This window comes from Kribbella sp. NPDC058693 (assembly GCF_042715335.1).
Taxonomy (GTDB): domain Bacteria; phylum Actinomycetota; class Actinomycetes; order Propionibacteriales; family Kribbellaceae; genus Kribbella; species Kribbella jiaozuonensis.
In genome coordinates this window covers 911,962-1,026,831 of the sequence record NZ_JBHXSQ010000001.1, presented here as the reverse complement: position 1 = coordinate 1,026,831, position 114,870 = coordinate 911,962, and the positions used below count along the sequence as shown (strand labels likewise).

105 protein-coding genes, 3 tRNA genes and 2 pseudogenes (2 of these 110 cut by a window edge) are annotated in these 114,870 nt (G+C 67.9%); 66 read left to right on the top strand and 44 right to left on the bottom strand.

The features are described from left to right. Positions 1-169: the 5' end (the start) of a hypothetical protein gene (locus ACFWUU_RS04830; protein WP_380172761.1), read on the bottom strand. It extends 536 nt beyond the left edge of the window; 169 of the gene's 705 nt are visible here — the first part of the coding sequence; its start codon is at positions 167-169; its stop codon lies off the left edge, out of view. A 253-nt stretch (positions 170-422) separates the two neighbouring features. On the opposite strand from ACFWUU_RS04830, the gene ACFWUU_RS04825 reads away from it, so the two are divergent. Then, the gene (locus ACFWUU_RS04825; protein ID WP_380172759.1) at positions 423-1,415 is read left to right on the top strand and encodes an aldo/keto reductase; all 993 of its coding nucleotides are present in this window, start codon (positions 423-425) and stop codon (positions 1,413-1,415) included. Here ACFWUU_RS04825 and ACFWUU_RS04820 read toward each other — a convergent pair. Next, positions 1,412-1,849 carry a hypothetical protein gene (locus tag ACFWUU_RS04820; protein WP_380172757.1) on the bottom strand — a complete coding sequence of 146 codons (438 nt, stop codon included), beginning with the start codon at positions 1,847-1,849 and terminating at the stop codon, positions 1,412-1,414. The two genes, ACFWUU_RS04825 and ACFWUU_RS04820, sit on opposite strands and share 4 nt — an antisense overlap. Before the next feature lie 171 nt (positions 1,850-2,020). Beyond that, positions 2,021-4,594 carry an aminopeptidase N gene (pepN, locus tag ACFWUU_RS04815; protein WP_380172755.1) on the bottom strand — a complete coding sequence of 858 codons (2,574 nt, stop codon included), beginning with the start codon at positions 4,592-4,594 and terminating at the stop codon, positions 2,021-2,023. A 111-nt stretch (positions 4,595-4,705) separates the two neighbouring features. Between pepN and ACFWUU_RS04810 the strand changes: the two genes are divergently transcribed. The 10 genes from ACFWUU_RS04810 (at position 4,706) to ACFWUU_RS04765 (ending at position 11,731) form a co-directional block, all read left to right on the top strand. Further along, a complete protein-coding gene (locus tag ACFWUU_RS04810) occupies positions 4,706-5,320 on the top strand; it encodes a DsbA family protein (RefSeq protein WP_380172752.1) in 615 nt (204 codons plus the stop codon). A gap of 80 nt (positions 5,321-5,400) precedes the next feature. Next, positions 5,401-6,141 carry a hypothetical protein gene (locus ACFWUU_RS04805; RefSeq protein ID WP_380172749.1) on the top strand — a complete coding sequence of 247 codons (741 nt, stop codon included), beginning with the start codon at positions 5,401-5,403 and terminating at the stop codon, positions 6,139-6,141. A gap of 16 nt (positions 6,142-6,157) precedes the next feature. Continuing rightward, positions 6,158-6,625: a ribose-5-phosphate isomerase gene (locus ACFWUU_RS04800; protein ID WP_380172747.1), complete on the top strand. Its 468-nt coding sequence runs from the start codon at positions 6,158-6,160 to the stop codon at positions 6,623-6,625. Between the two features lie 168 nt (positions 6,626-6,793). Further along, on the top strand, positions 6,794-7,399 hold the full coding sequence (locus tag ACFWUU_RS04795) for a hypothetical protein (RefSeq protein ID WP_380172746.1): 606 nt from the start codon (positions 6,794-6,796) through the stop codon (positions 7,397-7,399). 63 nt (positions 7,400-7,462) lie between these two features. Next, positions 7,463-8,557: a PP2C family protein-serine/threonine phosphatase gene (locus tag ACFWUU_RS04790; RefSeq protein WP_380172744.1), complete on the top strand. Its 1,095-nt coding sequence runs from the start codon at positions 7,463-7,465 to the stop codon at positions 8,555-8,557. A 37-nt stretch (positions 8,558-8,594) separates the two neighbouring features. Beyond that, positions 8,595-9,056: a hypothetical protein gene (locus ACFWUU_RS04785; protein WP_233714610.1), complete on the top strand. Its 462-nt coding sequence runs from the start codon at positions 8,595-8,597 to the stop codon at positions 9,054-9,056. 13 nt (positions 9,057-9,069) lie between these two features. After that, positions 9,070-9,510, top strand: coding sequence for an SRPBCC domain-containing protein (locus tag ACFWUU_RS04780; protein ID WP_380172742.1), 441 nt, complete (start codon positions 9,070-9,072; stop codon positions 9,508-9,510). Between the two features lie 29 nt (positions 9,511-9,539). Beyond that, on the top strand, positions 9,540-9,983 hold the full coding sequence (locus ACFWUU_RS04775; RefSeq protein ID WP_380172740.1) for a nitroreductase family deazaflavin-dependent oxidoreductase: 444 nt from the start codon (positions 9,540-9,542) through the stop codon (positions 9,981-9,983). Positions 9,984-10,171: 188 nt separating this feature from the next. Next, positions 10,172-10,894 (top strand): CDP-alcohol phosphatidyltransferase family protein, encoded by a 723-nt coding sequence (locus ACFWUU_RS04770; RefSeq protein ID WP_380172738.1) that lies wholly within the window; start codon positions 10,172-10,174, stop codon positions 10,892-10,894. After that, the gene (locus ACFWUU_RS04765; RefSeq protein WP_202877600.1) at positions 10,895-11,731 is read left to right on the top strand and encodes a hypothetical protein; all 837 of its coding nucleotides are present in this window, start codon (positions 10,895-10,897) and stop codon (positions 11,729-11,731) included. 2 nt (positions 11,732-11,733) lie between these two features. On the opposite strand, the gene ACFWUU_RS04760 is transcribed toward ACFWUU_RS04765, so the two are convergent. From ACFWUU_RS04760 to ACFWUU_RS04730, 7 genes are all read right to left on the bottom strand, one after another. After that, positions 11,734-12,885: an AAA family ATPase gene (locus ACFWUU_RS04760; protein WP_137253612.1), complete on the bottom strand. Its 1,152-nt coding sequence runs from the start codon at positions 12,883-12,885 to the stop codon at positions 11,734-11,736. A gap of 31 nt (positions 12,886-12,916) precedes the next feature. Then, a complete protein-coding gene (locus ACFWUU_RS04755) occupies positions 12,917-14,929 on the bottom strand; it encodes an exo-alpha-sialidase (RefSeq protein ID WP_380172736.1) in 2,013 nt (670 codons plus the stop codon). Positions 14,930-15,069: 140 nt separating this feature from the next. Continuing rightward, positions 15,070-16,944 carry an ABC transporter ATP-binding protein gene (locus ACFWUU_RS04750; protein WP_380172734.1) on the bottom strand — a complete coding sequence of 625 codons (1,875 nt, stop codon included), beginning with the start codon at positions 16,942-16,944 and terminating at the stop codon, positions 15,070-15,072. Further along, the gene (locus ACFWUU_RS04745; protein WP_380172732.1) at positions 16,941-18,731 is read right to left on the bottom strand and encodes an ABC transporter ATP-binding protein; all 1,791 of its coding nucleotides are present in this window, start codon (positions 18,729-18,731) and stop codon (positions 16,941-16,943) included. The genes ACFWUU_RS04750 and ACFWUU_RS04745 overlap by 4 nt, the downstream gene beginning before the upstream one ends. Before the next feature lie 191 nt (positions 18,732-18,922). Then, entirely contained in the window at positions 18,923-20,146 is a 1,224-nt protein-coding gene (locus ACFWUU_RS04740; protein WP_380172730.1) for an MFS transporter, read from the bottom strand. A 44-nt stretch (positions 20,147-20,190) separates the two neighbouring features. Further along, complete coding sequence (locus ACFWUU_RS04735; protein ID WP_380172728.1) at positions 20,191-21,969, bottom strand: hypothetical protein; 1,779 nt, start codon at positions 21,967-21,969, stop codon at positions 20,191-20,193. Next, complete coding sequence (locus ACFWUU_RS04730) at positions 21,962-23,023, bottom strand: ATP-binding protein (RefSeq protein ID WP_380172726.1); 1,062 nt, start codon at positions 23,021-23,023, stop codon at positions 21,962-21,964. The genes ACFWUU_RS04735 and ACFWUU_RS04730 overlap by 8 nt, the downstream gene beginning before the upstream one ends. 150 nt (positions 23,024-23,173) lie before the next feature. On the opposite strand from ACFWUU_RS04730, the gene ACFWUU_RS04725 reads away from it, so the two are divergent. Further along, positions 23,174-25,036 carry a hypothetical protein gene (locus ACFWUU_RS04725; protein ID WP_380172724.1) on the top strand — a complete coding sequence of 621 codons (1,863 nt, stop codon included), beginning with the start codon at positions 23,174-23,176 and terminating at the stop codon, positions 25,034-25,036. Between the two features lie 212 nt (positions 25,037-25,248). Here the strand turns inward: ACFWUU_RS04725 and ACFWUU_RS04720 are convergent. Continuing rightward, a tRNA-Gly gene (locus tag ACFWUU_RS04720) sits at positions 25,249-25,319 on the bottom strand. A gap of 106 nt (positions 25,320-25,425) precedes the next feature. Here ACFWUU_RS04720 and ACFWUU_RS04715 point away from each other — a divergent pair. The 6 genes from ACFWUU_RS04715 to ACFWUU_RS04690 all read left to right on the top strand — a co-directional run bounded on the left by ACFWUU_RS04715 (position 25,426) and on the right by ACFWUU_RS04690 (position 31,641). Beyond that, positions 25,426-25,498: transfer RNA gene (locus tag ACFWUU_RS04715), tRNA-Pro, on the top strand. Between the two features lie 78 nt (positions 25,499-25,576). Further along, on the top strand, positions 25,577-26,977 hold the full coding sequence (gene tig / locus ACFWUU_RS04710; RefSeq protein WP_380172722.1) for a trigger factor: 1,401 nt from the start codon (positions 25,577-25,579) through the stop codon (positions 26,975-26,977). 203 nt (positions 26,978-27,180) lie between these two features. Continuing rightward, on the top strand, positions 27,181-27,804 hold the full coding sequence (locus ACFWUU_RS04705) for a ClpP family protease (RefSeq protein ID WP_137253620.1): 624 nt from the start codon (positions 27,181-27,183) through the stop codon (positions 27,802-27,804). A gap of 26 nt (positions 27,805-27,830) precedes the next feature. Next, the gene (locus ACFWUU_RS04700) at positions 27,831-28,442 is read left to right on the top strand and encodes an ATP-dependent Clp protease proteolytic subunit (protein ID WP_137253621.1); all 612 of its coding nucleotides are present in this window, start codon (positions 27,831-27,833) and stop codon (positions 28,440-28,442) included. A 204-nt stretch (positions 28,443-28,646) separates the two neighbouring features. Beyond that, positions 28,647-29,939 (top strand): ATP-dependent Clp protease ATP-binding subunit ClpX, encoded by a 1,293-nt coding sequence (gene clpX, locus ACFWUU_RS04695; protein WP_137253622.1) that lies wholly within the window; start codon positions 28,647-28,649, stop codon positions 29,937-29,939. Positions 29,940-30,042: 103 nt separating this feature from the next. Beyond that, positions 30,043-31,641, top strand: coding sequence for an alpha/beta hydrolase (locus tag ACFWUU_RS04690; protein WP_380172720.1), 1,599 nt, complete (start codon positions 30,043-30,045; stop codon positions 31,639-31,641). On the opposite strand, the gene ACFWUU_RS04685 is transcribed toward ACFWUU_RS04690, so the two are convergent. Genes ACFWUU_RS04685 through ACFWUU_RS04655 form a run of 7 tightly spaced genes read right to left on the bottom strand, consistent with a single transcriptional unit; the run spans position 31,604 to position 40,105 of the window. Then, positions 31,604-32,902 (bottom strand): aspartate aminotransferase family protein, encoded by a 1,299-nt coding sequence (locus ACFWUU_RS04685; protein WP_380172718.1) that lies wholly within the window; start codon positions 32,900-32,902, stop codon positions 31,604-31,606. The genes ACFWUU_RS04690 and ACFWUU_RS04685 overlap by 38 nt on opposite strands. Positions 32,903-32,918: 16 nt before the next feature. Then, the gene (locus ACFWUU_RS04680; RefSeq protein ID WP_380172716.1) at positions 32,919-34,265 is read right to left on the bottom strand and encodes a hypothetical protein; all 1,347 of its coding nucleotides are present in this window, start codon (positions 34,263-34,265) and stop codon (positions 32,919-32,921) included. Further along, positions 34,258-35,064, bottom strand: coding sequence for an amidohydrolase family protein (locus tag ACFWUU_RS04675; RefSeq protein WP_137253625.1), 807 nt, complete (start codon positions 35,062-35,064; stop codon positions 34,258-34,260). Before ACFWUU_RS04675 ends, ACFWUU_RS04680 begins: the two co-directional genes overlap by 8 nt. Then, complete coding sequence (locus tag ACFWUU_RS04670) at positions 35,061-35,816, bottom strand: amidohydrolase family protein (RefSeq protein ID WP_380172714.1); 756 nt, start codon at positions 35,814-35,816, stop codon at positions 35,061-35,063. The genes ACFWUU_RS04675 and ACFWUU_RS04670 overlap by 4 nt, the downstream gene beginning before the upstream one ends. Further along, positions 35,809-37,782: a heparinase II/III family protein gene (locus tag ACFWUU_RS04665; RefSeq protein WP_380172712.1), complete on the bottom strand. Its 1,974-nt coding sequence runs from the start codon at positions 37,780-37,782 to the stop codon at positions 35,809-35,811. The genes ACFWUU_RS04670 and ACFWUU_RS04665 overlap by 8 nt, the downstream gene beginning before the upstream one ends. Next, entirely contained in the window at positions 37,779-38,807 is a 1,029-nt protein-coding gene (locus ACFWUU_RS04660; protein ID WP_380172710.1) for a Gfo/Idh/MocA family protein, read from the bottom strand. Before ACFWUU_RS04660 ends, ACFWUU_RS04665 begins: the two co-directional genes overlap by 4 nt. Then, positions 38,804-40,105 (bottom strand): ABC transporter substrate-binding protein, encoded by a 1,302-nt coding sequence (locus ACFWUU_RS04655; RefSeq protein ID WP_380172708.1) that lies wholly within the window; start codon positions 40,103-40,105, stop codon positions 38,804-38,806. Before ACFWUU_RS04655 ends, ACFWUU_RS04660 begins: the two co-directional genes overlap by 4 nt. A 191-nt stretch (positions 40,106-40,296) precedes the next feature. Here ACFWUU_RS04655 and ACFWUU_RS04650 point away from each other — a divergent pair, with 191 nt between their 5' ends. From ACFWUU_RS04650 to ACFWUU_RS04635, 4 genes are read left to right on the top strand one after another with little or no spacing between them, the layout of a single operon-like run. Continuing rightward, on the top strand, positions 40,297-41,169 hold the full coding sequence (locus tag ACFWUU_RS04650; RefSeq protein ID WP_380172706.1) for a carbohydrate ABC transporter permease: 873 nt from the start codon (positions 40,297-40,299) through the stop codon (positions 41,167-41,169). Beyond that, positions 41,169-42,017 (top strand): carbohydrate ABC transporter permease, encoded by an 849-nt coding sequence (locus ACFWUU_RS04645; RefSeq protein WP_380172704.1) that lies wholly within the window; start codon positions 41,169-41,171, stop codon positions 42,015-42,017. Before ACFWUU_RS04650 ends, ACFWUU_RS04645 begins: the two co-directional genes overlap by 1 nt. A 30-nt stretch (positions 42,018-42,047) precedes the next feature. Beyond that, positions 42,048-43,562, top strand: coding sequence for a hypothetical protein (locus tag ACFWUU_RS04640; RefSeq protein ID WP_380172702.1), 1,515 nt, complete (start codon positions 42,048-42,050; stop codon positions 43,560-43,562). Further along, positions 43,559-44,374, top strand: a complete 816-nt coding sequence (locus ACFWUU_RS04635; protein ID WP_380172700.1) for a fumarylacetoacetate hydrolase family protein — start codon at positions 43,559-43,561, stop codon at positions 44,372-44,374. Before ACFWUU_RS04640 ends, ACFWUU_RS04635 begins: the two co-directional genes overlap by 4 nt. Here ACFWUU_RS04635 and ACFWUU_RS04630 read toward each other — a convergent pair. Continuing rightward, a complete protein-coding gene (locus ACFWUU_RS04630; protein WP_380172698.1) occupies positions 44,371-45,222 on the bottom strand; it encodes an SDR family oxidoreductase in 852 nt (283 codons plus the stop codon). The two genes, ACFWUU_RS04635 and ACFWUU_RS04630, sit on opposite strands and share 4 nt — an antisense overlap. A 120-nt stretch (positions 45,223-45,342) precedes the next feature. Between ACFWUU_RS04630 and ACFWUU_RS04625 the strand changes: the two genes are divergently transcribed. After that, positions 45,343-46,239 (top strand): AraC family transcriptional regulator, encoded by an 897-nt coding sequence (locus tag ACFWUU_RS04625; protein ID WP_380172696.1) that lies wholly within the window; start codon positions 45,343-45,345, stop codon positions 46,237-46,239. Here the strand turns inward: ACFWUU_RS04625 and ACFWUU_RS04620 are convergent. Continuing rightward, positions 46,226-47,278: a helix-turn-helix transcriptional regulator gene (locus ACFWUU_RS04620; protein ID WP_380172695.1), complete on the bottom strand. Its 1,053-nt coding sequence runs from the start codon at positions 47,276-47,278 to the stop codon at positions 46,226-46,228. The genes ACFWUU_RS04625 and ACFWUU_RS04620 overlap by 14 nt on opposite strands. 121 nt (positions 47,279-47,399) lie before the next feature. On the opposite strand from ACFWUU_RS04620, the gene ACFWUU_RS04615 reads away from it, so the two are divergent. The 4 genes and pseudogenes from ACFWUU_RS04615 (at position 47,400) to ACFWUU_RS04600 (ending at position 51,042) form a co-directional block, all read left to right on the top strand. Further along, positions 47,400-47,762 (top strand): cupin domain-containing protein, encoded by a 363-nt coding sequence (locus tag ACFWUU_RS04615; RefSeq protein ID WP_137253636.1) that lies wholly within the window; start codon positions 47,400-47,402, stop codon positions 47,760-47,762. After that, a complete protein-coding gene (locus ACFWUU_RS04610) occupies positions 47,759-48,130 on the top strand; it encodes a DUF1304 family protein (protein ID WP_380172693.1) in 372 nt (123 codons plus the stop codon). Before ACFWUU_RS04615 ends, ACFWUU_RS04610 begins: the two co-directional genes overlap by 4 nt. A 126-nt stretch (positions 48,131-48,256) precedes the next feature. Next, positions 48,257-49,797 (top strand): annotated as a pseudogene (locus ACFWUU_RS04605) (alkaline phosphatase D family protein). 3 nt (positions 49,798-49,800) lie between these two features. Then, a complete protein-coding gene (locus tag ACFWUU_RS04600) occupies positions 49,801-51,042 on the top strand; it encodes a hypothetical protein (RefSeq protein WP_380172691.1) in 1,242 nt (413 codons plus the stop codon). 1 nt (position 51,043) lies between these two features. Here the strand turns inward: ACFWUU_RS04600 and ACFWUU_RS04595 are convergent, their stop codons facing one another. From ACFWUU_RS04595 to ACFWUU_RS04585, 3 genes are read right to left on the bottom strand one after another with little or no spacing between them, the layout of a single operon-like run. Continuing rightward, positions 51,044-51,403, bottom strand: a complete 360-nt coding sequence (locus tag ACFWUU_RS04595) for a DUF4345 domain-containing protein (RefSeq protein WP_380172689.1) — start codon at positions 51,401-51,403, stop codon at positions 51,044-51,046. Positions 51,404-51,413: 10 nt separating this feature from the next. After that, positions 51,414-52,019: an anti-sigma factor family protein gene (locus tag ACFWUU_RS04590; RefSeq protein WP_380172687.1), complete on the bottom strand. Its 606-nt coding sequence runs from the start codon at positions 52,017-52,019 to the stop codon at positions 51,414-51,416. Next, positions 52,016-52,519 (bottom strand): sigma-70 family RNA polymerase sigma factor, encoded by a 504-nt coding sequence (locus ACFWUU_RS04585; protein WP_137253641.1) that lies wholly within the window; start codon positions 52,517-52,519, stop codon positions 52,016-52,018. Before ACFWUU_RS04585 ends, ACFWUU_RS04590 begins: the two co-directional genes overlap by 4 nt. A gap of 87 nt (positions 52,520-52,606) precedes the next feature. Here ACFWUU_RS04585 and ACFWUU_RS04580 point away from each other — a divergent pair, with 87 nt between their 5' ends. Next, positions 52,607-53,122, top strand: a complete 516-nt coding sequence (locus ACFWUU_RS04580) for a hypothetical protein (protein ID WP_380172685.1) — start codon at positions 52,607-52,609, stop codon at positions 53,120-53,122. Here the strand turns inward: ACFWUU_RS04580 and ACFWUU_RS04575 are convergent. The 3 genes from ACFWUU_RS04575 to ACFWUU_RS04565 are packed head-to-tail and all read right to left on the bottom strand — an operon-like array spanning position 53,116 to position 54,186. Further along, positions 53,116-53,427, bottom strand: a complete 312-nt coding sequence (locus tag ACFWUU_RS04575) for a hypothetical protein (RefSeq protein WP_380174267.1) — start codon at positions 53,425-53,427, stop codon at positions 53,116-53,118. The two genes, ACFWUU_RS04580 and ACFWUU_RS04575, sit on opposite strands and share 7 nt — an antisense overlap. After that, positions 53,315-53,767 carry a nitroreductase/quinone reductase family protein gene (locus tag ACFWUU_RS04570; RefSeq protein ID WP_380172683.1) on the bottom strand — a complete coding sequence of 151 codons (453 nt, stop codon included), beginning with the start codon at positions 53,765-53,767 and terminating at the stop codon, positions 53,315-53,317. Before ACFWUU_RS04570 ends, ACFWUU_RS04575 begins: the two co-directional genes overlap by 113 nt. Beyond that, positions 53,764-54,186, bottom strand: a complete 423-nt coding sequence (locus tag ACFWUU_RS04565; RefSeq protein ID WP_380172681.1) for a PPOX class F420-dependent oxidoreductase — start codon at positions 54,184-54,186, stop codon at positions 53,764-53,766. Before ACFWUU_RS04565 ends, ACFWUU_RS04570 begins: the two co-directional genes overlap by 4 nt. 71 nt (positions 54,187-54,257) lie before the next feature. On the opposite strand from ACFWUU_RS04565, the gene ACFWUU_RS04560 reads away from it, so the two are divergent. Continuing rightward, complete coding sequence (locus ACFWUU_RS04560) at positions 54,258-54,746, top strand: MarR family winged helix-turn-helix transcriptional regulator (protein WP_380172679.1); 489 nt, start codon at positions 54,258-54,260, stop codon at positions 54,744-54,746. A gap of 83 nt (positions 54,747-54,829) precedes the next feature. Further along, positions 54,830-55,756, top strand: a complete 927-nt coding sequence (locus ACFWUU_RS04555; protein WP_137253647.1) for an AEC family transporter — start codon at positions 54,830-54,832, stop codon at positions 55,754-55,756. Here ACFWUU_RS04555 and ACFWUU_RS04550 read toward each other — a convergent pair. Both ACFWUU_RS04550 and valS read right to left on the bottom strand, forming a co-directional pair. Further along, positions 55,753-56,451: a hypothetical protein gene (locus ACFWUU_RS04550; RefSeq protein ID WP_380172677.1), complete on the bottom strand. Its 699-nt coding sequence runs from the start codon at positions 56,449-56,451 to the stop codon at positions 55,753-55,755. The two genes, ACFWUU_RS04555 and ACFWUU_RS04550, sit on opposite strands and share 4 nt — an antisense overlap. A gap of 138 nt (positions 56,452-56,589) precedes the next feature. Then, positions 56,590-59,133 (bottom strand): valine--tRNA ligase, encoded by a 2,544-nt coding sequence (gene valS, locus ACFWUU_RS04545; RefSeq protein WP_380172675.1) that lies wholly within the window; start codon positions 59,131-59,133, stop codon positions 56,590-56,592. A 74-nt stretch (positions 59,134-59,207) separates the two neighbouring features. On the opposite strand from valS, the gene ACFWUU_RS04540 reads away from it, so the two are divergent. From ACFWUU_RS04540 to ACFWUU_RS04480, 13 genes are all read left to right on the top strand, one after another. Further along, complete coding sequence (locus tag ACFWUU_RS04540; RefSeq protein WP_380172673.1) at positions 59,208-60,569, top strand: bifunctional folylpolyglutamate synthase/dihydrofolate synthase; 1,362 nt, start codon at positions 59,208-59,210, stop codon at positions 60,567-60,569. Beyond that, positions 60,566-60,928, top strand: coding sequence for a DUF4233 domain-containing protein (locus tag ACFWUU_RS04535; RefSeq protein ID WP_137253650.1), 363 nt, complete (start codon positions 60,566-60,568; stop codon positions 60,926-60,928). Before ACFWUU_RS04540 ends, ACFWUU_RS04535 begins: the two co-directional genes overlap by 4 nt. 3 nt (positions 60,929-60,931) lie before the next feature. Further along, entirely contained in the window at positions 60,932-61,342 is a 411-nt protein-coding gene (gene ndk / locus ACFWUU_RS04530) for a nucleoside-diphosphate kinase (RefSeq protein ID WP_137253651.1), read from the top strand. 103 nt (positions 61,343-61,445) lie between these two features. After that, positions 61,446-64,964: a LamG-like jellyroll fold domain-containing protein gene (locus ACFWUU_RS04525; protein WP_380172671.1), complete on the top strand. Its 3,519-nt coding sequence runs from the start codon at positions 61,446-61,448 to the stop codon at positions 64,962-64,964. 9 nt (positions 64,965-64,973) lie between these two features. Beyond that, positions 64,974-70,562 carry an RHS repeat domain-containing protein gene (locus ACFWUU_RS04520; RefSeq protein ID WP_380172669.1) on the top strand — a complete coding sequence of 1,863 codons (5,589 nt, stop codon included), beginning with the start codon at positions 64,974-64,976 and terminating at the stop codon, positions 70,560-70,562. 138 nt (positions 70,563-70,700) lie between these two features. After that, positions 70,701-71,717 (top strand): rod shape-determining protein, encoded by a 1,017-nt coding sequence (locus tag ACFWUU_RS04515; protein WP_137254207.1) that lies wholly within the window; start codon positions 70,701-70,703, stop codon positions 71,715-71,717. 11 nt (positions 71,718-71,728) lie between these two features. After that, a complete protein-coding gene (gene mreC / locus ACFWUU_RS04510; RefSeq protein ID WP_380172667.1) occupies positions 71,729-72,649 on the top strand; it encodes a rod shape-determining protein MreC in 921 nt (306 codons plus the stop codon). Positions 72,650-72,665: 16 nt separating this feature from the next. Beyond that, positions 72,666-73,196: a rod shape-determining protein MreD gene (gene mreD, locus ACFWUU_RS04505; protein ID WP_137253654.1), complete on the top strand. Its 531-nt coding sequence runs from the start codon at positions 72,666-72,668 to the stop codon at positions 73,194-73,196. After that, positions 73,193-75,247, top strand: a complete 2,055-nt coding sequence (gene mrdA / locus ACFWUU_RS04500) for a penicillin-binding protein 2 (RefSeq protein WP_137253655.1) — start codon at positions 73,193-73,195, stop codon at positions 75,245-75,247. The genes mreD and mrdA overlap by 4 nt, the downstream gene beginning before the upstream one ends. Positions 75,248-75,257: 10 nt before the next feature. After that, positions 75,258-76,424: a rod shape-determining protein RodA gene (gene rodA, locus ACFWUU_RS04495; protein WP_380172665.1), complete on the top strand. Its 1,167-nt coding sequence runs from the start codon at positions 75,258-75,260 to the stop codon at positions 76,422-76,424. A gap of 183 nt (positions 76,425-76,607) precedes the next feature. After that, a complete protein-coding gene (locus ACFWUU_RS04490; protein ID WP_380172663.1) occupies positions 76,608-77,330 on the top strand; it encodes a hypothetical protein in 723 nt (240 codons plus the stop codon). A 67-nt stretch (positions 77,331-77,397) separates the two neighbouring features. Beyond that, positions 77,398-77,829, top strand: coding sequence for a carboxymuconolactone decarboxylase family protein (locus ACFWUU_RS04485; protein WP_380172661.1), 432 nt, complete (start codon positions 77,398-77,400; stop codon positions 77,827-77,829). Beyond that, a complete protein-coding gene (locus tag ACFWUU_RS04480; protein ID WP_380172659.1) occupies positions 77,778-78,647 on the top strand; it encodes a sigma-70 family RNA polymerase sigma factor in 870 nt (289 codons plus the stop codon). Before ACFWUU_RS04485 ends, ACFWUU_RS04480 begins: the two co-directional genes overlap by 52 nt. Here the strand turns inward: ACFWUU_RS04480 and ACFWUU_RS04475 are convergent. Continuing rightward, entirely contained in the window at positions 78,644-79,054 is a 411-nt protein-coding gene (locus ACFWUU_RS04475) for a DUF2000 domain-containing protein (protein WP_380172657.1), read from the bottom strand. The genes ACFWUU_RS04480 and ACFWUU_RS04475 overlap by 4 nt on opposite strands. Positions 79,055-79,133: 79 nt before the next feature. Between ACFWUU_RS04475 and ACFWUU_RS04470 the strand changes: the two genes are divergently transcribed. The 3 genes from ACFWUU_RS04470 to ACFWUU_RS04460 all read left to right on the top strand — a co-directional run bounded on the left by ACFWUU_RS04470 (position 79,134) and on the right by ACFWUU_RS04460 (position 82,350). Next, a complete protein-coding gene (locus tag ACFWUU_RS04470) occupies positions 79,134-79,589 on the top strand; it encodes an Lrp/AsnC family transcriptional regulator (RefSeq protein WP_137253660.1) in 456 nt (151 codons plus the stop codon). A gap of 9 nt (positions 79,590-79,598) precedes the next feature. Continuing rightward, positions 79,599-80,345 (top strand): alpha/beta fold hydrolase, encoded by a 747-nt coding sequence (locus ACFWUU_RS04465; protein ID WP_380172655.1) that lies wholly within the window; start codon positions 79,599-79,601, stop codon positions 80,343-80,345. Positions 80,346-80,418: 73 nt separating this feature from the next. Further along, a complete protein-coding gene (locus tag ACFWUU_RS04460) occupies positions 80,419-82,350 on the top strand; it encodes a TIGR03960 family B12-binding radical SAM protein (protein ID WP_380172653.1) in 1,932 nt (643 codons plus the stop codon). A gap of 76 nt (positions 82,351-82,426) precedes the next feature. Here ACFWUU_RS04460 and ACFWUU_RS04455 read toward each other — a convergent pair whose 3' ends face one another. From ACFWUU_RS04455 to ACFWUU_RS04440, 4 genes are all read right to left on the bottom strand, one after another. Beyond that, positions 82,427-83,740 (bottom strand): HAD-IA family hydrolase, encoded by a 1,314-nt coding sequence (locus ACFWUU_RS04455; RefSeq protein WP_380172651.1) that lies wholly within the window; start codon positions 83,738-83,740, stop codon positions 82,427-82,429. Between the two features lie 5 nt (positions 83,741-83,745). Next, positions 83,746-85,062 carry a M20/M25/M40 family metallo-hydrolase gene (locus tag ACFWUU_RS04450; protein WP_380172649.1) on the bottom strand — a complete coding sequence of 439 codons (1,317 nt, stop codon included), beginning with the start codon at positions 85,060-85,062 and terminating at the stop codon, positions 83,746-83,748. After that, positions 85,059-85,238 (bottom strand): hypothetical protein, encoded by a 180-nt coding sequence (locus ACFWUU_RS04445; protein ID WP_371400817.1) that lies wholly within the window; start codon positions 85,236-85,238, stop codon positions 85,059-85,061. The genes ACFWUU_RS04450 and ACFWUU_RS04445 overlap by 4 nt, the downstream gene beginning before the upstream one ends. A 110-nt stretch (positions 85,239-85,348) precedes the next feature. Further along, on the bottom strand, positions 85,349-87,658 hold the full coding sequence (locus ACFWUU_RS04440; protein WP_380172647.1) for a M43 family zinc metalloprotease: 2,310 nt from the start codon (positions 87,656-87,658) through the stop codon (positions 85,349-85,351). 241 nt (positions 87,659-87,899) lie between these two features. Here ACFWUU_RS04440 and ACFWUU_RS04435 point away from each other — a divergent pair, with 241 nt between their 5' ends. Continuing rightward, positions 87,900-88,442 (top strand): hypothetical protein, encoded by a 543-nt coding sequence (locus ACFWUU_RS04435; protein ID WP_380172645.1) that lies wholly within the window; start codon positions 87,900-87,902, stop codon positions 88,440-88,442. Here the strand turns inward: ACFWUU_RS04435 and ACFWUU_RS04430 are convergent. The 4 genes from ACFWUU_RS04430 to ACFWUU_RS04415 form a co-directional block, all read right to left on the bottom strand. After that, entirely contained in the window at positions 88,439-89,413 is a 975-nt protein-coding gene (locus tag ACFWUU_RS04430) for a GNAT family N-acetyltransferase (RefSeq protein WP_380172643.1), read from the bottom strand. The two genes, ACFWUU_RS04435 and ACFWUU_RS04430, sit on opposite strands and share 4 nt — an antisense overlap. A gap of 31 nt (positions 89,414-89,444) precedes the next feature. Beyond that, positions 89,445-90,323 carry a prephenate dehydratase gene (locus tag ACFWUU_RS04425; protein ID WP_380172641.1) on the bottom strand — a complete coding sequence of 293 codons (879 nt, stop codon included), beginning with the start codon at positions 90,321-90,323 and terminating at the stop codon, positions 89,445-89,447. A 39-nt stretch (positions 90,324-90,362) separates the two neighbouring features. Continuing rightward, positions 90,363-91,160 carry a lysophospholipid acyltransferase family protein gene (locus ACFWUU_RS04420; RefSeq protein WP_380172639.1) on the bottom strand — a complete coding sequence of 266 codons (798 nt, stop codon included), beginning with the start codon at positions 91,158-91,160 and terminating at the stop codon, positions 90,363-90,365. A gap of 63 nt (positions 91,161-91,223) precedes the next feature. Further along, a complete protein-coding gene (locus ACFWUU_RS04415; RefSeq protein WP_137253670.1) occupies positions 91,224-91,718 on the bottom strand; it encodes a hypothetical protein in 495 nt (164 codons plus the stop codon). 121 nt (positions 91,719-91,839) lie between these two features. On the opposite strand from ACFWUU_RS04415, the gene ACFWUU_RS04410 reads away from it, so the two are divergent. From ACFWUU_RS04410 to ACFWUU_RS04365, 10 genes are all read left to right on the top strand, one after another. Beyond that, the gene (locus ACFWUU_RS04410; RefSeq protein WP_380172637.1) at positions 91,840-94,080 is read left to right on the top strand and encodes a M64 family metallopeptidase; all 2,241 of its coding nucleotides are present in this window, start codon (positions 91,840-91,842) and stop codon (positions 94,078-94,080) included. Positions 94,081-94,181: 101 nt separating this feature from the next. Next, positions 94,182-94,682, top strand: coding sequence for a DUF1772 domain-containing protein (locus ACFWUU_RS04405; RefSeq protein WP_380172635.1), 501 nt, complete (start codon positions 94,182-94,184; stop codon positions 94,680-94,682). An 18-nt stretch (positions 94,683-94,700) separates the two neighbouring features. After that, complete coding sequence (locus ACFWUU_RS04400) at positions 94,701-95,528, top strand: TIGR03936 family radical SAM-associated protein (RefSeq protein ID WP_380172633.1); 828 nt, start codon at positions 94,701-94,703, stop codon at positions 95,526-95,528. Positions 95,529-95,683: 155 nt separating this feature from the next. Next, positions 95,684-99,253 (top strand): ribonuclease E/G, encoded by a 3,570-nt coding sequence (locus ACFWUU_RS04395; RefSeq protein WP_380172631.1) that lies wholly within the window; start codon positions 95,684-95,686, stop codon positions 99,251-99,253. Positions 99,254-99,402: 149 nt separating this feature from the next. Beyond that, on the top strand, positions 99,403-99,717 hold the full coding sequence (gene rplU, locus ACFWUU_RS04390; RefSeq protein WP_137254211.1) for a 50S ribosomal protein L21: 315 nt from the start codon (positions 99,403-99,405) through the stop codon (positions 99,715-99,717). Positions 99,718-99,729: 12 nt separating this feature from the next. Beyond that, entirely contained in the window at positions 99,730-99,990 is a 261-nt protein-coding gene (rpmA, locus tag ACFWUU_RS04385) for a 50S ribosomal protein L27 (RefSeq protein WP_130381076.1), read from the top strand. A 126-nt stretch (positions 99,991-100,116) separates the two neighbouring features. Beyond that, positions 100,117-101,688 (top strand): GTPase ObgE, encoded by a 1,572-nt coding sequence (obgE, locus tag ACFWUU_RS04380; protein ID WP_380172629.1) that lies wholly within the window; start codon positions 100,117-100,119, stop codon positions 101,686-101,688. Next, complete coding sequence (proB, locus tag ACFWUU_RS04375) at positions 101,688-102,800, top strand: glutamate 5-kinase (protein WP_380172627.1); 1,113 nt, start codon at positions 101,688-101,690, stop codon at positions 102,798-102,800. The genes obgE and proB overlap by 1 nt, the downstream gene beginning before the upstream one ends. Next, positions 102,797-103,297, top strand: a complete 501-nt coding sequence (locus tag ACFWUU_RS04370) for an HXXEE domain-containing protein (RefSeq protein ID WP_380172625.1) — start codon at positions 102,797-102,799, stop codon at positions 103,295-103,297. Before proB ends, ACFWUU_RS04370 begins: the two co-directional genes overlap by 4 nt. Next, a complete protein-coding gene (locus ACFWUU_RS04365) occupies positions 103,294-104,625 on the top strand; it encodes a glutamate-5-semialdehyde dehydrogenase (RefSeq protein ID WP_380172623.1) in 1,332 nt (443 codons plus the stop codon). Before ACFWUU_RS04370 ends, ACFWUU_RS04365 begins: the two co-directional genes overlap by 4 nt. A 92-nt stretch (positions 104,626-104,717) precedes the next feature. Here the strand turns inward: ACFWUU_RS04365 and ACFWUU_RS04360 are convergent, their stop codons facing one another. Both ACFWUU_RS04360 and ACFWUU_RS04355 read right to left on the bottom strand, forming a co-directional pair. Further along, entirely contained in the window at positions 104,718-105,089 is a 372-nt protein-coding gene (locus ACFWUU_RS04360) for a 4'-phosphopantetheinyl transferase family protein (protein WP_380172621.1), read from the bottom strand. Positions 105,090-105,487: 398 nt separating this feature from the next. Further along, positions 105,488-106,066 (bottom strand): PadR family transcriptional regulator, encoded by a 579-nt coding sequence (locus tag ACFWUU_RS04355; protein ID WP_202877604.1) that lies wholly within the window; start codon positions 106,064-106,066, stop codon positions 105,488-105,490. 65 nt (positions 106,067-106,131) lie between these two features. Between ACFWUU_RS04355 and ACFWUU_RS04350 the strand changes: the two genes are divergently transcribed. After that, positions 106,132-107,016 carry an alpha/beta fold hydrolase gene (locus tag ACFWUU_RS04350; RefSeq protein ID WP_380172619.1) on the top strand — a complete coding sequence of 295 codons (885 nt, stop codon included), beginning with the start codon at positions 106,132-106,134 and terminating at the stop codon, positions 107,014-107,016. On the opposite strand, the gene ACFWUU_RS04345 is transcribed toward ACFWUU_RS04350, so the two are convergent. Further along, positions 107,003-107,866: a winged helix-turn-helix transcriptional regulator gene (locus ACFWUU_RS04345; protein ID WP_380172617.1), complete on the bottom strand. Its 864-nt coding sequence runs from the start codon at positions 107,864-107,866 to the stop codon at positions 107,003-107,005. The two genes, ACFWUU_RS04350 and ACFWUU_RS04345, sit on opposite strands and share 14 nt — an antisense overlap. A gap of 83 nt (positions 107,867-107,949) precedes the next feature. Between ACFWUU_RS04345 and ACFWUU_RS04340 the strand changes: the two genes are divergently transcribed. Next, positions 107,950-109,149, top strand: coding sequence for an MFS transporter (locus ACFWUU_RS04340; RefSeq protein ID WP_380172615.1), 1,200 nt, complete (start codon positions 107,950-107,952; stop codon positions 109,147-109,149). On the opposite strand, the gene ACFWUU_RS04335 is transcribed toward ACFWUU_RS04340, so the two are convergent. Then, on the bottom strand, positions 109,082-109,531 hold the full coding sequence (locus ACFWUU_RS04335; protein WP_137253683.1) for an Lrp/AsnC family transcriptional regulator: 450 nt from the start codon (positions 109,529-109,531) through the stop codon (positions 109,082-109,084). The genes ACFWUU_RS04340 and ACFWUU_RS04335 overlap by 68 nt on opposite strands. Positions 109,532-109,677: 146 nt before the next feature. Between ACFWUU_RS04335 and ACFWUU_RS04330 the strand changes: the two genes are divergently transcribed. The 7 genes from ACFWUU_RS04330 to ACFWUU_RS04300 all read left to right on the top strand — a co-directional run bounded on the left by ACFWUU_RS04330 (position 109,678) and on the right by ACFWUU_RS04300 (position 113,418). Next, entirely contained in the window at positions 109,678-109,806 is a 129-nt protein-coding gene (locus ACFWUU_RS04330; protein ID WP_267901740.1) for a hypothetical protein, read from the top strand. 76 nt (positions 109,807-109,882) lie between these two features. Then, on the top strand, positions 109,883-110,041 hold the full coding sequence (locus tag ACFWUU_RS04325) for a hypothetical protein (RefSeq protein ID WP_170989649.1): 159 nt from the start codon (positions 109,883-109,885) through the stop codon (positions 110,039-110,041). A 22-nt stretch (positions 110,042-110,063) separates the two neighbouring features. Beyond that, the gene (gene nadD, locus ACFWUU_RS04320; protein ID WP_137253684.1) at positions 110,064-110,675 is read left to right on the top strand and encodes a nicotinate-nucleotide adenylyltransferase; all 612 of its coding nucleotides are present in this window, start codon (positions 110,064-110,066) and stop codon (positions 110,673-110,675) included. A gap of 7 nt (positions 110,676-110,682) precedes the next feature. Continuing rightward, a complete protein-coding gene (gene rsfS, locus ACFWUU_RS04315; protein ID WP_380172612.1) occupies positions 110,683-111,120 on the top strand; it encodes a ribosome silencing factor in 438 nt (145 codons plus the stop codon). Next, a complete protein-coding gene (locus ACFWUU_RS04310; protein WP_380172609.1) occupies positions 111,117-111,761 on the top strand; it encodes a histidine phosphatase family protein in 645 nt (214 codons plus the stop codon). Before rsfS ends, ACFWUU_RS04310 begins: the two co-directional genes overlap by 4 nt. Before the next feature lie 569 nt (positions 111,762-112,330). Then, positions 112,331-112,406, top strand: a tRNA-Ala gene (locus ACFWUU_RS04305). 346 nt (positions 112,407-112,752) lie between these two features. After that, entirely contained in the window at positions 112,753-113,418 is a 666-nt protein-coding gene (locus ACFWUU_RS04300; protein WP_380172606.1) for a hypothetical protein, read from the top strand. On the opposite strand, the pseudogene ACFWUU_RS04295 reads toward ACFWUU_RS04300, so the two are convergent. The 3 genes and pseudogenes from ACFWUU_RS04295 to ACFWUU_RS04285 all read right to left on the bottom strand — a co-directional run. Then, a pseudogene (locus ACFWUU_RS04295) lies at positions 113,314-114,132 on the bottom strand (recombinase family protein); the annotation flags it as partial. The gene ACFWUU_RS04300 and the pseudogene ACFWUU_RS04295 overlap by 105 nt on opposite strands. After that, complete coding sequence (locus ACFWUU_RS04290) at positions 114,132-114,782, bottom strand: ImmA/IrrE family metallo-endopeptidase (protein WP_380172604.1); 651 nt, start codon at positions 114,780-114,782, stop codon at positions 114,132-114,134. The gene ACFWUU_RS04290 and the pseudogene ACFWUU_RS04295, both read right to left, overlap by 1 nt. A gap of 51 nt (positions 114,783-114,833) precedes the next feature. Beyond that, on the bottom strand, positions 114,834-114,870 hold the end of the coding sequence (locus tag ACFWUU_RS04285; RefSeq protein ID WP_380172601.1) for a helix-turn-helix domain-containing protein. Its footprint extends 350 nt past the window's final position; 37 of the gene's 387 nt are visible here — the last part of the coding sequence; the start codon falls outside the window, past its right edge; its stop codon occupies positions 114,834-114,836.

Below are 114,870 nucleotides of genomic sequence, written 5' to 3'. Positions count from 1 at the left end.
AGCCGAACACCGCGACCATCGCCGCTGCGGCCACCACACCCGCGCCGATGGCGCTGTGCGAACGCTGTGCCTTCCGCGGGCCTGCCGTCGGCGTACTGCGCCTGGCAGCGGTCTTCTGTTGTTTGCGCGCAACCCGAGCGGGCGGCTTCCGGTGATCGACGCGAGTCACGGCAAGGGCCCCTCCCCAAGAAAAACCCGGACCTCCGTGGATGGATGGTCCGGGCCACCTTAAACCGAACGACCGAATAAATGAGCCTCTCTCAGGTGGCGAGAATCTCTTTCCCTGCAAGGGAATCGCGCACCGCGCACGACCCCTCACGATCCGCCGACGAGCAATCGTTTGATCCTTACCGAACGGGGTCGGCCGATCCGGAAGAGCAATGGCTTGACCTAGACAGCGCTCTAGCTGGTTCGCTCCTGCTATGCGTTATCTGACCATCGGAACTGACCCCGCGCGACAGCGCCGGGTGAGCCAGATCGCCCTCGGGGCGATGCTCATGGGTACGGCGACCGACGAGGCCACCTCGTACGCGATTCTGGACCGGTACGTCGAAGCGGGCGGGACGTTCGTTGACACGGCCAACAACTACGCGTTCTGGGTCAACGGCACCCAGGGCGGCGAGAGTGAGCAACTGCTCGGCCGTTGGCTGCGGAGCCGCGGTGTCGGGGACGAGCTCACGATCGCGACCAAGGTGGGCGGACGACCGCCGCGACCCGCCAATGCGCTGAGCGAGGATCTCGAAGGTCTGTCGGCTCAGGTGATCAAGGAGTCGCTGGCCAGGAGCCTGGAGAACCTCGGACGCGACCACGTCGACGTGTACTACGCGCACGTCCCGGACCCCGCCACGCCGCTGGAGGTGCAGGTCGAGGCGTTCGGGGAGCACGCGGCCGAGGGGACTGTCGGACTGGTGGGCCTGAGCAATTACTGGAGCTGGCAGGTCGAACGGTTCCGGGCGCTGGCAGCCGCGGGCGGTCTGCCGACGTGCGACGTTCTACAGCATCACCACACGTACTTCCGGGCACGGACCGACCAGGGTGGGCTCCGATCCCGGGACGGCGCAATCGGCGTCACCGACGGGCAGCTGCTCAGCTACCTGCGTGCGGAGCCCGGCCTGACACTGGTGGCGTACTCACCGCTGCTCAGCGGTGGCTATGTCCGAGCCGACAAGCCGCTGGACGAGCTGTACGACCACGCCGGCACGAGAGCGCGGAAGATCGCGCTGGACGAGGTGGTGCGCGAAACGGGCGCCACAGCGAACCAGGTGGTGCTGTCCTGGCTGATGGGTGGTGAGATTCCGATCGTCCCGCTCGTAGGTGCTTCCTCGGTCGCTCAGCTCGACGAAACGCTCGCCGCCGCCGACCTCGAGCTCACGCCCGAGCAGCGCGACCGACTGGACGGGGCCGGCCAGAACTAGGTGCCGGACGGGATGCCGTCGTACTTCGCCTTCGGGCGGGTGTCGAGGGCGTCGTCCAGCCAGGCGTCGATGTCGACGTCGGCGGACAGGATGTGGTGCACGTACGACGCGCGTTCGTGGCTGAGGACCTCGAGCTCCCAGACGCACGGAGCGGCGCCGATCGGAGCCGGGCGGAGATCGTCCACCTCCATCCCGCTGAAGATGCTCAGCCGGGACTGGAAGTCCTTCGCCCAGCTCTGCACGACCAGGTAGATGCCGTCATCGCCCAGATGCAGTACGACGACGCCGAGCCCGACCGCTCCCATCGCGTCGTCGAAGTCGAGTTGGCGCGTGGCGGTACCGCGGGCCACCTCGACCATGTGGTCGTCCCACTGCCGCCCACGGGCCGTGATGACATACGGCTTCACCAGGCGGTGCGAGAACCGCCAGGGCATCAAGGGAGTGATGGGACGGGGTCTGTACGCCTCTGCGAGTCCGGTCAGCGCAACAGCTGCCGCACCGGCCAAGGCGGGGTCGGAGGCGGGCACCGAACCAGTCTTACCGCACAGCGAGGTTCAACGCGACAGGGCCGGTCTCGGATGAGACCGGCCCTGTCTGAATGTCGATCAGGCGACGATGTCCTTCGCCTGCGCCGCGATGGCGCGGGTCAGGTCCGCCTGTGCCTCGGTGACGTACCGGAGCGTCGGAGCGTCCACCGCCGACGACTCTGCGGCCAGCCAGCCGGTGAGCGCGTCCAGTGCTGCCTGGTCGGCCAGGTGGCGAGGGGACAGGTACACCAGGACGTTCTCGCCCATGGACGAGCCGAGCCGTGTGTACACGTCCTTGGCCGCGTTCAGGTACTTGTCGACGTACGGCCGCAGCAGGTCCTCCTGGCCGGGCTGCTGGAAGCCGAGGATGGTCCGGAACTGCGTCTCGTTCGGGGTGTCCTCGGACTCCACCGCGATCCGCCAGGCCTCTTCCTTCGCCTCCGCGGTCGGCCGGGCGGCACGGGCCTGCGCGGCCCGCTCCTGACCGGTGATCGTGGTGTCGCGGGTGAGCTCGTCCTCGATCTCGTCCGCATCGATCTTTCCGAGGCGGGCGAGGGACACGATCAGCGTCCAGCGCAGGTCGGTGTCGACGACCAGGCCCTCCGGCAGGTCGCGGCCGTCCAGCCATCCGGCGAGCCGATCGGCGCCGGCCGCCGAGAACACGGCCGAGCTGTACGCCCGGACGAAGGCCAGCTGGTGGTCGCTGCCCGGCTCGGCGTCGGCGACCAGACCGGCCAGTGCCTCCTCGAGCTGCGCCCGCAGAGCAGGACGGTTCTGCGGGGCGGCGTACTGGTTGACGGCGCTGTTCGCCTGCGCGAGCAGGGAGCGGACACCGGTGAGGTCGGTCTCGGCGCGGATACCGCGCAGGACGATGCCGACGTACTGGCTGGCCGGCATCTCGGCGTCCCGGGTCATGTCCCAGGCCGAGCCCCAGGCGAGTGCCCTGGGCAACGATTCGGTCAGCTGGTCGATCGACTCGACCAGCGTGGCGCGGGAGCGCTCGTCCAGCCGGATCTTCGCGTAGGTGAGGTCGTCGTCGTTCAGCAGCACCAGATCCGGCTGGGTCGCGCCGGTGAGCTCGGGCAGCTCGGTGCGGGCTCCGTCGATGTCCACCTCGAACCGCTCGGTCCGCACCAGGCCCTCGTCGGTACGCCGGTACAGGCCGACGGCGAGGCGGTGCGGACGCAGTACCGGGAACTTGTCGGTCGCGGTCTGCTCGATCGCGAACGAGGTGAAAGCACCGGCGTCGTCCACGGCGAAGTCGGCGCGCAGCGTGTTCACACCGGCAGTCCGCAGCCAGCGCTCGGTCCAGTCGTCCAGGTCGCGCCCGGACGCCTTCTCCAGTGGCTTGAGCAGATCGGTCAGCTCGGTGTTGCCGAACGCGTGGTCGTGGAAGTACTCCTTCAGCGCGGTGACGAACGTCTCCTCACCGACGAAGGCGACCAGCTGGCGCAGCGTCGACGCGCCCTTGGCGTAGGTGATGCCGTCGAAGTTCACCTCGACCGCGTGGAAGTCGATCATGTCGGCCGCGATCGGGTGCGTCGACGGCAGCTGGTCCTGCCGGTACGCCCAGTTCTTCCGGGCGTTGCAGAACGTCGTCCACGCGTCGGAGTACTTCGTCGTCGCGACCACCTGGGCCCAGTGGCTGGCCCACTCGGCGAACGACTCGTTCAGCCACAGGTCGTCCCACCAGGTCATCGTGACCAGGTCCCCGAACCACATGTGCGCCAGCTCGTGCAGCACGGTGTTGGCGCGGGACTCCAGCTCCGCGTGCGTCGTACGGCTGCGGAACAGGTACTCGTCCCGCAGCGTCACGCAGCCCGCGTTCTCCATCGCGCCCATGTTGTACTCCGGCACGAAGGCCTGGTCGTACTTGTGGAACGGGTACGGCGTCCCGAACGCCTCTTCGAACAGCGCGAAGCCCTGCTTGGTGACCTCGAACAGGTCCTCGACGTCCAGCGCCTCCTTCAGCGACGGACGGCACAGCAGCGACATCGGGTACGTGCCGTGCGGACCCTCGTACGAGTCCGTCACCACGTGGTACGGACCCGCGACGACCGCGGTGATGTACGTCGAGATCCGCTCGGTCGGCGGGAACTCCCACCGGGCCAGCTCCTCGCCGTTCTCACCGGAGTACGGCGTGGGCTCCGGCGTCGGTGCGTTCGAGATGACTGCCCAGCGGGCCGGTGCGGAGACGGTGAAGGTGAACGGGGCCTTGAGGTCGGGCTGCTCGAAGGTGGTGAACACCCGGCGGGCGTCAGGCACCTCGAACTGCGTGTAGAGGTAGGTCTCCTTGTCGGCCGGGTCGACCGAGCGGTGCAGCCCTTCACCGGTGCGGGAGTAGAGACAGTCCGCGACCACGGTCAGCTCGTTACGCTCCGCCAGCCCGTCGAGCTGGATGCGCGCACCGTCGTACACCACGTCCGGGTCGAGGGCGACGCCGTTCAGGGTCACCGAGCGGACCTTGTCCGCGATCAGGTCGGCGAACGTACTCGCGCCGGCCGTCGCGGTGAACGTGACGGTGGTCACGGACGGGAACACCGGGGCGCCGCTCGGGGCACCGGTCAGGTCGAGCTCGATCGCGTAGGTCACGTCACTGACGACGCCCGCACGGGAACGCGCCTCGTCGCGCGTCAGGTTGGTTCCAGGCATGTCCGCATCCTATGCACCTGGTTCTCAGGTTCGCTGAGGGTTTCCCCCCGACATTGGGTATTGGATACCGAGACGATATCTAGGGTTCTTCAACTTTGTATGATGGGGAATATGACTGCCTCTGCAGATTTCTGGTTCGACCCGGCCTGCCCCTGGGCCTGGATGACATCTCGCTGGATGCTCGAGGTCGAGCAGGTCCGGGATGTGAAGACGACCTGGCACGTGATGAGCCTCGCCGTCCTGAACGACGGTCGCGAAGACCTCGACCCGAAGTACAAGGAAGGGCTGAGCCGGCTGTGGGGCCCGGTCCGGGTGCTGATCGCGGCCGAGCAGGCGCACGGCAACGAGGTACTGCTGCCGCTCTACACCGCGCTGGGGAAGCGGATCCACGTCGCCGGCCGGGGCGTCGGTGACGGCAAGGGTGACGTGGTCAAGGAGGCGCTCGAGGAGGTCGGTCTGCCGGCGTCGCTGATCGAGGCCGCGGACACCGACAAGTACGACGATGCGCTGAAGAAGTCGCACCACGCCGGTATGGACCAGGTCGGCATGGAGGTCGGTACGCCGGTCATCTCGGTCGAGGGCACCGCGTTCTTCGGACCGGTCGTCACGCCGGCGCCCAAGGGCGAGGCGGCCGGCAAGCTCTGGGACGGCGTCCGGCTCGTCGCCGGCACCGAGGGCTTCTTCGAGATCAAGCGCACCCGCGACCGCGGTCCGATCTTCGACTGACGGTTCAGGGGTTGAAATCAAACACCCCGGGCAGCGAAGGTTACTCACCAATCAATCCGCCGAGTGGTGAGTAGGTTCCAATGATCGGCATCGCTGTGTTCGACCGTCACACCGGACAGTTCGTCCAGCAGTCGAACGCCGACCATCAGTTCCGGTCCGCGTCCGTGGTGAAGCTGCTGATCGTGCTGGACTTCCTCTGGGGGAGGGGCCCGCAGTACGACGTTCCGCCGGCGGACCAGGCTCGGCTGGAGGTCATGCTGCGCAGCAGTGACGACGACGCGGCCAGCCACTACTGGGACGAGCAGGGCGGCGCGGCGATCGTGGAGCGGATGGTGGAGCGGCTCGGCCTGACCCACACGGCCGGACCGCCCGCCACGCACCCTGGCTTCTGGGGGTACGTCGCGATCACCGCGGCCGACACGGTCCGCATCTATCGATACATCCTGGACCAGGCTCCGCAGCCGGTCCGCGAGTACGTGATGGACCTGCTGCACCGGCCGACCCGGTACGGCACGGACGGCTTCGACCAGTTCTTCGGGATCCCCTCCGTGTTCGACCCGGACTTCAGCATCAAACAGGGCTGGTCCGGGTTCCAGGGATCGAGCGGCTACCAGTCGGACCGGAAGAAGCCGCAGTCCGAGCTGGACCTCGTCAGCGACGCACTCCACACCACGGGGACGGTCGGGGTGGACGACCGGACCATCGTCGCGGTCTTCACGCTGCACCCGAGTGGCACGCCGTACGAGCAGGCCTATGCCGCCGTGACTCAGTTGACCGCAGGGCTGACTGTGCCGGGCGGCGTACGCGCACAGGCGGGCTGACAGTAGATTTCTCGCCATGCGAGTGCACATCGGCTGCGACCATGCCGGCTTCGAGCTGAAGAACCACCTGGTGGATCACCTGACTGCCGCCGGGCACGACGTCGTGGACCACGGTCCGGCCGTGTACGACGCCGTGGACGACTACCCGCCGTTCTGCCTGCGGACCGGGCAGGCCGTCGTCGACGACCCGGGCAGTCTGGGCATCGTGATCGGTGGCTCGGGCAACGGCGAGCAGATCGCCGCGAACAAGGTGAAGGGGGTCCGGGCCGTGCTGGCCTGGAGCGCCGACACCGCACGCCTCGGCCGCGAGCACAACAACGCCAACGTGATCAGCGTGGGCGCGCGGATGCACACCGAGAAGGAGGCGACCGGGTTCATCGACCTGTTCCTGGCCACCGACTTCTCCGGCGAGGAGCGGCACTCCCGCCGGATCGACATGCTGTCGGACTACGAGTCGACCGGCGAGCTCCCGCCCTTGCCCTGATCGTCCTCGGACTTTTGCTGCGCCGGCCGGCGTTCTACTTCACGACGAGGCCGGGAAACGTCCCGGGCCCGCATCGACCGGCCGGTGCCGACCACGGCCGGAGTGGGCGGCGCAGCGCGTCCGCCCTTGGCTGCACCAGAACCACCTGTCGTCCCCATATGAGGAATCATGCCTGAAGGTCACACCCTGCACCGCCTGGCCAACGACGTCTGGGACGCCTTCGGCGGCCGTATTGTCCAGGCGTTCAGCCCGCAGGGCCGGTTCGTCGACGGCGCCGCGCTCCTCAACGGACACGTGCTGCGGCAGACCGAGGCCCACGGCAAGCACTTCCTGGCCGACTTCGAGGGCGCCGGCTGGTTGCACATCCACCGCAGCAAGCTGCCGATCGGGCAGCTGCTGATGAACCAGGACGTGCTGAGCGGCGTCGGCAACGTGTACCGCGCCGAGGTGCTGTTCCGGGCCAAGCTGAACCCGATGACGCCGGGCAACGTGGTCAAGAAGCGCGAGTGGCAGGGCATGTGGGACGACCTGCTCGCGCTGATGAAGTACGGCGTCGAAACCGGCCGGATCGATACCGTTGCCGACGACCACACGCCGGAGGCGATGGGGCGTGACCCACGCAAGGACGATCATGGTGGTGAGGTCTACGTCTACCGGCGGCAGGGGCAGCACTGTTTCGTCTGCCAGTCGGTGATCCGGACCAAGATCCTGGCCGGCCGCAACCTTTTCTGGTGTCCCAAATGTCAACGGACCGGACTCACTCGCAAGAGCTGAAACCCATCAGTTGTGTTGCGAATTGATGCGCGGACCGATCGGTACCGTTATCTTCTTCACACCATGAGGAAGAACGGCGGTCTAGCGCTGGTACGACGCATCGGCCGCCGGGTCGAAGCGCTGGGTCGTCGTGCCCGTCGTTCGCATCGGCTGGCGTTCGTTGCCTTGTCGCTGGTTCAGCTGGTGATCTCGATCGCGAGCTTCATCTGGATGACCTTCGTACCGGCCTCGTTCCTGATCATCCCGCTGGTCGTCGGCGGCGTGCTGCTGCGGTTCGGTGAGCTGGTCGCGCTGACCGGGATCACGGCCGCGTTCGGTTCGTACGTCGTGCTGTCCCGCGGCGTGACGATGCCGCGGATCGGTTTCGTGCTGGTGCTGGTGATCGTCGGCTGGATCATGATCACCAGCGCCAAGGTGCGCAGCCGGCTCGGTGTGGCCGGCACCCGGAGCGAGTCGATGCTGATGGAGTTGCGGGACACGCTGACCGCGCAGGGGGAGATGCCGCCGTTGCCGCCGGGCTGGCGGGTCGAGGTCGCGATCCAGTCCGCCGGCGGGTCGACGTTCTCGGGTGACTTCGTGGTGTCGACGATGCACGGCGACTTCCTCGAGGTGGCGCTGGTCGATGTCTCGGGCAAGGGAATCGACGCCGGCACGCGGGCGCTGCTCTTGTCGGGTGCGTTCGGCGGACTGCTCGGCGTCGTACCGGTGCAGGAGTTCTTGCCGTCGGCGAATCAGTACATCCGCCGGCAGGACTGGGACGACGACTTCGCGACCGTGGTCCACGTCGTGCTCGACCTGCGGACCGGGGACTTCGACGTACGCACGGCCGGGCATCCGCCGGCGATCCAGTTCGACGCCTGGTCGGGCCGATGGCAGACGCGGGACGCGGACGGGCCGCTGCTCGGGTTGATGGAGGCGCCGGAGTTCAAGGCGAACCATGGGCAGCTGCGGCTCGGGGACGCCTTGTTCCTGTACAGCGACGGCATGGTGGAGACGCCGCGGCGGGACATCGGCCGCGGTACGGACCGGCTCACCGGGCATGCGGAACGCCTTGTGGCGCAGGGATTCGTGGGCGGGGCGGCCGACCTGGTCGCGACCGCCGGCGGGCCGGGGGACGACTCGGCGATCGTGATCATCCACCGGATGGCGCACGGCTGAGACCCGCGGTCCTGCCGATGGCGTAGCCTGCTCCGTCGTGACGATCGATGGGCTGGGCGACACCTTCGGTGCCGGGGCGGACCGGGCCGCACCCGACGTCTCGTTCGAAGAGCTGGTCGCGATGATGCCGGAGACGTTGCGGGAGGTGTTCCCGCCGTACCGCTGGCAGCTGGCGAAGCTGTGGGAGCTCGACCTGAAGGTCGAGCCGGTCGAGATCGCCGACCTGGTCTGGATGTTCGACCTGCCGCTGTGGCAGCTGGACGGCGAACGGTTCCGGGTCACGCCGAACCAGGTCGCCGAGACGCCGATGAACTTCCGGGCCCACTACCAGCGGGTGATGGACGCGGACCTCGACTTCCCGATCAACCTGGTCGCGTACCGCGGCCGGCTGGTCGTCCTGGACGGTGTCCATCGGCTGGCCAAGGCGCACTTCCTCCGCCGCCGCTGGATCGAGGCCACCATCGCCACCGCGACCCAGCTGCAGTCCTGCGCCATTTGACAGGATGGGGCCCATGGAGAGCGTGGAGCGTGAGGTGTACGTCGAGGCTCGGCCGGAGGAGGTCTGGGCCATGGTGACGCAGCCCGAAGGACTCGCCCACTGGTACGCGTTCGGCGGTGCGGAGCTCGACCTGCGGCCGGGCGGGCGGCTCGTGCTGCGCTGGGACGAACACGGCGAATTCTTCGGCTTCGTCGAGAAGGTCGAACCGGGCCGCCGCTTCGCCTACCGGTACGCCGTCACGCCTGGCGTCGAGCCCGCGCCGGGCAACGCGAACCTGGTCGAATTCACCCTGACCCCCGAAGGCGAAGGCACCCGCCTGCTCGTCGTCGAGTCCGGCTTCGACCGCTTGGACCTGACCCCCGAACAGCAGACCGAGCACGCCGAGGTGTCCGCACAGGCCTGGGAGAACTCCCTCGGCCTCCTGACCAGCTCCGCGACACGCGGCGGTTGGTGATGGTGACGTGTCACCTTACGATTGGTGACATGACATCGAACACTGACGACGAATATGCGCCGAGCACGGCCGGCTGGGTCCGTGATCAGGTGGAGAAGGTGACCGCCGCCGGGACCACCGCCGCGGTCGACATCATGGGGATGCGCGTGGTGCTGCTGACGATGCGCGGCGCCAAGTCCGGCAAGATCCGCAAGGTTCCGCTGATGCGGGTGGAGCACAACGGCGTGTACGCCGCGGTCGCGTCGCTCGGCGGCGCCCCGAAGAACCCCGTCTGGTACTACAACTTGAAGGCCGACCCGAAGCTCACCCTGCAGGACGGTGAGACCACGAAGGAGTACGTCGCCCGCGAGATCGAGGGCGCGGAGTACGACGAGTGGTGGCCGCGGGCCGTCGAGGCGTACCCGCCGTACGCCGAGTACCAGACCAAGACCACCCGCAAGATCCCGCTCTTCCTGCTGGACCCGGTCAACTAAGGCCCTGGCTGGCGCTGGATTACCAGCCAGGACCTAAGTCCTTGCAAAGATCCGGCGTGGGATGACGGGCGGTGACCGTCGCCGGACCAGGCTTGTGAGACGCTGGCGACGGCTGGGTTCACCTTGACCCGGCCCGGCGCTGCTGCGTCGCTTGAGTTCTGGGAGTCGTCCTGACCACACACGACGCGGTGCAGGAACCGTTCGTCGGGTCGACGCGGTTGCGTCTGGCCGGACTTGCACTGCATGCCTATACCGCGAGCGGAACGGTGCTCGCGTTGCTGATCGTGATCGCCGCCATCGACGGCGACGCGGTCCGCGCCCTCTGGCTCGGACTGGCGGCCCTGGTGATCGACGGGACCGACGGAATGCTCGCGCGTCGGCTGCGGGTGAAGGAAACCATCCCGTGGTTCGACGGCGCGATGCTAGACAACATCGTCGACTACTTGACCTACGCGTTCGCCCCGATCGTCCTGCTGTGGACCGGCGGCTACCTGCCGGCCGGCACCTGGGGCGCGATCCTCGGGGCGCTGCCGTTGCTTGCTTCCAGCTACCAGTTCTGCCGGGTCGACGCGAAGACCGAGGACCACTTCTTCCTCGGCTTCCCCAGCTACTGGAACGTGGTCGCCTTCTACGTCGTCGTGCTCAGCCTGAGCCCGGTCACGACCGGCATCATCCTGGTCGTCTGCTCGATCCTGGTCTTCATCCCGGTGAAGTACGTGTACCCGTCGCGGACGAAGGCGTTCCGCTCGGTGAACCTGCTGACGACCGCGGTCTGGCTCGCGTCGTACGCCGTACTCCTCGCACAGATGCCGAACCCGAACGCGATCGTGGTCGCGGTCTCGCTGTCGTACCTGGTCTATTACGGCGTACTGAGTCTGTACCTCACCTGGCGTCGCAGGGCTGTCGCGTAGATGGTTCTCGGTCTTGGCGCGGCTCTGGGGGCCGCGGTGCTGTTCGGTGTCGGCGCGATCATGCAGGCGGTCGGTTCGCGGAAGGTGCCGACCGAGTCGGAGCTGAGTCCGCGGCGGTTCGGCGGGTTCGTGGTCGCGCTGCTCAAGCAGCCCGCGTTCCTGGGTGCACTCGCGCTCAACCTGGCCGGCTTCGGCCTGCACTTCGTCGCGCTGCGGCTACTCCCGCTGTACTTGGCGCAGGCGGGTATCGCGGTCAGCCTGGTTGTCACCGCATTGCTCGCGACCCGGTTGATGTCGGATCAGCTCAGCGCGCTCGAATGGTCGGCGGTGGCCGCGGTCTGCGTCGGCCTCGGCGTGCTCGCGGTCTCGGCCGGGGACGCCGGCGCGAACGTGCAGCATCACGGCCTCACGATCGGCATCATCGTCGGCCTCATCACGATCGCCGTACTCGGTGCCACCGCCAGCCGATCGCAGCACGGCGTCTCGACCGCACTGCTCGGAATGCTGGCCGGTCTCGGGTACGCCGGCGTCGCCATCTCCGCCCGGCTGCTCCAGGACGGCTCGATCTCCGAGCTCTTCCACAGCCCCACGCTCTACACGCTCCCGATCAGTGGAGCGCTCGCTTTCATCCTGTACTCGTTGGCGCTGCAGCGCGGTTCGGTGACGTTGGCAACGACGCCGATGATCGCGCTGCAGACGATCACTCCGGCCGCCGTCGGCGTGTTCGTCCTCAACGACGCCGTCCGCGCCGGTTGGTGGCCCGCAGCGATCATCGGCTTCGCCCTCTCGGCAGCCGGCTCCGTGATCCTGGTCCGGTTCGAGTCGGTCAAGCACTGAGCTCAGCGCGACGGCCACTTCCAGGGTGGTTCGTCGAGCGGACCCTGGCCGTCGATGGTGGTGGCGCCGCGGTCCTTGACCAGCTCGATGGTGTGCAGGTCGGGGGAGAGTGCCTGGAGTGAGGAAATGAACGGGCGCGAGTGGGTGACCACGATGACCTGCGCCTCTTTGGCTGCGGTGACGACGAGGTTCGCCAGGGCGGGCAGGAGATCGGGGTGCAGGCTGGTCTCGGGCTCGTTGAGGACCAGGAGTTCTGGCGGTCTCGGAGTCAGTAGGGCGGCGACCCACAGGAGGTATCTCAGGGTGCCGTCGGACAGCTCCGCGCCGGACAGCGGTCGGAGCAGACCGTGCTGGTGGAACGCAACCTCGAAGCGCCCATCGGTGTTGACGACATCAACTCGGCTGCCGGGGAAGCCCAGCTCGATGGCCTCGTCGAGGGCGCCGTGCGGGCCGAGCTCACGGATCGTCTGCAGAGCGGCCGCAACGTCCCCGCCGTCCTGGGACAGGACGGGCGTTCGCGTCCCGATCTGCACTCGTCGGGCCGGCGCGTCGGCGTCGGTGCGGAAGTGGTCGTAAAACCGCCAACCTCGCAGCCGGTCCCGCACCAGCATGAGCTCCGGCGCGCGTTCCGGATCCGCGAACTCGCTGAGCATGCTGTCGAACGTCTGCAGTTGATGACCCGCGCGTTCCCACTCGCCGCCGGACGAACGGATCCGAGCCTCGCGATTACTCCGATCGACGAGCAGCGCAGCCGGTCGAAGGAACGGCCCGGCCCACAACGCTTCCCGCTTGATCTCGGGATCCAGATTGAATTCGGAGCGAATCGGCACGGGCAGCCCGAGGTCCATCAGATAGCCGTAGTCGTCGCCGGCGAATCCCATCCGCAAGGTCACCGGGCCGGTGCGGACCGTGCCCTGCACCGGCCGGTCCTTGCGTACCTGCTCCGGACCGGCCCACAGCGTCGACTGCAGTCCACCTTCGCGTGCCAGGGCCGCAACGGCGCCGTTACGCGAGGCATCGGCGAGCAACCGGAGCGCCCGGTACAGGCTGGACTTGCCTGATCCGTTCGCTCCGGTCACCACGTTCAATCCGCCCAGCGGCATGACGATCCGCCGCAGTGACCGGTAGTTCTCCACCGCCAGCGTCGTCAACATGCGCCCAACGTACTGGGGCCTACGGACAGAACTACGGCAGCCTGCGCCAGCGGACTGCGTCGGCGATCACGAACCCGTCGGCGTCGTCGCTGAGCTCTACGTAGCTGTCCAGCCCGGCGTCGAAGGTGAAGGTCCCGAGCGACACCCATTCACCAGTACGCGGATCAGGTACGCCGCGGACCCGCTGGTTGACCGTCACCGTCGTCGTACCGGCCGCGTGGTGTACGACGTACTTCGCGTTGGAAGCGCGGTTCGGATCGGCGGTGTACGACGTGAGGACCTCGTACTGACCGGTGCCGGGGATGGCGGGACGGAAACGGGCCAGATTGGCGCCGGTGCCCTTGGCGTGGCTGAGGTAGTTGAACCCGTAGTACCCGAGGATGCCGCGTGCGCTGGCCCACGTCCCGACGGTCTCGAAGCCGAGCCCGCCGTTGTCGACGGTCACCTCTTCGCGGACGTCCGGCGTGGCCGCTGCCTTGACGAGGGCGAGCTGCTCGAGCGCGACCGCCGTACCGCCGCCTCGGCCTGCACCGGCCAGGGTGAAGCGGATGGAGTGCCGGCCTGCTGTGAGCTGGCGACGGTCCAGCAGCACCATGTCGTAGCCCTCGCCGCGGAACGAGGTCAGGTCGAGTGCACTGACCCGCGGCGCGTCCCCGTCGACGGTCACCGTGACCAGTCCGCCGTCGGCCGAGCGGTAGTAGCGCAGCCAGAGCTCGTACGTGTCGGCGTGGTCCACGTGGATCGACTGGTCGACGTACGCGCCGACAGCGCCCGCTGGGAGCCGCGGGTAGTTCATCGGGTACGACGACGTCGAAAGGCCAGGCCCGGTGGCCAGACTGTCGCGTCCTTGGGTCAGCCACTCCAGGTTGAAGCGGGCGACGGCCACCCGGCGCGGACTGCTGTCGATGTCGCCGTCGCACCCGTACAGCAGGACGATCGTGCCGTCCGACAGCCGAGCGAGGTCGGAGTAGTACCCGCGGAGCTGGCTGATCGATCGGCTGTAGCGGAACGACTTGCCCTCGTCATAGCTGACCGCGACCGTCATGTTCCAGCGCATCGGGGAGTCCGGCCGGCTGAGGAGCACGCGGTTGGCCTGGTCGGTGTACCTGAGGAAGCCCATGTCGCAGCCGTTGAACAGGCCCACGCTGAAGTCCATCACCGCGCGCGACCAGCTGAGACCTTCGTCGGTGCTGATGGCGAAGTCACGCGGCCAATCGTTGCCGGAGCCGGGCCGGCTGTTCATCACGATCGACCCGTCCTCCCGCTGGAGCAGTCTGGCCTCGCCGACCGTCGGCAGACCCGTCCCGAGCGGTACTTCGCCACCGGCCTTCCAGGTGCGACCGTGGTCGTCGCTGTAGATCGTGGAGGCGCCGTAGTTGCGGTCCGCCGTCGGTACGCCGGTGATGATCGTCCGGTGCGACACGGTGAGCAGCAGTCGGCCGGACTGCAGCTGGATGCCGTGGCCGGGGCCAGGGCCGTGCATCTCCCAGTTGAACGGGAAGCTGTCGAACAGACCGTCCAGACTGTGCCGTTCGCCCCAGGTGGCGCCGTTGTCGGTGCTGGAGCGGTAGTGCACGATGCCGGTGTCGGAGGAGCAACTGGTGTTCTCCGGCAGCCGTGCGCAGAGGTTGTAGAACAGGAACACCTCACCGGTGTGGCCGTCGGCAACGAATGTCGGGTTGGCCCAGCTCTCACCGTTGACCGACGCCTCGACCGTCTGCGTCGGCAGCCAGGTCTGTCCGCGGTCCGTGCTGCGCCGGATGAGCAGATCGTGCGGTCCGGCGTCACACACCTCGTGCCGGCCCTCGGTGCACGCGATGAGGGTGTCGTTGCGCGTCGCGATCAACCCGTAGACGAAGTAGCTGGCCAGCGGGTCGACGGTGTTGTCCCACAACGTCGTCTCGGCGAAGACCGGCGCGGCCGGCTGGTGATGTCCGTGACCGCCGCCACCACGTGGTCCGGTGGCGTTGGCGGATGTCGGCAATGCAGCGGCGGCGGCTCCGGCCGCGATCCCGAGATTCAACGTACGACGACTGATCGGCATCCCACTCTCCTCACGACGGGTGGCAGGACCGTACCGGCCCGGTTCGCCCGGGCGCTAGACGCTAATAGGTATTACTCCGGGAAGAAAAGCCAGCGGCCCGCAACTGGTGAGGTTGCGGGCCGCTGGTCGTACGACGGAACTCAGGCCAGTGATTCCTCCCAGGCCTGGTGCAGCCCGGCGTAGTGGCCGTCACGGGTGATGAGGTCGTCCGGTGAGCCGTCCTCGATGATCCGCCCGTGTTCCAGCACCAGCACCCGGTCCGCGGTCTCGACGGTGGACAACCGGTGGGCGATCACGATCGCCGTACGGTCGGCCAGGATCGTCCTCAGAGCCCGCTGGATCAGGCGTTCGCTGGGGATGTCCAGGCTGGACGTCGCCTCGTCCAGGATCAGTACGGCGGGGTCCGCCAGGAACGCCCGCGCGAACGCGACCAGCTGCCGCTGACCGGCCGACAGCCGGGATCCGCGCTTCTCCACCGCGGTCTCGTAGCCGTCCGGCAGCGCCATGATGAAGTCGTGCGCGCCGATCACCTTCGCGGCCTCGACGACCTCTTCCATCGTCGCGTCGGGCTTGCCGAAGCGGATGTTGTCGGCGACCGAGCCGGTGAACAGGAAGTTCTCCTGGGTCACCATGACCACCCGCTCGCGCAGGTCGTCCTCGGACAGGTCGCGCAGGTCCACACCGTCGAGCAGCAGATGCCCGCCGGTCGGGTCGTAGAACCGTGCGACCAGTTTGGCGATCGTGGTCTTGCCGGCACCCGTCGTACCGACCAGGGCCAGGGTCTGACCGGCCGGCACGTCCAGCTGCAGGCCGGGCAGCACGGGTACGCCGTCGACGTACTCGAACCGCACGTTCCGCAGCTCCAGGTGGCCGCGCGCCTTGCCCGGCTTGGCAGGCTCGATCGGCTCCGGAACGTCCGGGGTCTCGTTCAGTACGCCGGACAGCTTCTCCAGCGCCGCCGACGCGGACAGGAACGTGTTGTAGAACTGCGTGATGTCCTGCAGCGGCTCGAAGAACTGACGCAGGTACAGCAGGAACGCCGTCAGGACGCCGACCGTCACGTGCCCGTGGTACGCCTGGTAACCGCCGTACGCCAGGATCGCGACGATGGTGATGTTGCCGACGCCCTTGATCGCCGGCATGAACACCGCGTTCAGCCGGAACGACTCGAGGTTCGCCTTCCGGTAGCGGTCGTTGACCCCGTGGAAGATCTCCTCGTTCCGCGGCTCCCGGCGGAACGCCTGGACCGCGCGGATCCCGGTCATCGACTCGACGAAGTGCACGATGACCAGTACGACAGCCTCACGCGTCTGCCGGTACACGACCGCCGACCGCTTCCGGAACCACGCCGTCAGGACCAGAAGCGCGGGGAACGAGAGCAGTGCGAGCAGACCGAGCTTGACGTCGAGCGTGAGCAGGATGATCGACGTACCGACCAGGGTCAGTACGGCGGTCACCAGGCTGTCGAACCCGCTCGCCAGCATCTCGTCGATGACCTGTACGTCGGACGTCAGCCGGGAGATCACCCGACCGGAGGTGAACCGGTCGTGGAACGCCGGGCTGAGCCGCTGGAAGTGGTCGAACACTCGCTTGCGCAGGCCGAGCAGGATGGTCTGACCGAGCCGGCCGGACCGCATCAGGAAGATCTGCCGCGCCCACGCCTGGATCAGCGCGGCCGCGAACACCGCGATCACGATCGTGATCAGCTGTTGCGAGCCCTCGCCCGCCAGGATCGGCGGGATGCCGTTGTCGATGCCCAGGTGGACCAGGTACGGCACCGCGAGCCGGGCGCCGTTCTCGACGATCACGATCGCGACCAGCAGCCAGATCAGCTTCTTGTACGGCCGGAGCAGCTCCCCGAGCAGCTTGCGGGAGTCCTCCTTCAGCCGGATGGTCGTCGCCCGGGAGATCTCCCGGTCCGGGTCCTCCTCGAACAGGCCCCGCCAGCTCTGCTCCTCCGGCGGCTGCTGTTCGCGTTCCTTCGCTTGAGGAGGTGTTTGCTGGGTCGTCGTCATGCGTGCACCTCCTCTTCTTCGGCTGCCAGCAGGTGCCGGTACTCCGGCACCGTCGCCAGCAGTTCTTGATGGGTTCCGACGTGGGTGATCGTGCCGCCCTGCAGCAGGGCGACCTTGTCGGCCAGCATCACGGTCGACGCGCGGTGCGCCACCACGATGCCGGTGGTGTCGGCGAGCACGTTCTGCAGCGCCTCCTCCACCAGAGCCTCGGTGTGTACGTCGAGCGCCGACAGCGTGTCGTCCAGCACCAGTACGGCCGGCTTGGCGAGCACTGCACGGGCCAGTGCGAGCCGCTGCCGCTGTCCACCCGACAGCGACATGCCCTGCTCACCGACGCGGGTCTCCAGCCCCCACGGCAGCTCGTTGGCGAACTGCGCCTGCGCCACCTCCAGCGCCTGCTGTACGTCGGCGTCACCGGCGTCCGGGCGGCCGAGCGTCAGGTTCTCCCGGACGCTCATCGAGAACAGCGTCGGGTCGTCGAACGCGGACGCGACCGCGCTCCGCAGCGACACCAGGGACAGGTCCCGGATGTCGTGTCCGTCGATGGTGATCCGTCCGGCGGTCACGTCGTACAGCCGGGGGACCAGTGCGGTCAGAGTGGTCTTGCCGGACCCGGTCGCGCCGACCAGGGCCAGTGTCGTACCGGGGGTGAGGTCCAGGTTGATGTCGTGCAGCACCTCGGCGGAGTCGTCGGAGAACCGGAACCCGACGTGCTCGAACCGCAGGTGCCCACGCGCGTCGGTGAGCTCCTCCGGGCCGGACTTGATCACCGAGTAGGTGTCGAGGATCTCGCTGATCCGGTCCGCCGCGGTCATCGACTCCTGCGCCATCGCCAGGATCGCGCCGAGCGAGGTGACCGGCCAGACCAGGGACAGCATCAGCGTGATGAACGCGACCAGGGTGCCGAGCGTGATCGCCTGCCGGCCGGCCGCGAGCGCGCCGAGCAGCAGGACGATGACCAGGGTCAGGTTCGGGATGACGCCGAGGAAGCTCCAGAACCTCGACGCGAGCCGGACCTTCTCGACCTCGGTGTCGTACAGCGTGGTCGCCTCGTCGTCGAACTGGCGCTGGACGTGCGGCCGCCGGCCGAACGCCTTGATCACCCGGAAGCCGAGCGCCGACTCCTCGATCCGGGTGGCCAGGTCACCCTGCTGGTCCTGGACCTTGCGGGAGATCCGCAGGTACTTCTTCTCGAACTTCAGCGACACCATGACGACCGGTACGGCGGCCACCAGGACCACGAGACCGAGCGGCCAGTACAGCTGCAGCAGCAGGATCGTGACGACGACCAGTTGCAGGATGTTCATCACCAGGAACAGCAGACCGAAGCCCATGAACCGGCGGATCGTGGACAGGTCGGTGGTGACGCGGGACAGCAGTTGACCGCTCTGCCACCGGGTGTGGAACTCCATCGGCAGCGACTGGAGCCGGACGTACAGGTCGTGCCGGAGAGTCGCCTCCAAATCACTGACCGTTCGGGATTGCGCCCAGCGGCGCATCCACACCAAGATGACCTCGGCGATGCTCAGCCCGAGGGCCAGCAGCGCGAGCGGGACCAGCATGCTCAGCTCGTGGCGGGTGACCGGTCCGTCGATGATGGACCTGGTGACGAGCGGAACGGTGAGGCTGACACCGACGCCCAGCATGGCGGTGGAGAACATCACCGCGAGGCGCCATTTGTGCGGCTTCAGGTAAGGACGCAGTCGCCACAGGTTGCGGCTGCGTTCGGGGACACGGGTGGTAGGGGCAGCGATCGACGGCGCTGTGACAGCGTGCTCTGACGGCATCTGGACGGGCGCACTTCCCATCTACTTCGGTTCACAAGGGGCTTGGGCGACCAGAAAACGGCGCACTTTCCAGTATCGCCCAGTAGGTAAGCGCTTGTCCCGCCAATTCCATTCCCCCCGGATGAAACGCAATAACCCACCCCGGACCCACGCGGGAGCCCGTCCGGACCTATCACGATCCGCAATTAGTACTACGCCAGCGATCGCCCGGCCGGTTCCCCTTCGGGCAGTTCCCGCAGTCCGCGGAGCGGTGAGAAGACGCCGACCAGCAACCCCGCGAGCATGCCGGCGGTCGCGATCAGCAGCGTCGGGCGGATGTGGAGGGCGGTGGCCAGGATGCCGGAGAGGGCGGCGCCGGCTGTCTGGCCGCCGATGACGAGGGTGCGCCAGGAGGCGGTGACCTGACCCAGGAGGTGGTCGGGGGCAAGGGCCTGGCGGAGTGTGCGCTGGGGGACTCCGAAGAGCGACATGCCCAGGCCGGCGAGGACCTGGCCGAGGAGGATGAGCGGCGTACGACCGGTGAAGAGCAGGACGCCGTTGAGTGAGGCAAGGAAGACGCCGGACAGGTACGAGCGGCCGAGGCCGACCCGTCGGCACCAGGGACCGGCCACGACGGTTCCGGCGACCGCGGCAGCGCCGAACGCGGTCAGCGTGAGTCCTACGAAGGCGGGGGACCGCTGGAGCTCGCGGATCAGGAACAGCACGACCAGCGGCCCCTGCATAGCTCCGGCCATGGCCGCAATACCCGCGGAGATGACCAGCGGCCGGAGCATCGGGTGACCGAAGAGCACGCGCAGACCTGCTGACAGGCGTACTTCGGACCGCGGTCGTGGGGGCACGCGGTCCGGCTCGCGGATGAGGTACGACGCGACTGCGGACACGACGTACGACGTGGCGTCGATGACGATCGCGAACGGTGCTGTCAGGACCTGTACGAGGAAGCCGGCTACGGACGGTCCGAGGGTCGAGGCGAGGTTCAGGTTCAGGAGAGCGGCGCTGTTGGCCCGCATCAGGTCCTCGCGTGGAACCAGCATCGGGATCATCGTCTGGGAGGCGGTGTCGGACAGCAGTGTGAGCACTCCGGTGAGTACGGCGACGACGTACAGCTGCTCGATCCGCAGTACGTCCATCGCCGCCGCTATCGGCACTGAGGCGAGCAGGAACAGCCGTCCGACGTCGGTCCAGATGAGGACGCGTCGGCGCGACCATCTGTCCACCCAGACGCCGGCCAACAGACCGAACAGCAGATGCGGCGCGATCGAGACGGCCGACAGTGCACCCATCTCTACGGCCGACGCCTGCAGGGTCACGACTGCTACCAGCGGCAGCGCGACAGTCGTGACTGCGCTGCCGGACGCTGACACCAGCTGTCCGATCCACAGCTTCCTGAATTCACCCGTCACGACCGATGCCATGCCTGTGAACCTGTCACCCGGGAGAGTCAGTCGACTACATCTGTTCACTCAACGCGAAACACAGGACCCTTTGCAGTGAAGGGCAATGAGGCACCGCGCGGGATCAGCCAGGCGTGCTCGCGCCGTACCCGGACGACGTCGCACTGGCCGTCGGTGATCAGCAGGATCGGACCCTCAGCGGGGAAGTCCTTCGCCCGCTCGAGCAGGTCGACACCGGGCTGCAGCACCGTCCCGCCACGGCCACGGACCTGCACCCGGCCGGCGATGTCGTCCACGGGCACATACCCCGCGTCGTACGCCGCCGCGTCGCAGTACACGACCCGCGCGGCCGGTACGTCGCGAGCGCGCGAGTACGACGCGATCGCGCCGAGCGCCTTGCCCAGCAGCTCGCGGTCCATCGAGCCGGACGTGTCGAGCACCACGCCGTACGTCGGAAGCCGGTCGAGCTCGACCGGGCGGATCCAGCCGGGGCGCGGGATGTCCGGCGTACCGGACTGGCGTCGGGAGGCGCGGGCGTACGTGCGGGTCTTCTCGACGGCCGGCACCTGCTCCTCGAACCAGCGGGCCAGTTGTGCGTCCCAGGCCAGCGGCGGGTGGTCCAGTGCGCGGATCTCCTCGACCAGTCCGGCTGGGAGCGTGCCGCGGGCGGAGTCGTGGTACGCCAGCCCGGTGCTGAGCGCCCGTCGGTAGATGTCGTCCAGCCCGGCGCCGCGTGCGGCCTCGCCTGCGTGCGGTAGCGGGTGGCCCAGTACGTCGCCCAGTCCGACGCCACGCAGGGTCGCCAGCTTCCGGTAGCGACGCAGGTCCGTGGTGATGCGGTCGTAGACCTCCTCGGCAGACATGCCCTTGAGGACCGGGTCGTGCAGCGCGCCGTCCGGCATGCTGCCCACGCCCATCTCCAGGAGCCAGCCGTTGATCACCAGGTCGGCGGCCACGTTCCACAGGTACGGGTCACGGCCGCCGACCCGCTCGCCATGGCGCAGGGCGGCGTGCAGCATCTCGTGGGCCATCACGAACCGCCACTCGCTCAGCGTCAGGCTGGTGAGCGGATTGACGTAGATCTCGCCGACGGACGCGTTGACCGCCGCCGTGTGGATGTCCCAGCCGCGGGCGAGCTCCACCTCGGCAACGATCGTCATGCTCGACGCGATCGCACCGAGCAGCGGGTACGACGAGACGAACCAGCCGAGCGCCAGGTCCCACTTGTCCCGCCCACGGCCGTTGCCGAGCGAGGAGCGTGCACCGCCGGCGACCTCGACAGCCGCTGCGGCCGCGGCGGACAGTCCGGCGGCGAACAGCTCGCTCCACTCGGGCTTCTTGCCCCAGCCGTTCCAGCGGGCCAGCTCGAGGTCGGATCGCCGGCCTGCCACACCGAGTCCGTCGTACTCCGCCGGCACGCCTTCACGCCGCCAGAGGCGTGCCAGCGCGTCGTCGTCCATTCCCGGGAAGGACGCCGGCAGCTCGACGACCGACGTACCGAGTTTGAGCGACTGGAGGTAGCGGTTGACGGCCACGTCGTACGCGGCGCACGCGGGCTGGTCCGGCTCCGGCCGGTCGTGGTCTGCGTGGCCGAGACCGAGGTGGATGAGCAGGTGGGCGAAGACCCAGGTCCACTCGTCCGGCGTGGCTCGGCGAGTCCGGTGCGTGCGGATCTGGCCGTTCGAGTCGATGATCGCCCAGGCGTCCGCCGGACAGTCGTCGTCACGGACCGGGCTGCGCGCCCAGTCGGCCATCGGTGCGAACAGCGGGTGCCGTACGACGGCCGTCCAGCCGGCCTGGATCGCCTCCCACGCCGGGTCCCGCTGCTTCTTGCGCTTAGGCACGCGCAGCAACCAGCCGCGGCAGGTCGCGGCTGACCTCCACCAGGAACCACGTCGGCAGCACCGGACGGCCGTCGTCGTCGGACGCGATCACCAGCTGCGCGATCTCCAGCGAGATCTCCGCCAGCTCCACCAGCAGCGCCTTGCCGCGGTGCGCGAGCTGACGGGCCGCAGGGTTGGCGGATGCCTTGTCGGCGGCCAGTTCCTTGATCAGGCGGGCGCGGAAGGTCTCGGCGAGGAAGTACAGCAGGTCACGGTCCTCGGGAGCGGCCGGCCAGCCGGTCTCACCCTTGAGTACGGCGTCCAGTCCGAAGGCGTGCCGGACCGTCTTCACGTACGCGCGGAACGTGGAGGCGTGCGTGGCGGACAAGGTGCCGAAGGCAAGTACTCGCAGCGTCTCGTCGGACACGTCATCGCCGTACGAGTGCAGGGAGTCGGACAGCATGTGCCAGCTGCGCGGGGTGGAGAACGGCTCCTCGGTCTTCGGCGGTGCGGTCCACAGGTGGTCGGGGCGGTTGCGTAGGTACTCGAGTACCCACGGGTGGATGCCCGCCGTACCCGCCCACTGCAGCCAGTCGCTCGCGGACGCACGCAGGTGGACGTGGACGAGCCGGTTGACCAGTGCGCTCGCCATCGGACGGGCCAGCGCGTTGTCGGTGGCCCGGTTGCCGGCGCCGATCACGACGGAGCCCTCCGGCAGCTCGTACTCACCGATCCGGCGGTCCAGGATGAGCGAGTAGAACGCCTTCTGCACCTCGGCGGACGATGCGTTCAGCTCGTCGAGGAACAGGCAGTACGGCTCGTCCCGGGCGATCGCCACCGGCGGTGCGAACCGGCTGCGGCCGTCGACGATCTGCGGTACGCCGATGAGGTCCTCCGGCGCGAGCTGCGTCCCCAGCAGCGTCACGCACTCCAGACCGAGCGATTCCGCGAACGCCCGCACCAGACTGCTCTTGCCGATCCCCGGTGCGCCCCAGAGGAAGACCGGGCGTACCACTGCGACGTGCAGCAGTACTTCGGGCAGTTCTGCCGCCGATACCGTGATTCCTGCCTGCATTCATTCCTTTCGTGGCTGCCGTCCTTGGTCAGCCCTCCAGGATCCTCTTGGAGTCACGGTGTGTCACTCTGTTTTCCAGGGTGCTTCCGTTACCGGTGGTTACTGACTAGGGTGCGGCCCGTTGTCTTCGGAGTACTGGGGGGTCTCGTGGTGAGCTTTCGGGTCAAGGCGGCGGCTGTGTGCGCCGTCGTACTGCTGCCGTTGTCGGCGTCGCAGGTGATGGCTGCCGACCCGCCGCCGCACCTGGGAGCGGGGGTGCTGGTCCCCGGGCGGTCTGCGATCGACGTGGGGATGTCCGGTGCCCGCGTGGTCGTGTCGAACCCGGTCTACGAGACCAGCAACAACGGCACCACCTGGACCGCGTCAGGCGGCACGAACGTCGGCAAACCGTTGCAGGTGGAGGGCTCTGCGCTGCTGACGTTCGACGGCAGTACTGCGAAGGTCGGCGGACTCACGTTCCCCGCAGCGGACGAGGTGGTGCTCGGGAAGGGCGGCAAGCTCGTCTCGCACCGCACGCCGGCCGGAGCGACGGCAGAGGTGTACAACGTTGCTTCGAAGACGAAGCTGGCCGATTACGCGCCGCCGTTCGCCATGTCCGGCGACACCGTGTGGAAGGTGACGTCGCCGGGTCAGCTGGACGGCAAGAACCTGACCACTGGTGTCGTGAAGACCATTCTGGTCGCCAGCGCGTGCACCGTCGGTCCCGACGACGTGAACGGCCGGTGGGCTGTGCTGAGCGGCTGCAACCAGGTCGTCGACGTCAGCGGACCGCAGCCGCCGCGCAATCTGTCTGTGACAGCGGACTCCCAGTTGGGCAACGGTTTTGCGGTCCAAGCGTCTGGATCCGACCTACTGGTCACCGACCTGAACGATCCGGCTCTCGGGCAGCGCCGGTACGGACCGATCCGCACGGCCGGCCCCAGCTTCCGCGCGGACGGCTCGGGTCTGGCGAAGATCGTGTACGCCGACTCGGACGGCAACCCCCGCGTGATCACGCTGAGCTGGCTGAGCCCGGACCCGCAGCAGCACCCCGACACGGTCGCGCCCGTACTCACCAGTGCGTCGGCCGGGGACCGCGTCCGCGACAACACCAGCCTGTCGTTCGATTGGGCCTTCAACGACCCGCAGGACCCGAACTCGCCCGCCACCGGCGTGCTGAGCTACGACCTCCGCATCCAGCAGCGCCCCAACCGCACCTCGCCGTACGGCGCGTGGAACCTGGTCCCCGCGTGGCAGGGCCTGAAGACAACCGCAGCGAGCCTGACCGCCCCCATCGGCACAGACACGTGCTGGTCGGTACGAGCACGCGACTACGCAGGCAACGTGAGCGCCTGGAGCACGTCGTACTGCAGCGAAGTAGACGGCACAGCGCCGTCCCTAGTCACCTGGCGCATAGGTGACCGAGTGCAGCTGAGCGGGACCTCAACGGTCCGCTGGGCCTACAAGGACGACACCGACATCGCGTCGTACGACGTCGTCTACAAGACCGCCGCCCCCGGCGTGGCCCTCGGCAAGTGGATCTACCCCGCCACCTGGCAGAACACCCGCATCACGTCCATCACCTGGTCCCCCCGCCTCGGCTGGGACGAGTGCTTCATGGTCCGCTCCCGCGACTACCTCGGCAACCTCTCCGCCTGGACCCCACAGATCTGCTCGGTAGCACCCCAGGACGACCGCGCCTTCACCTCGGCCGGCACCGTCACCCGCTCCACCAGCACCCTGGCCTTCCAAGGCACCACCACCATCCTGAAAGCCAACGGCGCCTACCTCACCAAGCCCACCGAAGCCGCCCAACGCCTAGCCATAACCGCCATCCACGGCCCCGGCCAAGGCCGCATAGACATCTACCACGCCAACATAAAACTAGGCACCATCTCCCTAGCCGCCACCACCACGACCCGCGTAACGACCTACCTCCCCACCACGGTCTTCCGCACCGGCGCCGTCAAGATCATCTCCACCAGCACGGCCCCCGCCGCAATAGACGCAGTCGCCTTCCTACGCGCCCCCTGACACAAACCCGCCCCGAGCGGCCGAGCGAAGCGCCAAACCCGACCCAAGCGGCCGAGCGGACCGCGAAACCCGACCCAAGCGGCCGAGCGAAGCGAAGGCCCAGGGGGGTGCGGGTGGCGGAGCCCCGCTCGCGCCGAGCGGAGCGAAGGCGCACAAATAAGAGGGCGAGCCCCGGCCTGCGCTTTCCGCAGGCAGGACTCGCCGCTCGCCCGAGCGGGTGACGAGAATCGAACTCGCGTAGTCAGTTTGGAAGACTGGGGCTCTACCATTGAGCTACACCCGCGTGCTCGGACATGATTCCATACGGACCCCGTTGGACTCAAAACGGTACGTCGGCGGGGTGGTGGCGCGAGCACTGGTTCGGGTCGACTAGACTCGTGCGGTCACTGCGGGGCGTAGCGTAGTGGCTAGCGCGCCTGCTTTGGGAGCAGGAGACCGCAGGTTCGAGTCCTGTCGCCCCGACAAACCCCCTGCAGCACTGCTGCGGTTCGGGCTGTCGCCCGTGCTGTGAATGTCATCGAATCAAGGAGAACCGCCACCGTGAAGAGCACCGTCGAGTCCTTGAGCCCGACGAAGGTCAAGCTCATCGTCGAGGTGCCGTTCGAGGAGCTCAAGCCGAGCCTCGACGCGGCGTACAAGAGCATCGCCTCGCAGATCACCGTCCCCGGGTTCCGCAAGGGCAAGATCCCGCCGCAGGTCATCGACCAGCGGGTCGGCCGCGGACCGGTGCTCGAGGAGGCGATCAACGACGCGCTCCCGAAGCTGTACTCGCAGGCGGTGAGTGACAACCAGGTGAAGGCGATCGGCCGGCCCGAGGTCGACGTGACCGAGTTCAACGACAAGGAGAGCCTGCAGTTCTCCGCCGAGGTCGAGGTCCGCCCGGAGATCACCCTGCCGGACCTGGAGGGCCTGGAGGCCCAGGTCGAGGACATCGCGATCTCCGACGACGAGGTCGACGAGCAGATCGAGGGCCTGCGGCAGCGGTTCGGCTCGCTGAACCCGGTCGAGCGCGCGGTGCAGGACAAGGACTTCATCACCCTGGACCTGTCGGCCAGCAAGGACGGCGAGAAGGTCGAGGAGGCGCAGGCGACCGGCCTGTCGTACCAGGTGGGCAGCGGTCAGCTGCTGGACGGCCTGGACGAGGCGGTCATCGGCCTGAGCGCGGGCGAGAAGAAGACGTTCGTCACCCAGTTGGTCGGCGGCGGTCTGAAGGGCGAGGACGTCGACGTCGAGGTGACGGTGACCGCGGTGAAGGAGCAGGAGCTGCCGGAGCTCGACGACGAGTTCGCGCAGACCGCTTCGGAGTTCGACACCGCGGAGGAGCTGACCGCCGACGTGCGGACCCGGCTGGAGCGCGGCAAGCGGCTCGAGCAGGCCGGCGAGGCGCGTGACGCCGTACTGGAGAAGATCCTGACGCTGGTCGACGTGCCGGTGCCGGAGGGTCTGCTGACCGACGAGCTCGCCGCCCGCAAGGAGAACCTGGAGCAGCAGCTCGGGTACTCCGGGATGACGATGGAGCAGTTCCTCGAGGGTGAGGAGCAGACCCAGGAAGAGTTCGACGAGGACCTGAAGAAGCGGTCCGAGGACGCGATCAAGGCGCAGTTCGTGCTCGACCTGGTGGCCGAGCAGCAGGAGCTGAGCGTGAACGACCAGGAGCTGACCGAGCACATCGTCCGGCACGCGCAGCGTTCCGGCGTCAGCCCGGACCAGTTCGCCCAGCACGCGGTCGAGAACAACCTGGTCCCGAGCCTGGTGTCCGAGGTCGTCCGCGGCAAGGCGCTGGCCTACCTGGTCGAGAACGCCACCGTCACCGACGGGTCCGGCAACACGGTCGAGCTGAAGACCCTGCAGCCCGACGGCACGTACGCCGACCCGGAGGCCGAGGGCGTCGACGAGGCGGCCGACGCCGAGGCCCCGGTCGCGGAGCCCGCGAAGGCCTGACGAGACGCCGAACGGCCCGGAACCCTGCAAAGGGTTTCCGGGCCGTTCGTATTTCCTGAAGTACCTGACAAGACAGCGGTCGAGGGGTCGAAAGGGCGCCGAATTCGCTCACAGCAGACGAACTGCGTGGCGGGGGTGCGCCGTAAGCGAACACCTGTGGCCCAGCCTTAGGTCTGTCGCCGCCGACCAGTAATGTCGGCTTTGTGAACGAGACATTTGCAGCCATCCCCACCGCCGCGGGCGGCAACGGAGCCGGCGGACAAGACGACGACATCTACCGCGAGCTGCGGAAGAACCGGATCATCTTCCTGGGGTCCGAGGTTCGCGACGACAACTCGAACGCGATCATCGCGCAGATGCTCCTGCTGAACGCCCAGGACCCCAGCGCGGACATCTGGCTGTACATCAACTCCCCGGGCGGCTCGGTCGACTCGGGTATGGCGATCTACGACACCATGCAGTGGATCTCCAACGACGTCGCCACCGTCGGGATGGGTCTGGCGGCCTCGATGGGCCAGTTCCTGCTCTGCGCCGGCGCGAAGGGCAAGCGCTACTCGCTGCCGCACGCGCGGATCATGATGCACCAGCCGTCCGGCGGTATGGGCGGTACGGCCTCGGACATCAAGATCCAGGCCGAGCAGTCGCTGCACCTGAAGGCGCTGCTGTTCAAGCTGATCGCCGAGCACACCGGCCAGCCGCTCGAGCAGGTCGAGAACGACGCGGACCGCGACCGCTGGTTCACCGCCGAGGCGGCCAAGGAGTACGGCTTCATCGACCACGTCGTGACCAGCGCCGCCCAGCTGAGCCAGGGCAGCCCGAACTCCTGATCTCCCACTCCAGTTAAGGACGCACCATGAATTACTTCATCCCGCAGTGGGAGGAGCGCACGTCGTACGGCATGCGCCGGATCGACCCCTACACGAAGCTGTTCGAGGACCGGATCATCTTCCTCGGCACGCCGATCACCGACGAGATCGCGAACGCGGTGATGGCGCAGCTGCTGTGCCTGCAGTCGATGGACTCCGACCGCGACATCAGCATCTACATCAACTCTCCGGGCGGCTCGTTCACAGCGCTGACCGCGATCTACGACACCGTCCGCTACATCAAGCCGGACGTCCAGACGGTGTGCCTCGGCCAGGCCGCGTCCGCGGCGGCCGTGCTGCTCGCGGCCGGTACGCCGGGCAAGCGGCTCGCGCTGCCGAACAGCCGGATCATCATCCACCAGCCGGCCACCGAGGGCACCTACGGCCAGTCGAGTGACATCGAGATCCAGGCGAACGAGATCCTCCGCCTGCGGGCGCTGCTGGAGACCATGATCGCCGACGCCAGCGGCAAGTCGCACGAGGAAGTCTCCCGCGACATCGAGCGGGACAAGTTCCTGACCGCCGAGCAGGCGATCGAGTACGGCCTGATCGACGACGTCCTGCAGAGCCTGAAGGCCCCGGTCCCGGCCGGCGTCTGACCCGGCCGACAGGCTGTCAAGAGCTCGACGCGTTCGCCACCGGCGTAGTCACAACCCGGTGGCGAGCGCGGTTTTTCGGCCCGGGACGGGGTACCGTCGAGAACGGATCGGGGATAGCTGTATCCATGACAACCCCGCCCCGGTCCGTGCGGCCCACGCCCTCCCGGCTCACGGTTCGACTGCGCATAGAAGGGATCTGTCCCGGTGGCACGCATTGGTGACGGCGGCGACCTGCTCAAGTGCTCGTTCTGCGGCAAGAGTCAGAAGCAGGTCAAGAAGCTCATCGCCGGTCCCGGCGTCTACATCTGCGACGAATGCATCGATCTCTGCAACGAGATCATCGAGGAGGAGCTGAACGAGGGCTCCGAGGTCGGTCTCACCGAGCTGCCGAAGCCGCGGGAGATCTACGACTTCCTCAACGCGTACGTTGTCGGACAGGACGTGGCGAAGAAGGCGCTCGCGGTAGCGGTGTACAACCACTACAAGCGGGTCCGCGACGGTCAGGGCGCCTCGAGCGCCGGCCGTCACGCGAAGGACGAGGCCGTCGAGCTGGCCAAGTCCAACATTCTGCTGATCGGCCCGACCGGCTGCGGCAAGACCTACCTCGCCCAGACGCTGGCCCGGATGCTGAACGTCCCGTTCGCGATCGCGGACGCGACGGCGCTGACCGAGGCCGGGTACGTCGGTGAGGACGTCGAGAACATCCTGCTGAAGCTGATCCAGGCGGCGGACTACGACGTCAAGAAGGCCGAGACCGGGATCATCTACATCGACGAGGTCGACAAGATCGCCCGCAAGAGCGAGAACCCGTCGATCACCCGCGACGTCTCCGGTGAGGGCGTCCAGCAGGCGTTGCTGAAGATCCTGGAAGGCACCACCGCCAGTGTCCCGCCGCAGGGCGGCCGCAAGCACCCGCACCAGGAGTTCATCCAGATCGACACGACCAACGTGCTGTTCATCGTCGGCGGCGCGTTCGCCGGTCTGGACCACATGGTCGAGCAGCGGGTCGGCAAGAAGACCCTCGGCTTCAACACCTCGCGTGAGCCGGAGAAGCCGAAGGAGCTCGGCGGGTACGCCGACGTCATGCCGGAGGACCTGCTCAAGTTCGGGCTGATCCCCGAGTTCATCGGCCGGCTGCCGGTCATCACGACGGTGTCGCCGCTGGACCGCGACGCGCTGATCAAGATCCTGTCGGAGCCGAAGAACGCGCTGGTCAAGCAGTACCGGCGGCTGTTCGAGATCGACAACGTCGAGCTGGAGTTCAGCGACGACGCGGTCGAGGCGATCGCGGACCAGGCGCTGCTGCGCGGCACGGGCGCCCGTGGCCTGCGGGCGATCATGGAAGAGGTTCTCCTCAACGTGATGTACGAGGTGCCGAGCCGTGAGGACGTCGCCAAGGTCGTCGTCACCGGTGACGTCGTACTGGAGAACGTGAACCCGACGCTGATCCCGCGGGACCAGATCGAGCGCACCAAGCGCCGCGAGAAGAGCGCGTAGCAAGAAACGACGAACGGAGGCCGGGGTCCGCTGTACGGCGGACTTCCGGCCTCCTTCTCGTGGTGGACGCGACCGGAGGAGTCACCCGCCTACGGTCGGTGACATGACGCCCAGAAGAATCCTTCGAAGACTGTCTGTCACCGGTCTGGCCCTGGTCCTGCTGACGCCGCTGACTTCCGCCGTCGCCCAGGCCAAGACCGAAGTACCGAAGATCGCCTGGGGGAGTTGCGGCACCGACCCCGAGCTGAAGCCGTTCCAGTGCGCGACGGTCGAGGTCCCGACGGACTACGACAATCCGCACGGCCCGACCACGACGATCGCGCTGACCCGGCTGCCCGCCGGCGACCCGGCCCACGAGGTCGGCACGCTGTTCACGAACCCCGGCGGCCCGGGCGGTTCCGGTGTGGACTTCGTCCAGCAGGCCGCCCAGGTCGCGTACACCCCGGAGGTACGCGCGAAGTTCGACATTCTCGGCTTCGACCCGCGGGGTGTGAGCCGATCGGATCCTGCGACCTGCTATCCCACGGCCGCTGACGAGGTGAAGGCGTTCGCGAACGTGCCGCCGTTCCCGTTGACGGCGAAGGAGGAGCGCCAGTTCATCGTCGACAGCGCGAAGCTCGCGATCAGCTGCCGGACCACGTCACCGGACCGGCTCGCGCACTATTCGACCGCGAACGTCGCCCGCGACTTGGATCTGCTCCGGCAGGCGGTCGGCGACAAGAAGCTGTCGTACGTCGGCTACTCGTACGGCACGTACCTCGGCGCGACGTACGCCAAGCTCTTCCCGAACAACGTGCGTGCACTCGTCCTCGACGGCACGCTCAGCCCCGAGTGGTACTCCGGCTCGAACGGCGACAAGAACCCGGTCGGCGTCCGCCTCAAGCAGGGCGACGGCGCGTACGACACGTACGAGCAGTTCCTCGCCGAGTGCAAGAAGGCGGCCGCGAACTGCGTCCTCAACACGCTCGGCGACCCGAAGACCGTCGTCGAAGGCACTCTGGAGCGGTTGAAGACCCACCCGGTCGACGTCCCGCTGCCGGACGGCACCACGCTCAAGGTGACGTACGCCGTAGCCGTGGCGATCACGTTCTCGAACCTGTACGACCCGGCCGGCTTCCCGGCTCTCGCCGACATGTGGGCCCAGCTCTCCGCAACCAACCGAGCCAAAGCGACCAAGGCGCCGACAGCGCTGGTCGAGTGGAACCGCCGCAAGGAGGACTACACGACCTCGATCGGCAGTGCGCTGCAGCCGTGTGTTGAGGCCAAGCAGTCCGGCCGCGGCCCGCTGGCCTACCCGGGGTACGCCGATGCCGCCGACAAGCGTGCCCCGCACTTCGGCCGCTACCGCGCCTGGATCGGCATCCAGTGCGAGTTCATGGGCATCCGCGACACCGACGCCTTCCTCGGGCCGTGGAAGAACAACGTCAAGCAGCCCGTGCTCGTCTTCGGCACCCGCCACGACCCGGCCACGCCGTACGAAGCGACTCGTCCGTACGCCGACCTGTACCCGGACGCGCGGATGGTCACGGTCGAGGGCTACGGGCACACCACGCTCGGCAAGAGCACCTGCGCCGACGCGATGATCACCGACTACCTGACTGACCTGAAGGCACCGGCCGACGGCTCGACCTGCACACAGGATCGCAAGCCGTTCGATCCCCTGCCTACAGGGAAGAAAGCACTGACTCCGCTACCGCAATAGTCTCGTCGACCTGGTCCGCGGTGTGCTCGGTGGACAAGAACCACAGTCCACGCGGGACGATGTTGATCCCGGCAGCGAACAGTCCCGCGTGGAACCGAGCCATCGCGGCCCGGTCGCAGGCAGCGAACGAGCGATAGTCGGTCACCTCGGCCTGGTCGGTGATGTAGGTCTGGAACACCGGACCCGGACCGTCCACCAGCAGCGGTACGCCGTGCTTAGCCGCGGCAGCGCGCAATCCGGCCATCAGCCGTCGGCCGGTCGCGTTCAGCGGCGGGTAGACGTCGTCGCGGTGCTCGTCGAGCTGACGCAGTACCACGTCTGCGGCTGCCATCCCGACCGGGTGCGAGTTGAAGGTGCCCGCGTGCGCAACCTTGCCGTCGGCAATCGTTCCCATCACCTCGGCCGATCCGACCAGCGCGGAGACCTGCATCCCACCGGCCATCGCCTTCCCGAACGCGGCCAGATCGGGTACGACGCCGAGCAGCTCGCCCGCCCCGCCCGGAGCGACGCGGAAGCCGGTGATGATCTCGTCGAAGATCAGCAACGATCCGTACTGCGTGGTCAGCTGCCGCAGCCCTTCGAGGTAACCAGGTCGAGGCGTGATGCAGCCGGTGTTGCACAGCAGCGGTTCGAGGATGACGGCGGCGATGTCGTCGCCATGCTGCGTGAACACCTCCGAGACGGCGGGGAGGTCGTTGTACGGGAGGACGATCAGGTCGTCGGCGTCGTGGCGCGGTTGGCCCGCCGTACCGCCGACCGCGGTGGGATGCCGGGCGTCGCCGGCCAGGGCGAGATCCGGGTGCACGCTGTAGAGCACCGGGTCGAGCCAACCGTGGTAGTTCCCCTCGAACTTCACGATCTTCGGCCGTCCGGTGTGACCGCGGGCCAGCCGGAGCGCGCCGTGCACCGCCTCCGATCCGACACTGTTGAAGCGGACCAGCTCCGCCGCGGGCACCATGGCACAGAGGCGTTCCGCGACCTGCGCCTCTAGTTCGTGCTGAGCGGCGTACGCGACGCCACGGCGTACCTGGGCGGAGACCGCGTCCGCGACCAGCGGTGCGGCATGGCCCAGCAGGTTGGGGCCTTGGCCGAGCACGTAGTCCAGGAAGCGGTTGCCGTCCACATCCCAGAGCTCTGCACCGAGGGCGTGGTCCACGAACAGCGGCCGGTCGGCACGGCGTGCGTCGCTGGAGACCCCGCCCGCGATCACCTGCCGGGCACGCTTGTACAGATGGTCGGCGCGGTCGTGGGTCCTCTGCACAGGTGCCTCCAGGGCGTCAGTCGAGCTTTTCGGTGAGCAGGCGGAACTGCTGGCGAGGACGGCCGCCACCGGTCGACCTGGCCGGGGGCAGCGGCCAGGCGAGGCCCGCCTCGACCAGCTCCTTGAGCATGCGGCGTCCGGTGCGCTGGGTGACCTGCATGATGGCGGCGACGCTCTCGACGTCGACAACCAGCTGCCGTCCCGGTGTGGCGCTCATGGCGGATGCGATCGATGTGACGATCTCCAGTGCCCGCTGGTCGAGCGGAGCACTGTCGACGGGTGCGGTGTCAGCCGTTGCGGGCCCAGGCTCCAGATCCAGACGGTCACTCCCACCGTCCAGGTACACCGCGACCTTCCCACCGGCCGCAACTGACTCCTCCACAGCCATCAGCGCGTTTGCCTCAGCTGCGCGAGCAGTCTGGCCAGTGCCGGCACCCACTGCGACCGGTACGCCGAGCTGCGCGGTCAATGCACCCAGGAAAGGCGCAACCGTGAACTGCTCGGTCAGCCGAACCAGAGCACCGTGTGTAGTGGTAACGAGGAACATCGTGTCCGACCGACGCGCCACCGACGCACCGACCTGACGCGCCTCGGCCAGCAGCTTCTGGTGGGTCGACAGCGCCAGCTCCTGCTGCCAGTAGTCACCGGACTCGGCCCCGGACGGAATGACCTGTACGGCGATCATCGCCAGCTGGTGCGCCCCCATCCGCGTGCCCTGACCGAGCAGTACGGCGGTCTCCAGCGCATCCCGCACACTCGACCGCGTCGGCGCGATCCGCAGCACCGGTACGCCGTCCGCACGTAGCTCGCGCTCCACCGACAGGATCGTGGTCAGCGCCACCGTGGTGTGCCGGCACTCCCACTTGTCTCGGTGGAACGCCGCGAAGCCGTCAACCGACTCCGGTCCCTCGTACGGGACGTCGTACACCTCTGCGGTGTCCAGGCCGATCTCGCCGTACGCCTCGGTTACGTCGGCCAGTGAGAGCGAGTCGATGCTGACCCGGCTCAGGTCGACGCCTTCGATGGTCAGCGAGGCGCGCAGCAGGGCGGCGTACAGTGCGGCGCCGGTCAGTGGGAGGTGGGTGGACGGGACGGTCAGCCAGTGGCCGGTGGTCGCCAGGTCGAACGCCCACGGGCCGGGGAAGACGGCCGAGTCGATCCGGTCGCGCAGCCTCAGGTACCGCTCCTCGGCGTCGGACTGGTCGTCGTACCCGCCGGTGAGGAACCGTACGCCGTGTGCCGACCGCTCGGCGACCTCCTGCCCGACCTCGGCCATCGTCTTCACCAGTCGACGCGGCCCGAACAGTCCGACTGTCACCGCCGGCACCCGCTCACCGGCCACCGGCTCCGTCTCGTCACTCATCCGTCTCGTCAACCCCTCGTTCTCCTGGTAGCGGCCGCCACCGGAACAGCTTGCGGGCGTTCCCGCTGAGAACATCTTGACGTTGACTCTCCGTCAGTGGCGCGCACACCACCCGGCCCAGCGACATGCGCTGGTCGATGAAGGGGAAGTCCGAGCCGAACAGGACCCGGCCGCTGCCCACCTGGTCCACCATCGCGCTGATCATCGGCCCGGTCATCTGCGACCCGCACACCTCCAGCCACAGCGACTCGTACCGGCTGGCGGCCTCGATCGCCTCGGCCACGCCGGCCGGGGTGATACCGGCGTGGCCGAGCATGACCGCAGCACCCGGGTACCGCTCCGCAACCGTCTGGAACATCGCCGGAGCGTCGTACGGCGACTGGTGCTCGGAGTGACTCAGCACGGGACAGCCGGTCGACTCGGCGAACTCCCAGACCGCGGCGTACCGCGCACCCGTGACCGGATAGCGATGCAACGTCGGGTGCACCTTGATTCCGACGAACCGCTCGTCGGCCGCGAGCCGCTCGAGCTCGCGCTCCGGGTCCTGCCACGGATTGATCACCGCGTACGCCGCGATGCGGCCAGGGTGCGCGTCGACCGCGGCCAGCGACTGCGAATTGCCGAGGTGCGCATCCTGCTGGATCGCGCGATTGGCCGAGAGCACGGTGACGTCGGTGCCGGTCAGGTCCATGACCGCGACCATCGTGGCGGCGTCCGGCTCAGGGATGAAGAACAGCGAGTACGGGCCGAGATGCGCGTGGACGTCGATGATCCGGTGCGTCGGCCGTCGCCCGATCACGAGTGACCTCCGGTGAACAGCCGACTCGCAGTGTCCGACCCGACCAGCCGGACCGTCGCGTCGTCGAGACCGGACCAAGCCAGCCGTACGACGCTCTCGCCGGGATCACGCAGCCCGAATCCGGTCGCGAACACGAGCCGATCGGCGAGGTTGTTGGCGGCGAGCCATTCCACGCCCTGGTGTCCGGCGAAGTCGACGAGGTCGACGTAGATGTTGGTGTGACCATCAAGTGCGGCCCAGAGCTCGCGGAGTTTGCGGTAGCCGAGGTTCGAGATGACGATCGGGAGTTCGGGGTAGCGCGTTGCGATCGCGGTCAGGGCCGGCCAGGTGATCTCGGCGGCGTCGATGCACAGAGGCAGACGGTTGGCCTGCAGACCGGCGTACAACTCGTCGAGCAGGCTGGGGGAGAAGCCGTGTGACGCCGGGTGGATGCGGAAGGCCGCTACGCCTTCGCTGACGGCGCGATCGACGAGTGCGGTGAGTGAGTCGAGTTCACCCGGGGTGGCAGGGATCGCGGTCCAGCAGGCGAGTACGCCGCGATCGGCGAGGCCGTGCGCGATGGCGGAGGCCTCCGCGTTGCCGCCGATCGGATCGTGCAGCCAGGACGCCATCGCACTGACCAGCGCTCCCGACAGCTCGAACCGGTCGAGATGCGCGGCAATCGCATCCCGGTCCGTCGCGGGCTGCAGGCTGGCTGGGTGTACGCCGGTCACCACCCGCGCATCGAACCACCCATACGTCACGTCATCCACGAGCCATCCCCCCGTCAACAGTCCACGCGCCGGCGTACGGCAGCGTCAAGTGCGCCCAGCCGTCGTCGACTTCCGCGTCGATCACGATGTTGTTGAGGTGGAGCTCGCCGGAGGCGCGCACCCACAGGCCGCAGCGTCCGGAGCAGGTGACGACGTACCGCGACCCCTCGACCAGGACGTTGATCTGATCTGTGGAGCGGACGAGGCCAGGTAGCTCTCGCACCTGCCAACCGGTTGCCCAGGACAACTGTCCGTTGATCGAGCGGCTCCAGCTGGATGCGCCGATCCTGTCGGTGGTCGAGCCTTGCGTGATGACCAGATCGCCGTCGACCCGGGTGACCGCGACGTCGGGGGTGACGTCCCGGTGTGGGATGAGGACTGTGGTGAAGTTTCCACTCGAGCGCTCGAGCGAAAGCGAATACAGCGGGCCGTATTCAGCCGTTCGACTCTCCACGATCGGGTGGCGAGCGACGCCCTCAGACGTCTCCACGGTTGTTTCCGCCGGATCGCCGGCCTCGATCAGCAACAGGCCGGGCGAGCCGGCGTCATACGTCAAAGGCCCGACCTGCCGCCACGGATGCAGCGCGTGCCACATCGCGCGAAACGTGTGCTGACCGTCGGCCTTGTCCGTCACGACGACGTACGCCGGCTCCTCGCGCACCATCGCGATCGTGCGTGCCTGCTCCAACCCGTTCCCGTGATGCCGCCCGGAGAAGACCGCAACCGGACCGGTATCGACCAGTGGATCAACCGACACCCGCCGATCCGTCGACAACTCCAGGTCGTTCACGCGCACCGCGTTGTGCCCGCGGCCCGACTGATACCAACTCAAATAGCCAGGATCGTCGTAGCTCGGCGGCCCGCCCGCCTCCCACAACAACGGCTCGCCCCACCCGTCCAGCACCAGATCGAGAACGGCGCGATGCGAATGCGACTCCAGCTCGTGCTCGATATGCGGCCCGTGGTTGATCACCGCCCGCAACTCGTCACCGCGCAGGATCGTGTACCCGGACTCGGGCAAGACGGTTGCCAACGGCAAAGGTCTGTCCTGAACCGAGCTGCCACGCGACAGCAGCTCAGCAGGCCAGACGATCCCGCTGTCCTGCAGATGCGGTATCCATCCTCCTGACGACACCAACTCACGCAGCCAGGTATGCATCGCGGCGAACCGAGGATGCCCAGCCACCGCCGGATCGATCCGTGCCGCGGTCTGCAGCGCACTCAGCACCATCCCGTGGTACCCGGGCGACCGCTCGTAGTGCCCGCCATCGGGATAGATGTCCAGCACCAGATGCTCTTCGATCCGCTCGCGCGCACGCTCCGCCCAGGCCGCCGACTCCACGAGTGAGGGCAGTACGGCGCTGATATGCAGCAGTTCGGTAGCGCACACCAGTTGCCAGTTCCCGTGCCGAAAGACGTCATGCTCGTCGTACGCCCAGCGCGCCCCACCGACCAGCGTCGCCACCAGCCGCCCCCAGACACGGTCGGACAACGATGACGGGGTCAACACCTCCAGTGTGGGCAGCAGGTTCCGGCAGCGTGCCCAGGTGCCGAGCGAGTACCAGATCACGTCGAGCCCCGGCCACTCGCCGGTGACCGAGTCGCGCCGCTCGACCCACTCGTCCAGATGCCGCTCGAAGGCGCGCAGGTAGCGATCGTCGCCGGTCAGCAACCAGGCATCGACACCAGGCTTCAGCCAGCCGAGGTAGTGGAAGCCGTACAGCTGCGACCGGCCCTTGCCCAGCCCGGTCACGTCCACACCGTCGAGCAACGGCGCTGCGGCTTCGAGTACGCCATCCGACGAGTCCGGCAACGGCCAGGCGGGACGCTGCATCCGGGACCCCACGAAGGCGCGGAGTCCGGCCAGATCATCCGCCGGCGACCCGAACGCCTTCAGCAGGTCGTCCGTACTGATCTGGTTGATCCGCGCGTCGATGTGCCGCGGCTTCTCGGGCCCAGTACTCATGCGACCTCGACCGGCTGGCGGGTCTCGATCGACAGATGCGCGGCCTCGAGTACGGCGGTCACGTCGCGGCTGCTCTCGATCGTGATCAGCGGTTGCCGGCCGGTGCGGCAGCAATCGACCCAGTGCGCGATCGCGTCGGCGTACGCGCCGGACGGGATCCCGTGCATGACCCGCTGCAGCATGTTCCGCGGGTAGCTGTAGCCTTCCGGACGCGCGACGACGACGCTCTCCTTCTGCCGGTCCAGCTGTACGACGCCGTTGTCGGCGATCACCGAGACGTACGAGTCGACCGTGGTCGGGAACGTGTTCGGATAGATCCACGCCGACTCGAACGTGGCGACCGCACCGCGCGAGTACTCCGCCTGGATCTGGATCGCGTCCGGGGTGTCGATCCCGAGCGACCGTAGCTTGCCCCAGCGAGCGGTCGCGTAGACCCGGCGCACCTGATCGCGGAGCAGCCACGAGACCAGGTCGATGTCGTGGCTGGACAGGAACCAGGCACACGTCGTCCGCTCGGCCCAGGACAGCATCTCGGTCGGTACGAAGATCGTGTCGTCCTTGCGCGCGTACGCGACCGCGGCCTCGCCGAGATCCGCGAGCAGCTCGTAGGCCTGTGCGTACGCCGGGACCCAGCGGTGGTTGAACAGGCACATCGCGATCACGTCGTTCTCGCGGATCGCCTTCACCGCCGCGTCGGCCTCCGCGACCGAGGTGGTCATCGGCTTCTCGACCAGGATGTGCTTCCCGGCCTCGGCCGCGCGCACCATCATCTCGCCGTGCAGGTCGTCCGGAGTCGTGAGTACGACGGCATCCACCGCGTCATCGGCGAGGAGTGCGTCGAGGTCGGGATGGATCGTGGGCCGTGCCGCGCCCCGTTCGGCGATCTCGTCGGCCAGCCGCCCGGCCGAGTCCGCCGACCGACTCGTCACCGCAGTGATCCCGGCGTCGGTCCGGCCGGACAACGACAGCGCGTTCCCACGCCCCATGATCCCGGCCCCGACGATCCCGATCCTCAGCACGCTCATTTCCCCTTCGCCAGAGTGTCGTTCCACGCCTTCTCGGCGTCGTCCAATGCCTGCTTCGCCGTCTTGGTACCCGACATGTACGCGCGGATCTGGTCGTCGAACAGCTGTCGCAACTGCTCGTCGTTCCCCGATCCCATCGACGCGTCCACGCTGGTCTTGAACGTGTCGACCAGGATCTTGCGGGCCTGGTCGGCCGGCGTGTTCCCGGAGATGTCGGTGAAGAACGGATCCGCGAGCGCCTTCACCGACGACGGGTAGATCGGCACGAGCTTGCAGAGTGCCAGCTGCTGCTCGGGGGCGGCGACGTACTTGAGCCAAGCGGCCGCGGCGGCCTGGTTGTCCGACTTCGCCGGGATTCCCATCACCTGCTGGCCGGACATGTAGTACTTGCCGTCGGCACCGGTCACCGGGGGACCGACCACGATCGAGGAGTAGACGGCGGGCGCGTTCTTCGCGATGTTCAGCAGGGAGCTGGAGACGGCGGCCGGGTTGAACGCGATCAGCTTGTTCTCCAGCGACTGCGGCAGGTCCCGCGGGTTCTCACTCAGGCTGCCGGGCGCGATCGCGCCGGATGCGAACAGCGGCTTGAACTTCTCCACCAGTGCGAGGGTCTCCGGGGTGTTGAACGCGGCCGTCTTCCCGTCCTCCGAGAGCAGCGGGATCCCGTCGGCCTGCACCACGCTCGAGTACGCCATGAAGTTGGTCGCCGACTTGCCCGTCGCGTCGTGGTACTTCGTCGCGAGTGTCAGCGCATCGTCGTACGTCTTCGGCGGCTTGGCCGGATCGAAGCCGGCCTTGGCCAGCAGATCCTTGTTGTAGAAGGAGAGCGACGTACCGCCGTTGTACCAGGGGATCGCGATGCGTTTGCCGTCGACAACCAACGGGTCGGCCAGGTTCGGCAGGTAGGCGGCGACGTCGTCCTGGCTGAACAGCGAGCTCAGGTCCGCCATCGACCCGGCGAACAGCCCGGTCGTCGCGGAGGTGAAGTTGACGACGTCCGGCACCTTCCCGCTGGCGATCGCGGCCAGCAGTTTGGTGGTGATGTCCGCGCCCGGCACGTCCACCCAGTTGATGTGGACCTTCGGATGGTCCTTCTGGTAGGCGTCGATCCACTTCTGGATGTCGGGCCCGTAGTTCTTCTGCAGGTTGATCGTCCACCACTCGACGTCACCGGAGTACGCGTCGCTGGACTGCTGCTTCGGCTCGTCGCCGCCGGCTGGGCTGCCGGACACACAGCCGGACAGAGCCAGTGCGAGAGCGGCGCCCACCGCGAGGTACCTGAGCAGGGATCGGGCCATGAGTGGCTCCTCAGAACGGAATGTCCTAAACCTGGCTTACAGACACCACAGTGTTCGACATCTCTTGACCAGAGTCAACGGAAGGTCGCAGAAATTTCTCGGAGCTAGCGCTTCCGGCTGGCATGCGCGTGAGCTACGGTTCCGGACATCAAGGAATCTGAAAGCTGGGTTTCAGACATTAGGGGCGACCCATGCGAGGACGTGTAGTCGGGCAGCACTGGTACACGCCGTACGTGTTCATGCTGCCCGGGCTGCTGTTCTACGCCGCGATGTTCGCCTGGCCGGCCGTGATCGCGATCCAGCTGGCCTTCTCCGACTACGACATCGTCCATCCGGTCCGCTTCACCGGGTTGGACAACTTCATCCGGCTCGGCCAGGACCCGAGGGTCTGGATCGCCCTGCGGAACTCGCTGCTGTTCGTGCTGATGTTCCTGCCGTTGACCGTGATCGCGCCGCTGTTCCTGGCGATGCTGGTCAACCTCAAGCTGCGCGCGATCCAGGCGTTCCGGATGCTCTACTACCTGCCGGTGATCACGTCGATGGTCGCGGTGGCGGTCGCCTGGCGGTACGTCTTCAACCGCGAAGGCGTCGTGAACTGGCTGCTCGGCCTGTTCGGCGCGGGGCCGATCGACTTCCTGCTGGATCGGCACTGGGCGCTGCCGACCGTCGTACTGCTGGAGGCGTGGAAGAACGCCGGGTTGTTCATGATGATCTACCTGGCCGGGCTGCAGGCCGTGCCGTCGGACCAGGTCGAGGCGGCGACGATCGACGGCGCGAACGCGTGGCAGCGGCTGCTACATGTCGTCGTACCGGCGCTGCGGCCGACGTTCGCGGTCACGCTCGTGCTCAGCATGCTCGAGGCGATGCGCGCGTTCGAGTCGGTCTACGTGCTGACCCGCGGCGGACCGCTCGACTCCACGCTGACGCTCGGCTACTACATCTGGTCGAAAGCGTTCCAGGACTACGACATGGGCTACGCGAGCGCAGTCGGCCTGCTGTTGTGGGCGATCATGATCGTGCTGGCCGGCTTCAACCTCCTGGTGACCCGACGGAGGGACGGCTGATGGCCCGTCGCCTGTACCGGAACCGGCCCCGGATCAACGTGCGCCGCGTCGGCCTCTATGTCCTGCTGATCGCGGTGGCGGCGCTGTTCATCGGGCCGTTCCTGATCCTGCTCAGCTCGGCGACCAAGCCGGCCAGCCAGGACGTGTTCGGGTTCCCACCCGACTTGATTCCGCGGCCGCCGGTCGCCGACTGGTTCCGCGAGGCGTGGACGACGATCCCGTACGCGCGGTTCCTGGTGAACTCGGTGATCTATGTCGGCATCACGGTCCCGATCTACCTGGTGATCTCCGCGCTGACGGCGTACCCGCTGGCCAGGATCGCGTTCCGCGGCCGCGGCGTGTTCTTCATGCTGTTCCTGTCGATCATGTTCCTGCCCGGTGAGCTGATGCTGATCCCGCGGTTCCTGGTGATGAGCGAGCTCGGGCTGACCGACACGTTCGCCGCGGTGATCCTGCCCGCGGTGCTGTCGTCGCTCGGGATCTTCCTGCTTCGGCAGGCGTTCTCGCAGATCCCGGACGAGATCGTCGAAGCGGCCCGGATGGACGGCGCGAACGAGTTCGCGATCTTCTGGCGGATCTGCGTACCGATCGTCGCGCCGACACTGGCCGTGCTCGCGATCCTCGGCTTCGTGTCGGTCTGGAACAGCTTCATCTGGCCGCTGGTCGTGCTGACCAGCCAGTCGAAGTACCCGATCGCGCTCGGGATCGCCTACCTGAGCGGCGTCGCCGGGACCGATGTCCGCGGCCTCGCGGCCGGGACCGTGATCTCGCTGGTCCCGGTGATCTTCGTCTTCCTCCTGCTGCAGAAACGCATTCTCAACAGCATGGGCGGTGCAGTCAAAGGCTGAGCCGCCCTCCCGTCCACCTGTGAGGCCTTCATGCAACCGTTCAGCCGCCGCACGCTCATTCTCGGAACGACAGCCGGTGGTGTCGCCGCCTGGGCCGGCATCCCGGCCCTGTCAGCGTCCGCCGATCCACTCGTCTACGACTCGCCCGAAGCCTTCGACGTCGCGCAGGCTGGCTACCTGGCATCCGATCCGCAGGACAACGAGGCCGGTGTCTATGCCTGGGGCGAGTCCTACTTCCTGCTCAGCCTGCTCCGGATGTACGAGGCGTACCAGGACGAGCGCTACCTGCGCACGTTCGAGGACCGCGCCCGGCACCTGATGAAGACCACCGACCACGCCCGTCACGTGACGGACTACGCCGGCCGGTCCGGCAAGGTCTGGCGTACGGCGGGCAACTACACCGCCGGCCACGGCGTCCTCCCTGACGGAGATGGCAACCCGGCCGTCCAACTCCGCTGGGCCGGATCCAGGTCCGCCGAGTCAACCGCCGAGGTCTCGAACGTTGCCGACGGCGCCTTTGATCTCGTACTCCGCAACCCGGCCACCACGACCGTCGTCACGCTGCCCGGCGTCAGCCTCGATCCCGCCGCACCGACGTACGTCGTGACTGCGGTCAACAACGCCTACACGGCAGGGCTGCGCTGGACCGCGGCCGAGCTCCGCGCAACTCCGGCAGCGGCGCCCGCGCCCGCAGCCGCGACGATCACCTTCCAGCCGCAGTACTACGTGTTCGCCGTGCACACCGGCATGGTCGGGTTCCCGTTGGCGCGCTATGCCCGGATGGTGTTGCAGTCGCCCAAGCTCCGGTCGCGGCAGAAGTTCGCGCGGGAGGTGCTCGACGCGGCCACGGCAGCCGTTGCGTTCCACGACCCCGAGTGGGTCTCGCGGCCGGACGGGACCGGCGACTACGTGTGGCCGAAGGGCGCGCCGATCCCGTTTGACGGCACGATCCAGCCGTACAACCAGAGTCAGGGCATCGGGCAGGTGCTGGTCGAGCTCTTCCGGGCCACCAAGCAGCCGCGCTACAAGACGCGGGTCCAGCAGATGCTGAAGGCGTACCAGCCCGCGCTGCGGCTCGTCGACGGCGCGTACGTGTGGACCTACTGGCCGCCGTACAGCGAGCTGTATGCCGGTTACCCGAAGACCGCTGGGATCTCGGAGTACACACCGTCGTATCCGGCGTCCAAGCAGACCGAGGATCTGAGCCACGCGGCGATCAGCAGCGAGTTCGTGCACGCGGCGTACGACGCGGGGATCGACGGGGGAGCGGTCACGGACGTGACGGTCTTCGCCAGGACGTTCACGCAGAAGCTGATCCGGTCCGCGAACGAGGTCTGGTTCCGCGTCGACGGGACCGGCGACGCCGTACCGGCCAACGCGGTGCAGTGCGCGCGATGGGGCGAGTACGCCGAACAGGACCTGCTGATCTACGAGCAGTCCCTGCGTGTGTACGACGCCGTACAGCTCATGCCGGTGCAAGGCTCGCACGCATTGGGTATCGCGTATCTGAACTGGGCGAAGAACTCTGGTTGGAGGAACAAGTGAGACTGCTCCGGATCCACACCGACGATGGTCTGTGTGACGCCGTACTCGACGAGGACGGCCGGGTCCGGCCGTTGCCGGGCGCCGCGGAGCCGTTCGACCTGGACCGGCTGCGAGCGCGGTCGACCACCGCCGAGCCGGCTGTGGACTTCGAGGCGGTGAAGCTCGCCGCGCCGTTGAGTCCCGGGAAGATCGTGTGCGTCGGCCTGAATTACGCCGACCATGCGGCCGAGGGCGGGCAGGAGGCGCCGGCTGAGCCGATCCTGTTCATGAAGGCGCCGGACACCGTGGTCGGAGCGCGCGACGACGTGATCATTCCGCGCGGTAGCGAGAAGACTGACTGGGAGGTCGAGCTCGGTGTGGTGATCGGCCGGACCGCGTCGTACCTCGCCGATGAGGCCGAGGCGATGGAGTACATCGCGGGGTATGTGCTCGCCAACGACGTGTCCGAGCGGCATTTCCAGCTGGAGCGCGGAGGTCAATGGGACAAGGGGAAGAACTCGGCGACGTTCTGCCCGCTCGGTCCGTGGATCCTGACCGCCGACGAGGTGCCGGATCCGCAGGCGATCAAGCTCGGGCTGGATGTGAACGGCGAGGTGCTGCAGGACAGCTCGACGGCCGAGATGATCTTCGGCGTCGCGCACCTGGTCCACTACATCTCGCAGTTCATGACGCTGTACCCGGGTGACGTGATCAGCACCGGTACGCCGGCCGGCGTCGGCGCAGGCCAGAAGCCGCCGCGGTTCCTCCGCGCGGGCGACGTACTCCGGACCTGGGCCGACGGCCTGGGCGAACAGCACAACCGGCTTCGTTAGCTCCTCAGCGCGGCGGCGATCGAGTCCGCGATCGGTGTGGTGGGACGACCGATCAGCCGGGTGAGGTCGCTGCCGCGGCCGGCCAGCAGGCCGCGCTCGATCGCGGCGTCGACACCCACGAACAGCTGTGCCACCGGCTCCGGCAGCCCGGCGCCGACCAGCACCTGCGCGTGGTCATCGGCCGAGAGGTTGCTGTAGGCAACGTCCTGGCCGGACTGCTTGGCGAGCTCGGCGGCGTACTCCGTCAGCGTCCACGCGACGTCGCCGTTCAGCTCGTACGCCTTCTTCTCGTGCCCGTCCCCGGTCAGTACGACGGCCGCCGCGGCCGCATAGTCCCGGCGGGCCGCCGATCCGATCCGGCCGTCACCGGCGCTGCCGACAACGCCGTTCGCCAGCTGCACGGGGATCTGGTCGGTGTAGACCTCGTTGTACCAGCCGTTGCGGAGGAACGTGTACGGCAACCCCGAGTCGAGGATCGCCTGCTCGGTCGCGCGGTGATCGGCGGCCAGGTCGAAGTCGGCCTCCGGACCGCCGAGCGCGCTGGTGTACGCGATCCGCGCGACGCCGGCGTCCTTCGCGATCGCGATGATCGACTTGTGCTGGTCGAGACGGTTCGGCTCGAGGCCGGAGATCAGCAGGAGGGTGTCCCCGGCGCCGATCGCCTTCGCCAGCGCGGCCGGGTCGTTGTAGTCGGCGATCCGGACCTCGACGCCGCGGTCCGCGATCGGGGCAGCCTTCTCGGCGTTCCGCGCGACCGCGACGACCTGGTCGGCGGGGACCCGCTGCAGCAGCTCGTCGATGACGAGGTTGCCCAGGTGACCGGTTGCTGCGGTGACGACGATGCTCATCTGTACTCCTAGTCGTTGGCTTCTGTCACCGACAGTAGGCCGAGCGATCAAGCGGATCTATGTCCATCAAGCGCTGATTTATGTCTCATCGTCTTGATAGGCGCGCGTATGATGATGGGCATGGATGTGCTCGCAGATGTCGTCGGCGCGATGAAGACCGGCCCGGCCACGTCCGGGCGCACCGACGTCCGGGGTCCGTGGGGGCTGCGGTTCGTGCATTCGTTCGGCGCCACGTTCCACCTGATCCTGCAAGGTACGGCGTGGTTGCTGCCGCCGGACGGAGACCCGATCCCGCTCGGACCGGGCGATGCGGTCCTGCTCCCGCGCGGTCTCGACCACGCGCTCGTCGACCATCCCGACTCGCCGACGGTCGCCTTCGACCCGACCGTCGAGGAGCCGCCGCAAGGTCAGGGCGCCCGCGCGCTGCTGCTGTGCGGCACCTATCGCCTCGATCGCGAGCGCCCGCACCCCGTGCTCACCAAGCTGCCCGACGTGGTCGTCGTGCCGGCGGACCCGGGCCGCCACCGTTCGTTGCATACGGCAATCAGCATCCTCGGCGAGGAGCTCGACGCGCAGCGGCCCGGCTCGGCCGCCGTCGTACCGGCGCTGGTCGACGCGCTGCTGGTGCTGATCCTGCGGGCCTGGCTCGAGGACCACGAGTGCTCAACCGAAGGTTGGGCGCAGGCGCTGACCGACCCCTCGGTCGTGCAGGCCCTGGAGCTGATCCACGAGAGGCCTGGTGCCGCGTGGACGGTCGCTGATCTGGCCGCCGATGTCGGGTTGTCGCGGGCTGCGTTCGCGCGCCGGTTCACCGAGGCGGTAGGCGAGCCGCCGCTGACCTACCTGTCCCGTTGGCGGATGACGACGGCGGCGCGGCTGTTGCGTGATCACGATCGCCCGCTCGCCACGGTCGCGAAGGAGATCGGCTACACCTCGGAGTTCGCGTTCGCGAAGGCGTTCAAGCGCGACTTCGGCGTACCGCCAGGGACCTACCGCAAGCAGCTCACGCCGGCCTGACGGTCAGATCTTCTGGCCGCAACGTCGCGACCAGTTCGCCGCGGCTGCGCACGCCGACCTTGGTGAACGCCGACTTCAGGTGGTCCTGGATCGTGTGCGGCGAGATCGACAACCGGTCGGCGATCTCGGTCGTCGTGTGCCCGGAGATGACCTCCAGGCAGATCTCCCGCTCGCGCGTGGTCAGGCCGTACGCCGCCAGCAGCATCCCGACCAGGTGATGCCCGGACGCCGGCTCGATCGTGACAACGACTTCGTCGTCACCGTCCCCGAGCAATCGGCTGCCCTGCAACACGACCCATCCGCCTGACGCCGACTGCACCCGCGCCTGGAACGTCCCGCCGGCCGCCACCCGCGTGCCGGTGACCACCGCGCGCAGCAGTACGTCGAACCGCCCGGGCGCGATCTCGTTCAGCTCGTCCTGCCAGGTCCGCGCGGCCGCGGTGATCGCCCGAGGTTCGCCGTTCGGCCCGGTGACGACGATCGACGGGCCGACCCCTCCGTGGTACCCGTGCGCATCGGTCCGCACGGCGACCCGCGTCGCCGCACCGATCACCGGCGCCACCGACCCGAGGAACCCCACCTCGCGATCGTTGAAGTCCGATCCGCTCCGGACGAACCCGGCCGCACCCCAGCAGTCACCGTCGACGGTGAACGTGGTCCGCACCTCGTGCTCGATCCCGAGCGGCCGCCACACCTCGTTCAGCCGTCGGTGCCCGACAACCTCGCGGTGCGGCAGGTCGGACAGCCGCGCGACCCGGCGATCGTTCCGGGCCAACTCGGCGAACGAGTTCGGCACACTTCCGGCGTACTCCGTCTCCGCCAGCCGCGGCTCGTACTCCGAGGGGATCCGCGCCTGACCGCTGGTCATCGAGCTCATCACGAGCGTGCCCGGATCCAGGCCGGCCCAGCAGGTCAGCTCGCTGCCGACGACCCGTTCGACCACCTCGATCGCGGCCGCGTGCAACTCGGCGACGCCCATCCCCGACGTCGCCAGTGCCGCGATGTCCCGGCGTGCGGCCCGGGCCCGGCCCTCCCACATGCGCTCAGTATGCGCCGCCGTATCGGGGCCGCCTATCCCGGAAATGTGGGGATTCCGGCCGGCGCTCGAGCCCAGCCGGACGGGATTTCGGCGACGGTCGCTGCTTCCTACCGTCGCGGGCATGACCGAATCAGTGCATCTGAGCAATGCCGGCAGCGGGGTCGAGCACACCGCTCCGGATGCGACCGTGACCGTCAAGATCGGCGCCGAGCACACCGACGGGCAGTACGAGCTGTTCGAGATCGACGCGCCCCGCGGCGACGCGACGCCGCCGCACAGCGAGTCCTGGAGCAAGGCGTTCTACGTGCTGCAGGGCCGGATCCTCGTCCAGGCAGGCGATCAGGGCTACGACCTCGGCCCGGGTTCGTCGATCAGCATCCCGGCCGGCACGCTGAACACCTTCTCGGTGCTCACCCCGGCGGCGAAGTTCCTCACCATCAGCCAGACCGGCCGGATGAGCGAGCTGTTCGGGAGCCCGGCATGAGTACGGCGGCGCAGGTCCTGGCGATCGTCATCGCGGTGATGCTGACCGCGGTGTTCGTGATGGAGTCGATCCTCTACCGGCACCCGAAGCTGTATCCGCTGTTCCTCACCAAACCGACCGACTTCGACGCGGTCCGGCTGTGGACCGTGAACCTGGGCTGGTACAGCCTGACCACCGCGGCCGCGCTGGTGATCGGCGTCGTCCTCGCGGCGAACGGGCACGAGTCGGCGGGCAACGCGCTGGTGACCTTCACTGCGGCGCAGCACACGTTCTTAGCCGTCGTCCTGGTCATCTCGGAGCGCCGGTTGTGGTTCAACGCGCTCCTGGAAGGCATTCCTGCCGCGGTTTTGCTCATCCTCGTCCTGTAGGAAAGTTACGAACTCTGCGCAATCATGGGCATGAAACACCGCACACACTCAAGGTTCCCGGATGGTCACCGAGCGTTCGACCATTCCGGGGGCCTGCCGCCCTGAGTACCCGTGAAGGTGAGGTCCATGAGCCCAATCAGTCGCAGGACCCTTGTTCTCGGCGGACTCGCCGCGGCTGGTGTCGGCGCCCTCCCGGCTGCCGCCCAGTCGTCAGTGATCACCGCTACCGCCGCCGTCCCGTACCCGTTCCAGCTCGGCATCGCGTCCGGTGAGCCGGACGCGAACAGCGTCGTGCTGTGGACCCGCCTGGCCCCGTCGCCGACCAACGCCGACGGCCAGGGCGGGATGGCGAACGCCGATGTCGCCGTGGACTGGCAGGTGTCGACCACCGACACCTTCAGCACGCTGGTCGCGTCCGGCACAGTCACCGCGAAGTATGCCGCCGCGCACTCGGTGCACGCCATCGCCGGCGGCCTCAACCCGGACTTCGACTACTTCTACCGATTCCGTGCCCAGGGTCACGTCTCGCCGGTCGGCCGGACCCGCACGACGCCGGCGATCGGCGCCGCCGGCCGGAACCTGGTGATGGCGTTCACCTCCTGCTCGCACTACGAGGAGGGGTACTTCACCGTCTATCGCCGGATGGCCGAGGAGAACCCTGGCGTCATCCTGCACCTCGGCGACTACATCTACGAGTACGGTCCGACCACGGGCCGCCCGCGACTCCACCTCGGCAACGAGGTCGTGTCGCTCGCGGACTACCGCCGGCGGTACGCGCAGTACAAGACGGACCCGGATCTGCAGGCGGCGCACGCGGTCGCGCCGTGGATCGTCGTACCGGATGACCACGAGGTGGAGAACAACTACGCCGGCACCGTGCGCGAGAACAACACTCCGGCGCTGACTGCGGCGCAGTGGACCGCGCGGCGTTCGGCGGCGTACCAGGCGTACTACGAGAACATGCCGCTGCGGCCTGCTCAGGTGAACAGTGGCAACAGCATCCAGCTGTACCGGCGGTTGCGGTGGGGGAGCCTGGCGACGTTCCACATGCTCGACACCCGGCAGTACCGCAACGACCAGGCGTGTGGCGACGGATGGAAGCTGTGCTCGGACGCTGATCTGGCCAGCCGCAGTCTGCCCGGCAACCCGCAGGAGACCTGGCTGCGGACGGTCTGGGGCAGCACCTGGGTACGTGGGACATCATCGGCCAGCAGGTGTTCTTCGCGCGCCGGTTCAACTCGACTGGCGCGAGCATGGACTCCTGGGACGGGTACCGCGCCTCGCGGGCCCGGATCCAGCAGGGCTGGGTGGATCGGTCGGTCCGCAACCCCGTCGTACTCACCGGGGATGTGCACCGGGCGTGGGCCAACGACCTCAAGGCCGACTACAACAACGCGAACTCGGCGACGATCGGCACCGAGCTCGTCACCAGCTCGGTCACCTCCAGCGGTGACGGCGACACGTCCACCGCGGTGCCGGATGCCGGTACGAACCCGTGGCTGAAGTTCTACAGCAACCGGCGCGGGTACATCCGCGCGACGGTCAGTCCGACCGAGATGCGAGCCGACTTCCGCAACGTGGCCAAGGTGTCCGAGCACGGCGCCGCCGCGGCGACAGCGAAGTCGTTCGTGATCGAAGAGGGCCAGCCCGGATTGCAGGCGGTGTGACCCATGAAGAAGATCTTTGCTCTTGGGGCTCTCGCAGCCACCGCGCTGGTTGCCACAGCCACACCCGCCGATGCTCACGTTGCCGCACCCACGTGGGTGACAGCGAACAGCGTGTCCACCGGTGACCAGGACAACGCGTCCATAGCGATCAACCGGAATGGGTACGTCGCCGTGGCGTGGGAGGACGACCGCGACACCGACAACGCGACCGACAACGTCCACAGCGACATCTGGGTGCGGCTGTTCCACAACGGCACCGCTGTGTACGAGAAGAAGCTCTCCGCCGGTGGCGACAGCGGAGTGACCAGCTGGCGCCACCTGCACCCGGACGTCGGCCTCGACGACAAGGGCAACGCGGTCGTCGTGTGGCAGGACGACCCGGACGGCAACGGCTTCTACAACATCCCGTACCGCGTCCTGAACACAGCCGGCACGGTGACCGCGTCCGGCAACGCCAACACGAGCGCGACTGGTCAGCAGATCAACCCGCGGGTTGCTGTTGACCCGGACGGCGCACCGTCCACTGCCGCAGTCGCGTTCACCGTTGCGTGGGAGGACATCCAGACCGGTACGCCGGCCACCGTGAAGGCAGCCGGCTACACCGGACCGACCACGCGCGCCTGGGAGGTCACCGCCTCGCAGACGACCGGGCAGCACCACAACCCGGATGTGGCCGTGTCGGCGTCGGGTGACGCCGTCGTCGTCTGGGACGAGGACGGCGACGCCAACGCCGACTACAACATCGGCCTGATCCGTCTGGGCCGGACCAACGGCGCAGCCACCCTGTCCCGCCGGGTCGCCAACGCGACGACCACAGGTCAACAGACACGCGCAGCCGTCGCAGCCAACTTCAACGGCGACTTCGCGGTCGCATGGCAATCAGGTACGGCGCTCAGCACGCGCTCGTTCGACTCGACCGGCGTCGCGCGGTACGCCGACGTACAGGTCGCGGCCGCCGGCATCGCACCGTCGATCGGCATCGACGACCAGGCGCAGACCGTGGTGGGCTGGACGGTCCAGGCCACTGACCTCGACGTGTGGATCCGGGGCTTCGGCACGGACGGCACGGACACCGGTCGGCTGTCGTCGCAGCAGCTCAGCTCTGCAACGGCTGGCCGGCAGGAGCAGATGTCGGTCGCGGTTTCGCCGTACGCCGAAGTTGCTGTCGCCTACACCGACGACAACGACGGCAACACGTACGACCAGGTCATCCTCGGCACCGGAATCTCCAACAACAGCTGGTGATTCAGCTGATGGAGAACCACAGAATCGCAGCCAGCACCAGCTCGACCCAGAAGTAGAACCAGATCGGATAGAAGGCGGCCGGCCGGTCGAACACCCGCCCGATCAACCGGCCGGCCGCCATCCCGGCCAACGCAACAGCGACGGCGATCACCGCCCCGCGGCGGATCCCGTCGTCCAGCAGTGCGACGACGAGCATCCCTGCGACGGCAAGCCCGAACCCGCCGTACACGGCCCGGACTTCGCTGCGCGCGTTCGGCCCGCTGATCTGGATCCCGAACGGCCGCACGAGCGCGGCGGGTGCGGCGAGTCCGTAGATCCCCATGCCGGCGAAGAAGACAGCAACGACGATGATCCCGATCACTTGCCGAAGGCTACTTCGTGGACGGGCTGATCGTGCTGAGGACGGCGTTGGCCGACGTCACCACGTCGAGGCTGGTGATGTCTTGCAGGGGGATGGACGTGCTGGCCGGTACCTGCGCCTGGTAGCTGCCGTTCGAGGCCCACCACCCGGCGGTCTCGGTGGTTCCGTTGCGGCTGTGGACGATCAGCATGCAGTGCTCGTCCGGCCGCAGGTCTTTCAACCGGAGCTGGATGTCGGTGCCCCAGCCGTGACTCGTCAGCTTGGCGGTGGTGTCGATCCCGCCGACTCCGTCCGTCGCTGTCCAGGTCGCCGAGGCCGGAGCTGACAGCAGGCCCCAACCGAGCACTCCGCTGACCATGGCCGCCGAGGCTGCCGCCAGCACCCAGCGCCGCGGCCGCTTCTTCTTCGTAAGCGTGAGCGGCGCCGGCTCCGGCTGGTCCGTCTCGAGGTCTTCAACCGGTATGGCGTGCAGCAGGCCCGGGAGATGGGCGAACTGCAGCAGCGTCTCGCGGCAGGTCGCGCAGGTCTCGAGGTGCTCCTCGGTCGCGCGACGTTCGGACGTCTCCAGCGCACCGAGGACGTAGGCGCCGATCGACATCGTCTCCGGGCACGTCATGAGCCGGTCACTCCTCGTTCCTCCAGCGCCGCGCGGAGTGCGTGCAGCGCGTAGTAGCTCCGCGACTTCACCGTCCCCGGCGGTACGCCGAGCACCACCGCCGCCTCGTTGACGGTCCGCCGCTTGTAGAACAGCTCTACGATCACCTGCCGGTGGTCGTGGCTCAGGCCGCGCATGACCTCGATCACCTGCCAAACCTGCAGCACGTGGTCGATGTCGTCGCCGAGCGCCGCGAACTCACGGTCGTCGATCGGTACTTCGGTCACCCGGGCCGCCTGTTTGCGGTGCCCGGAGATCACCAGGTTGCGCGCGACCGTGAACAGCCAGCGGCCGGCCCGGTCCGGGTCCAGTTCCGACGCGTGCGACCAGGCCCGCGCCATCGTCTCCTGCACGATGTCCTCGGCGTACTGACGGTCGCCGCCCACCGAGCGCAGGACATAGCCGTAGAGCGGCCGCCGGTACTTGTCGTACAACGCGCGGATCACCGTGTCGTCATCCACACCTCAGAACTACGCACAAGAGCGATAGAAGGTTCAACTGAACCTGTCGGCGGTATCCCGCGTATCTGCTGGTGAAAGGAGATAGCGATGAAAACGACAGTATTGTTGCTCGGAGCAACGGTGGCCGCGGTGGGAACGCTGGCTGCGTGTGGCGGCGGATCGAGCGCTCAAACGACGACCGGCGGGGCTGCGGCAGGGGCCGCGGTGTCGGTCCAGAACGTGAGCGGCGTCGGTCAGACGCTGGTCGACTCGTCCGGCAAGACGCTGTACTTCGCCGACCAGGAGGCCGGCGGGATGGTCAAGTGCACCGGCAACTGCCTGAGCTTCTGGATGCCGGCGACCGGTACCGCTACCGACGCGAAGTCGGTGACCGGTCTGGGCGTGATGAAGCGCTCCGACACGGGCGCGGATCAGCTGACCTTCCAGGGCAAACCGCTCTACACCTTCAAGCTCGACACCGGCGCCGGCAAGGCCCAGGGCAACAACGTGACCGACTCATTCTCGGGCACGAGCTTCACCTGGCACGCCGCAACCACCACTGCGGCCGCAGCCCCCACCCAGCCCCTGTCCAGCTCCTCCGGAGGCGGCGGCTACGGCTACTGACGCTTGTACACCGCAGTCAGCCGTCCACGCGCGATAGTGCTGGCATCAATGGCTTTGAGGGCCTCGTCGAGACCGGTGCCATTGGCGAAGCCGGTTGCCTTGGACAACGCGTAGACAGTGAAGCGGTAGTGGTGCGTGCCGCTCGGCGGGCAGGGACCGGCGTACGACGGTTCGCCCGCGGAGTTGTATCGGTTACTTGCGCGGGACCAGCTTGATGACCGGTAGTTCTCGGTCGGTTTTGACCTGGTACTCCGCGAATCGTGGTGCGGCCGTGGTGATGCGGTCCCACGCCTCCGCTCGCTCAGCGCCGTGGAGTTGCTCGGCGTGGACCTCGAGAGTCGTGCCGTCGATGTCGATCTGGATGTCCGGGTTGGCGGCCAGGTTGTAGTACCAGGCGGGGTTGCCGGGAGCGCCGGCCGCGGAGGCGACGATCAAGCGGCTGCCGTCGGCGCCCGGGAACCAGCCGACCGGCGTACGCCGCTCCTCGCCGGACTTGCGCCCGATCGTCCGCAGTACCAACGCGTCGAAGCCCATGAACTTCGCGCCGCGGCCGATCCGGCGGGCCATCAGGCTGTTCATCCAGCGCATCACCCGTCCCTTCGGCTGACGCGCGCCGCGGGTGCCGGCCTTCGTGTCGAAGCTCATCGCGAACTCACCTCGTCGTGCACCGTGCGCGTCGTGCTGACCGTGTCGTCGTACCCGAACGGCTTGCCTTCGAGGTTGAAGCTCCAGGAGGTGGTCGGCGTGATCCGCAGGTAGTTGCCCGGGCCGAAGCGGCCGGTGCGCTCGACCAGTTCGGCCTCGCCGTAGATGCGCAGGTAGCGGGGGATCCAGGGATCGGTCGACGGGAGGTCGTCGAGGATCACAGCGACCTTGGTGTTGCCGGCCCGCACGTTGCGGAACTTCCGGGTGCGCACCGGGTCGACGCCGCCGATGTAGAGGTGCGTGCCGTCGTACTCGAACCCCACCGGTACGGCGTCCGGCTGCCCGTCTGCCCCGACCGTGGCCAGCCGTGCGATGCGCTGGGACCGCAGGTACTCGAGCTCCTCGTCGCTGAAGGACATCGGACCTCCTCAATAGTTAATGGCATTTACTGTATGCATCGTTAACTATACATGCCCTGTACCGTGGAGCTGTGAGTGAGACGGAGGTCGCCCCGGCGGCCGTCCGCACGGGTCCGCTGCACAGCGTCGACCTGGCGGCCGGCCAGCTGGACGCGGCCGCGGGGCTGATCCAGCTGACTTCGCTGGTGCAAGGCATCTACGCGCGCGTTTCCGACCGGCACGATCTGACGCCGGTCCAGGCCAAGCTGCTGTGCGTGCTGCTCGGCGGGCCGCGTGGGATGGCCGAGTTGGCGGCCTGTTTCGGTGTGGAGAAGGCTGCGCTCACCGGACTGATGGACCGCGCCGAGAAGCGCGGGCTGGCGGAGCGTTCCCCGGTCCCGGGCAACCGGCGGGCCTTGCAGGTCAACCTGACCGACGCCGGTCGGCGGGCCGCTACGGCCTTCCACGCGGAGGTCGGCGAGGCGCTCAACAAGCTGCTCGCGGACCTGAGCCCGGCCGATCGCGAGCAGTTCCGCGCCACCATGGCCGGCATCGTCACCAGCTGCCGCAGCGGCTGCTGACCGTCCACCCGCTGAACCGCGACGCCGCGTGGATAGCGGTTTCCGATACGATCTGGGCGTGTCGAAGCCGTTGAGTACCTGAGGTGTCCGCCGTCATCGGTGCCTTCGGCGCGCTGGTCGCGGTCGCCGTCCTCGGGTACGTCGTCGGCCTTCTCGGCGTACTGCGGTCGCAGGACGAGCTCGTGCTGTCCCGGCTGGCGTTCTTCGTCGCGACGCCGGCGTTGCTGTTCACGACGGTCGCGCGGGCAGACCTGCGGGCAATCTTCTCGGTCGTGCTGGTCACCAACCTGCTGAGCCTGTTCGTGGTCCAGGTGGTGTTCGTCGTGGTCGCAGTGGCGATCTGGCGGCGCACACGGTCCGAGACCACGATCGGTGTGCTCGCGTCGTCGTACGTGAACGCCGGGAACCTCGGCGTACCGGTGGCGGCGTACGTGCTCGGGAACGGTGCGTTGGTCGCACCAATCGTGTTGTTCCAGGTCGTGATCATGGCGCCGATCGCGTTCGCCGTACTCGACCACGACCGGCAGGGGACCGGGCGGCGGGTGTCGGTGCGGACGATGGTGACGCGGCCGTTGCGCAATCCGCTGACCGTCGCGTCGTTGCTCGGGTTGCTGTTCTCGCTGCTGGGCGTACGATTGCCGGACCTCGTGATGCGGCCGATCGACCTGGTCGCGGCGGCGGCCGTGCCGGTTGCGTTGATCGCTTACGGGTTGAGCTTGAGTGCGGGGACGAAGGACTCGGTCAGCCTGCAGCGGGACGTCGTACTGGCGGTAGGTCTCAAGACCTTCGCCCAGCCCCTGGTCGCTTACACCATTGCCCGCTGGGTCCTGGACCTTCACGGGACCGCTCTACTGGCGCCGACCCTGCTGGCTGCTCTGCCGACTGCCCAGAACGTTTACGTCTACGCGGTCCACTACAAGGCGAGCCGAACGCTTGCACGCAGCGCGGTCCTGCTCAGCACGTTGCTGTCGATCCCGGTGATGATTCTGATCGCGGGTCTGCTGGCCTAGCGCATGGCTTTGAAGGCCTCTTCGGCGACGGGCTCGACCTGGTCGACGTTGACGCCTTCGTTCGCGGACTGGGCGATGACCGTGAGGGTGTTGGAGCCGCGGTAGCACTGGGTCGGCAGGTTGCCGGACGACTCGACGCAGGTGGAGCTGCCGATCTTCTTGATGTTGTCTGCGGTCGCGCCGGAGTCGGCGACGGTCTTGTCGATGTCGACCTTGCCGCGCAGCGCGATGATCACGAACATCCGGTTGCCGTCGATGGTCCCGTACGCCTCGACCGTCGCCTGCTTGCCGTTGTTGATCCGGCTCAGTGCCTGGCGCGTCTGGTCCAGCTGCAGCTGGTTACGGATGTTCGCGTCGGTGATCCGGTCGAGCCCGGCCAGCTTGGCCGGCGGGGTGATCCCACGCTCGGTGTTGAGCCGGTTGAGCGGCCCGAGACCCCAGATGTAGCCGAGCAACGCCAGTGCGAGCAGGATGACGAGCGCCGCGACGACGGTCACCCACGGACCGCGGACCTTGATCCGCCGCCACCACTTCTTCTTGGGTTGCTCGGTCTTCTTGTCCCCAGGTGTTTCCCCAGCAGGTTTCTCGGCACTTGCCGGGACGGCGGCCAGCTCGGCGGTGTCCGCGCCGGCGTCGGCCGTGGTGACGGCCTTCTCCGTCGGCTTCGGATCCGCCGGGTCGGTGGGGTCGCTCATGGGGTGGCTCCTCGGACGTTCGGTCACGGGGTTCGGACCCGATGCTTCCACATCAGCACAAACCGGTCTCGCAGGGTAGTCGTTCGGCGACACGCGCCGGTGCCCGCCTCCAGCAGGAGACGGGCACCGGGAGCGTGCTCAGAGCGCAGCGACGACCTTGACCGCGTCGGAGTCGTCGGCGTGCCAGACGATCTCGCCGGTGATCCGGCCTGCGGCCCGCAGATCCGGCTCGGCGCGCTCGGCCAGCTCCAGCCGCGCAGCCGGACCGGTGACCTCGACCTTGCTGACCTCGGTCTTCATCGAGACCTGCGCCTCGGACTTCGCCCCGCGGATCCCCGCGAGAACCTCCGAGACGGCGTCCAGAACCTCAGGCTCCTGTGCCGCGACCGCGAGATCGACATCCGGCTGCGGCCAGCTGGTCAGGTGGATCGAACCCTCCTGCCACCACGACCAGACCTCCTCGGTCGCGAACGGCAGGTACGGCGCGAGCAGCCGGAGCTGGACGGACAACGCAACGGCCAGCGCCGCCTTCGCGGAGGCCGCCGCGGCGTCGCCCTGACCGCCGTACGCCCGCTCCTTGACCAGCTCGACGTAGTCGTCGCAGAACGTCCAGAAGAACCGCTCGCTGATCTCCAGCGCGCCGGTGTAGTCGAACCGCTCGAAGGCCGCCGTGGCATCCGCGACGACCGACCGCAGCTGCTGCAGCATCGCCAGGTCGACCGGCTCGGTGACCGCACTCGCGTCGACGGTCGTCGCGCCGAAGCCGAGGACGAACTTCGACGCGTTCAGGACCTTGATCGCGAGCCGCCGCCCGACCTTCATCTGCGACTCGTCGAACGGCGAGTCCATCCCCGGCCGGGCCATCGCCGCCCGCCACCGGACCGCGTCCGCGCCGAACTTGTCCAGGATCTCGGTCGGGACGACCGCGTTGCCCTTGGACTTCGACATCTTCTTGCGGTCCGGGTCGACGACGAACCCGGAGATCATCGACCGCGCCCACGGCAGCGTGCCGTTCTCGAAGTGGGCCCGGACGACGCGGGAGAACAGCCAGGTGCGGATGATCTCGTGCGCGTGCGTGTTCAGATCCATCGGGAAGGTACGCCGGAACAGGTCGTCGTCCCGCTCCCAGCCGCAGGCGATATGCGGCGTCAGCGACGACGTCGCCCAGGTGTCCATCACGTCGGGGTCGGCCTCGAACCCGCCCGGCTTGCCGCGCTGGGACTCGTCGTACCCCCGCGGTGCCTGGGAGGTCGGGTCGATCGGCAGCTCGGCCTCGGACGGCATCAGCGGGTGCGCGTAGTCGGGCTCGCCGTCGGCGTCCAGCGGATACCAGACCGGGAACGGGACGCCGAAGTACCGCTGGCGGGAGATCAGCCAGTCGCCGTTCAGCCCCTCGACCCAGTTCAGGTAGCGGTGGCGCATGTGCTCGGGGACCCAGGCGAGCTCCTCGCCGCGCTCGATGAACTCCTGCTTGAGCGCGTCGTCGCGGCCGCCGTTGGTGATGTACCACTGCCGGGTGGAGACGATCTCGAGCGGCTTGTCGCCGTTCTCGTAGAAGTTCGCCATCCGCTCGGTGGGCTTCGGCTCGCCGTCCAGGTCGCCGCTCTCGCGCAGCTTCGCCACGATCAGCTCGCGGGCGCTGAAGACGGTCTTGCCGGCCAGCTCGCCGTACAGCTCGGCGGAGCCTTCGAGCCAGGCCGGGGTCTCTCGCAGGAACCGGCCGTCGCGACCGATCACGGTCCGGACCGGCAGCTGCAGCTCGCGCCACCACTGGATGTCGGTCTGGTCGCCGAAGGTGCAGCACATCGCGATACCGGCGCCCTTGTCCATCTCGGCGGCCGGGTGCGAGAGGACCGGGACCTCGACGCCGAACAGCGGCGACTTCACCGTCGTGCCGAACAGGTGCTTGTAGCGGTCGTCGTCGGGGTGCGCGATCAGGGCGACGCACGCCGGGATCAGCTCCGGGCGGGTGGTCTCGATGTAGATCGGGCCGTCGGCGCCGTGGAACGCGATCCGGTGGTAGGCGCCCGGATACGGCCGGGCCTCCATCTCGGCCTGCGCGACCGCGGTCTGGAACGTGACGTCCCAGACCGTCGGCGCCTCGGCCAGGTAGGCCTCGCCGCGGGCGAAGTTGCGCAGGAACGCCCTCTGCGACGTCCGCCGGGAGTCCTCGGAGATCGTGGTGTAGAGATGGTCCCAGTCGACGCTCAGGCCGACCGTCCGCCACATCGACTCGAACGCCTGCTCGTCGATATGGGTGAGCTCACCGCACAGGTCGACGAAGTTCTGCCTGGCGATCGGGAGCTGCCGCTTCGGGTCCGGTTTGGCCGGCGGGGTGAAGTCAGCGTCGTACGGCAGTGAGGGGTCGCACTTGACGCCGTAGTAGTTCTGGACCCGGCGCTCGGTGGGCAGGCCGTTGTCGTCCCAGCCGATCGGGTAGAAGACCTTCTTCCCCCGCATCCGCTGGAACCGGGCGACCAGGTCGGTGTGGGTGTAGCTGAAGATGTGCCCGACGTGCAGCGACCCGGAGACCGTCGGTGGCGGCGTGTCGATCGAGAACACGTCGGCCCGCTCGGCGGTGCGGTCGAAGGCGTAGGTCTGCTGCTCCTTCCATACGGCAGCCCACTTCTCCTCGAGGCCTTCGAGGGTGGGCTTGTCTGGAACGCGGGACGTCTGGCTCATGCGCACAATCGTAGTGGTTGTCAAGGGGTGCTCCGAACGCTTATCCACAGCCCTCACCTAGACTGGGCGTTCTGATGAGCGACCTCTCTTATGCCGACGTGTCGGCCCTGCTCCAGGCGCGCTGGCCGGAGCACAAGATCGAGCCTTCCCTGGACCGGGTTCGGCGGCTCGTCGAGCTGCTCGGCGACCCCCAGAAGGCCTACCCGGTGGTGCACCTGACGGGGACCAACGGCAAGACGTCCACGGCCCGGATGATCGACACCCTGCTCCGCGAGGCGGGGCTGCGGACCGGCCGGTTCACCAGCCCGCACCTGGAGTCGGTGCGCGAGCGGATCACGCTGGACGGCGAGCCGATCAGCGAGGAGCGCTTCGTCGAGGCGTACGCCGAGCTCGCGCCGTACCTGGACGTCGTCGACTCCGAGCAGGAGCACCCGCTGACGTTCTTCGAGGTGATGACCGGCATGGCGTACGCCGTGTTCGCGGACGCGCCGGTCGACGTCGCGGTGATCGAGGTCGGCCTGGGCGGGTCCTGGGACTCGACCAACGTCGCCGACGGCACGGTCTCGGTGATCACGCCGATCGCGGTCGACCACGCGCACATCCTCGGCGCGGATCCGGTCACGATCGCCGGCGAGAAGGCCGGCATCATCAAGACCGGCGGTACGACGGTGATGTCGCAGCAGAGCCTGGAGGTCTTCGAGGTACTCCTCCGCCGGGCCGCCGAGGTCGGTTCGCAGGTGGCCCGCGAGGGGATCGAGTTCGGCATCGTCAGCCGGACGCTCGCGGTCGGCGGCCAGGTCGTCTCGATCAAGGGCCTCGGCGGTGAGTACGACGAGCTGTACATCCCGCTGCATGGTGAGTACCAGGCGCACAACGCGGCCGCAGCCGTTGCCGCGGTCGAGGCGCTGCTCGGCGCCAGCCCGGAGTCGGACGGCCGCGTCACCACCGAACTGCTGCAGGCCGGTTTCGCCAACGTCACCAGCCCCGGCCGGATGGAGGTCGTCCGGCAGAGCCCGACGGTCATCGTCGACGCCGCCCACAACCCGCACGGCGCCGAGGCGACCGCGGCGACGGTCTCGGAGGCGTTCCAGTTCGAGCCGCTGATCGGCGTGCTCGGCTGCATGAAGGACAAGGACGTGTACGGCGTCCTCGAGGCCTACGAGCCGATCATGGAAACGGTCGTCTGCACCCGGAACAGCTTCGTCGAGCGCTCGATGCCGGCCGAGGAACTGGGCGAACTGGCCGCGGAGGTGTTCGGCGAGGAGCGGGTGCTGGTCCGGCCGCACCTGATCGACGCGATCGACGACGCGATCCGGCTGGCCGAGGAGAACGCGGTCGCGCTCGGCTCCGGCGGCGTCCTGATCACCGGCTCGGTCATCACCGCGGGCGAGGCGCGCGGCCTGCTCGTCCGCAAGTCGAAGGCCGATCAGGAATGAGGTCGCTCGCGTCGATCGTGCTGGGGTTCGAGTCGATCGTGCTCGCGCTGGTCACGCCGGTGATGATCTCGGTCGCCGACGTCCGGCCCGCGGTCGCCGTACCGGTCTGCCTCGGACTGGCGGTGCTCGCGATCGTCGCGGCCGGCCTGCTGAGGTTCCAGGTCGGGTACGTGCTCGGCTCGGTGGTTCAGGTCGGCGCGGTCGGCATCGGCTTCGTCGTCCCGGTGATGTTCGTCCTCGGCGCGGCGTTCGCGGCCTTCTGGGTCGCCGCGATCGTCCTCGGCCGCCGCATCGAAGAGGCCAAGAAAGCGCACGAGCAGTTAGGCTCAGCCGCCCACCCAAGTTCGAGAGAGAGTTGACAGATGTCGCAGCGCACCCTGGTCCTGCTGAAGCCCGACACGGTCCGCCGCGGCCTGGTCGGTGAGGTGCTCGGCCGGTTCGAGGCCAAGGGGCTCCGGATCGTCGCGATGGACCTGCGCACGATCGACGGCGAGCTGGCTGACCAGCATTACGCCGAGCACGTCGAGAAGGCCTTCTACCCGCCGCTGCGGGACTTCGTCACCAGCGGACCGCTGGTCGCGATGGTGCTCGAGGGCGACGAGGCGATCGAGGTCATCCGCGCGCTGAACGGCGCCACCGACGGCCGCAAGGCTGCCCCCGGCACGATCCGCGGCGACCTCTCGCTGTCCAACCGCGAGAACCTCGTCCACGGCTCCGACTCCGAGGAGTCCGCGAGCCGCGAGATCAAGATCTGGTTCCCCGACCTGCCCTGACCCCGGTTTAGACCACTCGGGACGCTGAAAGCGTTTTGAAAGCACGGCACCCCACCATTTCGGCGTCGGCCGCCACGGCCGATCCGATCTGGAGGGGTGACGAGTGGGGAGTGGGTCAGGCAAGTGGGGTGTGCGCCGGGTCGTACCCGGTGTGCTCGCGGCGTTGCTGCTCGCCGCATCGCTGGTACAGAGCTCGGTAGCCGCCGCGCGGCCTACGGAGGGTACGACCGGTCCGGAAGCGCGAGCGAGCGCGGAAGCACGGCGTACCGGGAAACCGGTCGAGGTGAAGCGCACGGCGACCACGAGGGTGGTTGCGAACCCCGCTGGGACGTTCACGGCAACGTTCAGCGCGGCGCCGGCCGGAGTACCCGGCCAGCCGACAGCGCCCGGGATGAGCGGCTGGGCGATTGTCTTCCGCGGCAAACCGGGTAACAGCTATTGGGGTGGCGACGGCGACGGTGTCGCGAAGGTCGGCCAGTGCTACAACGACGGCTGGTGCAACGGGATCCAGGCTGCTCGTTCGTACTTCCAGTACGACACCGGCTGGCTGAACGGCCGCGAGATCCTCACCAGCTCGTTCAAGGCACTGGAAGTACACGCGCCGAGCTGCTCGCCGCGCTGGGTGGAGGCCTGGGGTACGCGGCCGGTCTCGCCGGGGATGACCTGGAACAACCAGCCGCCCGCAGTGATGGGCATCGGCTCCTACAACGTCGCCGCGGGCCGTACCGGCTGCCCGTCGCAGTACCTCGAGTACAACACCACCGGCTTCGTGCAGTGGTCTACAAACCCTGCCAACGGGCTCGGCTCGACCACGGTGATGCTCCGGGCCAACGACGAGGAAGACCAGCTGGCCTGGAAGAAGTTCGGTACGACGCCGGTCCTCAGTGTCACCTACAACACCCGCCCGAACACGCCGGTCGAGCTGGCGGTCGAGAACGACCGGGTGTGTGGCAGCGGCGAGATCCGGATCAACCCGCAGCTGTACGCCCCGCCGCCCGCGCCGAATCGGGGTCCGCGTCTGTGGGCGACGATCAGCGACCCGGACGGTGGCAGCGTCGCCGCGCGCTACCGCATCTACGAGCGTGACCACACCACACTGCTGCACTCTGCCGAGACGACTGGTCTCAACTCACCAGGCCGGTTCAGCATCGACACTCCGGCGTCGCTGAACGTCGACAACCGGAAGCTGTCGTTCCAGGTGATCGGCTGGGACGGCCTGCACGAGTCGAAGTCCGCGTCGGCCTGGTGCGACTACGCGATCGACAAGACGGCACCGCAGTACGCGCCGGGCGTTTCGTCGCCGACGTACAAGGAGTGCCCGGACGAGGTGGTCTGTCCGGCCAGCGGCGCTGCCGGCTTCACCGGGGGCTTCGAGTTCACGGCTGATGCACGCGACACGGATGTGGCCGGCTTCCGCTACACGCTGCAGGGAGCTGACCAGACGGGCGATACCCCGCAGCAGGACAAGTACGTCGCTATCGGCTCGGACGGCGTCGCCCGGACACTCGTGACACCTGGGTCCGACGGACTGCAGGTGTTGACGGTCCGCGCAGTCGACCAGGCGGGGAACGTGTCCCTGGTCGAGAAGAAGTTCCGGTTCTGGGTCGGCCGCGGTACGCCGCCCGTCGCACAGTGGCGGCTGGACGGCCACGGCACGGACACCGCGGTCGTCGATGATCGCCCCGGCCGGCTGGACGGGGTGAAGCCGGCCGGGGACGCGGTCGCTTGGCGGACCGGGCGGATCGGCGATGCGCTGTGGATGAACGGAACGCCGGCCGGGTACGTCGCGCTGGGCACGAAGTCCGCCATCAACACCAGCAAGTCGTTCGCGGTGTCGGCGTGGGTGAAGCTGGACCAGGTCGACGGTCAGTACCGGACTGCGCTCAGCCAGGACGGGTCGTCGATCAGCGGTTTCTTCCTGCAGTACAACCCGCAGCGTCAGCGGTGGAACTTCGTCCTGCCGCAGACCAACAGCGACAACGCCGTACGCGAGCTGTCCGAGTCTGTAGCACCTGCAGTCGCGGGTCGGTGGACTCATCTGGTCGGTGTGTACGACGACGGCGCCAAGCAGGTCCGCCTGTACGTCGACGGCGTACCGGGGTCTGTCGGAACGCATGCAACGCCATGGGCCGCGACCGGGCTCACGCAGCTCGGCCGGGCGCAGGTGGCGCAGCAGGCCACGAACAGCTGGCTCGGCTCGATCGACGACGTACGCCTGTACCAGCGCGTGCTGACTGCGCCCGAGATCAACGACCTGGCGGGCCGTCCGACGACCGAGGAGCTGTTCTGGCCGATGGACGAGGCCGACGGCAGTCAGCTGTCGGATGCCTCTGGCAACTACCGGCTCGGCGCGATCCGCGAGGACGCGACCCGTACTGCGGGTGCCGTCGGCACCGGAGGGGTTCGGCTGAACGGCACCGGTCAGGGCATCAGCACCGGCAGTCCCGTCGTACGGACGGACTCCGGCTTCACGGTGAGCGTGCGGGTGAAGCTGGACGCGGCGGACGGCAGCAGCCGGGTCGTGATGAGTCAGGACGGCGCTCAGCGCAGCGGGTTCGCCCTGCAGTACAACGGCAGCAACCGCAGGTGGGCCTTCTCCGTCGATCAGGCGACTGTCGAGTCCGACACGGTCGCGACAACGGACTGGACCCAGCTCACTGGTGTGTACGACCAGGCTGCCGGACAGATCCGCCTCTACGTCGACGGCGAACAGCCGGGCAACGTCGAGAGCGCAGCGGCGAGTGCGAACAGCACCGGTACGTTCCGTGTCGGCTCTGGTCAGCTCGGGGCGACGCCGTTCCATGGCGAGGTCGACGACATCCATGTGTGGACAGGTGCGCGGACCGGCGACCAGGTGCAGCAGGAGTTCGACAACCCGGTGACCAAGCGGCCGAACCCGTACGGCGGGCAGTTGGCCAGGTACCTGACCAACGAGGGCATCAGCATCGTCACCACCGGTCCGGCGCCGCAGGGCTCGCACTACGTCGGTTCACTGGGCTCGATGGGATCCGAAGGCCTGACCGTCAACTCATGCCTCAACAACACCCGGGACTATTTCCTCAGCAGGAGTGCCACGTGTGAGAACAAGGCCGTCCTCGGTCCGGTCGGTCAGTTGTGGACATCCAAACCGGCTGGGTTCGAGTCGCTCCCGGTCTACCGCTGCATGGTCCCGAACACCCGGCACTTCGCGTCCAACGACTCGAACTGCGAAGGTGCGACCAACGAAGGCCTGCTCGGCTATGCCAAGGCCACCGCACCGCTGATCCGGAACCTGGCCACCAACTACCCGTACGACCACACCACGACCATCGGGCGCGTGCCGGGCAACTACAAGCCAGAAGGCATGCAGGGCTACGTGTCGATGGTCCCGCAGGCCGGCACCACCGCACTGATGCAGTGCAAGGCCGGCGAGGACACGTTCAGCTCGACCGATCCGGCCTGTGAGGGAAAGACGGTCGTCGGTACGACGGGCTACATCTGGACCGCGCCGCCCGACGGTGTCGTGAGCCACCCGCTGTTCCGTTGCCGCGCGAGCTGGAACGAGCTCTTCGACACCGGCGACCCGAACTGCGAGGGCCAGACCAAGGAAATCCAGCTCGGCTACGTCACCACCCGATCCTGAGGAACGACGATGACTTCTCTCTGGAAACGGCGCCACGTAACCGCGCCGCTCATCGCAGGCCTGCTCGGTGCGGCACTCGTCGTACCCAATCAGGCCGTCGCACAACCTGAGGACGCTCCGGCTGTGCAGCCGCAACAGGTGGCCTCGGTACCCGGCAAGGACTTCGTGCCGGCCGTCCAGAAGGCTCCCTCACAGGCGCAGAGTCTCACCGTGGCGTCGGCGCCGGCCAGTAGTACCGGGGACTACAAGGCGACTTCACTCGCGCCCTCTGGCACCTGGGAGGTGAACGGAAACAGCGGTGGGTTCGCCTGGGCCTACGACCTGCGGACGCCGCCGGTGCCAGGTGGTCTCGAGCCGGACCTGTCCGCGGACTACTCATCGCAGTCCACCGACGGCCGGACTGTTGCCACTAACAACCAGCCGTCGTGGCTCGGTGAGGGCTGGGACCTCGGTGCGGGGTCGATCGAGCGAAGCTATAAGGCGTGCGCCGACGATCTCGGCGGCAACAACGCGCAGCGCAAGACCGGCGACCTCTGCTGGGAGACCGACAACGCCACGGTGTCGCTGGGGAAGCAGTCCGGTCAGCTCGTCCGCGAGAACGGCGTCTGGCACCTCAAGGACGACGACGGGACCAAGGTCGAGCGGCTGACCGGTGCGGCCAACGGCGACAACGACGGCGAGTACTGGAAGCTGACGACACCCAGCGGGACGCAGTACTTCTTCGGTCTGAACCGTCTGCCCGGCTGGGCGACCGGCAAGGAGACCACCCAGTCCACGTGGACGGCTCCGGTCTACGGCAACGACAGCGGTGAGCCTTGCAACCAGGCGACGTACGCCGCCTCCTCCTGTCAGCAGGCCTACCGGTGGAACCTTGACCATGTCGTCGACCCGCACGGCAACGCCGTCAGCTACTTCTACGACGTCGAGACGAACTCGTACGCCCAGAACCTCGGCGCGACGACCGGAACGTACATCCGCGGCGGCGTGCTGCGGCGGACCGACTACGGCACCCGCTCCGACAACGCGTACGCCGGAGCGCCTGCCCGGGTCGTGTTCGACAGCGCCGACCGGTGCGCGCCCGGCCAGAACTGTGCGACCCACAACGCGACCTCGTGGCCGGATGTGCCGTGGGACCTGGAGTGCAAGACCGCTACGTGTACGACGGTCGCGTCACCGACGTTCTGGTCGACGAAGCGGCTGAGCCGGATCACCACGCAGGTGTCTGTTGGCGGTGGCAACTACCGGGACGTCGACCGGTGGGACTTCGCCCACACCTATCCGTCGCCGGGTGACGGTTCAGCGGCCGGACTCTGGCTGAGCAGCATCACCCACACCGGCGTCGCGGACACTCCGGTAGCTACACCGCCGGTCACCTTCACTCAGACCCTGCTGCCGAACCGCGTCGACACTCCGACCGACAGCCGGCCTGCACTGTGGAAGCCGCGCATCACCACGATCACGAACGAGACCGGCGGCCAGGTCACGATCAAGTACGCCGATCCGGACTGCACACCGACCTCTCTGCCGACCGCTGCCGACACCAACGGCAAACGCTGCTATCCGGTCAAGTGGGCCGAGCCGCCGGAGGAGACGCCCCGTGACAACTGGTTCCACAAGTACGTGGTCCAGTACACGGTCAAGCACGACCTGGTGACCGACAACCGCGACGAGCTCACCGCCTACGTCTACGAGGGCGATGCGGCCTGGGCGTACGACGACAACCCGCTGGTCGACCCGAAGTACCGGACGTGGTCGCAGTGGCGTGGCTACCAGAAAGTCGTTGTGGTGAAGGGCGATGAGGCACACGACGCCGGCGTCACGCGCACTGCGACCCGCTACCAGTACTTCCGTGGCATGAACCGCGACAAGCTCGCCAACGGCGGTACGAAGACCGACCAGGTCGTCGACACCACCGGAACCGCCACTCCGGACCTGGAGCAGTACGCCGGGTTCATGCACGAATCGATCACCTACCTGGGGGTCGGCGGCGGTGAGGTGAGCGCGGAGATCCACGACCCGTGGTCGCGCCTGACTGCGACCGAGGGGACGGAGAAGGCCTACCAGGTCGAGGACGGCCGCACCCGGACCCGGACCACGCTGGCCGCCGGGGGAGTACGTCGTACGGACGTGTCGACGACGTACGACGGCTATGGCAACGTCACGCAGGTCAACGACCTCGGTGACACCGCTGTGGCGACGGACGACCGCTGCACCACCACGGCGTACGTACAGAACGCAGGCGCGATGCTGATGGACCTGCCGAGTCAGGAGACGACTGTAGGCGTCCCTTGCGGTACGACGCCGTCGCTGCCGGCAGATGCAGTCTCTGACACGCGGACGTCGTACGACGGGGCGGCCTTCGGGACCGCTCCGACGCGTGGTGATGTCACCCGGACCGAGCAGGCCAAGGCCTACCCGGCGCAGTACCTGACGACTGCTACGACGACTGTCGACGCGTTCGGCAGGCCGTTGGTGCAGGAGGATGCGCTGCACCGGAAGACGACTACTGCGTACGGCGACGTCAACGGGCTGAACACGACGACAACTGTCACCAATGCGCTCGGACATGTGGCGACCAGCACGGTCGACCCGGCCTGGGCACTGCCGGTGTCGCAGGTGGATGCCAACCAGCGGGTCACGTCGTCGACGTACGACGCGCTCGGGCGGCTGATCAAGGTGTGGAAACCCGGACGGACCGAGGCGAATCAGCAGACACCCCATCTCGCCTACGAGTACGGCGTACGGCAGTCCGGTGGGCCGAGCTGGGTCAAGACGCTAACCCTGAAGGCGAACGGGAACCAGGTGGCGTCGTACAGCCTGATCGACGGGTTCGGTCGCGAGCGGCAGTCGCAGCAGCCCAGCCCGGCGGGCGGACGGATCCTGTCGGACACGGTGTACGACAGCCGCGGCCTGGTCGTGTTGAAGCGTCCTGCGTACTACAACAGCGACGCTGGTCCCGGCACGACGCTCTTCAAGCCGGATCCGGGTCGGGTGCCGAGTGCGACGGTGCTGGGGTACGACGGTGCTGAGCGGCAGGTCAGCGAGACGTTCGCGGCGTACAACGTCGGGCAGTGGACGACGTACACGACGTACGGCGGAGACCGGGTGACGGTGCTGCCACCTCAGGGTGGGACGTTGACGACGACCGTCTCGGATGCGCGGGGGAACACGACCGCGAAGATCCAGTACCGCGGCCGGACGACCAATACGGCAGCTGACACGACCAGCTACGGCTACACGAAGCGGGGCGATCTGGCGCGGATCACGGACGCTGCCGGCAACAACTGGCGGTACGAGTACGACGTGCTGGGTCGCAAGGTGAAGGCGGACGACCCGGACAAGGGCGTCGCCGAGCTCACGTACGACGATGCCGGGCAGGTGATCTCGAGCAAGGACGCGCGGGGCCGGGTCGTCCAGACCGACTACGACGACCTGGGCCGCAAGATCCGGACCAGGTCCGGTGGAACGGTCCTGGCGGAGTGGACCTACGACACCCTCGCCAAGGGCTCGCCGACGTCGTCGACGCGGTACGTCGGTGCGGATGCCTACGTGCGCGCCGTGATCGGCTACGACACCGGCGGACGGCCGACCGGGGAGCGGGTGACGATCCCGACGTCCCAGGGCAAGCTGGCCGGCGTCTACGACACCACCCAACGGTACGCCGACGACGGCAGCCTCAAGTCGACCCGACAGCCCGCCCTGGGCGATCTGGCGGCGGAGACGATCAACTACGAGTACGACTCGTTCGGCATGCCGGACAAGGTGACCGGCGCGATTCCGTACGTACGCGACACCAAGTACACCGGCCTGGGCGAGGTCACCCAGCAGCTCCTCGGCAACGACACCAGGCCGCTGTGGCGCACCACGTCGTACGAGGACACCACGAGACGCCTCTCCGAGGTCCGCACCGACCGCGACCAGTCAGGCGGTCTCCTCCTCGACAAGCTCACCTACGCCTACGACCAAACCGGTAACGTCACCAGGACGTCCGACCAGGTCCCCTCCACCGGCACCGACACCCAATGCTTCACCTACGACTACCTACGCCGGGTCGACAAGGCCTGGACCGCCACAGACAACTGCGCAGCCTCGCCCTCCACTGCAGTCGTCGGCGGACCGGCGCCGTACTGGCAAGAATTCACCTACGACTCAGCAGGCAACCGCACGAAGCTGGTCAAGAAGGGTCTCGGCGGCACCGCAGATGTGGCGAGCACGTACACCTACACCCGCCCGCACGCCGTCAGCTCGGTGACAACCGGCCCGACGACCAAGTCGTACACCTACGACGCCGCAGGCAACACCCTCACCCGCCCAGGGCAGTCCCTCACCTGGGATGACGAGAACTTGCTCACCGCGGCCGGGCCGGCGACCTATCTGTACGACGCCGACGGCAACCAACTGATCCGCCGGGACAAGGACTCGGCGACGCTCTTCGTCAGCGGCGGCGAGATCAGAGCCGGAGCCGGCGGTACGGTGACGGGGACGCGGTACTACCCGAATCTGGGCGTCCGGACCGCATCCGGCTTCACCTGGACGGTCTCGGATCGCAACCGGACCGCACAGACCGCCATCACCGAATCGACCCTCCAGGTCACCGATCGGCGGCTCGACCTGTTCGGCGATCCTCGTGACGCAGCACCGTCCTGGACCGGCGGCGCACGCGGGTTCGTTGGCGGTACACCGAACACCGACACCGGGCTGACCCGCCTGGGGGCTCGTGAGTACGACCCGACCGAGGGCCGCTTCCTGTCGGTCGACCCGCTCGTCGACCCGCAGAACCCGCAACAGCTCAACCCGTACGCGTACGCCGGGAACAGTCCGGTCACGTTCAGTGACGCGAACGGCCTGATGCTCATCGAGGGTGACAGCGGTCGCACCTACGCCAATGCGAAGGCGGTCGAGAACGTCGCCTGGAAGAAGTGCGTGAGCCGGATCGGAGACTTCTTCGGCCTCGGTTGCCCGAAGAGCTTCCGGTGGTACTTCCACACGCAGTGCCCGCCGTCGAAGCCCAAGGACAAGGCGGCGTGTTCCCAGCCCAGGCCCGGGCCGAAGAAGAAGCAAGGCCCGACGGCGCCCAAACCGAAGGACAAGCCGGCGCCGAAGATCGTCCCGATCCCGATTCCGGACTGGGCCAAGGAGGAGATGGCCGGGGACGGCTCCGGATCACTGTGTATCGGCGCGTCGGCCGGGGCCGGAAGCGGTCGTGGTGCGGAGGCGTGTTTCACGACCGATGACCGCGGCTTCACCTTCAACGCGTCGTACAAGGAGTACCTGTTGGCCGGAGCCTCGGCCGGTGTCTCGATGGGGTACCGGCGCAGCACGCAGCGGGCCGACCAGATGAACAACGGTCAGAGCCGCTACGGGCAGACCGGGTTCGAGGTCGACGAGTTCGGGGCCAGCGCGAGCATGGAGGGCAAGAACGTGGGGGCCGTCGACGCCGGTGTCGGTCTGGGCGCCGGAGCCTCGTTCGGTGAGTACGGCGACAGCTACGGTGCGAACTCCGGCTATTTCCAGTGGTGGTGGACACCGGACTACTTCGGCGAGGTGCCGTACAACTGCACGCTGAAATGCCCGTCGTCCGGTCCGGGCATGTCCTGAGCCCGCCGCCGACTGCAGGTGAGTGGACCGATACGATCTGTTCCTGGACGGGCCGGGTCGTGTCGGTCCACGGGCTTTGCGCGGGCGGCGCTTAGCCTGAGTTGGGGTCGAGTGGGAGGTGCCGCGGTGGCGAACAGCATGCTCGGCCGCGACATGGCGGTCGACCTCGGGACGGCGAACACGCTGGTGTACGTGCGCGGGCGGGGCGTCGTGCTGAACGAGCCGTCCGTGGTCGCGACCCGGACGGACGACCCGCGCGAGGCGGTCGCGTTCGGGCACGAGGCGAAGAAGATGATCGGCCGTACGCCCGGCAACATCACCGCGATCCGGCCGCTCAAGGACGGCGTGATCGCCGACTTCGACGCCGCCGAGCAGATGCTGCGGTACTTCATCCAGCGCGTCCACCGCCGGCGGTACTTCGCCAAACCGCGAATCGTGGTCTGCGTCCCGTCCGGGATCACCGCGGTCGAGCAGCGCGCGGTCCGCGACGCCGGGTACATGGCCGGCGCCCGCAAGGTCTACATCATCGAGGAGCCGATGGCCGCCGCGCTCGGCTCCAACCTCGAGGTCCGCGACGCCACCGGCAACATGGTCGTCGACATCGGCGGCGGTACGACGGAGGTCGCGGTCATCTCGTTCGGCGGCATCGTCACCAGCCAGTCGATCCGGGTGGCCGGCGACGCCATCGACAAGGCGATCGTGAACTACTGCAAGAAGGAGTTCTCGCTGCTGCTCGGCGAGGCGACCTCGGAGCAGATCAAGATGACGATCGGGTCGGCGTTCCCGACCACCGACGGCCCGGACAGCGAGATCCGCGGCCGCGACATGGTCTCCGGCCTGCCGCGGACCGTGAAGGTGTCCTCGGCCGACATGCGCCAGGCGATCGAGGAGCCGATCACCGCGATCGTCGACGCGGTCAAGGCGACGCTGGACAAGACCCCGCCGGAGCTGGCCGGCGACATCGTCGACCGCGGCATCGTGCTGACCGGCGGCGGTGCGCTGCTGAAAGGCATGGACGAGCGGCTGCGGCACGAGACCGGCATCCCGATCCACGTCGCGGAGAACCCGCTCGACGCCGTCGTCCTCGGCGCCGGCAAGTGCGTGGACAACATCGAGACCCTCAACCGCATCCTGGTCACCGACAACCGGCGCTGAGGTACCACCCGATGCTCAAAGACCTCGGTACCCCGGCGAAAGGCCTGCTCCGCGCGACCGGCATGCCGCGGCAGATCCGTCGCCGCCGGACCGTGCTCGTGCTGGTGATCCTGGCCTGTTTCACGCTGATCGTGCTCGACGCCCGCCGCTCGGCCGGTTCGCCGGTCGAGCCGCTGCGGGAGGCCGCGTCCGGTGTGTTCGGCCCGCTGGAGTCGACCGCGAGCTCGGCCCGGCAGCCTGTGGACAACCTCCGCGACCGGTTCGCGGAAATGGATAGGTTGAAGGCAGAGAACGAAAAACTCAAGCAGGACAACGAGAATCTGACCCAGGAGCTGAACACCTCCGACTACGCCCGCAACCGGGCGCAGGAGTTGGACAAGCTGCTCAAGGTCGCGCCGGCGTACACGATGACGCCGGCCCGGGTGATCGGGATCGGTGGCGCCCAGACGTTCAGCCACACGGTCACGATCGACGCCGGGACGGCGGACGGCGTGCACACCGACATGACCGTGATGAACGGGACCGGTCTGGTCGGCCGGGTGGTGCGCACCACCACGGGGACCGCGACCGTGCTGCTGATCGGCGACCGCAACTCGACCGTCGGCGGCCGGCTGAACTCGTCGATGGCGCTCGGCTTCGTCTCCGGACGCGGCGACGTGGCCGGCACCCTCGACTACAAGCTCGTCGACCCGAAGGCCCGGCCGAAGGTCGGGGACCGGATCGTCACCTGGGGCTCGAGCGGCAACGCGCCGTACGTGCCGGGTGTCCCGATCGGCCTCGTCACCTCCGTGACGCCGAACGAAGGCTCCCTCGGATCCACCGCAACCATCAAGCCGTACGTCGACCCAACCCGGATCGACACCGTCGGAGTGGTCACCGGACCACCCGCCCGTCCGCCGAGAGCCGAAATACCAGGCAGTGCTACTAGATGAAGGGGGAACTGACACCGTGATCGCTCTACGCATCGGCCTGGCTGCCCTTTTCCTGATGGTGGCCGTGACCGTGCAGACGTCGGTGCTGACCAACATCGCCGTCGCCGGGGTGACCTGTGACCTCACGCTGATCGTGGTGATCGCGCTCGCGCTGTCCCGCGGGCCGGAGTGGGGTGCGATCGCCGGATTCGTCGGCGGCCTGCTGCTCGACATCGTGCCGCCGGCGGACCACACCGCCGGCCGGTGGGCGCTGTCGCTCGCGATCGCGGGCTACATCGCCGGCCTGATCCGCCGCGAGACCTCCAGCGGACCGGTTGGGCCGCTCGGGGTTGCGCTGACGGTCGTGCTCGGGACGGCGGTCTCGTTCTTCATCTACAGCGCGACCGGCTCGCTGCTGCACGACCCGTCGGTCGACTGGGGCGAGTTCGGCGTCCGCCTCGGCATCGCGGCGGGGTACGACGTGGTCGGCGCGATCGTGGTGATCCCGCTGGTCATGTGGATCATGGGCCGCGTCCAACCTGCTCGCGAGCGCCGAGTCGCGCCATGAGCTGGGACGGTTTCGAGGCGCCGCTCAAGGCCCGGTTGCGGTTGTTCGTGATCGGGGTGCTCGTTTTCTCCTTGCTGTGCACGCTTTTCGGCCGGCTCTGGTACATGCAGGTGATGTCGAGCGCCGACTACACCCAGGCGGCGACCGCCCAGCACATCCGGCAGGTCCTGATCCCGGCCCCGCGCGGCACGATCGTCGACTCACAGGGCAGGACGCTCGTCGGCAACCGGGTCTCGCTGATGATCACCGTCGACCGTTCGGTGCTCGCCAAGCTCCCGGACAGCCAGCAGAACGTCGTTCTGACCCGGCTGGCGAAGGTGCTGGGCCAGAAGCCCGCGGACCTCAAGGCCCGCACGATGCTGTGCGGCGAGCCCGGCGCGTCCAAACCACCCGCCTGCTGGAACGGCACGCCGTACCAGCCGATCCCGGTGGCGAAGGACGTCAGCGAGCAGGTCGCGATCGACGTGATGGAGCGCCGCGAGGACTTCCCCGGGATCGCCGCCGACTCGCAGACGCTCCGTGCGTACCCCGAGCCGTACAAGGTGAACGCGGCCCACATCCTCGGGTACCTCTCGCCGATCACCACCGAAGAGCTCGAGGACATGGACAAGGCCGGGCAGGACTCGGTCCCGCACCGGTCCGACCTGGTCGGCCGCGCCGGCGTCGAGCGCTCGTACGACAAGCTCTTGCGCGGCACGCCCGGCGAGAAGGACGTCATCGTCGACGCGGTCGGGTACACCACCGGCATCAAGAAGCAGACCGCGCCGGTTCCGGGGGCCACGCTCGTCACCACGATCGACGCGCGGATCCAGGCCTCGGTCGAGGCCCAGCTCAAGAACGCGATCATGACCGCGCGCAAGCAGACCGACCCGGTGACCCACAAGAAGTACGTCGCCGACTCGGGTGCCGCCGTGGTCATGGACACCAAGACCGGCCGGGTCGTCGCGATGGCCAGCTACCCGACGTACGACCCGGGTGTCTGGGTCGGCGGCATCACCCAGCGCGAGCTCGACGCGCTGTACTCGGCCAAGTCCGGCACGCCGCTGGTCTCCCGCGCGCTGCAGGCCCAGCTGGCGCCGGGCTCGACGTTCAAGCCGATCACGACCTCGGCCGCGCTGAGCGCCGGGTACAGCACGAAGACGCGGCTCGACTGCTCGTCGTACTTCGAGGTCGGCAACCGCCGGTTCAAGAACTACGAGTCGGCCTCCTACGGGATGATCGGCTTCGACCGGGCGCTGGCGTTGTCCTGCGACACGTTCTTCTACCGGGTCGCGTACGCGCTCTGGTTGAAGGAGGGCGGCAACTCCAGCGACATCAGCACGTACGACCCGCTGGTCGAGATGGCGAAGAAGTTCGGCCTCGGCAAGCCGACGGGCATCGACCTGCCCGGCGAGGCGACCGGCCGGATCGCGGACCGCCAGTGGAAGAAGACGTACTACGACTCGATGAAGGACTACTACTGCAAGCTGTCGGCCAACCCGCCATCCGGGACGTCGGCCTTCCTCAAGCAGTTCGCCCGCGAGTTCTGCGTCGACGGGTACAAATACCGCGCCGGTGACGCGGTGAACTTCGCGATCGGCCAGGGCGACACCACGGTCACCCCGCTGCAGCTCGCGACCGTGTACTCCGCCCTGTCGAACGGCGGCACGCTCTTCGAGCCGCGCGTGGTCCAGTCCTGGGTCGGTGCGAACGGCAAGCCGCACGAGATCAAGCCGGCGGTGAAGGCCAAGCTCCCGGTCGCGAAGAACACCCTGCGCTACATCGACACCGCGCTGAAGCAGACCACGGTCAGCGGCACCGCGGCGTGGAAGTTCCAGGGCTTCCCGCTCGACAAGATCCCGGTCCGCGCCAAGACCGGTACGGCCGAGGTCTACGGCAAGCAGACGACGTCATGGCTGGCCTCGTACACCGATCGGTACGCCGTGGTGATGATGATCAGCCAGGCCGGTACCGGTTCGGGTGCCGGCGGTGACGCGGTCCGGAAGATCTACGAGACGCTGTACAACATCAAGCCGGCGCCGCCGCCCGGGCAAGAGAAGCCGAAGCAGTGAGGGCGCGCAGATGGCAACCCTGACTCCGATCCGGATGCGGTCGCGGATGGACCGGCGGTCGACCGTGTGGCAGGTGGACTGGGTCCTCGTGCTCGGCGTGGTCGCGCTGTCGTTCCTCGGCGCGATGCTGATCTGGTCCGCGACCCACAACCGGACCTCGCTGACCGACGGCAACCAGTACGCGTTCCTGGTCCGGCACGCGCTGAACTTCGCGATCGGCCTGATCCTCGCGATCGGCGCCGCCGTCACCGACCATCGCCGGGTCCGCATCCTCGCTCCGGTGCTGTACGCCGCCTCGATCGTCGGACTGATCCTGGTCCTGGTCCCGGGCGTCGGCTCGACGATCAACGGGTCGCGGTCGTGGATCCAGCTGCCGTTCATGTCGATCCAGCCGAGCGAGTTCGCCAAGCTCGCGGTGATCGTCGGGATGGCGTTGCTGATCGCGGAGAAGGGTGAGACCGACCGCAACGAGAACGCCCGTACGGTCGACGTCGCGCAGGCCGTCGCTGTCGCGGCGCTGCCGGTGATCCTGGTGTTGCTGCAGCCCGACCTCGGCACGGTGATGGTGCTCGGCTCGATCGTGTTCGGGATCATCGCGGTGTCCGGCGTACCGAAACGCTGGATGCTCGGTCTGCTCACCGCGGGCGTGCTGGTCGCGGCGATTGCGATCAAGCTGCACATCCTGAAGCAGTACCAGATCTCCCGCTTCATCGCGTTCGCGCATCCGTCGTCGGATCCGCAGGGCATCGGGTACAACGTGAACCAGGCCCGGATCGCGATCGGCAACGGCGGGGTCTTCGGGCAGGGCCTGTTCCACGGCGGTCAGACGCAGAACGCGTTCGTCCCCGAGCAGCACACCGACTTCGTCTTCACCGTCGCGGGGGAGGAGCTCGGGCTGATCGGCGCCGGGGCGATCATCGTGCTGTTCGCAGTGATCCTGTTCCGCGGGCTGCGGATCGCGATCAACGCACGGGACGCCTTCGGCCGGCTGGTCGCGACCGGGATCGTCTGCTGGTTCGCGTTCCAGGCCTTCGAGAACATCGGCATGACGCTCGGCATCATGCCGGTCACCGGCCTCCCGCTGCCGTTCGTGTCGTACGGCGGTTCCTCGATGTTCGCCTGCCTGCTCGCGGTCGGCCTGCTGCAGAACATCCACCTGAGGTCCCACCGCTACTGACCCGCGAACTGACACGTCAGGTACGCTCCCTCCGCGCTCCTCAGTCCCCGCCGGAGAGGCCCCATGACTCTGTTGAATGCCACGACTCCGTCGCGGCGTGTCCCGGGGCTGTTGCTCCCGGCCTTCCCTCGTCGCTCCGGTCGCTCCGCTCCCTCCGCTCCTCAGTCCAGGCCGGGAGGCCCCGTGACAAGGTTCCCGCTCGCCCTCGCCGCCGCCCTTGCGCTGTCCCTCACCGCCTGCGGTGGGGACGACGACAAGAAGGGTGCCGGTACGCCGCTCACGCCCACCCCGAGCTCGACGCCCAGCACACCGACGGCGGCGTCGACCGTGCCGGTCACCAGGACGGCCGACGAGCTGACCAAGGCGCTGCTCGAGCTGAACGACCTGCCGAGCGGGTTCTCCCAGGAGAAGGACGAATCCGACGACGGCTCGAAGCCGTTCTCGTCGTCGAGCAGCCGCTGCAAGACCTTGGTCAAATACCTCAACGCCACCAAGGCTCCCGGGTCGAAGGCGAGCGTGACCCGCACCTTCACCGGCGGCCAGGAAGGCCCGTACATCGACTACGGCCTCGACTCGATGGGCACCGCCGCCGAGGTCGCCGACCTGCGCGATTCGTACGCGAAGGCCGTCGACTCCTGCACCAAGGTGACGCTGAAGACCGAGGGCTCCGGCAACACCTCGATGAAGGTCGAGAAGATCACCGCCCCGTCGTACGGCACGAAGCCGTTCGCGTTCCGGCTCACCGGGACCAGCGGGCCCAAGCGCGGCCTCGAGTACACCGCGGCCGTGACCGGCGTCGACGACGTGATCCTGTCGGTCGGCGTGCTCGCCGGCCAGGGCGGCGAGCTGGAACCGGCGACCGAGGCCGCTGTCACGAAGGCCAGGCAGGTCCTGAAGACTGCGTGACCGGCGTCACACCGGTCGTTGTCACGCCGGCCTCCCGCGCCACCGTCGTGTTGGCATGGAAGAGCGGATGAGCTTCAGCAAGGTATCGCCGGCCGGCTTCCGGGCCGTGTACGGCGTGGAGAACTATGTGCAGGGCGTTCTGGACCACACGTTGCTGCACCTGATCAAGGTCAGGGCGTCGATGCTCAACGGATGCGCGTTCTGCCTCGACATGCACACGACGGACGCGCTGAAGGAAGGCGAGAGCAGCCAGCGCCTGTTCGGGCTCGCGGCCTGGCACGACTCCTCGTTCTACGACGAGCGTGAGCGTGCCGCGCTGGCGCTGACCGATGCGGTCACGGTGCTCGCGCGTGACGGCGTACCGGACGACGTGTGGGATGCGGTGGTCGAGCACTTCGGCGAGGAGGGAGCTGCCAACGTGCTCCTCGCGATTGGCACCATCAACCTGTGGACCCGTCTGAACATCGCGACCAGGAAGCAGCCGGAACTGGCCGGTTGATCCTGCACGAATTCGAGTCGGCCCGCGGGATGCTTGCCGGCCTCGCGTACCGGTTGCTGGGCAGCTGGCACGACGCCGAGGACGTGCTGCAGGACGCGTACGTCCGCTGGTCCGCCGCCGACCGCACCGATGTGGCCGAGCCGCGTCGCTACCTGACCCGGGTCGTGACGCGGCTGTCCATCGACGTACTCCGAACCCGCCAGGCGCGCCGTGAGAGCTACACCGGCGAGTGGCTCCCGGAGCCGGTCTCCGCGGACATGCTGGAGCTCGAGGACATCTCGATGGCGCTACTGCACCTGATGGAGCGACTCACTCCACCGCAGCGCGCTGTCTACGTACTGCGTACCGCCTTCACCCTCCCGTACGACGAGATCGCGGAGATCCTCGATCGTACGCCGGAAGACTGCCGCCAACTCCACCGCCGCGCGCTGCATGAGCTGGCCGACGACCGCCCCCGCTTCCACCCGACCGCCGCCGAACAACGCCGCCTCCTCGCCGACTTCGTAGCCGCCGCCCGCGAGGGCGACCTGGCCCGCCTGGAGGACCTCCTCAAAGACTCCGTCACCTCCTGGACCGACGGCGGCGGAATCCGCCGAGCTGCCCGCAAGCCGGTCGAAGGCCGCGAGAGGGTAGCCACCTTCTTCACCCACATCTACGCCCACGAAGACCTCACCATTACCCCGGTCGACCTAGCCACCGGCCCAGCCCTGGACATAACCATCCGAGGCCACCGCCACCTACTCACCCTCGACTCCGACGGCCCCCAAATCACCACCATCCGAGTCCTGGCCAACCCCCACAAACTCACCGCCATCTAGCGGTACAGCGGGAGGGCGCCCGTGAGGGAATCGATGGTTGAGCGGGGGCCGTAGAGGGCCAGGCCTAGGTACTCGATGTCTTCGGGCTTTGTGCCGCTCAACCTCGTGGACATCTGGTCGTAGGTGCGGGCTTGTAGGGCTACCTGGGTCATGTCGTGGATGGTGAGGTCGGGGCGTGTTGCTGCTTCGGCGCGGAGCGCGTGGAGCTGCTCGGCCGGCGCTCGGAGTACTGGGATGGGGTAGGCGCACATGCCGGTGTGGGGTGTGCCGGAGGCGTCGGCAGTGTCCGGGCCGACGGTGTCGTCATGGTGGCGGCCGAGGCCTACTCCGAGGAGGGCGGCGGTGTTGAGGGCGACGCCGATCGGGGCTTCCGCGGCGATGATCACGACCAGTTTGTTCGTCAGCACGCCGCTCAAGCTAGCCCGATGGTCAAGTATTCCGCACAGACTCCGAACATCGTTCGGCAGATCTGCGAAACTGGCCGGCATGGACGAACTTGATACGGCGCTGCTGCGGATGCTGCAGAACGACGCCCGCCGGACCAACCGGGACATGGCGGCCGAGCTCAAGATCGCCCCGTCGACCTGCTTGGAGCGGATCCGCGGGCTGCGCGATCGTGGCGTGATCAGCGGGTACCACGCGGCCGTCGATCTGAAGGCGATCGACCGGTCGACCCAGGCGATCATCTCGATCAAGCTCCGGCCGCAGGCGATGGCGGTGGCGACGGCGTTCCAGGCGTACGTGATGGACCTGCCGCAGACCTTGGACATGTTCATGGTGTCCGGCGGCTCGGACTTCCTCGCCCACGTCGCGGTCAAGGACACCGAAGCCCTCCGCGACCTGGTGCTCGCGCTGGCCAAACGGCAGGAGATCGCCGACATCCGCAGCTCGGTCGTCTTCGAGCACCACCGCCGCACGACGATCATGCCGTTGACTTCGTAGGGTGGCGGTATGCGACTCAACTACGTGGAGACCGGTTCGGCTGATGCGCCCGTGGTGTTGCTCGGGACGTCGCTGGGTGCCAATCAGGCGATGTGGGCGCCGCAGGTGGACGTGCTCGCCAAGCGGTTCCGGGTGGTCGCGTTCGATCATCGCGGGCATGGCGGCTCCGAGGTCCCCGACGGCCCGTACACGATCGACGACCTCGGCGGCGACGTCGTCGAGCTGCTCGACACGCTCGAGGTAGAGCAGGCGTCGTACGTCGGGATCTCGCTCGGCGGATCGGTCGGGCTGTGGCTGGCGGAGCACGCGCCGGAGCGGATCCACCGGCTGGTGGCGATCTGCCCGCCGAGCAACACGGCCGAGAACCCGCAGATGTGGATCGACCGCGCCGCGCAGGTACGCGCCGAGGGCACGCAGTCGATCGCCGACGCCACGCTCGGCCGCTGGTTCCTCCCGGAGTTCGCCGAAGACATCGAGCCGGTCCGCCAGATGCTGCAGGACTGCCCCGATGAGGGCTACGCCGCCTGCTGCGAGGCGGTCAGCACGCTCAACCTCCTCCCGAAGCTGCAAGACGTCACCGCTCCGGTCCTGCTGATCACCACCGACTCGGACCAGTCCGTCCCGCCGGAGACCGTCGTACCGCTGGCCGGCCAACTCCCCGGCGCCCACCTCGAGATCATCGAGAAAGCCGCCCACCTGGTGACCTACTCCCACCCGGACGTCATCAACCCGCTGCTCCTCGCCCACCTCGCCTGAGCGCGCGATTCCGGCGTACGGCGGGAGCGGCGTTAGTCTGGTAGGCGCTCTGCTCCCCGACCGGAAGTGCCCGATGACTGTCGAATCGCTGTTCCCGCGCCTGGAGGCGTTGCTGCCGAGTGTGCAGAAGCCGATCCAGTACGTCGGAGGTGAGCTGAACTCGGTCAGCAAGGACTGGGACTCGGTCAGCGTGCGCTGGGCGCTGATGTACCCGGACGCGTACGAGGTCGGCCTGCCCAACCAGGGCGTGCAGATCCTGTACGAAGTGCTGAACGAGCGCGACCACATCCTGGCCGAGCGGACGTACTCCGTCTGGCCGGATATGGAGCAGATCATGCGGGACAACGCGATCCCGCAGTTCACGCTGGACTCGCACCGACCGGTTCGGGCGTTCGACGTGTTCGGGCTGTCGTTCTCGACCGAGCTCGGCTACACGAACATGCTCACGGCGCTCGACCTGGCCGGCATTCCGTTGCACGCCGTCGACCGCACCGACGAGGACCCGATCGTGCTCGCCGGCGGGCATGCCGCGTTCAACCCGGAGCCGATCGCGGACTTCATCGACGCGGCGGTGCTCGGTGACGGCGAGGAGATCGTGCTCGCGATCTCCGAGGTGATCCGGGAGTGGAAGGACGAGGGCCGCCCGGGCGGGCGCGACGAAGTACTGCTCCGGCTGGCGAAGTCCGGCGGCGTGTACATCCCGAAGTTCTTCACCGTCGACTACCTGCCGGACGGCCGGATCCAGCGCGTCATCCCCAACCGCCAGGGCGTTCCGTTCCGGACCGCGAAGCACACGGTCATGGACCTCGACGCGTGGCCGTACCCGAAGAAGCCGCTGGTCCCGCTGGCCGAGACCGTGCACGAGCGCTTCTCGGTCGAGATCTTCCGCGGCTGCACGCGCGGCTGCCGGTTCTGCCAGGCGGGCATGATCACCCGGCCGGTGCGCGAGCGCAGCATCACCACGATCGGCGACATGGTCGACAACGGCCTGAAGCAGACCGGGTTCGAGGAGGTCGGCCTGCTGAGTCTGTCGAGTGCCGACCACAGCGAGATCGCGGATGTGGCGAAGGGTCTCGGCGACCGGTACGAGGGCAGCAACGTCTCGCTGTCGTTGCCTTCGACAAGGGTCGACGCGTTCAACATCACGCTGGCGAACGAGTTCTCCCGCAACGGCCGGCGCAGCGGTCTGACGTTCGCGCCCGAGGGCGGGTCGGACCGGATGCGCAAGGTGATCAACAAGATGGTCACCGAGGAAGACCTGATCCGCACGGTTTCGGCGGCGTACAGCCACGGCTGGCGGCAGGTGAAGCTGTACTTCATGGTCGGGCTGCCGACCGAGACCGATGAGGACGTGCTGGCGATCGCCGCGCTCGCGAAGCGGGTGATCGAGACCGGCCGCGAGGTGTCCGGCCGTCGCGACATCCGGTGCACGGTGTCGATCGGCGGATTCGTGCCGAAGCCGCACACGCCGTTCCAGTGGGCCTCGCAGCTCGGCGCCGAGGAGACCGATGCCCGGCTGTCGAAGCTGGCTGCGGCGATCCGGTCCGAGAAGGGCTACGCGAAGGCGATCGGCTTCCGGTACCACGACGGCAAGCCGGGCATCATCGAAGGCCTGCTGTCCCGCGGCGACCGCCGCGTCGGCCGCGTGATCGAGGCGGTCTGGCGCGACGGCGGCCGGTTCGACGGCTGGAGCGAGCACTTCTCGTACGACCGCTGGGTGCATGCCTGCGAGCAGGCGCTCGCCGGCGAACCGGTCGACCTCGCCTGGTACACGACGCGCGAGCGCGAGTACGCCGAAGTACTGCCGTGGGACCACCTGGACTCGGGCCTGGACCGGGACTGGTTGTGGGAGGACTGGCAGGACTCGCTCGAGGAAGACGGCGCGATCGAGGTCGAGGACTGCCGCTGGACCCCCTGCTTCGACTGCGGCGTCTGCCCCCAAATGGGCACCGAGATCCAAACCGGCCCGACGGGCAAGAAGCTGCTCCCGCTCTCAGTCGTTTAGTTGCAGTAGTACGCCGGAGTCGGCGTCGTCTCGGTCTGATCCTGCCAGCGCGCGACGCCGACGCAGATTAGGTCGCTCAGTTACGAGGCGTCGACCCTTTCGATGCCGCTGAAAGAAGCAGGTCGGTGAGCAACAGGTCGTCAGCGCTGCTCAGAACCAGGTCGGCGGCCGCGACCGCATCCGGCGTGACGAAGGGATTCGGTACGGCGACCGCGAACATGCCGGCCGCCTGTGCCGCCGCCACGCCGTGGGCCGTGTCTTCGACAGCAATGGCGGGTACGCCGACCCGCTGGAGCGCCAGCTGGTAGATCGCCGGGTCGGGCTTGTGGGTCGTGACCTCGTCGCCGGTGACGATCTCGTCGAACAGCTCGACCGCGTCGACCCGCTCCAGGTGGCCGACCACCCAGCTCCGCGGTGAGCTGCTGGCGATCGCGACCCGAAGCCCCAGCTCCCGGGCCGACGAGATCCAAGCACGGATCCCCGGCCGGAAGTCGAGCTCGGCATGCATCTGCTCCCGATGGGCGAGCCGTCGCGCATGACTCTCGGCCCGGTCGAACCCGGACCCGACGGCGGCCGCGAGTACGGCGTACCGGTCCTCGCTGACGTCTCCGCCGTGTCCCGGCCAGAACCCGTCGAGGTCGAGCTCGAGACCGTGGTACGCCCACTCGGTCTGCCAGCTCTCGACCATCGTCGTCTCGGTGTCCATCAGCAGACCGTCGAAGTCGAACACGATCGCCTGCACGTCCGTCGGCACGAGTCGCGTCGCGAGCCGGTGGATCTGCGCCTCGCTCAGCCCTAGCCAGGCGAGGTACCCGCGGACCCCGCCGAAGCGCCCGTCGAGATACGAGAGCGATCCGAGGATCGTGTCCGGGTGGGACCGCGAGAACGCGGGCGCGTCCTGCAGACCGAGGTTCGTCTCGCTGATCGCGTAGTCCGCCGCGATGTCCGAGCGGGGTACGCCGACCAGGTCCAGCAGCACTGCGACCGTCAGCCCGGTCCGATCCTTGCCCGCCTTGCAGTGCACGACGACCGGCTGACCGGCCGGCGCCTCGGCGATCGCGGTGAAGATCCTGCGGACGTGGGCCGCGTTGCGGGTCAGGCTGTTGCGGTACACGTCGACCAGCCGCGGCTCGGCGGCCGGATCACGAGTCGCCTCGGCCGCCGGGTCGATCCACGGGATCCGCTGGTATACCAAATCTCCGGCCAGCGGATGTGGTTGCCTCAACTCCCAATCGGACCGCAGATCGAGCACCAGTCCGGCGCCGACCGCTTCGAACTCAGGCAGGCCGGACACGTCGATGCACTCACTGCGGAGCAGAGCCCGCGCACGCGTCGGTACGCCGTACCGCGTCGGAAGTCCGCCAACGTCACGCGCATTCGGGCTCCACATACCTGTCAGCTTATGACAACGCCTCCTAGGGACTCGAAGTCGTGCCAGGTTCCGTCGAAGGCCTTGTGGTGTAAGGCGGAATCCATGCCGACCGCGAACACGTCGATCCGGCCCGGCCCCCAGGAGACCACCGAGCCCGCCGGTTGCGGTCGGCGTTGTACGGCGGCCGGCTCCAGCCAGCCCGCCAAAGCGGCGATGTTCATCCGGAGGATCTCCGCGGCCAGCGACCAGTCGATGAAGTTCAACGTGTCGTTGGCGGAGTGGATATGGCCGTTCGCGCTGTCCCCGCCCTCGATCGTCAGAACCGCTGGTATACCAGCGTTGATGAACGGGACATGGTCGCTGGCGAACGGATTCAGCGACGTCTCGACGGTCAACCCCGTGTACGTCGCAGCCGCCGTCGCCAGGTCCGCGATCTGACTCGACGAGACCGCCGCTCCCTCCAGCAGTACGCCGGGTGTCGCGGTGTTCTTCGTCGCGATCATGTCCATGTTGAGTACGGCGCGGACCCGCGACCGCTCAGCCGGCGGCAGCGCAGCGACGTACTGCTTGCTGCCGAACAGCCCCTCTTCCTCACCACCGAAGAGAATCAGCCGGATGTCGTGCTGCCAACTCCGCGTCGACAGCAGCCGACCGAGCTCGAGCACACCGGCCGACCCGCTGCCGTTGTCATCCGCCCCCGGAGCCGCGGCGGCCGGACCGCCGGCGATGTTGATCGAGTCCAGGTGCGCCGTGATGATGACCAGCTTCCGGTCAACCCCGACACCAACCCGATCGCCGATCAGGTCCGCCGAGTGTCCCGCGCCGACGTTGATCGGCGTCCGGCTGACTTGGTAGCCGAGGGCAACCATCCGGTCGGATGCGAAATCCATCGCCTGCGTGAACGTCGTACTCAGCGAATGCCTGGTCGGCAGACTCGCCAGCCAGGTCAGGTCACTCTGGTACGACGCTGTCGAGACCTCGCCGACCAGATCCGCGACAACCGGATCGACCCGCGCCGCAGAGGCCGTCTGATGGTCGACGACCGTCGTGTTCGGGCGGAGCGCTTCGATCCGCCAGTGGTGGTTGGACCGCCGACGGGGTTTGTCGGCCGACGAGATGACCAGATGCCGGCCGTGGTCGAGCAGCGGCGTGACATCGGGGTACTCGTCCTGGAAACTCCGGCCCACCTGCGTGACGAGCAGCAGACCGGGAACGGTCCGGGAGGCCCGGCCGAGGCGTTGTTCGGCCGGGACCCAGAGGAGGGTCTTGTCCCCGAACCGTGCCGACCGCGCGCCACCGGCGGCGTCCGCGGTCGGTACGACGAGATAGCGAACATTCATTGTTGGTCCTGCCAAGCAATCTCGAGTCGATCGGGCGCCGAGGACACGATCCGCCCGGTCCCGTCCGGCAGGTGCAACCGGCCGGCCGGGTCCCAGCGCCCGGGCGGTCCGGGGGAAGGAGCGTCGCCGCGGCCGATCTGCAGCGGTACGAACGTCCCGTCCGGGCGGAACTCCACCCCCCGCCGGCCACGGGCCGGCGGGAAGGCGAAGTCGTCGCGGCGGTAGACGCTGATCCCGTCGTGGTCCTCCTCGAAGGAATGCGTCCAGCGTCCGGTCGGCGTGGTGGTCAGATCTTCACCGCCTGCCCGATCGAGGCGGGGGAGTCGGGCACGGTCAGCTTGAAGTCGCTGATGATCCCGCCGAGCGGTTCGTAGCCGGTGACCGACGGTCCCCAGGCCGATCCGTCCCACCACTTGTGGTACAGCTGCTTGTCGGTGCCGGTGACGAACACGTCGAGCCGGTTCGTGTCCCACGAGACCACGCGCGGCTCGTCGGTGCAGATCCCGCCCATGTACTCGTACCCCGTGACGCTCGGTCCCCAGGAGGATCCGTCCCACCACTTGTGGTAGAGCGCGGAGTCGGTCCCGAGCAGGAATACGTCGAGCCGGTCGGAGCCCCACGAGACCACGGTCGGCGCCGTCGTACACACGCCGCCCATGTACTCGTACCCGCTCCACGACGAGCCGTCCCACCACTTGTGATACAGCGCCGAGTCGGTGCCGATGACGAACAGGTCGAGCCGGTTCTCGCCCCAGGCCACCACCCGCGGCGGGGAGGCACAGACGCCGCCGAGGTATTCGTAACCGTTCCACGACGACCCGTCCCACCACTTGTGGTAGACCGCGTTGTCCGTTCCCAGCACGAACACGTCGAGCCGATCGGGGCCCCAGGCAACGACTTCGGGCGGGCTCATGCAAACTCCGCCGAGATACTCGTACCCGTTCCAGGCGGAGCCGTCCCACCACTTGTGGTACAGCGCCCGATCCGTGCCGAGGACGAACGCGTCGAGCCGATCGGGACCCCAGGTCGCCAACCGCGGCGGGCTCATACAGACGCCGCCGAGATACTCGTAGCCGGTGGCAGACGGTCCCCAGTTCGAGCCGTCCCACCACTTGTGGTACATCGCGTGGTCGGTGCCGAGGACGAACGCGTCCAGCCGGTTCGGGCCCCAGGACGCGACTTCAGGAGCGCTCATGCAGATACCACCCATGTACTCGTATCCGGCGACGGACGGTCCCCAGGCCGATCCGTCCCACCACTTGTGATACATCGCCAGGTCGGTGCCGAGCACGAACGCGTCCAGCCGGTTCGCGCCCCACGACACCACCGAGCCGGCCGGTTCCGGCGTACCAGCGGCGCCGAAGTCCGGCAGGTCCATCCGGACGGTGTCCAGCGTCGCCTGCATCCGCGCCACCTGGTCGGTGGTGAACATGACCATGCCGCGGTCGTCGGTGTAGTCCATGTAGTCGTAGAACAGGTCACCGTTCGGCCCGTTGCTGCAGGTCACATGCGGGAACGTCGGTACGCCGAAGTTCGGGCCGGCCGCGTTCGGGGTGTCGGCGCACTCGTCGGAACCGCTGCAGCCGCTGCCGTCGTCGCCCCAGATGTGGAACAGGTTCAGGTAGTGGCCGACCTCGTGCGTCGTCGTACGGCCGAGGTCGAACGGCGCCGCCGCCGTACCGTTGGTGCCGAACCCGCTGTGCAGGATGACCACGCCGTCGGTGTTCGCCGGACCGCCCGGGAACTGTGCGTACCCGAGCAGACCCCCGCCGAGCTGGCAGACCCAGATGTTCAGGTAGTGCGCGGTGTCCCACGGGTCGATGCCGCCGGTCGCCGACGACTTCACCTTGTCGTCGGTGCCGAAGCTCGCCGTACTGGTCTGGGTCCGGGTGACACCTGTCGTCGGGTTCCCGTTCGGGTCCTCGGTCGCCAGGAAGAACTCGACCCGCGAGTCCGCGACCAGCCCGCTGAACACACTCGGCACGATGCTGGTGTCCGGGTTGGTGGCGCGGTAGTCGCGGTTCAGAACGTCGATCTGGCTGTCGATCTGCGCCTGCGAGATGTTCTGGGCGTTGGTGTTCCAGACGACGTGGACGACACACGGGATGCGAGCGACCCCGGTGAAGCGATCCTCGCCGGAGACGTAGTTCATCGTCGCGGTTTCGAGCGCCGACCGCGCTGCGGCGTACGACGGATCCGTCGTCAGCAGCCGCCGGTGTACCTCCATCACACCGCACTGTCTGCGGCTGGGGAACTCCGTCCGCCCGTCCGTGCCGCTCATACCGGCACCACTGGCCTGGCCGCCGCCTGTCATCCCCACACCGGCAGGCGATCCGCCACCACTCATGTCAGCCGCGGGTGATCCACCGCCGCCCATGTCGGCTGCCGGTGACCCGCCGCCGCCCATGTCTGCCGCGGGTGATCCGCCGCCGCTCATCGTCGTACTGCTCGAGGCCGGTGCCCCGGTCATCGGCATGCCGTCCGCCGCGGGCTGTCCGTTCGCGGCGTGCCCGTTCTGCTCGGTCGCCGGTGCCTCACCCGGCATCCGGTGATCGTCGCGGTGCTTGTCCGCTCGCCCGTTGGCCTTCCTCGGCATCTCTCCCCCTTCCGCGGGGGCGCACGGGCAGGTCGACGTACGCGCGCCGAACCGAGAAGATTCACCCCCAGCGCACCCCTCGACCGAAGACGGTCCCTACCGCCTTCCCCCACCGAACAGTCGGCCCCCAAGTCACTGTTCTGCGTTTCACCTTGCTCCGATCGCCTCGCGCACACAACCCTTCATGACAAGACTTTCGGATCCCACTGGCCTCGATTTGTCTACAGTGCAGGATTGACCCATGCAGCGTGAGAAGTCGGTTCCGTTCGAGGTGCGTGCTCATCGTGGGTTGATCTCGGTCCGGGTCGTGCCGAACGACGACCCGTGGGCGTCCGGGCACCAACTCGTCGTACCCGGTCTGAACGCCGAGGCGTTCCGCGGCTTCCCGATCTGCACCGCGTCGATCAGGTACCACGGGCACGGCATCAACGCGATCATGGGCTGGATCCAGGTCGTCACGCGTGGGGCCGAGGTGTCGATCGATCTCGCCCCGAACTTCGACGCCACCGACCCGTTCTACGCGTACGGCTACCTGCCGACGTTCTTCGATGCGCCGGCGAACCCCGACCATCCTGACGGGATTTGGCGGGCCGACACGTTCCTCACTGTCGTACCCGACGTGATCCACTCGCGCCACGTCGTACCGATCGCCGCGTTCACCTGGGGCTACGAACTGCGCGCCGGCCGACCGACGCTGCTGGACGTCGCCGCCCTGCCCGCCACCGACTGGGCCGGGCATCGCGACGTGCTCTCGGCCAAGCACCCGACCTGGACCTTCGGCTAGAGCACCCGCTCCCACATCGTCCGCTGCGCCACCGCCCGGAAGCCTAGCTTGGCGTTCACCGCGATCATCGGGGTGTTCTCGGGCGCGTTCCAGGTGTGCATCACGGCGGGGCCGGTCTGGATCGCCCGCAGGTTCGGTGCTTTCACCGCGATACCGAGCCCGTTGCCGCGGTGCGTACGCCGTACGTAGGTGTCGTACTGGTTGAGGCGGCCCGGGCTCTCCGGCGTACCGCCCATCTGCGTGTACGCCGCGAGCTCACCGGACGCGATGTGCACGGCCGCCGTGGTGTAGGTGAACCGCCCCTGAGCCACCCGCCGGGCCTCTGCGTCCCGCACGAGCTCGGGTGTCCACTGCACTGGCTCGTCCGTCCGATCGCCGGTCGGCACGTCCTCGCTCATCCCGCTCAACAGCTCGACAAACTGCTCGAGCCACTCGTCCGGCGCCTGCTCCCGCCACTGCACGAGCTCGTACCCGTCGACCGGTTGCTCCAGCCCGCTCACATCGACCGGCAACTCCAGCACCTGATGCAGCTCGGCATGCTTCTGCTCGAACCCTCGCGCCCGAGCAAACGCCGTCCCCGCACTCTCACCCGTCACTGGATCGCCCGCGAGGTTCGTCCCCGAGATAATCCGCCGGCTGTCCGCCCGAGCCCGCCCGATCGCAACCTCCAGCAAGCGACTCGCGACACCCTGCCGCCGGTACTCCGGAGCCACAGCCAGCTCCACGTCCACAGTGTCCGTGTTCCCCACCAACCACCAGTCCAGCCAGGCAACCCCCAGCCAGGTGTCCCCGTCCACGAGTCCGAGCCCGTCGGCCCGGACATCAGCATGCTCCCCACTCATGAGCACCCGAGCTTCCTCGACCCCCATTCCGACGGGAAACTCGAGCTCCTCCTGCCGAACCCCGAACTTGACGTCGTAGAACCGTCGGAACACCTCGGGATCGCGCCCGTCCACCGCAATAATCTCCACCCACGCACCCTAGGGGGCCGGGGCCTGCGGATTAGTGGTGGGGGCGGAGGGCCCGGTTCGCGGCCGGTTCGGCGATGGAGTTGCGGAAGGGGTGGGCCGGGTAGACGCCCAGCAGGCGGACCTCGACCGAGAAGAAGGCGAGTTCTTCCAGGGCCAGCGCGACATTCGGGTCTTCGGGGTGGCCTTCGATGTCGGCATAGAACTGGGTGGCGAAGAACATGCCGCCCAGCTGGTAGGACTCCAGCTTCGTCATGTTCACGCTGTTGGTGGCGAATCCGCCGAGCGCCTTGTAGAGCGCAGCCGACACGTTCCGCACGCGGTACACGAAGCTGGTGATGACCGGGCCTGACCCCACCGGCGGTACCTCCGGCTCGCGGGACAGCACCAGGAAGCGGGTCGTGTTGTGGTGTTCGTCCTCGACATCGGACGCAAGTGTGTCCAGCCCGTACAGCTGGGCGGCCGCGCGCGGCGAGAGCGAAGCAACCGTCGGATCACCCAGCTCGGCGACCTCACGCGCCGCGCCCGCGGTGTCATCCGCGACGACCGTCGACCACCCGTGCTCACGGATGATCTTCCGGCACTGGCCGAGGGCGTGGACGTGACTGCGGACAGTCTTGATCTGGTCGAGCGTCGTACCAGGAGTTGCCAGCAGCTGGAAGTGGATCGGCAGGAAGTACTCGCCGACGATGTGCAGCCCGGACTCCGGCAGCAGGTGGTGGATGTCCGCGACCCGGCCGGCGATCGAGTTGTCCACCGGGATCATCGCCAGCCCGGCGCGCCCGCTGCTCACCGCCTCGAGCGCGTCCTCAAAGGTCGTACAAGGAAGCTGCTCGCGGTCCGGGAACATCTCGGTGCACGCCATCGCCGAATTCGCGCCTGGCTCACCCTGGTAAGCAATCGGTCCGTCCACGATCTACCAGCCTAGACCCCGAACATCTCACCAGCCGGATCAGGTGTCCGTCTTACGGACCTTGTCCGGTGCTCCGGTGACCGCGCGACCCTCGAGCGACTTGGCCTTGGTGGCGTACATGTCGATGTACTCCTGCCCCGACAGCTCCATGATCTTGTACATGATCTCGTCGGTGACGGCCCGCAGGATGAGCCGATCGCTCTCCATCCCTTCGTACCGCGAGAAGTCCAGCGGCTCGCCGAATTTGACCGTCGGCGACGCGAACGACGCGACGACCTTCCCGGGCGGAGCGACCACATCGGTGCCGATCACCCCGCACGGGATCACCGGCACCTTGGCCTCCAGCGCGAGCCGGGCCACGCCGGTCCGCCCCTTGTACAGCCGGCCGTCGTGCGACCGCGTCCCCTCCGGGTAGATCCCGAACAGCTCGCCGCGCTCCAGCACTTTCATCCCGGCCCGCATCGCGCCCTCGGACGCCGATCCGCCGGACCGGTCGATCGGCACCTGCCCGGTGCCCTTGAAGAACCCGCGCTGGAACCGTCCCTTGATCCCGGCCCCGGTGAAGTAGTCGGACTTCGCGACGAACGTGACCCGTCGGCGCAGCGCCAGCGGCATGAAGATCCAGTCGGAGTACGAGAGGTGGTTGCTGGCGATGATCGCCGCGCCGGTCTCCGGGATGTTCTCCGCGCCGACCACGATCGGCCGGAAGATGCGCTTCACCGGCGGTCCGACCAGCACGTTCTTCAGCACCCAGTAGATGCCCTTGCCGTCGCCGTCGCCGGCATCCACGACCGCAGGGTCCGGCTCCCGCCGCGGCGACTGTGCCGGTTCCGTCATCGGTGTCCTTTCCTCACACGTTCCCCGAACCTTCATGATGCCGTACGGCACCCCGGATCGGGATCAATCGCCCTGGGCCGGCCTGAAGTGTGCCTTGACGTCGGGGCGGTTGGCGAGGACGAAGGTGGTGATCAGTACGACGATCTGCAGGCCCTGGCCGATGCTCATCCAGACCGGATTCTGGCCGGACGCGATGTAGTACACGTTGAGCACGGTCACCACGATCGCCACCACCCGGATCCTGCGGTACGACGAGCGCTTGCCGTGCCGCAGCCCTCTGATGATCCGCAGGTAGACGAGCAGGATGATCAGCGCCGTGATCGGCCGCGACCACAAGGCCCACGACAGGCTGGTCCGGACCTGGTCCCGGACGGCCGGATCGGGGGAGTCGTGGTTCGGGGCATGGGCGAACTGGTAGTTGAGAACGCTGTGGTGGAAGACGGCGACGAGGACCGCGATCAGGATGCTCAGGCCGAGGTAGATCGCCACCAGCCGGATCACCGGACGCATCACGCGTTCCCGCTCGACGGCGATGGTGTCGTCAATTGGATTGGTCATGAATGCAAGTTAGTGCCGGCCCCGGGGCATCGGGCCCGGTCGCCACGCGGAAGCCGCTGACATCGCGGCGCACCGATTCGTAAGCTGCTGACCACACCGTCGCCCAGGTGGGGGAGTCAGTATGCGCATCAAGGTCCTGACCGCTGTCCTCGCGGTCCTCGCGGGAGCACTCGTCATGCTGCCGGCCAGGGCGGCGGCGCCCGAGGCGACGGTGGTGCCGATCCAGGTGACCGGGCCGGCAGCGTCCCGGTTCAACCTGGTGGTGATGGGCGACGGCTACACCGCGGCCGAGCTGCCGAAGTTCCGCGAGCAGCTCGACAAGCACCTGAACATCCTCTGGAGCATCGAGCCGTTCAAGTCGTACCGGAACTACGTCAACGTGTACGCCGTCGAGATCGCCTCCCCGGAGTCCGGCGTCGACTGCGATCCCAATCTGACCTCGCCCCAGCGCGACACTCCACTGCAGATGGGGTTCTGGGGCGGCTGCAACCCGGGCAGCGTCCAGCGCCTGCTGACGGTCAGCTCGGCGGCCGCCACGCAGTACGCCGATCTGGTCCCCGGCACCACCTCCGCCAACCGGCAGATCCTTGCCATCGGCAACAGCAACACGTACGGCGGGGCGGGCGGCACGTACGCGACCGCGTCCGGCGGCAACGCGCTGTCCGCGCTGATCACGCCGCACGAGCTCGGCCATTCGCTCGGCGGACTGCAGGACGAATACGACTACTACGCCCGCGGCGAGCGCGGCGCGCCGTACGTCGGTCCCGAGCCGTCCTCGATCCACCACACGTTGCTGACCGAGCAGCAAATGCTCGACCAGCACGCGAAGTGGTACCGCTGGCTGGGGGAGCCGTCGGAATCCGGCGGCACGATCGGCCGCTACGAAGGCGGGATGTACGCCGGTTCAGGCGTCTGGCGGCCCAGCGCGCACTCGATGATGAAGGCACTCGGGTACTACTTCGACCAGATCTCACGCGAGCGCATGACCCAACGACTCTCGGCCAAGGCGAACCTGTTCCAGGACAGCACACCGGTCGGCCCGGTCGCCGCAGACCAAGTCGTCTGGCTGCAAACGCTGCATCCGGTGGACCACGAGCTCACGGTGTCCTGGGCCGTCGACGGTACGACGCTGCCGACCGGGAACGCCCGCTCCGTCGACCTCTCCACCCAGCACCTCACCGCGGGCAAACACACCCTGACCGCGACGATCGTGGACCCGACCAGCTTCATCCGCGACCCCGCCGTACGCCCGACCGCCACCCGCTCCTGGACCATCGACACCACGCTGACCGCATCGCCGTCGACCGGTATGCCGACGTTCACCGGCTCCACCTCGACCGAGCATCCGGTGAGCGCCGACGAGGTCGTGTACGCCGAGACCTCGCAGGCGAGCGCCCCGATCACCTGGCAGGTCGACGGGCGGACCGTCGCGAACCCGGGCAACGACCGCGACCTCGCGCTCGCCCCGCTCAAGCTGACCGGCCGGCACACGCTGACCGCCCGGACCGGCACCCAGACACTCACCTGGACGGTCGACGGCGTCGAGGCGGTCGTCACCCCGACGATGTCGAAACCGCTGCTCACCGTGCAGAAGCCGACCGGTCCTGAATACGTCTATAACGACGCTTTCACCATGGGGCTGGCGGCAACGGACGACAGCCCGGGGTACGTCGTACCGGAGTTCCGCGTCGACGGCGACGGTTGGTACAACTACTACGGCTGGCCGACGGATGCGTCGCTGCCGTTCAAGTTCACGGCCGAGGGGACCGAGATCGACCAGCTCGTCTACGGCAAGCTCGGCGTACCGCGGGTGGTGCCCTGGGACGACGTACCGCCCGGGTACGGGCGTCATCAGGTCGAGTACCGCGCTATCGATGCCACCGGCAACATCGCGAGCCCGCGCCGGTTCGCGGTCACGCTGCTGCACCCGGCGCCGGCCTGCACAACGACGATCAGCGGCACGCACAACGGCCCGCTGTACCTCCGCTCCGGCGTCACCTGCCTGACCAACGCAACCGTCAACGGTCCGGTCCTGGTCTCGGCCGGTGCTTCACTCGTGGCGACCGATTCACGAATCTCCGGTCCGGTCCGCGCCGACCAGGCCGCCGACCTGCAACTCCTCCGCTCCACGGTCGCCGGCCCGGTCACCGCCGATCGCGTCAGCCGAAGCGTGGTCCTCGTCGGAAGCGTGGTCCAAGGCCCGGTCTCCGTCACCAACGCCTCGACCGCCCAACCTCCGGCCCTGGCCGGAAACACCGTCAACGGCCCTCTTGTCTGCTCCGCCAACGCCCCGAATCCGACCAATCTCGAGGCGCCGAACAAGGTCTCCGGACCCCGATCCGGGCAGTGCGCGAAGCTCTGAGCCGAGCGGACATGCACGTGAGTTTCGCCGACATGTTCCCGGGATCGCGGTTCTCATAACTTTTCTGGTGCGGGGAGTTCCCGCCGTACAGAAGGAGTGAGATGAACGGACTGCGGGTGGCGTCCCTGATGGCGGCCACGATGACAACCGGTCTGGTGGCCGGCGTATATGCGATCTACGCGAACGCGTTCATGCCGGGTCTGGCCAAGACCGACGACAAGACCTTCGTCAGCGCGTTCACGGCGGTGGACCGGGCGATCGTGAACCCGCTCTTCCTCGGTCTGGGCTTCCTCGGTGCTGCGCTCTTCACTGTGCTCGCCGGACTGCTCAGCCTCAAGGAGAAGGCGCTGCCGTGGATCGCGGTCGCGTTCGTGCTGTACCTGGTCACGATCATCGTCACGATGGCGGTGAACGTCCCGCTGAACGACGCCCTGAAGGCTGCCGGAGATCCGGCCACGATCGACGTCGCGGCCGCCCGGGCCGCGTTCAACGAGTCGAAATGGGTCGCCTTCAACCTGCTCCGCACGATCCTTGCCCTGATCTCCTTCGGTCTCCTCGGCTGGGCCCTCTACCTGACCGGCAAGTCCGCGGCCCAGCCCTGAGCCTGCGACAATGCCTCCGTGGCACCAGTTCAAGCACCGCCCTCGCAGCAGCTCCCCGCGGTCCAGAAGCTCCGGGTGAGATTCGCCAAGCGGGGGCGGTTGCGATTCACCTCACACCGCGACTTCCAGCGCGCCTTCGAGCGCGCCGTACGGCGCGCCGAGCTCCCGGTGGCGTTCTCGCACGGTTTCAGCCCGCACCCGAAGATCTCGTACGCCGGTGCCGCGCCGACCGGCGCCGCCTCCGAGGCCGAGTACCTGGAGATCTCGCTCACACACGAGCGGGACGCCGACGAGGTCCGGGCCGCCCTGGACGAGGCGCTGCCGCCGGGGCTCGACGTACTCGAGGTGGTCGTCGCCGGGCCGGGGTCGCTGGCCGAGCGGCTGGAGGCCAGCGAGTGGCGGATCGCGTTACCGGGGGTGGATCCCGCGACCGCCGGAGCCGCGGTGGAGGCGTTCCTGGCGCGGGAGGAAATTCTGGTCGAGCGCATGACCAAACGGGGGGTTCGCTCGTTCGACTGTCGGGCTGCCGTTCTCCGACTCACCGTCGCGAGTGAACCGGGGTCGGTTGAGACGTGTGCGATACTGCAAGTGGTGTTACGGCACGGAACCCCGGCCGTGAGACCCGACGACGTTCTCGCCGGCGCGCTCGAGGTAGCGACGCTCCCGGTGACGGGCCCGGCTCTTTTGACCAGGCTCGCCCAGGGCCCGCTCACCACGGACACCGGCACGGTGGAAGACCCGCTCGCTCGTGACCGCGACGCCAACCAGGCGACCGCGACCGGCCAGGCAGATCCCCACCAGACGCACACAGCGGAGGGCGACGCCGCCGCTCCCTCTGTGCCCTGAGCGCGGGCGGAGCGGATCCAGCAGGCTTCCGCCACGCGGCGGCCCCGGGAAGATTTCCGGGCCGGGCGCGGCGAACCGTGACCGCCTTGTGGCCGCGCCGGACCCGTGACAGGGGTCGCAGGATGCGCCGGAGGGCTTGAGGAGACCCGCACTACATGCTCGACAACGAGCCGACCACCGAGGCAGCCGACACGGCTGCCACCGCCCAGCCAGCCGCCTCCACCCGCAGGACCGCGAAGAAGGCGCCGGCTGCGAAGAAGACCACCACGCGCAAGCGCACGGTGAAGACCGCCGACGCGGTCCCGACCCAGTCCGACGCCGAGGCCGCCGATCCGGCGCCCGCGCCGGCGAAGAAGGCGGCAGCCAAGAAGACTGCCGCGAAGAAGACCACGGCCAAGAAGGCCGCGGCGAAGGCTCCGGCCAAGAAGACCGCCCGCGCCGCCAAGAAGAGTGCGGACCAGGACATCTTCCCGCAGTTCGTCCCTGACGAGGCGCCGGAGACCGCAGATGCGGCCCCCGCGAAGAAGACCACCCGCAAACGCACCACGAAGAAGGCCTCTGCCCCGGACCTGCTGTCCGCAGACTCTCCGATGACGGACGGCCCGGTAGCCGACGCCGAGCGCGCGCCGAACGCCGCTACCAACACGCCGGCCGACGACGCCGCGAACGTAGGCACTTCCACCCGCAAGCGCACCTCCCGCCGCCGTACGGCGAAGACCGCCGAGTCCACCGCGAACGCAGAGGCATCACCGGCCCACGCCGACGCCCCGGCCCATGCCGACTCCGCCGCAGGCACCACGGACCGCGCCGACAGCGGCGCGACGAGCCGCGGCCGTCGCGGCCGCAACCGCGGCGCAGCTGAGGCCAACTCGAGCGCAGCCGAGGCCAACTCCGGCGCGACCACCGCGCTCACCACGGACCACGCCGGTCCCTCCAACACCGCGGGCTCTTCCAGCACCTCCGTGGACGGCGCCGCCTCGGATGCACCCGAGGAGTCCGGCACCCGCCGTACCCGTCGGCGTGCTGCCGCTCCCGCGGCCGTGCTGTTCCAGGCGCCGACTGGTGGCCCGCAGCAGGCCGATCCGACGGCGGTCGAGGCGACCTCCGACGAGACCCCGGAGCCGGGTACCGACGAGCAGCCGACCGGCAACCGCCGTCGCCGCAGCCGTCGTAACCGCGACGCCGAGGCCCGTGAGATCGAGGTAGCCGAGGAGTCGACCGACGCTCAGCCGCAGGCGAGCGCCGACGACACCGACCCGGCCGCCGAGAAGACCACCACCAGGACCCGCAGCCGGTCCGCCCGCAAGGCCGCCGCCACGCAAGCAGCCGGAAGCGCGACAACCGGAGGCGCGACGGCAGACGCCACCGCCCCAGGCACCACCGCCGCCGCCCAGGCCGACACTGCCGCGGACGACGAGTCCGACGGCGCGAACGACGTACAGAGCGAGGACGGCGAGGAAGGTGGCGAGGGGACTCGCCGTCGCCGTCGCCGCCGCGGTGGACGTCGTCGTCGCAAGTCCGGTGACGGTGCGGACGACAACGCCGACGACCAGTCCGACGACGAGGACGAGCACGACAGCCAGGACGCCGAGCAGGACGCCGACGCGTCCGACGACGGCGACCAGGACGGTGCGGCCGACTCCGACGAGGACGGCGAGGCGGGCAGTTCGTCCCGGCGTCGTCGCCGTCGCCGTCGCCGCAAGGGCGAGGACAGCGCCGCGTCCCCGGACGACCCCGACGAGACCGTCGTACGCGTCCGTGAGCCGCGCAGCAAGACCGTCAACAACGAGATCACCGCGGTCGAGGGCTCGACCCGCCTCGAGGCGAAGAAGCAGCGCCGCCGTGAGGGTCGCGCCGCCGGCCGCCGCCGCGCGCCGATCGTGACCGAGGCCGAGTTCCTGGCCCGCCGCGAGTCGGTCGAGCGGACGATGGTGATCCGGTCCCGCGAGGACCTGACCCAGATCGCGGTCTCGGAAGACAACGTCCTGGTCGAGCACTACGTGACCACCGCCGAGCAGACGTCGCTGATCGGCAACGTCTATCTCGGCCGCGTGCAGAACGTGCTGCCGAGCATGGAGGCCGCGTTCATCGACATCGGCAAGGGCCGCAACGCGGTCCTGTACGCCGGTGAGGTGGACTGGGCGACCCTTGGTGGCGCCAACGGTCCGCGCAAGATCGAGCAGGTGCTGAAGTCCGGCCAGTCCGTCCTGGTCCAGGTGACCAAGGACCCGATCGGCCACAAGGGCGCTCGGCTCACCAACCAGATCAGCCTGCCCGGGCGGTACGTCGTGTACGTCCCGCGCGGCGGCAACGGCGGCATCAGCCGCAAACTGCCGGACACCGAGCGGAACCGGCTGAAGACGATCCTCAAGGACATCGTGCCCGACGAGGCCGGCGTGATCGTCCGGACCGCCGCGGAAGGCGCCTCGGAGGAGGAGCTGACCGCCGACGTCAGCCGCCTGCAGTCCGCCTGGGAGGACATCGACAAGAAGTCCAAGAACGGCCAGGCCCCGCAGCTGCTGTACGGCGAGCCCGACCTGCTGATCCGCGTCGTACGCGACCTCTTCACCGAGGACTTCGCGAAGCTGGTCATCTCCGGCGACCGTGCCTACGAGCAGGTCCGCGAGTACGTCGCGGGCGTCGCGCCGCACCTGGCCGATCGGGTCGAGAAGTGGGGTGGGGACGGCGACGTCTTCGCGAACTACCGGATCGACGAGCAGATCAAGAAGGCGCTGGACCGCAAGGTCTGGCTGCCGTCCGGCGGCTCGCTGATCATCGACCGGACCGAGGCGATGACCGTCGTCGACGTCAACACCGGCAAGTTCACCGGCTCCGGGGGCAACCTCGAGGAGACCGTCACCAAGAACAACCTGGAGGCGGCCGAGGAGATCGTCCGGCAGCTCCGGCTCCGCGACATCGGCGGCATCATCGTCATCGACTTCATCGACATGGTGCTCGAGTCGAACCGCGATCTGGTCCTGCGCCGGCTGGTGGAGTGCCTGGGCCGCGACCGGACCAAGCACCAGGTGGCCGAGGTCACCTCGCTCGGCCTGGTCCAGATGACCCGGAAGCGGATCGGTACCGGCCTGCTCGAGGCGTTCAGCGAGAACTGCGACCACTGCGGTGGCCGCGGCCTGATCCTGCACGACGAGCCGAAGGAGTCCCGCCGCCGCGACAGCCGCAACGGGCAGTCCAACGGCAACGGCCAGAACAACGGCCAGGGCAACGGTCAGGCGAACGGCAACGGTCACGACCACGGCAAGCCCGCGCAGGCGGAGGAGGGCGGCCGGAAGAGCTCGCGCCGTCGCCGGGGCAAGGGCCGCGGCGAGGAGGAGGCCACCGAGGCCGAGACCGCGCAGCACAACGCCGACGCCGCCCAGAAGCTCGCCCAGATCGCCGCCGCCACGGTCAAGAAGGACGGTGAAGGTACGCCGGAACCGACCGGCTACCCGATCTCTGCCGACGCCGACGAGCACGTCAGCCCCGAGGCGACCGGCTTCCCGGCCGAATCCGCCGCGGCGACGACGCTGATCACCGAGACACCGGCCGGCTCCGAGACGGCCGGCTCCGAGGTCGGGGCCACCGAGGCCGCCGATCCGGCCGACGCCGCGCAGAACGGCGCCACCAAGAGCACCCGGCGGCGGCGCAGCAGCCGCAGCCGGAGCAAGACTGCTACCGAGGGTGAAGGCGCGGAGCCTTCCGAGCTCGTCACCACCGGCAGCTAACCGATTTCGGGTTTGCCGACCCGGGGTTGTAAGCTATTGGTTCGGTGCGCTGAGGCGCACCGAACCTGTGCCTGATGTGAGAGTGAGTGGATTACAGCCTCCCGCGTCATGCTTGTAATTTTCCGAACCAGCAGAGAGTGAGATCCACGGTGTACGCGATCGTGCGCAGTGGCGGCACCCAGCAGAAGGTCGCCGTCGGCGATGTCATCGAGATCGACAGCCTGACGGACAAGGTGGGCGACACTGTGTCCCTTCCGGCAGTCCTCGTCGTCGATGGCGACACCGTGACGACCGACTCTGCGGCGCTGGCCAAGGTGGCCGTTTCGGCTGAGGTTCTCGGCCGCAGCAAGGGCCCGAAGATCACCATCCTCAAGTACAAGAACAAGACCGGTTACCGCAAGCGCCAGGGGCACCGTCAGCACTACACCCAGGTCAAGGTCACCGCGATCGACGCGAAGAAGTGAGCTGATTACCAAATGGCACACAAAAAGGGAGCGGCCTCGACCCGCAACGGTCGCGACTCCAACGCGCAGCGCCTCGGCGTGAAGCGGTACGGCGGTCAGCTGGTCAACGCCGGCGAGATCATCGTCCGTCAGCGTGGCACCCACTTTCACCCGGGCAACCTGGTCGGCCGTGGCGGCGACGACACGCTGTTCGCGCTGGCCGAGGGCCACGTGGAGTTCGGCACCCGGCGCGGTCGCCGCGTCGTCAACATCGTCCCGGCCCCGGCGGAGTAACACCGCCACCCGGACGTATCAGTAAGCTCTGCAAAGGGCGGGTCGCGGAATACCGCGGACCCGCCCTTTTGCTGTGTATGTGGTTGAAGCACTTGGTAGGACCCGACAGGAAGTAGAGACACACCGATGGCAATCCCCAGCTTCGTCGACCGCGTGACGGTGAATGTCGCCGCGGGCCGCGGCGGAAACGGCTGCGCCTCGGTGCACCGGGAGAAGTTCAAGCCCCTGGGCGGTCCCGACGGCGGGAACGGCGGCGACGGCGGCAGCGTGATCCTGCGCGTCGACCCCGACGTCACCACGCTCGTCGACTACCACCGCTCCAGCCACCGCACCGCGACGAACGGTGCCCAGGGCAAGGGTGATCACCAGGCCGGCAGCAACGGCGGCGACGTCGTACTGCCCGTCCCCGACGGAACGGTCATCAGCACGGCGGACGGCGTCGTACTCGCTGACCTCGTCGGCCCTGGCGCGGAATTCGTTGCTGCCCAAGGCGGCAAGGGCGGTCTGGGCAACGCGGCCCTGGCCAGCAGCGCGCGTAAGGCGCCTGGATTCGCCTTGCTGGGTGAGGATGGCGAGGAGCGCACGCTCGTCCTCGAGCTGAAGGTCGTCGCCGATATCGGTCTGGTCGGCTTCCCGAGTGCGGGCAAGTCCTCGCTGGTGGCCTCGATCAGCCGCGCCCGGCCGAAGATCGCCGACTACCCGTTCACCACCCTGATCCCGAACCTCGGCGTCGTCGTCGCCGGTGACGTGACGTTCACCGTGGCCGACGTACCGGGTCTGATCGAGGGTGCGAGCGAAGGGCGTGGTCTCGGGCACGACTTCCTGCGGCACGTGGAGCGGTGTGCGGCGCTCGTCCATGTCATCGACTGCGCGACGTACGAGCCGGGCCGGGATCCGCTCAGCGATCTCGACACGATCGAGGCCGAGCTGCAGGCGCACGGCGGGCTCGAGGACCGGCCGCGACTCGTTGCCCTGAACAAGATCGACGTACCGGACGCGCGGGAGATCGCGGAGATGGTGCAGGCCGAGCTGGAGCAGCGCGGGCTGCGGGTGTTCCCGATCTCGACCGCGTCGCACGAAGGCCTGGAGGCGTTGAAGTTCGCGATGGCCGACATCGTCGTACGGCGTCGCGCGGAAGAGGAGAAGCCCGACACCACGCGGATCGTGATCCGGCCGCAGGCGCAGGGTGGGCCCGAGTTCAAGGTGAAGAAGCTGCCGGAGGACGCCGGCTGGCTGGTGCAGGGTGACAAGCCCGAGCGCTGGGTCCGGCAGACCGACTTCGCGAACGCGGAGGCGACCGGCTACCTGGCCGACCGGCTGAACCGGCTCGGCGTCGAGGACGAGCTGCTGAAGCTGGGAGCGCTCGCCGGCGACGCGGTGATGATCGGCGACGGACCGAACGCGATCGTGTTCGACTTCGCTCCCGACGTACTGGCCGGCGCGGAGATCCTGGCCCGGCGCGGTGAGGACCACCGGCTGGAGGAAGATCGGCCGGCGGCTCAGCGGCGGCGGGCGAAGGACACGGAGTACCACGCCAATCGAGGCCTGCAGACGGACTACAAGCAGGAGTGGGGCGAGGACGAGGTCGACCTGTCCCCGGCCGAGGCGAAACGAGCAGCGGTGAAGGCGGAGAAGCTGGCGCGCAAGGAAGCGCGCGAGCTCGAAGCGGCGGAAGAAAGCACAGATCAGGACTTCTGATGGACGCTCGCGCGGAGGTCCTTGCGGCCACGCGAATCGTCGTGAAGGTCGGCTCGTCATCGCTGACCCAGCGCGGCAAGATCGATCTCGAACGACTCCGGCTGCTCGTCGACGCCATCGCGGCGCGGCGGGTGGAGGGGGCCGAGGTCGTGCTCGTCTCCTCCGGTGCGATCGCCGCCGGCCTGGCTCCGATGGGGTTGCGGTCGCGACCGCGTGACCTCGCCACGCAGCAGGCGGCTGCTTCGGTCGGGCAGGGCCTGTTGATGGCCCGGTACAGCGATGCGTTCGCGGCGCATGGGTTGCGGGTCGGGCAGGTGCTGCTGACCGTCGATGACGTGACGCGGCGCAGCCACTACCGGAACGCGTACCGTACGTTCGCGCGGCTGCTCGAGCTCGGCGTCGTACCGATCGTGAACGAGAACGACACGGTCGCGACCACCGAGATCCGCTTCGGCGACAACGACCGGCTCGCTGCGTTGACGAGTCATCTCGTGCACGCCGATCTGTTGCTGCTGCTCTCCGACGTCGATGGCCTGTACGACGGGGATCCGCGCAAGCCTGGTACGTCGATGGTGACCGAGATCCGTGGGGCTGCTGATCTGGAGCCGCTCGCGATCGGGAAGTCTGGAGCGTCCGGTGTCGGTACCGGTGGCATGCAGACGAAGGTCGAGGCGGCCGCAATCGCTACAGAGGCAGGGATTCCGGTCGTCCTGACATCGGCCGCGCGGGTCGGCGAGGCTCTCCGTGGCGAGCGGGTCGGCACGCTCTTCCACCCGACCGGCCGCCGCCGCAAGACTCGGCTTCTGTGGCTGGCCCACGCCACCTCAGGTCAGGGCGTACTCCGGTTGGACGAAGGGGCCGTCCGTGCTGTCACTCAGCGCCGCGCATCCCTGCTGCCGGCCGGGATCTCTGCGGTAGAAGGCACTTTCTCCGCCGGTGACCCGGTCGATCTCGTGTCGCCCTCGGGCGTCGTGATCGCGCGCGGCTTGGTCAACTACGACGCTGCCGAGCTGCCCGACCTTCTGGGGCGCTCTACCCGGGACCTCGCTCGCGAGCTGGGTGCGGCGTACGAGCGCGAAGTAGTCCACCGTGACGACCTGGTGTTGCTGTGAAGAAGGTCGCATGGGGTCTGCTCGCGGCGTGGATCGTCCACGACCTCGAGGAACTCGCGACGATGCCGTCGTTCTCCCGGCAGCCTGACCTTCCGTCCTTCGTGCGTACCTCTCGAAGTGAAGCTGCCACTGCGATCGGTCTCACCGGTGTCGCGATGGCCGCTGCGTCTGCCGTTGGTGCTGCGACGGGTGGGCGGAGCAAGTTCTTCCAGGCCTCGCTGCTGGGCTTCGGACTGCACGCTGGGACGCATATCGCGCAGTCCGTAGTACTGCGCCGCTACACGCCGGGCCTGGTGACGACGCCGCTCGTCGTCATTCCTTTCAGCGTTTGGGCCTGGAGACGGTTGAAGGCGGAGGGCGTGCCGGTCGCGCCGAGTGACCGTCGGCTCAACGTCGCGCTGGCGGCGGTCGTTCCGGTGTCGCACGCGATCGCCCGGCTTCCGCGGTTGAGACGTCGGGTCCTTACTTGGAACAACGGACCTAGGATGAGCGAGTGAGCGAGATCATCGAGCTGGCGCGGCGGGCGCGCGAGGCGTCGTACGCCTTGGCTGACGCGTCCCGGGCGACGAAGGATGCGGCGCTGCACGCGATGGCGGCGGCGCTGCGCGAAAACACGGACGCGATCGTGGCGGCGAACGATGTTGACGTCGCAGCGGCTCGTGAGGCGGGTACGCCGGAGTCGACGGTCGACCGGTTGGCGCTCAACCCGGCGCGTGTCGACGGGATGGCGGCCGGGCTCGAGCAGCTTGCTGGGCTGACCGATCCGGTCGGTGAGGTAGTTCGCGGGTACACGCTGCCGAACGGTCTCGAGCTCCGCCAGGTCCGGGTGCCGTTCGGCGTGGTCGGCATCATCTACGAAGCGCGGCCCAACGTGACCGCTGACGCTGCTGGCATCTGCCTGAAGTCCGGCAACGCTGTCCTTTTGCGTGGTTCGTCATCCGCAGCGGCGTCCAACACGGCGATCATCGCGGTACTGCGGGATGCTGCCGCGGCGTGTGGGTTGCCGGCGGATGTGATCCAGGGCGTGCCGACCGATCGCGCCGCGGTGAAGGAGCTCATGCAGGCACGCGGTCTGGTCGACGTACTGATCCCACGGGGTGGGGCCGGTCTGATCCAGACTGTTGTCGGCGAGTCGTCGGTGCCGGTGATCGAGACGGGCGTCGGCAACTGCCACGTGTACATCGACGCGGACGCCGACCTTGAGGTCGGTCTCGAGATCCTGCTGAACTCGAAAACCCAACGACCCAGCGTGTGCAACGCCGCCGAATCCCTGCTGGTGCACTCCGCTGTTGCGGATGAGTTCCTGGCTCGTGCTCTGCCTGCGCTGGTTGGGGCCGGCGTAACGGTCCACGGCGATCCCACAGTAGTTGCCGCAGGCAATAACCTGCCGGCATCGTCGGCCACCGACGAAGCGGGTGACGCCGCGGCGGGCGACGCCGCAAGCGACGTAGCGGGTGCTCGTGGGGCGGGTGTCGTTGCTGCGACGGAGGAGGACTTCGGGGCGGAGTACAACTCGCTCGACCTGTCGGCCGCGGTGGTGGATTCGCTCGAGGACGCCGTACAGCACATCCGTCGCTACAGCTCGGGTCACACCGAGGCGATCATCACCCGCTCCCAGTCCGCGGCCCGCCGCTTCACCCAGGCGGTCGACTCCGCGGCGGTCGTCGTCAACGCCAGCACCCGCTTCACCGACGGCGGCGAGTTCGGCTTCGGCGCCGAAATCGGCATCTCCACCCAAAAACTCCACGCCCGCGGCCCGATGGGCCTCCCCGAGATGACGTCCACGAAGTACATCGTCACCGGCGACGGCCAACTCCGCACCTAACCCCTCAGCCAGCTGGCGCAGTCGCCGTCCGGGTGAACCTGGTCGACCTCGAGAACCCGACCCCACGCCAGCTCGCCTGACCTGCGGCCACGTCAGCTCAGCAGCTGCGTCGCATCCTCGATCCGCACGATCGGCGGCTCGGAAGTCACCACAGCCAGAGCCGCCCGGTGATCTGCGCCCACCTCCAACTCCTGCACCTGAATCCCCGCCGGCACCGGCCCCCGCAGCTCCCCGCGCAACCCTTCCCCGGTCGCCTTCAGCACAGCCTCTCTCCGCGTCCAGTACGCCGTGAACGCCCGCGCCTTCGCAATCCCGTCGTACTCCGCCAACTCCCGCACCTCGTCAGCGCTCAACGCAACCCGAGCCACCCCATCAACATCCACCCCCGGATCAACCTTCTCCACATCAAGCCCCACCGGCAGCTCGCCGAACGCAACCCCGACCAGATCCCCCGAGTGCGTCACCGACAACTCCACCCCCTCAGCCCGCACCTTCCCATGCGGCCTCCCACACTCCAAGCACGTCCGATCCAACCCAACACTTGCCGCCGGCAACGAAAACCGCCGCCCAAGCACCCGCCGCGTAATCGTCACCCCCAGCAGAAACCGCGCGCGGTCCACCTCCCGCACGTACGCCGCCAACCGCCCCCGCTCCACCGAATCCAAATCCCCAACAAACCCATCCCGAGCCGCCCCAACCCGAGCCCACCACACCTCAACCACAGCCCGACCACCGCCGACACCCACCGCGCCACGCGCGCCGCCCACACCCACCGCGCGGTGCGCGCTCTCCACACGCGCCGCGCCGCGCGGTCCCGCGGCGTCGGCCCCCGGTCGGCCCGCGGAGGTCCTCCGGGTGTCCGTCACACCGGGCCCGGTGTCCACGTCAGCTTGCCGGTGTGGAGGTCGTGCAGCACACCGTCTATCCACTTCGCCTCGGCGATCGCCACCGCGACCTGGTACTCCGTCTCCAGCAACGCGAACCGGGGGATCGGCTGCCCATCCACCTCCGACCGCAGCTCCAAGTGCAGCTCCGCGATCCGCTTAGTCAGCGACTCCCGCCGCTGGCTCAGCAGTTCGCCCGCCGTCTCGGGCGTCAGCAGCATCACGAACGACAACCCAGCCGGAAACTCCGGGAACTCATTCCGAGGCGTCGTCAGGATCTCCGCCAACCACTCCCGACAGACCTTCCGCCCCTCGTCCGTCAGGTGATAGACCGTCCGCTCCGGATACCGCTCGTCCTGCTCGACAGCGCCGGCCGTCAGCAGCCCAGCCTCCTCCAGCCGCACGATCATCCGGTACAGGCTGGTCCGCTGCCCGACGTTGACGACCTGGTCCTTGCCCCACTGCTTGATCAGCCGCTGGATCCCGTACGGATGCATCGGCCCGTTCTCCAACAGGCCGAGGATCGCGAGCGCGAGCGGTGAGCGTCGAAAAGTCACCCCCTCAGCATAGGGGGCAAAGAAACTAGTTGCAATGTAACTAGATCCCATGTAACTATCGATCCATGAAGACCGCAGAACTCACCCAAGGCACCGTGACCTCCCGCGACGGCACCGAGATCGGCTACTACAAAACCGGCCAAGGCCCCGCCGTCGTCGTGCTGCACGGCAGCATGGAGTCCGCCCGCAGCCACACGCTCCTCGCGGAAGCTCTGGCGTCAGACTTCACCGTCTACCTCCCGGACCGCCGCGGCCGCGGCCTCTCCGGTCCGCACCGCCCCAACCACACGGTCCGCACCGAGGTCGAGGACCTCGAAGCAGTCCTGACCGAGGCCGGCGCAGAGAGGGCCTTCGGCGTCAGCGCCGGGGGAGCGGTCGTCCTCGAAGCCGCCCGGACCCTGCCCTTGAAGCAGATCGCGCTCTACGAGCCCGCGATCGTCGCCGACGGCGCCCCGCACCGCGAGTGGCTGACCCGCTTCGACCAGGAGATCGCCCGCGGCGACCTCGCCGCCGGGATGGTCACCAGTATGTTCGGCTTCGAGATGGCCCCGCCGTTCCTCAAGGTCGTTCCCCGCGGCCTGCTCCGCCGGATGACCGAGAAGATGATGGCCAAGGAAGGGCGCCAAGCCCCCGCCGACGCGATCACCATGCGCCAACTCGCCCCCACCATCCACGCCGAAGGCACGATCGTCGCCGAGCTCGCCGGCACCTTCGACAACTTCCGCACCGTCAACGCCGACGTACTTCTCCTAGGCGGCACCAAAGGCCTCCCCGGCCTCAAGCCCGGCCGCGCCACCCTCGAGAAGGTCCTCCCGCACTGCCGACGCATCGAGTTCGACGGCTACGACCACGGCTCGTCCTCGGACCCCGGCGGCGTCAACCCGACGGGCAAGCCGGCCGCCGTACGACGGATCGCCGAAGAGGTGAATGCCTTCTTCAAGCAGTCGTGAGCGCCCACTCGACAGCATCCGCGATATCAACCACCGGATACCGCACAGCCCGCACAATCCGGTCGCGCCCGATCACCAGCACGACCCGCTTCAGCCGCTCGTACCCACCCGCCCGGAACGTCGGCAACCGCAGCGCCGCCACCAGTTCGAGATCGAGATCCGACAGCAGCAGATGTGGAATCTCCTCCGCCCGTGCGAACGCCTGCTGCTCGTCAGTCCGCTGCGTACTCACCCCACGTACGGCGATCCCGCGCGCGACAAAGTCGTCGTACCGGCCGGCAAACAGCCGGTTCTCCAACGTGCACCCGCTGGCCCCCGCGATCTCGTTCCATCCGTCCGGCAAAGGTGTCGGCCGCCCGGTCGCCGGATACCCGAAGAGCACCGTCGCCCGCGCGTCGGAGTCCACCACGTCAACCGTCGTACCAACGATCGACGGCAGGACGACGGACGGCACCCGCTGACCCACCAGCTCGTGCAACCGATGCGCCGGCGGCTCGTCCTCCGAGTTGGTCCCACTCAGCGACCCGTCCCCGAGCAGCCACCGATCACCCCAGTCCTGCAACGCGACGAGCACCGGCAGCAGCGCGCGCCCGCGCTCTGTGAGCCGATACGCGTACCGGGTCGGCCGCTCCTGGTACGCCGACCGCGACACGATCCCGCTCTCGAGCAGACCGTTGAGCCGCTCGGTCAGCACCTTCCGCGAGATGTGCAGCGACTCGGCGAGCTGGTCGAACCGCTCGAGCCCGCGGGCCAGATCCCGGACGAGCAGCAGTTCCCAGCCGTCGCCGATGACGCCCAGGGACTGCGCGATCGCACAGTCCGGCTCGGGCGAGAAGGTGCTCCGCCGCACGACGTACTCCTTCGATTCCGGTTGCCACCACGCTAGCTGGCCAAGTAGGTTCCCAACAGGAACTTACTAGAGGAGGTCAAGGCATGTACTGGCGCCGCATCGCGGACCTGCCCACCTGGCTCAAGGCCGTCATGGTCGGCCAACTCGTCAGCTCCGCGGGCGCCCTCGCCTGGATCTACCTCACCCTCTACCTGGTCGAGGACCGCGGCATGTCGGCGCAACAGGCCGGCTTCGCGGCAGCGGCGTACGGCGTCGGGCTGCTCGGCGGCAACCTCGGCGGCGGCTGGTTCGGCGACCGCTTCGGCCTCCGTACGGCGGCAGTCGCCAGCCAACTGCTCTGGGCCGCGAGTTGTATCGCGATGCCGTTCGCGCCCGGCGCCACGATCGCGGCCGTCGCGGTCTGCGCGGGCCTCTTCGGCGGCGCGGGCCGCCCGAACATGAGCGCCCTCGTCGCAACCGCCCTCCCGCCGGACCGCCGCCGCGAAGGCATCGCCCTCTCCCGCACCGCGAGCAATGCCGGCTTCACCATCGGCCCACCGCTCGGCGGCCTCCTTGCCGCCTACAACTTCTCGCTCGTCTTCGTGATCGACGCCGCGACAAGCCTGATCCTGGCCGCGATCGTCTGGCGATGGGTCCCGCCTGCCCGCCGTACGGCGATTGCCTCGACCGCCGGCCTCTGGAAGACGGTTCTGGCCGACCGGCCGGTCCTGCTCGTCCTCGCGACGATCGTCATCGTCGACACCGTCTACCGCCAGATCTTCGCGACTATGCCTCTGCTGCTCCGCGACGCAGGCACCCCTGCCGTCGCCTACGGCGTACTGATCGGCGTCAGCTCTGCCGTCATCGTCCTCTGCGAAGCCCCGCTCGCCGTACGACTACGCGGCCACCGCGCGACCCGGGTCATCGCAGTCGGCTTCGCGCTTGTCGGCGCAGGGCTCGCGATCCTCGGGGTCTGGCCCGCGCTCGCCGGAGCGACGCTGGCGATCGTCGTCATCACGGCGGGGGAGATGCTCTACAAACCGACGGCCACCGCGCATGTCGCCGACGCGGCGCCGGAGGGGATGGTCGGGCGGTACTCCAGCCTGTACGCCGCTGCGTCGATCAGCGGCATGTTCCTGGCGCCGGCGCTCGGCGGATCGGCGTACCAGCACGCACCGCAACTGCTCTATCCGATCGCCGCGGCCCTCGCGCTGGCCGCCGGCGCCGTACTGCTGGTCACTCGGGCAGCGGCGCCGGACGCCCTTCCCACCGAGTCGAAAGCACAACCGTCGTCCGCGTCCTGACCACGCCGTTGACGCGGCGCAGCGAGCCGACGACCGCCTCGAGCTGGGTGACGTCCGCGACCCGGACCTTGACCACGAGCTCCTGGTCGCCGGCCACGAACCAGCAGTCCTCGACGGCGACGATGTCCCGGACCTGCTCGACGATGTCATCGGTCTCGACGTCGTCACGCTGGAACAGCCCGATCAGCGCGCTCGTCCCGAGTCCGACCTGATCCGGCGCGACGACCGCGCGGTACCCGAGCAGCACGCCGCGCTCCTCGAGCCGCCGTACCCGCTCCTGGACGCTCGGGCCGGACAGACCGACCTCGCGGCCGAGCTCCGCCCAGCTGGAGCGGCCGTTCAGCCGGAGCGCCTCGATCAGCTGCCGGTCGATCGCGTCCATGACGCCTCCTGTTCACCGCAGATTCTAAGGCTTGGAATGTTTCAGACCTTTAATTCGTTTGTGACATCGTAGTCAAAACCGTACAATTACAGGTACTGGGGTCAGTCCGCCCCAGCTCCCGCCGTACCAACCCCAGTGAAGGAATCATGATCACCCCCGAAGTTGCCCGTGCCCACATCGACGAGCGGCACCGCGTCGCAGCGCAGGCCCGCCGCGCCCACGCCGTACCGTCTGCCTGGCGCCGGCTGCTGACCCGTCACGTCCGCCACAGCTGACCTATTGCCGCGACCGGTGTCCTCGTGAGGCCACCGGTCGCTGTCGTCGGGGCGGCCACGAGATAGGCTTCGCATCATGTTCTCGATCCTCGTGCCGCAGGTGGCGGCCATCGAAGCGACCGCCGTCGAGGCGTCGCACATCTCGAAGTGGTGGTACGGCGGGTTCGCGCTGGTCGTGTTCATCCTGCTGCTGCTCGTCACCGTCATCATGGGCAAGGGCCGGCCGCACAGCTAGGCGGCTGTCTTGAAGGGCTGACGTGGCTTCTGTGGAGCGGGTACGACGCATCGGTGTGATGGGCGGCACGTTCGACCCGATCCATCATGGCCACCTTGTCGCGGCCAGCGAAGTGCAGGCGTACTTCGATCTCGACGAGGTGATCTTCGTTCCGACCGGCCAGCCGTGGCAGAAGTCGGACAAGAAGGTCTCTCCGGCCGAGGACCGGTACCTGATGACCGTGATCGCGACCGCGTCGAACCCGCGGTTCTCGGTCAGCCGGGTCGACATCGACCGGCCGGGTCCGACGTACACCATCGACACCCTCCGCGACCTTTCCAGGCTGTATCCGGACGCCGAACTGTTCTTCATCACCGGCGCCGACGCGCTCGCCCAGATCCTCACCTGGCGGGACGTGGACGAGATGTTCAAGCTCGCCCAGTTCGTCGGCTGTACCAGGCCGGGGACCGAGAGCCTCGTGCTGCCGCTCGACCAGCTGCCGATGGACCGGATCACCCTGCTCGAGGTGCCGGCGCTGGCGATCTCGTCGACCGAGTGCCGTGCCCGGGTCGCCAAGGGCAACCCGACCTGGTACCTGGTGCCGGACGGCATCGTCCAGTACATCGCCAAGCGTGAGCTCTACACCAACCGTTAGGACGTTTATGTCTGCCAGTGAACGCGCAATCGAGCTGCTGACCGCGGCTGCGGAAGCAGCCCACGACAAGAAGGCCGAGAACGTGCTCGCCTTCGACGTGTCCGAGCAGCTCGCGATCACCGACGCGTTCCTGGTCGCCTCCGCCTCGAACGACCGCCAGGTCCGCGCGATCGTGGACGCGATCGAGGAGAAGCTGCGCGTCGACTTCGACGCCAAGCCGGTACGCCGGGAAGGCGCGCGCGAGGGCCGCTGGGTACTGCTCGACTACCTCGAGATCGTCATCCACGTCCAGCACGACGAGGAGCGGGCGTTCTACTCGCTCGAACGCCTCTGGCGCGACTGCCCGGTCATCCCGCTGCCGTCCCCGGTCGCCGGTCCCAGTGCCGTTGTGCCCGGCTCAGGTCTGCCCGGCTCGGGTCTGTCTGGCTCGGCCTCGGCCGAATGAGCGCGGGCCGGCTGATCGTCTGGCGGCACGGCCGGACGGAGTGGAACCTCCAGGACAAGATCCAAGGCCAGGCCGACATCCCACTGGACTCGGTCGGCGTGTCCCAGGCCCGCTCCGCCGCCGCACGCCTGGCCGCCCTGGCGCCGACGAGACTCTTCGCCAGCGACCTCCAACGCGCAGTCGCCACCGCAAGTGAGCTCGCCGCGCTGACCGGCCTCAAGATCGAGTACGACGAAGCGCTCCGCGAGATCGACGTCGACGACTGGGCCGGCCTCACCTCGGCCGAACTCGCCGCCATCAACCCCGAAGCCGCCGCCCGCATCCTCAGCGGCGAAACCCAACGCCGCGGCACCAACGGCGAAACCGTCGAAGAAGTCGCCACCCGCTTCAGCGGCGCCCTCCAACGCATCTCGGAGGAAGGCAGCTCCGAAGACACCATCGTGATAGCCACCCACGGCCTGGCCGCCCGCGTCGGCATCTGCGTCTTCCTCGGCATCCCCCAAGCCAACTGGCCCGCCTTCGGAGGCCTCGCCAACTGCAACTGGGTCTCCCTCCTCAACGGCCGCCGAGGCTGGCGAATCGAGGAATGGAACGCCGGCTCCCTCCCCGAACCAGTAATGAGCGACGACCCCCAACGCTGATTGGTGTACGTCGGGGGAAAGGCCCAAAGGACACCGCTTCGCGGCGGCCATCCTTTCGGCCGGCTCCGCCGGCGCCGGGTCCGTCCCGCGGCGACCGTCCCGCCGTGGAGCTACTTAACCTGGTGCCACCCGAAAAGGACACCGCTTCGCGGCGGCTGTTCTATTGGCCGGCTTCGCCGGCGGCGCTGGATCCGTCCCGGGGCAACTGCCTCGCCATGGGGCTGCTGGGCTGGTGTAGCACCCCCAAAGGACACCGCTTCGCGGCGACTGACTTGTTGGCCGGCTCCGCCGGCGCTGGAACGGTCCCGCGGCGAGTGTCTCGCCGTCGAACTACTGCACGGTGCAGCATCCACGACGACGTTCCACGGCGACCGCATGAGCCACCTCCGGCGGACGCAGAGCGTGATGCCGCGCGTTCAGTTCGGCGTACAGACAGCTGTGAACTGTCGTCTACGCGAGCCCGTCAGAGAGGGCAACCGACCTGTCGCGCACCTCACCAGCCCCACGAGCCAACCGATTTTTCTTTGCCGCCCCCCATCCGCTAAACTTCCGGAGTCGCAAGACACCGCGGGGCTTTGGCGCAGTTGGTAGCGCGCTTCCATGGCATGGAAGAGGTCAGGGGTTCGAATCCCCTAAGCTCCACCATGAGTGCTGTTCTCGAACCCGGGACCAAATCAAGGTCACTGGGGGTGTTCAGAACATCACTCAAGGTGACAGTGTTGGCCGCCCTGCTCGTTGGAGCAGGGCGGCTCTTTGTTTGCAGACCATCAACGGCGTGCTCGTGTCCTGTCGAGCGACGATGGGCCGCGTATGCCTCAACGACCTCGGCGAAGACCGGACTCAGTACGGCGTGGTCAACGAAGTCTCGTGTCAGATACAGCGCCTCGAAGAACGCGTCATTGATACGTCGGCGAGTGAGATCTGCCGAAGACTTGTACATGGCTTGCGGATCTTCGAGCAGGTGCAGCACGGCGGAGAGTAGCTCGACGGCTTGCTTCACAACGTTGCCGCTGGAATTGCGATCCTGTTCGAGCTGGACCCGCTCAACAGCCAACTTCTGGAGCCGTTCAGCGAGCTTGCCCGATGGAATAGATCCTTCGGCCAGCGCGTCGACGAGACGTTCCTCCTGCTGGTCCAGCTCGCGAAGTCGCTTCACGGCGTAGTCCCGGCGGCTGAGGGTGTCGCGCCGATCGAACTGGAGTGTCTCGTTTGCTTCCTGGCCCACGGTGGCAGCGAAGCCCTCCGGCATCTCGACAGTGGCGTAGAAAGCTACGATTGCGGCCTCTACCCGATGCGCCGGCAGATGAGGAAGGTCGCAGACGCCGAGCTGTCGTCCCCGGCAGATGAAGTATCCGTACATCCCGCCGTTACCTGCCGCTTCGGTGTACATGAGGCGAGACTCTCGCCCTTCGTCGTAACACTGTTGACAGCGCAGTATGCCGCGCAGGTAGTGAGTGAGACTGCGGTCTCGGGATCCTGGCTTGGCGCGCATGTCGAGGATGGCTTGTACCCGCGCGAAGATCTCGGCGTCAACGATGGCTTCGTGACGTCCGGGGACCTGCTTGCCCTCAAAGGTGACGAGTCCGAGGTAGTAGGGGTTGGCGAGAATGGCCCGCCACTGCTTCTCGGAGACTGGCTTGGCTACCCAACGTCGTGACGGGCGGGTGGTAAGCCCTCGTTCTTCCATTTCCGCTTCTAGGCGCCGTACTGAGTATTCGCCGGTCGCGAACAAAATGAACGCAGTCTCGATGAGCGATGAGCGCACCGGATCGACGGCGATCGTGCGGATGGTTCTGCCTTCGTACTCCTCGGTGACGTTGAGGTAGCCGAGTGGTGCACGCCCAATGGTTCCACCATGTTTGCGTTTCTGGCCCATCTTGTAGCTGATATCAGCACCGCTCTGCTCGGACTGGTACTGATCCACCGCGTGCATGATCGTTTCGATCATGGAGCTTTCAGGGCTCTCGCCGAGATCAAGCGTAGTTGACACAATTCGGGTGCCATATTTGCCAAGCGTTCGCTTGGTGAGTCCGGCATCGACGGCGTTGCGGAAGGCGCGGGAGAAGGTGTAGACGACCACATAATCGATGTCGCCCTGCTCTTTGATCCATGCCAGCATTTCTTGGAAGACAGGGCGCTTATCGACCGAGGTTCCGCTTCGTCCCGGTTCGATGAACTCTCGTACAAGGTCGGCTTCCAGTGTCGCGCCTTTGCGGAGACCGGCTTCACGTTGAGCAGGAATCGAGATTCCTTCGGGGTCGTAGTCGGTGTTCACTTGCGAAGGAGTCGACACTCGCAGGTAGAGCACGAACCGCTTCCGTCGTGTGGTGCTTGTAGGCAGCGATGCAAGTTGGTCTGCTGTCAGTGTCATCAGCTTGCTCCTTCCAGGGAGAGCGGGCGCTGAGGCATCGCTTGGCGACCTCTCGCCAAGGCTCGTGTCGGTACCTGAAAATATGTGTCTTGTTCTGCGCTGAGCCGTGTCTGGCTGAGGCGTACTTCCATGGCAACTGTCGACACATCGAAGTCGCGTGCTAGGCGGGCGGAGGTCTGGATCCCTCTCGACCAAGCAGCTTTGAGCAACTTCTTTGGCATCAGCACACAAGCGGCGAAGTAGTCGGCTGCCCGTTCCGCCTGCTCGACCGCTGTGTAGCGACTGTTGCCGGTGTAGAGCAGGTCAGTGCGACCGTGGTCGATGATGTGCTTGAACTCGTGCATGAGGGTGAAGCGCTGGCGCACTGGTGGCTCACTCTTGTTGAGCACAATGATCCAGTGGGTGCCATTCCAGTGACTGGTTCCGCTGACCCAGGTAGGCAGCTTCTCGAAAACAATCCGAATCCGAGGTAGGCTACTCACGATCTTGCTGGGGACGGGGCTGAACTCGACATCACATAGGGCGAGAAAACGATTAGCTTGAATCTCGGCAACCTTTCTTGCTTGGGCAAATACAACCTCACGATCAGGTATCACCGATCGGAGGGCCGCCAGTACGCTTCGTGGCGGGGTTTCTGTTAATTTGTTCATGATGTCCTCCTCTCGGTTAATATGTATCGATCAGCAGCGAAGAGTCCGTGTTTAGAACTCGTCCTGACTAGGATGCGGACCGTTGCTT

Excerpts from the sequence above, each read along its gene's own strand:
- ACFWUU_RS04825 (WP_380172759.1), top strand. The coding sequence starts at position 423 with ATGCGTTATCTGACCATCGGAACTGACCCCGCGCGACAGCGCCGGGTG.
- ACFWUU_RS04820 (WP_380172757.1), bottom strand. The coding sequence starts at position 1,849 with ATGCCCTGGCGGTTCTCGCACCGCCTGGTGAAGCCGTATGTCATCACG.
- pepN (WP_380172755.1), bottom strand. The coding sequence starts at position 4,594 with ATGCCTGGAACCAACCTGACGCGCGACGAGGCGCGTTCCCGTGCGGGC.
- ACFWUU_RS04810 (WP_380172752.1), top strand. The coding sequence starts at position 4,706 with ATGACTGCCTCTGCAGATTTCTGGTTCGACCCGGCCTGCCCCTGGGCC.
- ACFWUU_RS04805 (WP_380172749.1), top strand. The coding sequence starts at position 5,401 with ATGATCGGCATCGCTGTGTTCGACCGTCACACCGGACAGTTCGTCCAG.
- ACFWUU_RS04800 (WP_380172747.1), top strand. The coding sequence starts at position 6,158 with ATGCGAGTGCACATCGGCTGCGACCATGCCGGCTTCGAGCTGAAGAAC.
- ACFWUU_RS04795 (WP_380172746.1), top strand. The coding sequence starts at position 6,794 with ATGCCTGAAGGTCACACCCTGCACCGCCTGGCCAACGACGTCTGGGAC.
- ACFWUU_RS04790 (WP_380172744.1), top strand. The coding sequence starts at position 7,463 with ATGAGGAAGAACGGCGGTCTAGCGCTGGTACGACGCATCGGCCGCCGG.
- ACFWUU_RS04780 (WP_380172742.1), top strand. The coding sequence starts at position 9,070 with ATGGAGAGCGTGGAGCGTGAGGTGTACGTCGAGGCTCGGCCGGAGGAG.
- ACFWUU_RS04775 (WP_380172740.1), top strand. The coding sequence starts at position 9,540 with ATGACATCGAACACTGACGACGAATATGCGCCGAGCACGGCCGGCTGG.
- ACFWUU_RS04765 (WP_202877600.1), top strand. The coding sequence starts at position 10,895 with ATGGTTCTCGGTCTTGGCGCGGCTCTGGGGGCCGCGGTGCTGTTCGGT.
- ACFWUU_RS04760 (WP_137253612.1), bottom strand. The coding sequence starts at position 12,885 with ATGTTGACGACGCTGGCGGTGGAGAACTACCGGTCACTGCGGCGGATC.
- ACFWUU_RS04755 (WP_380172736.1), bottom strand. The coding sequence starts at position 14,929 with ATGCCGATCAGTCGTCGTACGTTGAATCTCGGGATCGCGGCCGGAGCC.
- ACFWUU_RS04750 (WP_380172734.1), bottom strand. The coding sequence starts at position 16,944 with ATGACGACGACCCAGCAAACACCTCCTCAAGCGAAGGAACGCGAACAG.
- ACFWUU_RS04745 (WP_380172732.1), bottom strand. The coding sequence starts at position 18,731 with ATGCCGTCAGAGCACGCTGTCACAGCGCCGTCGATCGCTGCCCCTACC.
- ACFWUU_RS04740 (WP_380172730.1), bottom strand. The coding sequence starts at position 20,146 with ATGGCATCGGTCGTGACGGGTGAATTCAGGAAGCTGTGGATCGGACAG.
- ACFWUU_RS04730 (WP_380172726.1), bottom strand. The coding sequence starts at position 23,023 with ATGCAGGCAGGAATCACGGTATCGGCGGCAGAACTGCCCGAAGTACTG.
- ACFWUU_RS04700 (WP_137253621.1), top strand. The coding sequence starts at position 27,831 with ATGAATTACTTCATCCCGCAGTGGGAGGAGCGCACGTCGTACGGCATG.
- ACFWUU_RS04690 (WP_380172720.1), top strand. The coding sequence starts at position 30,043 with ATGACGCCCAGAAGAATCCTTCGAAGACTGTCTGTCACCGGTCTGGCC.
- ACFWUU_RS04680 (WP_380172716.1), bottom strand. The coding sequence starts at position 34,265 with ATGAGTGACGAGACGGAGCCGGTGGCCGGTGAGCGGGTGCCGGCGGTG.
- ACFWUU_RS04665 (WP_380172712.1), bottom strand. The coding sequence starts at position 37,782 with ATGAGTACTGGGCCCGAGAAGCCGCGGCACATCGACGCGCGGATCAAC.
- ACFWUU_RS04660 (WP_380172710.1), bottom strand. The coding sequence starts at position 38,807 with ATGAGCGTGCTGAGGATCGGGATCGTCGGGGCCGGGATCATGGGGCGT.
- ACFWUU_RS04655 (WP_380172708.1), bottom strand. The coding sequence starts at position 40,105 with ATGGCCCGATCCCTGCTCAGGTACCTCGCGGTGGGCGCCGCTCTCGCA.
- ACFWUU_RS04650 (WP_380172706.1), top strand. The coding sequence starts at position 40,297 with ATGCGAGGACGTGTAGTCGGGCAGCACTGGTACACGCCGTACGTGTTC.
- ACFWUU_RS04645 (WP_380172704.1), top strand. The coding sequence starts at position 41,169 with ATGGCCCGTCGCCTGTACCGGAACCGGCCCCGGATCAACGTGCGCCGC.
- ACFWUU_RS04640 (WP_380172702.1), top strand. The coding sequence starts at position 42,048 with ATGCAACCGTTCAGCCGCCGCACGCTCATTCTCGGAACGACAGCCGGT.
- ACFWUU_RS04630 (WP_380172698.1), bottom strand. The coding sequence starts at position 45,222 with ATGAGCATCGTCGTCACCGCAGCAACCGGTCACCTGGGCAACCTCGTC.
- ACFWUU_RS04625 (WP_380172696.1), top strand. The coding sequence starts at position 45,343 with ATGGATGTGCTCGCAGATGTCGTCGGCGCGATGAAGACCGGCCCGGCC.
- ACFWUU_RS04620 (WP_380172695.1), bottom strand. The coding sequence starts at position 47,278 with ATGTGGGAGGGCCGGGCCCGGGCCGCACGCCGGGACATCGCGGCACTG.
- ACFWUU_RS04615 (WP_137253636.1), top strand. The coding sequence starts at position 47,400 with ATGACCGAATCAGTGCATCTGAGCAATGCCGGCAGCGGGGTCGAGCAC.
- ACFWUU_RS04610 (WP_380172693.1), top strand. The coding sequence starts at position 47,759 with ATGAGTACGGCGGCGCAGGTCCTGGCGATCGTCATCGCGGTGATGCTG.
- ACFWUU_RS04600 (WP_380172691.1), top strand. The coding sequence starts at position 49,801 with ATGAAGAAGATCTTTGCTCTTGGGGCTCTCGCAGCCACCGCGCTGGTT.
- ACFWUU_RS04590 (WP_380172687.1), bottom strand. The coding sequence starts at position 52,019 with ATGACGTGCCCGGAGACGATGTCGATCGGCGCCTACGTCCTCGGTGCG.
- ACFWUU_RS04580 (WP_380172685.1), top strand. The coding sequence starts at position 52,607 with ATGAAAACGACAGTATTGTTGCTCGGAGCAACGGTGGCCGCGGTGGGA.
- ACFWUU_RS04570 (WP_380172683.1), bottom strand. The coding sequence starts at position 53,767 with ATGAGCTTCGACACGAAGGCCGGCACCCGCGGCGCGCGTCAGCCGAAG.
- ACFWUU_RS04565 (WP_380172681.1), bottom strand. The coding sequence starts at position 54,186 with ATGTCCTTCAGCGACGAGGAGCTCGAGTACCTGCGGTCCCAGCGCATC.
- ACFWUU_RS04550 (WP_380172677.1), bottom strand. The coding sequence starts at position 56,451 with ATGAGCGACCCCACCGACCCGGCGGATCCGAAGCCGACGGAGAAGGCC.
- valS (WP_380172675.1), bottom strand. The coding sequence starts at position 59,133 with ATGAGCCAGACGTCCCGCGTTCCAGACAAGCCCACCCTCGAAGGCCTC.
- ACFWUU_RS04540 (WP_380172673.1), top strand. The coding sequence starts at position 59,208 with ATGAGCGACCTCTCTTATGCCGACGTGTCGGCCCTGCTCCAGGCGCGC.
- ACFWUU_RS04535 (WP_137253650.1), top strand. The coding sequence starts at position 60,566 with ATGAGGTCGCTCGCGTCGATCGTGCTGGGGTTCGAGTCGATCGTGCTC.
- ndk (WP_137253651.1), top strand. The coding sequence starts at position 60,932 with ATGTCGCAGCGCACCCTGGTCCTGCTGAAGCCCGACACGGTCCGCCGC.
- ACFWUU_RS04520 (WP_380172669.1), top strand. The coding sequence starts at position 64,974 with ATGACTTCTCTCTGGAAACGGCGCCACGTAACCGCGCCGCTCATCGCA.
- ACFWUU_RS04515 (WP_137254207.1), top strand. The coding sequence starts at position 70,701 with ATGCTCGGCCGCGACATGGCGGTCGACCTCGGGACGGCGAACACGCTG.
- mreC (WP_380172667.1), top strand. The coding sequence starts at position 71,729 with ATGCTCAAAGACCTCGGTACCCCGGCGAAAGGCCTGCTCCGCGCGACC.
- mrdA (WP_137253655.1), top strand. The coding sequence starts at position 73,193 with ATGAGCTGGGACGGTTTCGAGGCGCCGCTCAAGGCCCGGTTGCGGTTG.
- rodA (WP_380172665.1), top strand. The coding sequence starts at position 75,258 with ATGGCAACCCTGACTCCGATCCGGATGCGGTCGCGGATGGACCGGCGG.
- ACFWUU_RS04485 (WP_380172661.1), top strand. The coding sequence starts at position 77,398 with ATGAGCTTCAGCAAGGTATCGCCGGCCGGCTTCCGGGCCGTGTACGGC.
- ACFWUU_RS04470 (WP_137253660.1), top strand. The coding sequence starts at position 79,134 with ATGGACGAACTTGATACGGCGCTGCTGCGGATGCTGCAGAACGACGCC.
- ACFWUU_RS04465 (WP_380172655.1), top strand. The coding sequence starts at position 79,599 with ATGCGACTCAACTACGTGGAGACCGGTTCGGCTGATGCGCCCGTGGTG.
- ACFWUU_RS04460 (WP_380172653.1), top strand. The coding sequence starts at position 80,419 with ATGACTGTCGAATCGCTGTTCCCGCGCCTGGAGGCGTTGCTGCCGAGT.
- ACFWUU_RS04455 (WP_380172651.1), bottom strand. The coding sequence starts at position 83,740 with ATGTGGAGCCCGAATGCGCGTGACGTTGGCGGACTTCCGACGCGGTAC.
- ACFWUU_RS04450 (WP_380172649.1), bottom strand. The coding sequence starts at position 85,062 with ATGAATGTTCGCTATCTCGTCGTACCGACCGCGGACGCCGCCGGTGGC.
- ACFWUU_RS04440 (WP_380172647.1), bottom strand. The coding sequence starts at position 87,658 with ATGCCGAGGAAGGCCAACGGGCGAGCGGACAAGCACCGCGACGATCAC.
- ACFWUU_RS04435 (WP_380172645.1), top strand. The coding sequence starts at position 87,900 with ATGCAGCGTGAGAAGTCGGTTCCGTTCGAGGTGCGTGCTCATCGTGGG.
- ACFWUU_RS04420 (WP_380172639.1), bottom strand. The coding sequence starts at position 91,160 with ATGACGGAACCGGCACAGTCGCCGCGGCGGGAGCCGGACCCTGCGGTC.
- ACFWUU_RS04415 (WP_137253670.1), bottom strand. The coding sequence starts at position 91,718 with ATGACCAATCCAATTGACGACACCATCGCCGTCGAGCGGGAACGCGTG.
- ACFWUU_RS04410 (WP_380172637.1), top strand. The coding sequence starts at position 91,840 with ATGCGCATCAAGGTCCTGACCGCTGTCCTCGCGGTCCTCGCGGGAGCA.
- ACFWUU_RS04405 (WP_380172635.1), top strand. The coding sequence starts at position 94,182 with ATGAACGGACTGCGGGTGGCGTCCCTGATGGCGGCCACGATGACAACC.
- ACFWUU_RS04395 (WP_380172631.1), top strand. The coding sequence starts at position 95,684 with ATGCTCGACAACGAGCCGACCACCGAGGCAGCCGACACGGCTGCCACC.
- rpmA (WP_130381076.1), top strand. The coding sequence starts at position 99,730 with ATGGCACACAAAAAGGGAGCGGCCTCGACCCGCAACGGTCGCGACTCC.
- obgE (WP_380172629.1), top strand. The coding sequence starts at position 100,117 with ATGGCAATCCCCAGCTTCGTCGACCGCGTGACGGTGAATGTCGCCGCG.
- proB (WP_380172627.1), top strand. The coding sequence starts at position 101,688 with ATGGACGCTCGCGCGGAGGTCCTTGCGGCCACGCGAATCGTCGTGAAG.
- ACFWUU_RS04350 (WP_380172619.1), top strand. The coding sequence starts at position 106,132 with ATGAAGACCGCAGAACTCACCCAAGGCACCGTGACCTCCCGCGACGGC.
- ACFWUU_RS04340 (WP_380172615.1), top strand. The coding sequence starts at position 107,950 with ATGTACTGGCGCCGCATCGCGGACCTGCCCACCTGGCTCAAGGCCGTC.
- ACFWUU_RS04335 (WP_137253683.1), bottom strand. The coding sequence starts at position 109,531 with ATGGACGCGATCGACCGGCAGCTGATCGAGGCGCTCCGGCTGAACGGC.
- ACFWUU_RS04330 (WP_267901740.1), top strand. The coding sequence starts at position 109,678 with ATGATCACCCCCGAAGTTGCCCGTGCCCACATCGACGAGCGGCACCGC.
- ACFWUU_RS04325 (WP_170989649.1), top strand. The coding sequence starts at position 109,883 with ATGTTCTCGATCCTCGTGCCGCAGGTGGCGGCCATCGAAGCGACCGCC.
- rsfS (WP_380172612.1), top strand. The coding sequence starts at position 110,683 with ATGTCTGCCAGTGAACGCGCAATCGAGCTGCTGACCGCGGCTGCGGAA.
- ACFWUU_RS04310 (WP_380172609.1), top strand. The coding sequence starts at position 111,117 with ATGAGCGCGGGCCGGCTGATCGTCTGGCGGCACGGCCGGACGGAGTGG.
- ACFWUU_RS04290 (WP_380172604.1), bottom strand. The coding sequence starts at position 114,782 with ATGAACAAATTAACAGAAACCCCGCCACGAAGCGTACTGGCGGCCCTC.